This window comes from Agrococcus versicolor, assembly GCF_039531815.1.
In the GTDB taxonomy this organism is placed as follows: Bacteria; Actinomycetota; Actinomycetes; order Actinomycetales; family Microbacteriaceae; genus Agrococcus; species Agrococcus versicolor.
Genome location: NZ_BAAAQT010000005.1, coordinates 850,212 through 963,030, shown reverse-complemented (window position 1 = coordinate 963,030; position 112,819 = coordinate 850,212). Strand labels below are relative to the sequence as shown.

106 protein-coding genes, 1 tRNA gene and 3 pseudogenes (2 of these 110 only partly in view) are annotated in these 112,819 nt (G+C 72.7%); 66 read left to right on the top strand and 44 right to left on the bottom strand.

The features are described from left to right. The 3 genes from ABD249_RS07535 to rpsA form a co-directional block, all read left to right on the top strand. A protein-coding gene (locus tag ABD249_RS07535; protein WP_344342270.1) for a DUF885 domain-containing protein crosses the window boundary here: on the top strand, positions 1-1,064 show its 3' portion. Its footprint begins 619 nt before the window's first position; the window shows 1,064 of its 1,683 coding nt (coding positions 620-1,683); the start codon falls outside the window, past its left edge; its stop codon occupies positions 1,062-1,064. Next, complete coding sequence (locus ABD249_RS07530) at positions 1,061-1,573, top strand: hypothetical protein (protein WP_344342268.1); 513 nt, start codon at positions 1,061-1,063, stop codon at positions 1,571-1,573. Before ABD249_RS07535 ends, ABD249_RS07530 begins: the two co-directional genes overlap by 4 nt. A gap of 165 nt (positions 1,574-1,738) precedes the next feature. Further along, positions 1,739-3,196, top strand: coding sequence for a 30S ribosomal protein S1 (rpsA, locus tag ABD249_RS07525; protein ID WP_344342267.1), 1,458 nt, complete (start codon positions 1,739-1,741; stop codon positions 3,194-3,196). Between the two features lie 68 nt (positions 3,197-3,264). Here the strand turns inward: rpsA and ABD249_RS07520 are convergent, their stop codons facing one another. Further along, on the bottom strand, positions 3,265-3,882 hold the full coding sequence (locus tag ABD249_RS07520) for a DUF4126 domain-containing protein (RefSeq protein WP_344342266.1): 618 nt from the start codon (positions 3,880-3,882) through the stop codon (positions 3,265-3,267). 81 nt (positions 3,883-3,963) lie between these two features. Here ABD249_RS07520 and coaE point away from each other — a divergent pair, with 81 nt between their 5' ends. The 17 genes from coaE to ABD249_RS07435 all read left to right on the top strand — a co-directional run bounded on the left by coaE (position 3,964) and on the right by ABD249_RS07435 (position 24,123). Continuing rightward, positions 3,964-4,566 (top strand): dephospho-CoA kinase, encoded by a 603-nt coding sequence (coaE, locus tag ABD249_RS07515; protein WP_344342264.1) that lies wholly within the window; start codon positions 3,964-3,966, stop codon positions 4,564-4,566. Further along, positions 4,560-6,032, top strand: a complete 1,473-nt coding sequence (locus tag ABD249_RS07510; protein WP_344342263.1) for a serine hydrolase domain-containing protein — start codon at positions 4,560-4,562, stop codon at positions 6,030-6,032. The genes coaE and ABD249_RS07510 overlap by 7 nt, the downstream gene beginning before the upstream one ends. A 9-nt stretch (positions 6,033-6,041) precedes the next feature. Further along, positions 6,042-8,093 (top strand): excinuclease ABC subunit UvrB, encoded by a 2,052-nt coding sequence (uvrB, locus tag ABD249_RS07505; RefSeq protein ID WP_344342261.1) that lies wholly within the window; start codon positions 6,042-6,044, stop codon positions 8,091-8,093. 23 nt (positions 8,094-8,116) lie between these two features. Continuing rightward, on the top strand, positions 8,117-8,878 hold the full coding sequence (locus ABD249_RS07500) for a LamB/YcsF family protein (RefSeq protein ID WP_344342260.1): 762 nt from the start codon (positions 8,117-8,119) through the stop codon (positions 8,876-8,878). After that, complete coding sequence (locus ABD249_RS07495) at positions 8,875-10,467, top strand: 5-oxoprolinase subunit B/C family protein (protein WP_344342258.1); 1,593 nt, start codon at positions 8,875-8,877, stop codon at positions 10,465-10,467. Before ABD249_RS07500 ends, ABD249_RS07495 begins: the two co-directional genes overlap by 4 nt. Continuing rightward, positions 10,464-12,191, top strand: coding sequence for an ATP-binding protein (locus tag ABD249_RS07490; RefSeq protein ID WP_344342257.1), 1,728 nt, complete (start codon positions 10,464-10,466; stop codon positions 12,189-12,191). The genes ABD249_RS07495 and ABD249_RS07490 overlap by 4 nt, the downstream gene beginning before the upstream one ends. Positions 12,192-12,289: 98 nt before the next feature. Continuing rightward, positions 12,290-12,868 carry a Dps family protein gene (locus ABD249_RS07485; RefSeq protein WP_344342256.1) on the top strand — a complete coding sequence of 193 codons (579 nt, stop codon included), beginning with the start codon at positions 12,290-12,292 and terminating at the stop codon, positions 12,866-12,868. Positions 12,869-13,073: 205 nt separating this feature from the next. Further along, the gene (gene uvrA, locus ABD249_RS07480; protein ID WP_344342544.1) at positions 13,074-15,932 is read left to right on the top strand and encodes an excinuclease ABC subunit UvrA; all 2,859 of its coding nucleotides are present in this window, start codon (positions 13,074-13,076) and stop codon (positions 15,930-15,932) included. Beyond that, the gene (gene uvrC / locus ABD249_RS07475) at positions 15,933-17,825 is read left to right on the top strand and encodes an excinuclease ABC subunit UvrC (protein WP_344342254.1); all 1,893 of its coding nucleotides are present in this window, start codon (positions 15,933-15,935) and stop codon (positions 17,823-17,825) included. Beyond that, complete coding sequence (gene rapZ, locus ABD249_RS07470; protein WP_344342253.1) at positions 17,822-18,682, top strand: RNase adapter RapZ; 861 nt, start codon at positions 17,822-17,824, stop codon at positions 18,680-18,682. The genes uvrC and rapZ overlap by 4 nt, the downstream gene beginning before the upstream one ends. Before the next feature lies 1 nt (position 18,683). After that, positions 18,684-19,649 carry a DNA-binding protein WhiA gene (gene whiA / locus ABD249_RS07465; protein ID WP_344342251.1) on the top strand — a complete coding sequence of 322 codons (966 nt, stop codon included), beginning with the start codon at positions 18,684-18,686 and terminating at the stop codon, positions 19,647-19,649. Positions 19,650-19,744: 95 nt separating this feature from the next. Next, complete coding sequence (locus ABD249_RS07460; protein ID WP_344342250.1) at positions 19,745-20,368, top strand: superoxide dismutase; 624 nt, start codon at positions 19,745-19,747, stop codon at positions 20,366-20,368. Positions 20,369-20,443: 75 nt separating this feature from the next. After that, complete coding sequence (gene gap, locus ABD249_RS07455; protein ID WP_344342249.1) at positions 20,444-21,451, top strand: type I glyceraldehyde-3-phosphate dehydrogenase; 1,008 nt, start codon at positions 20,444-20,446, stop codon at positions 21,449-21,451. Continuing rightward, positions 21,451-22,662, top strand: coding sequence for a phosphoglycerate kinase (locus ABD249_RS07450; RefSeq protein ID WP_344342247.1), 1,212 nt, complete (start codon positions 21,451-21,453; stop codon positions 22,660-22,662). The genes gap and ABD249_RS07450 overlap by 1 nt, the downstream gene beginning before the upstream one ends. Beyond that, entirely contained in the window at positions 22,656-23,438 is a 783-nt protein-coding gene (gene tpiA / locus ABD249_RS07445) for a triose-phosphate isomerase (protein WP_344342245.1), read from the top strand. Before ABD249_RS07450 ends, tpiA begins: the two co-directional genes overlap by 7 nt. Positions 23,439-23,512: 74 nt before the next feature. Continuing rightward, positions 23,513-23,764, top strand: coding sequence for a preprotein translocase subunit SecG (secG, locus tag ABD249_RS07440; protein WP_344342244.1), 252 nt, complete (start codon positions 23,513-23,515; stop codon positions 23,762-23,764). Beyond that, complete coding sequence (locus tag ABD249_RS07435; RefSeq protein ID WP_344342242.1) at positions 23,764-24,123, top strand: RNA polymerase-binding protein RbpA; 360 nt, start codon at positions 23,764-23,766, stop codon at positions 24,121-24,123. Before secG ends, ABD249_RS07435 begins: the two co-directional genes overlap by 1 nt. Before the next feature lie 67 nt (positions 24,124-24,190). On the opposite strand, the gene pgl is transcribed toward ABD249_RS07435, so the two are convergent. From pgl to tkt, 6 genes are read right to left on the bottom strand one after another with little or no spacing between them, the layout of a single operon-like run. Next, complete coding sequence (gene pgl, locus ABD249_RS07430) at positions 24,191-24,910, bottom strand: 6-phosphogluconolactonase (protein WP_344342241.1); 720 nt, start codon at positions 24,908-24,910, stop codon at positions 24,191-24,193. Further along, positions 24,907-25,884 carry a glucose-6-phosphate dehydrogenase assembly protein OpcA gene (locus ABD249_RS07425; protein ID WP_344342238.1) on the bottom strand — a complete coding sequence of 326 codons (978 nt, stop codon included), beginning with the start codon at positions 25,882-25,884 and terminating at the stop codon, positions 24,907-24,909. The genes pgl and ABD249_RS07425 overlap by 4 nt, the downstream gene beginning before the upstream one ends. Continuing rightward, positions 25,881-27,416, bottom strand: coding sequence for a glucose-6-phosphate dehydrogenase (gene zwf / locus ABD249_RS07420; protein ID WP_344342236.1), 1,536 nt, complete (start codon positions 27,414-27,416; stop codon positions 25,881-25,883). Before zwf ends, ABD249_RS07425 begins: the two co-directional genes overlap by 4 nt. Next, positions 27,413-29,002 (bottom strand): glucose-6-phosphate isomerase, encoded by a 1,590-nt coding sequence (locus ABD249_RS07415; RefSeq protein WP_344342233.1) that lies wholly within the window; start codon positions 29,000-29,002, stop codon positions 27,413-27,415. The genes zwf and ABD249_RS07415 overlap by 4 nt, the downstream gene beginning before the upstream one ends. Continuing rightward, positions 28,999-30,120 carry a transaldolase gene (tal, locus tag ABD249_RS07410; RefSeq protein WP_425546294.1) on the bottom strand — a complete coding sequence of 374 codons (1,122 nt, stop codon included), beginning with the start codon at positions 30,118-30,120 and terminating at the stop codon, positions 28,999-29,001. The genes ABD249_RS07415 and tal overlap by 4 nt, the downstream gene beginning before the upstream one ends. Then, positions 30,117-32,252, bottom strand: a complete 2,136-nt coding sequence (gene tkt, locus ABD249_RS07405) for a transketolase (protein ID WP_344342229.1) — start codon at positions 32,250-32,252, stop codon at positions 30,117-30,119. Before tkt ends, tal begins: the two co-directional genes overlap by 4 nt. Before the next feature lie 146 nt (positions 32,253-32,398). Between tkt and ABD249_RS07400 the strand changes: the two genes are divergently transcribed. Further along, positions 32,399-33,310, top strand: a complete 912-nt coding sequence (locus ABD249_RS07400; protein WP_344342226.1) for a heme o synthase — start codon at positions 32,399-32,401, stop codon at positions 33,308-33,310. 28 nt (positions 33,311-33,338) lie between these two features. Here ABD249_RS07400 and ABD249_RS07395 read toward each other — a convergent pair whose 3' ends face one another. Both ABD249_RS07395 and ABD249_RS07390 read right to left on the bottom strand, forming a co-directional pair. Then, positions 33,339-34,259, bottom strand: coding sequence for a Ppx/GppA phosphatase family protein (locus ABD249_RS07395; RefSeq protein WP_344342543.1), 921 nt, complete (start codon positions 34,257-34,259; stop codon positions 33,339-33,341). Positions 34,260-34,290: 31 nt separating this feature from the next. Next, the gene (locus ABD249_RS07390) at positions 34,291-35,187 is read right to left on the bottom strand and encodes a COX15/CtaA family protein (protein ID WP_344342224.1); all 897 of its coding nucleotides are present in this window, start codon (positions 35,185-35,187) and stop codon (positions 34,291-34,293) included. Positions 35,188-35,374: 187 nt separating this feature from the next. Here ABD249_RS07390 and sufB point away from each other — a divergent pair, with 187 nt between their 5' ends. The 5 genes from sufB to ABD249_RS07365 are packed head-to-tail and all read left to right on the top strand — an operon-like array spanning position 35,375 to position 39,497. Then, complete coding sequence (gene sufB / locus ABD249_RS07385) at positions 35,375-36,793, top strand: Fe-S cluster assembly protein SufB (RefSeq protein WP_344342222.1); 1,419 nt, start codon at positions 35,375-35,377, stop codon at positions 36,791-36,793. Continuing rightward, a complete protein-coding gene (sufD, locus tag ABD249_RS07380) occupies positions 36,793-38,055 on the top strand; it encodes a Fe-S cluster assembly protein SufD (RefSeq protein ID WP_344342220.1) in 1,263 nt (420 codons plus the stop codon). Before sufB ends, sufD begins: the two co-directional genes overlap by 1 nt. Then, positions 38,052-38,405, top strand: a complete 354-nt coding sequence (locus ABD249_RS07375; RefSeq protein WP_344342218.1) for a non-heme iron oxygenase ferredoxin subunit — start codon at positions 38,052-38,054, stop codon at positions 38,403-38,405. Before sufD ends, ABD249_RS07375 begins: the two co-directional genes overlap by 4 nt. 1 nt (position 38,406) lies before the next feature. Next, positions 38,407-39,165: a Fe-S cluster assembly ATPase SufC gene (sufC, locus tag ABD249_RS07370; protein ID WP_344342215.1), complete on the top strand. Its 759-nt coding sequence runs from the start codon at positions 38,407-38,409 to the stop codon at positions 39,163-39,165. Beyond that, entirely contained in the window at positions 39,165-39,497 is a 333-nt protein-coding gene (locus ABD249_RS07365) for a metal-sulfur cluster assembly factor (RefSeq protein WP_344342213.1), read from the top strand. Before sufC ends, ABD249_RS07365 begins: the two co-directional genes overlap by 1 nt. A 73-nt stretch (positions 39,498-39,570) precedes the next feature. Here the strand turns inward: ABD249_RS07365 and ABD249_RS07360 are convergent, their stop codons facing one another. Then, positions 39,571-39,930, bottom strand: coding sequence for a tryptophan synthase subunit alpha (locus ABD249_RS07360; RefSeq protein WP_344342210.1), 360 nt, complete (start codon positions 39,928-39,930; stop codon positions 39,571-39,573). Between the two features lie 131 nt (positions 39,931-40,061). Here ABD249_RS07360 and ABD249_RS07355 point away from each other — a divergent pair, with 131 nt between their 5' ends. The 6 genes from ABD249_RS07355 to ABD249_RS07330 all read left to right on the top strand — a co-directional run bounded on the left by ABD249_RS07355 (position 40,062) and on the right by ABD249_RS07330 (position 47,130). Continuing rightward, entirely contained in the window at positions 40,062-41,204 is a 1,143-nt protein-coding gene (locus tag ABD249_RS07355; protein ID WP_344342208.1) for an ROK family transcriptional regulator, read from the top strand. 117 nt (positions 41,205-41,321) lie between these two features. Then, positions 41,322-42,392, top strand: a complete 1,071-nt coding sequence (locus tag ABD249_RS07350) for a substrate-binding domain-containing protein (RefSeq protein ID WP_344342205.1) — start codon at positions 41,322-41,324, stop codon at positions 42,390-42,392. A 4-nt stretch (positions 42,393-42,396) separates the two neighbouring features. Continuing rightward, a complete protein-coding gene (locus tag ABD249_RS07345; RefSeq protein ID WP_344342203.1) occupies positions 42,397-43,932 on the top strand; it encodes a sugar ABC transporter ATP-binding protein in 1,536 nt (511 codons plus the stop codon). Continuing rightward, positions 43,929-44,912 (top strand): ABC transporter permease, encoded by a 984-nt coding sequence (locus ABD249_RS07340; RefSeq protein WP_344342201.1) that lies wholly within the window; start codon positions 43,929-43,931, stop codon positions 44,910-44,912. Before ABD249_RS07345 ends, ABD249_RS07340 begins: the two co-directional genes overlap by 4 nt. After that, positions 44,909-45,865, top strand: a complete 957-nt coding sequence (locus ABD249_RS07335; protein WP_344342198.1) for an ABC transporter permease — start codon at positions 44,909-44,911, stop codon at positions 45,863-45,865. Before ABD249_RS07340 ends, ABD249_RS07335 begins: the two co-directional genes overlap by 4 nt. A gap of 14 nt (positions 45,866-45,879) precedes the next feature. Further along, on the top strand, positions 45,880-47,130 hold the full coding sequence (locus ABD249_RS07330) for a Gfo/Idh/MocA family protein (RefSeq protein WP_344342196.1): 1,251 nt from the start codon (positions 45,880-45,882) through the stop codon (positions 47,128-47,130). A gap of 36 nt (positions 47,131-47,166) precedes the next feature. Here ABD249_RS07330 and ABD249_RS07325 read toward each other — a convergent pair whose 3' ends face one another. From ABD249_RS07325 to ABD249_RS07315, 3 genes are read right to left on the bottom strand one after another with little or no spacing between them, the layout of a single operon-like run. Further along, on the bottom strand, positions 47,167-48,975 hold the full coding sequence (locus ABD249_RS07325; protein WP_344342194.1) for a DEAD/DEAH box helicase: 1,809 nt from the start codon (positions 48,973-48,975) through the stop codon (positions 47,167-47,169). Between the two features lie 60 nt (positions 48,976-49,035). Then, on the bottom strand, positions 49,036-49,941 hold the full coding sequence (locus ABD249_RS07320) for an alpha/beta hydrolase (RefSeq protein WP_344342191.1): 906 nt from the start codon (positions 49,939-49,941) through the stop codon (positions 49,036-49,038). 31 nt (positions 49,942-49,972) lie between these two features. Next, positions 49,973-50,569 carry a biotin transporter BioY gene (locus ABD249_RS07315; RefSeq protein ID WP_344342189.1) on the bottom strand — a complete coding sequence of 199 codons (597 nt, stop codon included), beginning with the start codon at positions 50,567-50,569 and terminating at the stop codon, positions 49,973-49,975. A gap of 113 nt (positions 50,570-50,682) precedes the next feature. Between ABD249_RS07315 and pnuC the strand changes: the two genes are divergently transcribed. Next, entirely contained in the window at positions 50,683-51,393 is a 711-nt protein-coding gene (pnuC, locus tag ABD249_RS07310) for a nicotinamide riboside transporter PnuC (protein WP_344342186.1), read from the top strand. A gap of 3 nt (positions 51,394-51,396) precedes the next feature. Here pnuC and ABD249_RS07305 read toward each other — a convergent pair whose 3' ends face one another. From ABD249_RS07305 to ABD249_RS07285, 5 genes are all read right to left on the bottom strand, one after another. Beyond that, positions 51,397-52,029 (bottom strand): response regulator, encoded by a 633-nt coding sequence (locus ABD249_RS07305; protein WP_344342184.1) that lies wholly within the window; start codon positions 52,027-52,029, stop codon positions 51,397-51,399. Then, positions 52,026-53,222, bottom strand: a complete 1,197-nt coding sequence (locus ABD249_RS07300; RefSeq protein WP_344342182.1) for a sensor histidine kinase — start codon at positions 53,220-53,222, stop codon at positions 52,026-52,028. The genes ABD249_RS07305 and ABD249_RS07300 overlap by 4 nt, the downstream gene beginning before the upstream one ends. Continuing rightward, positions 53,204-54,055 carry an ABC transporter permease gene (locus tag ABD249_RS07295; protein WP_344342179.1) on the bottom strand — a complete coding sequence of 284 codons (852 nt, stop codon included), beginning with the start codon at positions 54,053-54,055 and terminating at the stop codon, positions 53,204-53,206. Before ABD249_RS07295 ends, ABD249_RS07300 begins: the two co-directional genes overlap by 19 nt. Beyond that, positions 54,052-54,912, bottom strand: coding sequence for an ABC transporter ATP-binding protein (locus ABD249_RS07290; protein ID WP_344342177.1), 861 nt, complete (start codon positions 54,910-54,912; stop codon positions 54,052-54,054). The genes ABD249_RS07295 and ABD249_RS07290 overlap by 4 nt, the downstream gene beginning before the upstream one ends. An 87-nt stretch (positions 54,913-54,999) precedes the next feature. Then, positions 55,000-56,562, bottom strand: coding sequence for a DHA2 family efflux MFS transporter permease subunit (locus ABD249_RS07285; protein ID WP_344342174.1), 1,563 nt, complete (start codon positions 56,560-56,562; stop codon positions 55,000-55,002). Between the two features lie 122 nt (positions 56,563-56,684). Between ABD249_RS07285 and ABD249_RS07280 the strand changes: the two genes are divergently transcribed. Beyond that, positions 56,685-58,295 (top strand): ABC-F family ATP-binding cassette domain-containing protein, encoded by a 1,611-nt coding sequence (locus ABD249_RS07280; RefSeq protein WP_344342172.1) that lies wholly within the window; start codon positions 56,685-56,687, stop codon positions 58,293-58,295. After that, positions 58,296-58,964 carry a trimeric intracellular cation channel family protein gene (locus tag ABD249_RS07275; RefSeq protein WP_344342170.1) on the top strand — a complete coding sequence of 223 codons (669 nt, stop codon included), beginning with the start codon at positions 58,296-58,298 and terminating at the stop codon, positions 58,962-58,964. 30 nt (positions 58,965-58,994) lie between these two features. Here the strand turns inward: ABD249_RS07275 and ABD249_RS07270 are convergent, their stop codons facing one another. From ABD249_RS07270 to ABD249_RS07260, 3 genes are read right to left on the bottom strand one after another with little or no spacing between them, the layout of a single operon-like run. Then, the gene (locus ABD249_RS07270) at positions 58,995-59,810 is read right to left on the bottom strand and encodes an SURF1 family cytochrome oxidase biogenesis protein (RefSeq protein WP_344342167.1); all 816 of its coding nucleotides are present in this window, start codon (positions 59,808-59,810) and stop codon (positions 58,995-58,997) included. Beyond that, entirely contained in the window at positions 59,810-60,046 is a 237-nt protein-coding gene (locus ABD249_RS07265) for a hypothetical protein (RefSeq protein ID WP_344342165.1), read from the bottom strand. Before ABD249_RS07265 ends, ABD249_RS07270 begins: the two co-directional genes overlap by 1 nt. A 13-nt stretch (positions 60,047-60,059) precedes the next feature. Continuing rightward, entirely contained in the window at positions 60,060-60,320 is a 261-nt protein-coding gene (locus tag ABD249_RS07260) for a DUF3099 domain-containing protein (RefSeq protein WP_344342162.1), read from the bottom strand. 73 nt (positions 60,321-60,393) lie between these two features. Between ABD249_RS07260 and ABD249_RS07255 the strand changes: the two genes are divergently transcribed. Then, a complete protein-coding gene (locus ABD249_RS07255; RefSeq protein ID WP_344342160.1) occupies positions 60,394-61,098 on the top strand; it encodes a beta-ketoacyl-ACP reductase in 705 nt (234 codons plus the stop codon). A 48-nt stretch (positions 61,099-61,146) separates the two neighbouring features. Next, a pseudogene (locus ABD249_RS07250) lies at positions 61,147-62,292 on the top strand (benzoate/H(+) symporter BenE family transporter); the annotation flags it as partial. Positions 62,293-62,305: 13 nt separating this feature from the next. Here ABD249_RS07250 and ABD249_RS07245 read toward each other — a convergent pair. From ABD249_RS07245 to glgC, 3 genes are all read right to left on the bottom strand, one after another. Next, complete coding sequence (locus tag ABD249_RS07245; protein WP_344342156.1) at positions 62,306-63,610, bottom strand: HNH endonuclease signature motif containing protein; 1,305 nt, start codon at positions 63,608-63,610, stop codon at positions 62,306-62,308. A 73-nt stretch (positions 63,611-63,683) separates the two neighbouring features. Further along, the gene (gene serB, locus ABD249_RS07240; RefSeq protein WP_344342154.1) at positions 63,684-64,337 is read right to left on the bottom strand and encodes a phosphoserine phosphatase SerB; all 654 of its coding nucleotides are present in this window, start codon (positions 64,335-64,337) and stop codon (positions 63,684-63,686) included. After that, on the bottom strand, positions 64,334-65,572 hold the full coding sequence (glgC, locus tag ABD249_RS07235) for a glucose-1-phosphate adenylyltransferase (RefSeq protein WP_344342152.1): 1,239 nt from the start codon (positions 65,570-65,572) through the stop codon (positions 64,334-64,336). Before glgC ends, serB begins: the two co-directional genes overlap by 4 nt. A gap of 78 nt (positions 65,573-65,650) precedes the next feature. Here glgC and glgA point away from each other — a divergent pair, with 78 nt between their 5' ends. The 3 genes from glgA to ABD249_RS07220 all read left to right on the top strand — a co-directional run bounded on the left by glgA (position 65,651) and on the right by ABD249_RS07220 (position 68,039). Further along, entirely contained in the window at positions 65,651-66,847 is a 1,197-nt protein-coding gene (glgA, locus tag ABD249_RS07230; RefSeq protein WP_344342149.1) for a glycogen synthase, read from the top strand. 56 nt (positions 66,848-66,903) lie between these two features. Next, positions 66,904-67,686: an ABC transporter ATP-binding protein gene (locus ABD249_RS07225; protein WP_344342147.1), complete on the top strand. Its 783-nt coding sequence runs from the start codon at positions 66,904-66,906 to the stop codon at positions 67,684-67,686. A gap of 104 nt (positions 67,687-67,790) precedes the next feature. After that, positions 67,791-68,039: a type B 50S ribosomal protein L31 gene (locus ABD249_RS07220; protein WP_344342144.1), complete on the top strand. Its 249-nt coding sequence runs from the start codon at positions 67,791-67,793 to the stop codon at positions 68,037-68,039. 76 nt (positions 68,040-68,115) lie between these two features. Here the strand turns inward: ABD249_RS07220 and ABD249_RS07215 are convergent, their stop codons facing one another. Continuing rightward, positions 68,116-68,922, bottom strand: a complete 807-nt coding sequence (locus ABD249_RS07215) for a 3'-5' exonuclease (RefSeq protein WP_344342142.1) — start codon at positions 68,920-68,922, stop codon at positions 68,116-68,118. Positions 68,923-68,984: 62 nt separating this feature from the next. Between ABD249_RS07215 and ABD249_RS07210 the strand changes: the two genes are divergently transcribed. Both ABD249_RS07210 and ABD249_RS07205 read left to right on the top strand, forming a co-directional pair. After that, complete coding sequence (locus ABD249_RS07210; protein WP_344342140.1) at positions 68,985-69,863, top strand: alpha/beta fold hydrolase; 879 nt, start codon at positions 68,985-68,987, stop codon at positions 69,861-69,863. Then, entirely contained in the window at positions 69,860-70,936 is a 1,077-nt protein-coding gene (locus ABD249_RS07205) for a glycosyltransferase family 4 protein (protein WP_344342137.1), read from the top strand. The genes ABD249_RS07210 and ABD249_RS07205 overlap by 4 nt, the downstream gene beginning before the upstream one ends. 3 nt (positions 70,937-70,939) lie before the next feature. On the opposite strand, the gene ABD249_RS07200 is transcribed toward ABD249_RS07205, so the two are convergent. Then, positions 70,940-71,761, bottom strand: a complete 822-nt coding sequence (locus tag ABD249_RS07200) for a Sir2 family NAD-dependent protein deacetylase (protein WP_344342135.1) — start codon at positions 71,759-71,761, stop codon at positions 70,940-70,942. A gap of 50 nt (positions 71,762-71,811) precedes the next feature. On the opposite strand from ABD249_RS07200, the gene ABD249_RS07195 reads away from it, so the two are divergent. Both ABD249_RS07195 and ABD249_RS07190 read left to right on the top strand, forming a co-directional pair. Then, on the top strand, positions 71,812-72,615 hold the full coding sequence (locus tag ABD249_RS07195; RefSeq protein WP_344342133.1) for a TrmH family RNA methyltransferase: 804 nt from the start codon (positions 71,812-71,814) through the stop codon (positions 72,613-72,615). After that, positions 72,612-73,877 carry a D-alanyl-D-alanine carboxypeptidase family protein gene (locus ABD249_RS07190; RefSeq protein WP_344342130.1) on the top strand — a complete coding sequence of 422 codons (1,266 nt, stop codon included), beginning with the start codon at positions 72,612-72,614 and terminating at the stop codon, positions 73,875-73,877. The genes ABD249_RS07195 and ABD249_RS07190 overlap by 4 nt, the downstream gene beginning before the upstream one ends. Here the strand turns inward: ABD249_RS07190 and ABD249_RS07185 are convergent. Then, entirely contained in the window at positions 73,874-74,659 is a 786-nt protein-coding gene (locus ABD249_RS07185) for an SGNH/GDSL hydrolase family protein (RefSeq protein ID WP_344342128.1), read from the bottom strand. The two genes, ABD249_RS07190 and ABD249_RS07185, sit on opposite strands and share 4 nt — an antisense overlap. A 114-nt stretch (positions 74,660-74,773) precedes the next feature. Here ABD249_RS07185 and dinB point away from each other — a divergent pair, with 114 nt between their 5' ends. Next, positions 74,774-76,018 carry a DNA polymerase IV gene (gene dinB / locus ABD249_RS07180; RefSeq protein ID WP_344342126.1) on the top strand — a complete coding sequence of 415 codons (1,245 nt, stop codon included), beginning with the start codon at positions 74,774-74,776 and terminating at the stop codon, positions 76,016-76,018. Positions 76,019-76,021: 3 nt separating this feature from the next. Here dinB and ABD249_RS07175 read toward each other — a convergent pair whose 3' ends face one another. From ABD249_RS07175 to ABD249_RS07165, 3 genes are all read right to left on the bottom strand, one after another. Continuing rightward, entirely contained in the window at positions 76,022-76,489 is a 468-nt protein-coding gene (locus tag ABD249_RS07175) for a hypothetical protein (RefSeq protein ID WP_344342123.1), read from the bottom strand. Between the two features lie 3 nt (positions 76,490-76,492). Beyond that, positions 76,493-76,732, bottom strand: a complete 240-nt coding sequence (locus ABD249_RS07170) for a PspC domain-containing protein (protein WP_344342121.1) — start codon at positions 76,730-76,732, stop codon at positions 76,493-76,495. A gap of 107 nt (positions 76,733-76,839) precedes the next feature. Continuing rightward, positions 76,840-76,924: transfer RNA gene (locus ABD249_RS07165), tRNA-Leu, on the bottom strand. Positions 76,925-77,064: 140 nt separating this feature from the next. On the opposite strand from ABD249_RS07165, the gene ABD249_RS07160 reads away from it, so the two are divergent. From ABD249_RS07160 to ABD249_RS07140, 5 genes are all read left to right on the top strand, one after another. After that, a complete protein-coding gene (locus tag ABD249_RS07160) occupies positions 77,065-78,372 on the top strand; it encodes a M20/M25/M40 family metallo-hydrolase (protein ID WP_344342119.1) in 1,308 nt (435 codons plus the stop codon). Beyond that, on the top strand, positions 78,373-79,203 hold the full coding sequence (locus ABD249_RS07155) for an undecaprenyl-diphosphate phosphatase (protein WP_344342116.1): 831 nt from the start codon (positions 78,373-78,375) through the stop codon (positions 79,201-79,203). Further along, the gene (locus tag ABD249_RS07150) at positions 79,200-80,414 is read left to right on the top strand and encodes a cysteine--1-D-myo-inosityl 2-amino-2-deoxy-alpha-D-glucopyranoside ligase (RefSeq protein ID WP_344342113.1); all 1,215 of its coding nucleotides are present in this window, start codon (positions 79,200-79,202) and stop codon (positions 80,412-80,414) included. Before ABD249_RS07155 ends, ABD249_RS07150 begins: the two co-directional genes overlap by 4 nt. 85 nt (positions 80,415-80,499) lie before the next feature. Next, positions 80,500-81,249 (top strand): hypothetical protein, encoded by a 750-nt coding sequence (locus ABD249_RS07145; protein ID WP_344342110.1) that lies wholly within the window; start codon positions 80,500-80,502, stop codon positions 81,247-81,249. A gap of 13 nt (positions 81,250-81,262) precedes the next feature. After that, positions 81,263-81,442, top strand: a complete 180-nt coding sequence (locus ABD249_RS07140; protein WP_344342107.1) for a DUF2256 domain-containing protein — start codon at positions 81,263-81,265, stop codon at positions 81,440-81,442. A 3-nt stretch (positions 81,443-81,445) separates the two neighbouring features. On the opposite strand, the gene ABD249_RS07135 is transcribed toward ABD249_RS07140, so the two are convergent. Both ABD249_RS07135 and ABD249_RS07130 read right to left on the bottom strand, forming a co-directional pair. After that, positions 81,446-82,429 carry a phosphotransferase enzyme family protein gene (locus ABD249_RS07135; RefSeq protein ID WP_344342104.1) on the bottom strand — a complete coding sequence of 328 codons (984 nt, stop codon included), beginning with the start codon at positions 82,427-82,429 and terminating at the stop codon, positions 81,446-81,448. 1 nt (position 82,430) lies between these two features. Then, positions 82,431-83,387: a PAC2 family protein gene (locus tag ABD249_RS07130; RefSeq protein ID WP_344342101.1), complete on the bottom strand. Its 957-nt coding sequence runs from the start codon at positions 83,385-83,387 to the stop codon at positions 82,431-82,433. 90 nt (positions 83,388-83,477) lie between these two features. On the opposite strand from ABD249_RS07130, the gene ABD249_RS07125 reads away from it, so the two are divergent. The 10 genes from ABD249_RS07125 (at position 83,478) to ABD249_RS07080 (ending at position 93,823) form a co-directional block, all read left to right on the top strand. After that, positions 83,478-84,146, top strand: a complete 669-nt coding sequence (locus ABD249_RS07125) for an HAD family hydrolase (RefSeq protein ID WP_344342098.1) — start codon at positions 83,478-83,480, stop codon at positions 84,144-84,146. Further along, positions 84,143-85,147 carry a tRNA (adenine-N1)-methyltransferase gene (locus ABD249_RS07120; RefSeq protein ID WP_344342095.1) on the top strand — a complete coding sequence of 335 codons (1,005 nt, stop codon included), beginning with the start codon at positions 84,143-84,145 and terminating at the stop codon, positions 85,145-85,147. Before ABD249_RS07125 ends, ABD249_RS07120 begins: the two co-directional genes overlap by 4 nt. Continuing rightward, positions 85,144-86,121 carry an FKBP-type peptidyl-prolyl cis-trans isomerase gene (locus ABD249_RS07115; protein WP_344342092.1) on the top strand — a complete coding sequence of 326 codons (978 nt, stop codon included), beginning with the start codon at positions 85,144-85,146 and terminating at the stop codon, positions 86,119-86,121. Before ABD249_RS07120 ends, ABD249_RS07115 begins: the two co-directional genes overlap by 4 nt. Beyond that, positions 86,118-87,089 (top strand): helix-turn-helix transcriptional regulator, encoded by a 972-nt coding sequence (locus ABD249_RS07110; RefSeq protein ID WP_344342089.1) that lies wholly within the window; start codon positions 86,118-86,120, stop codon positions 87,087-87,089. The genes ABD249_RS07115 and ABD249_RS07110 overlap by 4 nt, the downstream gene beginning before the upstream one ends. Further along, positions 87,089-88,045 (top strand): helix-turn-helix transcriptional regulator, encoded by a 957-nt coding sequence (locus ABD249_RS07105; protein ID WP_344342086.1) that lies wholly within the window; start codon positions 87,089-87,091, stop codon positions 88,043-88,045. The genes ABD249_RS07110 and ABD249_RS07105 overlap by 1 nt, the downstream gene beginning before the upstream one ends. Before the next feature lie 82 nt (positions 88,046-88,127). Next, complete coding sequence (locus ABD249_RS07100; RefSeq protein WP_344342083.1) at positions 88,128-88,340, top strand: twin-arginine translocase TatA/TatE family subunit; 213 nt, start codon at positions 88,128-88,130, stop codon at positions 88,338-88,340. Between the two features lie 57 nt (positions 88,341-88,397). Beyond that, positions 88,398-89,141, top strand: a complete 744-nt coding sequence (tatC, locus tag ABD249_RS07095; RefSeq protein ID WP_344342081.1) for a twin-arginine translocase subunit TatC — start codon at positions 88,398-88,400, stop codon at positions 89,139-89,141. Next, positions 89,138-91,585, top strand: a complete 2,448-nt coding sequence (locus ABD249_RS07090) for a DEAD/DEAH box helicase (protein ID WP_344342079.1) — start codon at positions 89,138-89,140, stop codon at positions 91,583-91,585. The genes tatC and ABD249_RS07090 overlap by 4 nt, the downstream gene beginning before the upstream one ends. Next, a complete protein-coding gene (gene lnt / locus ABD249_RS07085) occupies positions 91,582-93,108 on the top strand; it encodes an apolipoprotein N-acyltransferase (RefSeq protein WP_344342077.1) in 1,527 nt (508 codons plus the stop codon). The genes ABD249_RS07090 and lnt overlap by 4 nt, the downstream gene beginning before the upstream one ends. After that, positions 93,101-93,823, top strand: a complete 723-nt coding sequence (locus ABD249_RS07080; RefSeq protein ID WP_344342074.1) for a glycosyltransferase — start codon at positions 93,101-93,103, stop codon at positions 93,821-93,823. The genes lnt and ABD249_RS07080 overlap by 8 nt, the downstream gene beginning before the upstream one ends. Positions 93,824-93,829: 6 nt before the next feature. Here ABD249_RS07080 and ABD249_RS07075 read toward each other — a convergent pair whose 3' ends face one another. The 3 genes and pseudogenes from ABD249_RS07075 to ABD249_RS07065 all read right to left on the bottom strand — a co-directional run bounded on the left by ABD249_RS07075 (position 93,830) and on the right by ABD249_RS07065 (position 96,333). Beyond that, positions 93,830-94,585 carry a glycerophosphodiester phosphodiesterase family protein gene (locus tag ABD249_RS07075; RefSeq protein WP_344342071.1) on the bottom strand — a complete coding sequence of 252 codons (756 nt, stop codon included), beginning with the start codon at positions 94,583-94,585 and terminating at the stop codon, positions 93,830-93,832. 347 nt (positions 94,586-94,932) lie between these two features. Beyond that, positions 94,933-95,838 (bottom strand): annotated as a pseudogene (locus tag ABD249_RS07070) (SPFH domain-containing protein); the annotation flags it as partial. Positions 95,839-95,874: 36 nt separating this feature from the next. Beyond that, a complete protein-coding gene (locus ABD249_RS07065) occupies positions 95,875-96,333 on the bottom strand; it encodes an NfeD family protein (protein ID WP_344342065.1) in 459 nt (152 codons plus the stop codon). Between the two features lie 137 nt (positions 96,334-96,470). Between ABD249_RS07065 and ABD249_RS07060 the strand changes: the two genes are divergently transcribed. Further along, complete coding sequence (locus tag ABD249_RS07060) at positions 96,471-97,238, top strand: SDR family oxidoreductase (protein WP_344342062.1); 768 nt, start codon at positions 96,471-96,473, stop codon at positions 97,236-97,238. Next, a complete protein-coding gene (locus ABD249_RS07055; protein WP_344342059.1) occupies positions 97,238-99,211 on the top strand; it encodes a S9 family peptidase in 1,974 nt (657 codons plus the stop codon). Before ABD249_RS07060 ends, ABD249_RS07055 begins: the two co-directional genes overlap by 1 nt. A gap of 57 nt (positions 99,212-99,268) precedes the next feature. Here the strand turns inward: ABD249_RS07055 and ABD249_RS07050 are convergent, their stop codons facing one another. Further along, complete coding sequence (locus ABD249_RS07050) at positions 99,269-100,615, bottom strand: MFS transporter (protein ID WP_344342056.1); 1,347 nt, start codon at positions 100,613-100,615, stop codon at positions 99,269-99,271. Between the two features lie 55 nt (positions 100,616-100,670). Here ABD249_RS07050 and ABD249_RS07045 point away from each other — a divergent pair, with 55 nt between their 5' ends. Then, positions 100,671-100,856: an LPXTG cell wall anchor domain-containing protein gene (locus tag ABD249_RS07045; RefSeq protein WP_344342053.1), complete on the top strand. Its 186-nt coding sequence runs from the start codon at positions 100,671-100,673 to the stop codon at positions 100,854-100,856. Continuing rightward, the gene (locus ABD249_RS07040; protein WP_344342050.1) at positions 100,849-101,865 is read left to right on the top strand and encodes an NUDIX domain-containing protein; all 1,017 of its coding nucleotides are present in this window, start codon (positions 100,849-100,851) and stop codon (positions 101,863-101,865) included. The genes ABD249_RS07045 and ABD249_RS07040 overlap by 8 nt, the downstream gene beginning before the upstream one ends. Positions 101,866-101,916: 51 nt before the next feature. On the opposite strand, the gene ABD249_RS07035 is transcribed toward ABD249_RS07040, so the two are convergent. Continuing rightward, on the bottom strand, positions 101,917-103,017 hold the full coding sequence (locus ABD249_RS07035) for a phosphatase domain-containing protein (RefSeq protein ID WP_344342047.1): 1,101 nt from the start codon (positions 103,015-103,017) through the stop codon (positions 101,917-101,919). Beyond that, positions 103,014-103,904: a diacylglycerol/lipid kinase family protein gene (locus ABD249_RS07030; RefSeq protein ID WP_344342045.1), complete on the bottom strand. Its 891-nt coding sequence runs from the start codon at positions 103,902-103,904 to the stop codon at positions 103,014-103,016. Before ABD249_RS07030 ends, ABD249_RS07035 begins: the two co-directional genes overlap by 4 nt. A 124-nt stretch (positions 103,905-104,028) precedes the next feature. Between ABD249_RS07030 and ABD249_RS07025 the strand changes: the two genes are divergently transcribed. Both ABD249_RS07025 and ABD249_RS07020 read left to right on the top strand, forming a co-directional pair. Beyond that, positions 104,029-105,087 (top strand): trans-sulfuration enzyme family protein, encoded by a 1,059-nt coding sequence (locus tag ABD249_RS07025; protein ID WP_344342043.1) that lies wholly within the window; start codon positions 104,029-104,031, stop codon positions 105,085-105,087. A gap of 117 nt (positions 105,088-105,204) precedes the next feature. Further along, entirely contained in the window at positions 105,205-107,568 is a 2,364-nt protein-coding gene (locus ABD249_RS07020; protein WP_344342040.1) for an ATP-binding cassette domain-containing protein, read from the top strand. Positions 107,569-107,610: 42 nt separating this feature from the next. On the opposite strand, the gene nhaA is transcribed toward ABD249_RS07020, so the two are convergent. From nhaA to ABD249_RS06990, 6 genes and pseudogenes are all read right to left on the bottom strand, one after another. Then, positions 107,611-108,864, bottom strand: a complete 1,254-nt coding sequence (gene nhaA / locus ABD249_RS07015; RefSeq protein ID WP_344342038.1) for a Na+/H+ antiporter NhaA — start codon at positions 108,862-108,864, stop codon at positions 107,611-107,613. Between the two features lie 136 nt (positions 108,865-109,000). Next, the gene (locus ABD249_RS07010; protein ID WP_344342036.1) at positions 109,001-109,315 is read right to left on the bottom strand and encodes a hypothetical protein; all 315 of its coding nucleotides are present in this window, start codon (positions 109,313-109,315) and stop codon (positions 109,001-109,003) included. A gap of 135 nt (positions 109,316-109,450) precedes the next feature. Beyond that, complete coding sequence (locus ABD249_RS07005; protein ID WP_344342033.1) at positions 109,451-110,146, bottom strand: potassium channel family protein; 696 nt, start codon at positions 110,144-110,146, stop codon at positions 109,451-109,453. Next, complete coding sequence (locus ABD249_RS07000; RefSeq protein ID WP_344342030.1) at positions 110,139-111,440, bottom strand: TrkH family potassium uptake protein; 1,302 nt, start codon at positions 111,438-111,440, stop codon at positions 110,139-110,141. Before ABD249_RS07000 ends, ABD249_RS07005 begins: the two co-directional genes overlap by 8 nt. Positions 111,441-111,765: 325 nt before the next feature. Further along, positions 111,766-111,960, bottom strand: a pseudogene (locus tag ABD249_RS06995) (recombinase family protein); the annotation flags it as partial. A 186-nt stretch (positions 111,961-112,146) separates the two neighbouring features. Next, on the bottom strand, positions 112,147-112,819 hold the 3' portion of the coding sequence (locus ABD249_RS06990; protein WP_344342027.1) for a CPBP family intramembrane glutamic endopeptidase. The gene runs 140 nt beyond the window's last position; the window shows 673 of its 813 coding nt (coding positions 141-813); its start codon lies beyond the right edge, outside the window; the stop codon is at positions 112,147-112,149.

The window sequence follows — 112,819 nt, the reverse complement described above, 5'->3', positions numbered from 1 at the left end:
CGCAGTCGGCGACGCTCGCCTACGGCGTGCTGCGCGACTTCCTCCGCGACGAGCTGCTGCCGGCAGCACGCGAGGAGGACGCGGTGGGCCGCGAGTTCTACCAGCTCATGTCGCGTCGCTTCCTCGGTGCCACCGTCGACCTCGACGAGACGTACGAGTGGGGCATCGAGGAGCTCGCCCGCATGCGCGAGGAGCAGGAGCGCATCGCGAACGAGATCCTCCCGGGCGCGAGCGTCCAGGAGGCGATCGCGCACCTCGACGGCGACGCATCGCGCAAGCTGCACGGCACCGACGCCCTCAAGGCGTGGATGCAGCGGACGAGCGACGAGGCGATCGCCGAGCTCGGCAAGACGCACTTCGACATCGCGAAGCCCATCGAGGCGCTCGAGTGCATGATCGCGCCGACGCAGACGGGCGGCATCTACTACACGGGTCCCGCCGACGACTTCTCGCGTCCGGGCCGAATGTGGTGGTCGGTGCCGAAGGGCGTCACCGAGTTCGACACGTGGCGCGAGCTCACGACCGTCTACCACGAGGGCGTCCCGGGGCATCACCTGCAGATCGCGCAGGCCACGTACAACCGCGAGCAGCTGAACACGTGGCGCAGGCTCGCGGGCACGTCGGGTCACGCCGAGGGCTGGGCGCTCTACGCCGAGCGCCTCATGGAGTCGCTCGGCTACCTCGACGACCCCGCCGACCGCCTCGGCATGCTCGACGGGCAGCGCATGCGCGCGGCGCGCGTCGTGCTCGACATCGGCGTGCACCTGGGCAAGCCGCGCCTCGACGGCACCGGCACGTGGGACTTCGACTACGCGTTCGACTTCATGCGCCAGAACGTCAACATGAACGAGCCGTTCGTGCGCTTCGAGGTCAACCGCTACTTCGGCTGGCCGGGACAGGCGCCCTCGTACAAGATCGGGCAGCGCATCTTCGAGCAGATCCGCGACGAGGCGAAGGCCGCCGAGGGCGACGCGTTCGACCTCAAGGACTTCCACATGCGCGTGCTGAACATCGGCGGCGTCGGCCTCGACACGCTCAAGGCCGCGGTCCTGCGGGGCCGATGAGCGCCGTCGACCGAGCGCACGAGATGCGCGGACCCGTCGAGACCTTCGGCGGGTTCGCGCACCTCGAGATCGCCGCGATCGACGACGAGCGGCGCCTCGCGACGCTGCTGGCCATCTGCGACGAGGCCCTCGAGGAGTCGCAGGCGCTGCTCGCGGCCCGACCCGACGCCCCGGGAGCCCCGCCCGTGTCCCCGCCGCCTGCGCCGGGGCTGCTCGCCGGGCTCCTCCGCGCGGCCGGCGGCGGCGACGAGGCGCGACGTGAGCGGCAGCGAGCCGAGATGGATGCGTGGTTCGAGCGGGTCGAGGCCCTCGAGGCCGCGACGACGGGCCGCGTCGCCGCCTGGCGCGCCGCGGTCGACGCCGAGTGGCTCGCGGGCGCGCTCGCCGATCGCGACGCCGCGCTCGAGTCGCTCGTCGAGCGCGGCGCCGCGACCCGCGAGATGGTCGACATCGTCGCCGAGCACCCGTTCGGCGACCTCATGCTCCGCGCTGCGCTCGCGCACGACTGATCCGCGACGGCACCGGGGGCGACGACCCTGGGTGCGTGGGCCATCCGGATGCGCTAGCCTTGAGCGTCGCTTCTGCGACCCCAGTTCCGCATGCTCGCGGGCGGATCCCCATCAGGATGCACGCGCGAGCCAGACTCTGTCCGAACCGAAGGCAACCAACACCACATGACCACTGCAACGACCAAGGCTCCGAAGCAGGTCGCCGTGAACGACATCGGCAGCGCCGAGGACTTCATGGCAGCCGTCGAGAAGACCCTGAAGTTCTTCAACGATGGCGACCTGATCGAGGGCACCGTCGTCAAGATCGACCGCGACGAGGTCCTTCTCGACGTGGGCTACAAGACCGAGGGCGTCATCCCCTCGCGCGAGCTCTCCATCAAGCACGACGTCGACCCGACGGAGGTCGTCGAGGTCGGCGACGCCGTCGAGGCGCTCGTCCTCCAGAAGGAGGACAAGGAGGGTCGTCTGATCCTCTCCAAGAAGCGTGCGCAGTACGAGCGCGCCTGGGGCGACGTCGAGAAGATCAAGGAGACCGACGGTGTCGTCACCGGCTCGGTCATCGAGGTCGTCAAGGGCGGTCTCATCGTCGACATCGGCCTGCGAGGCTTCCTGCCCGCGTCGCTCATCGAGCTCCGCCGCGTCCGCGACCTCACGCCCTACCTGGGCCAGGAGATCGAGGCCAAGATCCTCGAGCTCGACAAGAACCGCAACAACGTGGTCCTGTCGCGTCGTGCGCTGCTCGAGGAGACCCAGTCGGCCTCGCGCACGCAGTTCCTGGACGGCCTGCAGAAGGGCCAGATCCGCAAGGGCGTCGTCTCGTCGATCGTCAACTTCGGCGCATTCGTCGACCTCGGCGGCGTCGACGGCCTCGTGCACGTCTCGGAGCTCTCGTGGAAGCACATCGAGCACGCATCCGAGGTCGTCGAGGTCGGCCAGGAGGTCACGGTCGAGGTCCTCACGGTCGAGCGCGACCGCGAGCGCGTCTCCCTGTCGCTCAAGGCGACGCAGGAGGACCCGTGGCAGGTCTTCGCCCGCACGCACGCGATCGGCCAGCTCGCACCGGGCAAGGTCACGAAGCTCGTCACGTTCGGCGCCTTCGTCCGCGTCGCGGACGGCATCGAGGGTCTCGTGCACATCTCGGAGCTCTCCGAGAAGCACGTCGAGACGGCCGACCAGGTCGTGTCGGTCAACGACGAGGTCTTCGTCAAGATCATCGACATCGACCTCGAGCGTCGTCGCATCTCGCTCTCGCTCAAGCAGGCGAACTTCGACGTCGACCCCGAGGCGACCGAGTTCGACCCGGCGCTCTACGGCATGCTCGCCGAGTACGACGACCAGGGCAACTACAAGTTCCCCGACGGCTTCGACGCCGAGACGAACGAGTGGCGCGAGGGCTTCGACGAGCAGCGCGAGGCATGGGAGGCCGAGTACGCGGCCGCCCAGGCTCGCTGGGAGTCGCACAAGGAGCAGGTCAAGAACGCACGCGAGGTCGAGGCAGCCGACGTGGCCGCCGGCACCTCCACGGGCTCGACCTACTCCTCCGAGTCGAACGGCGGCGGCACGCTGGCCGACGACGAGGCGCTCGCAGCGCTCCGCGAGAAGCTCACGGGTCGCACCGACTGAGCCACCCCGCATCACGCACGAGGGCCGCATCCCCACGGGGATGCGGCCCTCGTCGCATGCGTGGCGGGCTAGGCCGCCGCGCCATCCGCGCGGTCGAGGGGGATGCCGGGGCCGCGCCTGCCGCGGCGGACGATGGCGACGACGATCGCGACGAGCACGAGGATGCCGACGACGACGAGCACGGGCATCACGATCGCGAGCACCGTCATGCCGACGGCGCCGACGTCCTCGAACGTCGAGATGACGGGCGCGGCCGTGCCGCCCGTCGCGACGTTCGCGATGGGTCGCACGGCCATCTTCGTGCCGTGCACGACGAGCGCGATGACGGCGCCGACGACGATCGGCACCCATTGGTTCGACGCGAAGAACGCTGCGGGATCGGTGACGGCCATCGTCGACGCCGTGGAGGAGGAGCCGAAGACGAGTCCGCCCGCCGTGGGCCGCACGACGGTCTGCAGCACGTCGTTGACCGTGTCGACCGCCGGGATCTTGTCGGCGACGACCTCGACGACGAGCAGCACGGCGACGATGCCGAGCACCCACTCGTTCGACAGCCACGCCCAGCCCTCCGGCAGCTGCATGAGCTGCGGGAGGAAGCGGTTCGCGACGCCGACCGCGAGGAGGGGGATGTAGGCGTTCATGCCCGCGGCCGCCGCGAGGCCGGAACCGGTGAGGAGCTCGAGCATCCGTGCCTCCTGGCCGGGGGAGCATCCCCCTCGCGCAGATGGTAGCCCCGCGAGGTCGGACGGTCCTGGGATGATGGGCGGATGCAGCTCATCGGCCTCACCGGCGGCATCGCAGCCGGCAAGTCCACCGTCGCGGCGAGGCTCGCCGAGCACGGCGCCATCGTGATCGACGCCGACCGCGTCGCCCGGGAGGTCGTCGAGCCCGGCGAGCCCGCCCTCGACCGCATCGCCGAGCGCTTCGGCGCGCACGTCGTCGTCGGCGGCGCGCTCGACCGCGCGGCGCTCGGCGCGATCGTCTTCGCCGACGCTGCCGCGCGTCGCGACCTCGAGCGGATCACGCATCCCGCCGTGCAGTCGCGCGTGGCCGCACGCATCGCCGAGCACGCGGGCGATCCCGACGCCGTCGTCGTGTACGACGTGCCGCTGCTCGTCGAGGCGCGCGTGCCGCATGACTTCGCCGGGGTGGTCGTCGCGCACGCTCCGGCCGAGCAGCGCATCGCGAGGCTCGTCGCGCTGCGCGGCATGGAGCAGGCCGAGGCCGAGCGGCGCGTGCGCTCGCAGGCCTCCGACGACGAGCGACTCGCCGTCGCCGACGTCGTGGTCGACACGTCGGGCACGATGGAGCAGACGATCGCGCAGACCGACGCGCTGTGGTCCGCGATCCAGGAGGGGACGGCATGGTGAAGGAGTCCGACGCGTCGGTCGCCGCGCGCAACGCGCTCGACCATCTCGTGAGCTGGATCGAGTACCGCGTGTGGCGCACGCGCGTGCCGGGCGCGCAGGTCGCGATCTGGTTCGGCGGAGGCCTGCGCATGTCGAAGGCGTTCGGCGTCGCCGACGTGTCGACGGGGGAGCGGCTCACGCCGACGCATCAGTTCCGCGTCGCCAGCCACTCGAAGATGCTCGCGGCGACGACGGTGCTGCAGCTCGTCGAGCAGGGCAGGCTCCGGCTCGACGACGTCGCGAGCGAGCACGTGGCGCAGCTGCGGGGCACGGGCGCCGAGCACGTCACGATCCGCGAGCTGCTCTCGCACGGCTCCGGCATCACGCGCGACTCGGCCGACACGTCGTTCTGGTCGCTCCAGCGGCCGTTCCCCGACGCCGCCGAGCTCGACGCCATCCTCGCCGAGCCGCTCGACGTGCTGCCGACGGCGACCTCGTTCAAGTACTCGAACGTCGGCTACGGCATCCTCGGGCTCGTCGTCGAGACGGTGACGGGCTCGCGCTACGAGGAGCACCTGCGCGAGGCGGTCCTCAAGCCGCTCGGCCTCGCGCGCACCGTGCCCGACGTCGACGCGCGCAAGAGCGCCCGACTCGTGTCGTCGCACTCGGGCATCCACACGTCGATGACGCGCGAGGTGCTCGAGAGCCCGTCGTCGGGCTCGCTCGCGGCCGCGACGGGGTTGACGTCGACCGCGGCCGAGCTCGTGCGCTTCGCCGCCGCGCAGTTCCTCGGCTCGGGCGAGCTGCTCGACGACCGGTCGAAGCGGCGCATGGCGCAGCAGCAGTGGTCGACCCGCGAGCGCGACGGCGTCGCCGCCGGCTACGGGCTCGGCATGCAGCTGCGCGACGTCGCGGGTCGCACGTGGCTCGGCCACGGCGGAGGCTGGCCCGGGCAGAGCACCCGCACCCTGTTCGAGCCGCGGCTCGGCATCGCCGTGAGCGTGCTGACGAACGCGATCGACGGTCCCGCCGCCGAGCTCGCCGAGGGCATCGTCGAGATCCTCATGGCCACGCAGCGCCGCGACGCGGACGACCTCGCGATGACGTCGGGGCACGACGTGCCCGAGCACGGCTCGGCCGCGATGGCGCCCGTGCGCGGGGCGCGCCGCGTCGACCTCATGCGGTTCACGGGGCGCTTCCAGAGCCCGTGGCAGCTCGTCGACGTCGTGCGCCTCGGCGACGCCCTCTACGCCATCCCGCCCGGCGCCGCGGCACCCATGGCGTCGGCGCAGCGCCTGCGCGTCCTCGACGAGCAGACGCTCGTCGTCGACGACGCGAGCGGCTACGGATCGGTGGGCGAGCCCATCCGCTACGAGTTCGACGCGCGCGGCTCCGTCCGCCGCATCACGGGCGGCTGGCGGCTCGAGCCGGCCCGATCGCTGGAGGCGTACCGCCAGGATGCGAGCGCTGTCGGTGGTCGCTCCTAGGCTCGAGGCATGGAACCGACGCGCGCCGTACGGCCATTCGAGGTCATCTCCGAGTACACCCCCTCGGGCGACCAGCCGAAGGCCATCGCCGAGCTCGCCGCTGCCGTGAACCGCGGCGAGACGGACGTCGTGCTGCTCGGCGCGACGGGCACCGGCAAGTCGGCGACGACGGCCTGGCTCGTCGAGGCCGTCCAGCGCCCGACGCTCGTGCTCGCGCACAACAAGACGCTCGCGGCGCAGCTCGCCAACGAGTTCCGCGAGCTGCTGCCGAACAACGCCGTCGAGTACTTCGTGTCGTACTACGACTACTACCAGCCCGAGGCGTACGTCCCGCAGACCGACACCTTCATCGAGAAGGACTCCTCGCTCAACGCCGAGGTCGAGCGACTGCGCCACTCGGCCACGAACGCGCTGCTCTCGCGCCGCGACGTCGTCGTCGTGTCGACGGTGTCGTGCATCTACGGCCTCGGATCGCCGGCCGAGTACCTCGAGGCGATGATCGCGCTGCAGGTCGGCATGCGCATCGACCGCCAGGATCTCCTGCGCCGCTTCGTGAGCATGCAGTACCAGCGCAACGACGTCGCGTTCGAGCGCGGCACGTTCCGCGTGCGCGGCGACACGATCGAGATCATCCCGATGTACGAGGAGCAGGCGATCCGCATCGAGCTCTTCGGCGACGAGATCGAGGCGATCTCGCGGCTGCACCCCCTCACGGGCGAGGTGCTGCAGCGGCTCGACGCCGTCTCGGTCTTCCCCGGCAGCCACTACGTGTCCGGCTCCGACCGCATGCAGCGGGCGATGGTCCGCATCCGCGACGAGCTCGACGCACGCCTGCAGCAGCTCGAGCGCGAGGGCAGGCTGCTAGAGGCCCAGCGGCTGCGCATGCGCACGACGTTCGACCTCGAGATGATGGAGCAGATCGGCTTCTGCTCGGGCATCGAGAACTACTCGCGGCACATCGACGGGCGCGAGGCCGGCGAGGCGCCCGACTGCCTCCTCGACTACTTCCCCGACGACTTCCTCGTCGTGATCGACGAGTCGCACGTCACGATCCCGCAGATCGGCGCGATGTACGAGGGCGACGCGAGCCGCAAGCGCACGCTCGTCGAGCACGGCTTCCGCCTGCCGTCCGCGCTCGACAACCGCCCGCTGAAGTTCGACGAGTTCCTCGACCGCGTGCCGCAGAAGGTCTACCTGTCGGCAACGCCCGGCAAGTATGAGATGGGCCTCGCCGACACCATCGTCGAGCAGATCATCCGTCCGACGGGCCTCGTCGACCCCGAGCTCGTCGTCAAGCCCGTCGAGGGCCAGATCGACGACCTGCTCGAGGAGATCCGCACGCGCGCCGAGCGCGACGAGCGCGTGCTCGTCACGACGCTGACGAAGCGCATGGCCGAGGAGCTCACCGAGTACCTCACCGAGGCCGGCGTGCGGGTGCGCTACCTCCACTCCGACGTCGACACCCTCCGTCGCGTCGAGCTGCTGACGCAGCTGCGAGCCGGCGTCTTCGACGTCCTCGTCGGCATCAACCTGCTCCGCGAGGGCCTCGACCTCCCCGAGGTGTCGCTCGTCGCGATCCTCGACGCCGACAAGGAGGGCTTCCTGCGCTCGTCGACGTCGCTCATCCAGACGATCGGCCGCGCAGCCCGCAACGTCTCGGGCGAGGTGCACATGTACGCCTCGAGGATCACCGACTCGATGCGCCTCGCCATCGACGAGACCGACCGCAGGCGCGAGATCCAGCGTGCCTACAACACCGAGCACGGCATCGACCCGACGCCGCTGCGCAAGAAGATCGGCGACATCACGGCGATGCTCGCGCGCGAGGAGGCCGACACCGCCGAGCTCCTCTCCAACACCAGGCGCGGCGCGCCGACGCCGCGGCTCGCGAAGGACCGATCGCCGCTCGACGGACCTGCGCAGCTCGAGTCGATCATCGCCGACCTCTCGGCGCAGATGTCCGAGGCCGCCGGCGAGCTGAAGTTCGAGCTCGCCGCCCGCATCCGCGACGAGCTGCACGACCTCAAGCGCGACCTCCGCCAGCTGCGCGAGGCCGGCTGAGCCCGGGCAGCGGGGCCGCGCGCATGACCTCGATCGACCTGAACGCCGACCTCGGCGAGAACGTGCCGAGCCGCGTCGTGGCCGACGATGCCGCGATGCTGCGCATCGTGACGAGCGCCAACGTCGCGTGCGGGTTCCACGCCGGGAGCCCGGAGGGCATCCGCGCGACGCTCGTCGGGGCCGTCGCGCGCGGCGTCGCGATCGGCGCGCATCCCGGCTACGACGACCTCGAGGGCTTCGGCCGTCGCGAGGTCGACGTCGACGACGCGACGCTGCAGGCCCAGGTCGAGTACCAGCTCGGCGCCGTCGGCGGGCTCGCGACCGCGGCCGGCGGCCGCGTCGCCTACGTCAAGCCGCACGGCGCGCTCTACGCCGCCGTCGCGCGCGACGAGCGGCGTGCGCGCGTGGTCGCCGCCGCGGTGCGAGCGATCGATCCCTCGCTCGTGCTGCTCGGGCTCGCCGGCTCGCGCGGGCTCGACGTCGCCGAGCATGCGGGGCTCGAGGTCGTCGCCGAGGCCTTCGCCGACCGCGCCTACGCACCCGACGGCTCGCTCGTGCCGCGGTCGCAGCCCGGTGCCGTGCTGCACGATCCCCGCGTCGTCGCCGCCCGGATGGTGCGGCTGGCCCGCGAGGGCGTCGTCGACGCGATCGACGGCTCGTCGATCGCCGTGCACGCTCGATCGATCTGCGTGCACGGCGACAGCCCGGGCGCCGTCGCGATGGCCGAGGCGACGCGCGAGGCGCTGCGAGGCGCCGACGTCGAGCTCGCTCGCTTCACGGCATGACGCGCGTGCGCGTCGCCGGCGAGGCGGCCCTGCTGCTCGAGGCGGCCGACCTCGACGAGGCCGTCCGGCTGCTCCCTCGCCTGCGCGAGGCCGCCATCGCGGGCGTCACCGAGCTCGTGCCGGGTGCCCGCACGATCCTCGTGCGGTTCGACCCGCGCGTCGTCGCCGAGCGCGACCTCGCCGCGCGCCTGACGGCGGTCGAGCCGGTCGCGCACCCGCCGGCGGGCGGTGCCCTCGTCACCATCCCGGTCCGCTACGACGGGCAGGACCTCGACGACGTCGCCGCGCTCCTCGGCGTCACGACCGACGCCGTGGTCGCACGCCACGTGGGCGCGACGTGGCGCGTCGCCTTCACCGGGTTCGCGCCGGGATTCGCCTACCTCGTGGCCGACGGCGCCGCCCCCGGGCTCGAGGTGCCCCGGCGAGCGAGCCCGCGCCCGCGCATCCCTGCAGGGTCCGTCGGCCTCGCGGGGGCCTTCTCGGGCGTCTACCCCCGTGAGGGGCCCGGCGGCTGGCAGCTCCTCGGCCGCACCGACGCGCGCATGTGGGACCTCGAGCGCGACGAGCCCGCGCTGCTCGCCCCGGGCGCGACCGTGCGCTTCGCGCGCGCGCCGCGCGAGCGCCTCGCCGTGTCCGGTCCGAGCAGCCGCGCCACGGGCCCGTCCGCGCGGCACGCGGCCTCGACGCATGCGCTCGAGGTCGTGCGGCCCGGCGTGCGGCTGCTCGCGCAGGATCTCGGCCGCCCCGGTCTCGCGGCGCTGGGCGTCGGCCGCTCGGGGGTCGCCGACCGGGCGGCCCTGCGGACGGCGAACCGTGCGGTCGGCAACCTCGCGCACGTCGCGGCGCTCGAGGCGGCCGGCGGCGGCGTCGTCCTGCGCGCACGCGGCGCGTCCGTCGTCGCGATCGCAGGCGGGCGCTGCGACGCGACGGTCGTCGGACGCGCCGGCACGGGCGTCGTCGCCCACGGCGAGCCCGCGGCGCTCGACGACGGCGACGAGCTGCGGCTCGGCACCATCCGCACCGGCGCGCGCGTCGTCGTGGCCGTCCGCGGCGGCATCGCCCTCGAGCCGGTGCTCGGCAGCCTCTCGACCGACACCCTCGCGGGCCTCGGCCCCGCGCCGCTCGCCGCGGGCGACGTCGTGCCGCTGCACGGCCCGGCGGCGGCGCCGCACGCCGTCGATCCCGTCCCCGAGCAGCGCGGCGAGCTGCCTGCGGCAGGCGACGAGGTCGAGCTGCGCATCGTGCTCGGCCCCCGCGCCGACTGGCTCGCGCCCGCGGCGATCGCGATGCTCACGACCCACCCCTGGGAGGTCACGACCACGTCGGACCGCGTCGGCCTCCGCCTCGCCGGTCCCGCCCTCGAGCGCGGACGCGTCGACGAGCTGCCGAGCGAGGGCGTGGTCGCCGGCGCCATCCAGGTGCCGCCCGACGGACGCCCGGTGCTCTTCCTCGTCGACCATCCGCTCACGGGCGGCTACCCGGTCGCGGCCGTCGTCGTCGACGCCGACCTCGACCTCGCCGGCCAGGTGCCCCCGGGCGCTCGCATCCGGCTCCGCGTCCACGACCCCAGCATCGGAGCGCCCGCATGACCCGCATCCGCACCGTCCTCATCGCCAACCGCGGCGAGATCGCCGTCCGTGTGGCGCGGGCGTGCGCGGAGGCGGGCATCCGGTCGGTCGCCGTCTACGCCGACCAGGACGTCGACGCTCTGCACGTGCGCGTGGCCGACGCGGCGATCGCGCTCGAGGGCACGACGGCGGCCGAGACCTATCTCGACATCCCGTCGCTGCTCGCCGCCGCCACGGCGTCCGGTGCCGACGCCGTGCACCCCGGGTACGGCTTCCTGTCCGAGCGGGCCGACTTCGCCCGAGCGGTCGAGGACGCGGGGCTCACGTGGATCGGGCCGACGCCCGCGTCGATCGAGTCCCTCGGCGACAAGGCGTCGGCGCGCCGCATCGCCATCGCGGCGGGCGCACCCGTGGTGCCGGGCATCGATCGCCCGCTCGCGGACGCCGCCGAGGCGGTGGCGTTCGCACGCGAGCACGGGCTGCCGGTCGTGGTGAAGGCGGCGTTCGGCGGCGGCGGTCGCGGCATGCGCGTCGCGCGCACGCTCGAGGAGGTGCCCGAGGCGTTCGCCGCGGCGACGCGGGAGGCCGTGGCGGCGTTCGGCCGCGGCGAGTGCCTCGTCGAGCGGTTCCTCGAGCATCCGCGACACGTCGAGGTGCAGGTGCTCGGCGATGGTCGCGGCGGCGTCGTGGTGGTGGGCGACCGCGACTGCTCGCTGCAGCGACGCGGGCAGAAGCTGCTCGAGGAGGCGCCGGCCCCGCAGCTCGACGACGCGCAGCGCGCACGCATCCACGCTGCCGCCCGTGCCGTCTGCTCCGCGGTCGACTATCGCGGCGCAGGCACGGTCGAGCTGCTCCTCGCACGCGACGGCACGCTCGCGTTCCTCGAGGTCAACGCCCGGCTGCAGGTCGAGCACCCCGTGACGGAGGCCGTCACGGGCGTCGACCTCGTGCGCGAGCAGCTGCGCATCGCCGAGGGGCTCGGGCCGTCGTTCACGGCGACCCCGGCGCCGCGCGGCCACGCGATCGAGCTGCGCGTCAACGCCGAGGACCCCGGGCGCGGCTTCCTGCCGAGCCCGGGGCGCATCGAGGCGCTGCGGGTGCCCGGCGGGCCGGGGGTGCGATGGGATGCGGGCGTCGAGGCGGGCGATCGCGTCGAGGCCGCGTTCGACTCCCTCATCGCGAAGCTCGTCGTGCATGCACCCGATCGCGACGCTGCGCTGGCACGCCTGCGCCGCGCGCTCGGCGAGCTCGAGGTCGTGGGGGTGCCGACCACCGCGGCGTTCGCGCGCGCCGTGCTCGACGAGCCCGCGTTCGCGACGGCGACCTTCGCGGCGTCGACGCAGTGGGTGGAGGCGGAGGTCATGCCGCGCATCGAGCCGCAGCTGCGCGCCTCGCCCGTGCCGAGCGCGGCGCTGCGGCGCATCGCGATCGAGGTCGACGGGCGACGGGTCGTCCTCGGGCTGCCGGACGCCGTGCTCGCGGCCGCCTCGGGCGGGGGAGCCGCAGGCCTGGCCCTGGACGACGCGGGCGTCGACGCCGCGGCGCTCGAGGCTCCGGCGCCCGGCACGCTCGTGCGCTGGCTCGTCGACGACGGCGCGACGGTCGTCGAGGGGGAGCGCGTCGCCGTGCTCGACGCCATGAAGATGGAGACGCCGGTCGTCGCGCACCGCGCCGGCACGCTCGCTCGCGCGATCGCGGAGGGCGCGACCGTCGCCGCAGGTGCCGCGATCGCTCGCATCGCCTGAGCGGCAGGCGGGTCGGCGCGCGGCATGGCGTCAAGCCCGCGCGGAAGATCGCCGCACCTGGCAGCGTTGGACGCAGACGAGACGGAAGGAGCCTCACCATGACGAACGTCACCAGCTCGAAGCTCGACGAGGCGCCCTACACGGTGCCCGGACTCGCCCTCGGCGAGGGCCACGAGGCGGCGCGCACCCTGCAGGACCGCCTGCACGCGCTCAACGACCTGCAGCTCACGCTGAAGCACGCCCACTGGAACGTCGTGGGCCCGCAGTTCATCGCGGTCCACGAGATGCTCGACCCGCAGATCGAGCTCGTGCGCGGCTGGGTCGACGACCTCGCCGAGCGCATCGCGACGCTGGGCCTCGCGCCGAACGGCCTGCCGGGTGCGCTCGTCGACGCGCGCTCGTGGAACGACTACTCGGTCCATCGTGCGCCGACGCAGGCCCACATCGCGGCCCTGAACCTCGTGTACGACGGCGTCATCGCCGACTACCGCGCCGTGCAGGAGCGCCTGGGCGAGATCGACCCGATCTCCGAGGACATCGCGATCGAGCAGATCCGCGGCCTCGAGCAGTTCCAGTGGTTCCTGCGCGCGCACCTCGAGGACGCCTCGGGCACGATGCCGTCGGAGGACGCGGGGACCGAGCTCGACGCGGCTCGCGCCGCCGAGGCTCGCGCCTGACGCACCCGCGCATGCCGTTCGAGGGCCGGCCGTCACCCGTGGGTGGCGGCCGGCCCTCGTGCGTGCGGTCGCGCGCACGGTCGGACGGCGACGCGACCCGGCCGGCGGCGCGTCGGCGATCCGCCGGGCGCGAACCCGGCCAGGTCGTGTCGGTGGTCGGACGTAGGCTCGTCAGGTGACTGTCGACATCGCCTCCCACCGCGCCGTGGAGTCCTCGCTGGACCCCGACACGCCGCAGCTGAGCGTCAAGGGCGCACGCGTCCACAACCTCAAGGACGTCGACCTCGCCATCCCGCGCGACGCCCTCGTCGTCTTCACCGGGCTGTCCGGATCGGGCAAGTCGTCGCTCGCGTTCGACACGATCTTCGCCGAGGGGCAGCGCCGCTACGTCGAGTCCCTCTCGGCCTACGCGCGCCAGTTCCTCGGGCAGGTCGACCGCCCCGACGTCGACTTCATCGAGGGCCTGAGCCCTGCGGTCTCCATCGACCAGAAGTCGACGAACCGCAACCCGCGCTCCACGGTCGGCACCATCACCGAGGTCTACGACTACATGCGCCTGCTGTGGGCGCGCATCGGCATCCCGCACTGCGCGGTGTGCGGCGAGCGCATCCAGCGTCAGACGGTGCAGCAGATCGCCGACGAGCTCATGGAGCTCCCCGAGCGCACGCGCTACCAGCTGCTCGCGCCCGTCGTGCAGCAGAAGAAGGGCGAGTTCGCCGACCTCATCCGCAACCTCGTCGCCACCGGCTACTCGCGCGCCGTCATCGACGGCGAGGTCGTGCAGCTCGCCGAGGCACCCGCGCTCAAGAAGCAGGTCAAGCACGACATCGCCGTGGTCGTCGACCGCCTCGTGGCCGGTCCCGACATCCTCACGCGCCTCACCGACTCGCTCGAGACGGCGCTGCGCCTCGCCGACGGGCTCGTCATGGTCGACTTCGTCGACGACGGCTCGGCCGACGGCACGCGCACGTTCAGCGAGCGGCTGTCGTGCCCGAACCGCCATCCGGTGACGCTCACCGAGATCGAGCCCCGCACGTTCTCGTTCAACGCGCCGTTCGGATCGTGCAAGACCTGCGACGGCCTGGGCACGAAGATGGCCGTCGACGAGGACCTCGTGCTCGGCGACCACGAGCTGTCGATCGCCGAGGGCGTCCTCCTGCCGTGGACGCAGACGGGCAAGGGCCTCTACACGTACTTCGCGCGCCTCATGCAGGGCCTCGCGAAGGAGCTCGAGTTCTCGCTCGACACCCCGTGGAGCGACCTCCCGGACGACATCCGCGAGATCGTCCTGCGCGGCTCCGAGGGCAACGTCACCGTGAAGTGGCGCAACCGCTACGGCCGCACCCTCTCGTACAACTCCGGCTACGAGGGCCTGCTGCCGTACGTGCACCGCAAGTTCATGGAGGCCGACAGCGACTGGTCGCGGTCGAAGCACGGCGAGTACCTGCGCGAGGTGCCCTGCCCCGACTGCGGCGGTGCGCGCCTCATGCCCGAGGTCCTCTCGGTGCTCGTGCACGGCCACTCGATCTCCTCCGTGACCGAGATGAGCCTCGCCGACGCGCAGACGTTCATGGCCGAGCTCGACCTCACCGACCGCGAGGCGCGCATCGCCGCCGCGGTGCTGCGCGAGATCCGCGCGCGGCTGTCCTTCCTCATCCAGGTCGGGCTGCAGTACCTCTCGCTCTCGCGCGCCGCCGGCACGCTCTCGGGTGGCGAGGCGCAGCGCATCCGCCTCGCGACGCAGATCGGCTCCGGCCTCACGGGCGTGCTCTACGTGCTCGACGAGCCGTCGATCGGCCTGCACCAGCGCGACAACCGCAGGCTCATCGAGTCGCTCGTCGACCTCCGCGACCTCGGCAACACGCTCATCGTCGTCGAGCACGACGAGGACACCATCCGCACGGCCGACTGGATCGTCGACGTCGGCCCGGGCGCCGGCGAGCACGGCGGCGAGATCGTGCACTCCGGCACCTACGAGGAGCTGCTGCAGAACCGCGCCTCGCTCACGGGCGACTTCCTCGCCGGACGCGAGTCCATCGCCGTGCCGGCGACGCGTCGCACCGTCGACCCCGATCGCGTGCTGCGCATCGAGGGCGCGCGCGCGAACAACCTCCAGGGCATCGACGTCGACGTGCCGCTCGGCATGTTCGTGGCCGTCACGGGCGTCTCGGGCTCCGGCAAGTCGTCGCTCATCAACGACATCCTCTACAAGGTGCTCGCCAACGGGCTCAACGGCGCCAAGCAGGTGCCCGCGCGGCACCGCCGCGTCACCGGCCTGCACCACCTCGACAAGGTCGTGCACGTCGACCAGGCGCCCATCGGCCGCACGCCGCGCTCGAACCCCGCGACGTACACGGGCGTCTTCGACAAGATCCGCGTGCTCTTCTCCGAGACGACCGAGGCGAAGACGCGCGGCTACCTGCCCGGTCGCTTCTCGTTCAACGTCAAGGGCGGCCGCTGCGAGCACTGCCAGGGCGACGGCACCATCAAGATCGAGATGAACTTCCTGCCCGACGTGTACGTCGCGTGCGAGGTCTGCGAGGGCGCGCGCTACAACCGCGACACCCTCTCGGTGCACTACAAGGGCAAGTCGATCGCCGAGGTGCTCGAGATGCCGATCGAGGAGGCCGCCGACTTCTTCGAGGCGATCTCGTCGATCCATCGGTTCCTCAAGACGCTCGTCGACGTCGGGCTCGGCTACGTGCGGCTCGGCCAGTCCGCCACGACGCTCTCCGGCGGCGAGGCGCAGCGCGTCAAGCTCGCCACCGAGCTGCAGAAGCGCTCGACGGGTCGCTCGATCTACGTGCTCGACGAGCCGACGACGGGCCTGCACTTCGAGGACGTCCGCAAGCTCCTCAAGGTGCTCGACGGGCTCGTCGAGAAGGGCAACTCGGTCGTGACGATCGAGCACTCCCTCGACGTCATCAAGTCGGCCGACTGGCTCATCGACCTCGGCCCCGAGGGCGGCTCGGGCGGTGGCACCGTCGTCGCCGAGGGCACGCCCGAGCACCTCGCCACCGTCGAGGCGAGCCACACGGGCAGGTTCCTGGCAGAGATCCTCTAGATGGCAGACACCGTCCCGTACAAGCCGAGGCCGGGTGAGATCCCCACCCGGCCCGGCGTGTACCGGTTCCGCGACGAGCACGAGCGCGTCCTGTACGTCGGCAAGGCCAAGAACCTCCGCCAACGGCTGTCGAACTACTTCCAGCCGCTGCACTCGCTGCACGAGCGCACGCGGCGCATGGTGCTGTCCGCCGCTCGCGTCGAGTGGACGATCGTCGGCTCCGAGCTCGAGGCGCTCGAGCTCGAGTACACATGGATCAAGGAGTTCGAGCCTCCCTTCAACGTGCAGTTCCGCGACGACAAGTCGTACCCGTACCTCGCCGTCACGTTCGGCGACCCCGTGCCGCGCGTGCTCGTCACCCGCAACCACGACATCCGCGGCGCCCGCTACTTCGGGCCGTACGCGAAGACGTGGGCGATCCGCGAGACGCTCGACGTGCTGCTCAAGGCCTTCCCCATGCGGTCGTGCTCGCAGGCGGTCTACCGCAAGGCCGAGCGCCAGCAGCGGCCCTGCCTGCTCGGCGACATCGGCAAGTGCTCCGCGCCCTGCGTCGGCCGCGTCTCGCAGGCCGAGCACCGCGACGTGGCGAAGGCGCTGTCCGACTTCATGGGCGGCGGCGACCAGCGCGTCGTCGACGACGTCAAGGTGCGCATGCAGCAGGCGAGCGCGCGCGAGGAGTTCGAGCGCGCCGCGGGCCTCCGCGACCAGATGCTCGCGCTCGAGAACGTGCTGTCGAAGACGTCCGTCGTGCTGTCCGACGGCATCGACGCCGACGTCTTCGGCACGGTGCAGGACGAGCTCTCGGCGGCGGTGCACCTGTTCTCGGTGCGCGGCGGTCGCATCCGCGGCACCCGCTCGTGGGTCGTCGACACCGAGCTCGACATGACGCCGGCCGAGCTCGCGAGCCAGATGCTGCGCGTCGCCTACCAGGGCGACGATCCGCCGCCGCGCGACGTGCTCGTGCCGCACCTGCCCGAGAGCGCCGACGAGGTCGCGGTCTGGCTCGGCGAGCGTCGCGCCGCCCACGGGCTCCGCGGCGCCGTGGGCCTGCGCGTGCCGCAGCGCGGCGACCGCCGCCAGCTCGCCGACTCGGCGACCGCGAACGCCGCGCACGCGCTGCAGGTCGCGAAGACGCGTCGCACGAGCGACTACGGCTCGCGCGCGCTCGCGCTCGCCGACCTGCAGGAGGCGCTCGGCATGGACGAGGCGCCGCTGCGCATCGAGTGCTTCGACGTCTCGCATCTCGGCGGCACCGGCATCGTCGCCTCGATGGTCGTCTTCGAGGACGGCCTGCCGCGCAAGGACCAGTACCGCAAGTTCAAGGTCGCGCAGGCGGCCGACGACACCGACGCGATGCACCAGGTCCTCACCCGCAGGCTGCGGCACCTCGTCGAGGGCGACCCCGAGGAGGGGGAGGGGCGCAACCGCTTCGCGTACCCGCCGCAGCTGCTGCTCGTCGACGGCGGGCAGCCGCAGGTCGCCGCCGCGGCGAGGGCAGTGCGCGAGGCCGGTGCGTCGATCGCGATCGTCGGCATCGCCAAGCGCCTCGAGGAGCTCTGGCTCCCGGGCGACGACCATCCCGTGATCCTGCCCCGCACGAGCGAGGCGCTCTACCTCGTCCAGCGGCTGCGCGACGAGGCGCATCGCTTCGCGATCACCTACCAGCGGCAGCAGCGCTCGAGCGCGATCCAGAGCGAGCTCTCGGCCATCCCCGGCCTCGGCGACGAGCGCGTGCGCAGGCTGCTCAAGCACTTCGGCTCCGCGAAGCGCGTGCGCGCGGCGTCGCCGGAGGAGATCGCGGAGGTCAAGGGCATCGGTCCGAGGCTCGCGGAGCAGGTCTGGACGTCGCTGCAGTCCGATACGGTGGAGTCCGATCGACGAGGGGGATCGTGACCGCACGAGAGGTGCTCATCATCACCGGCATGTCCGGTGCAGGGCGGTCGACGGTGGCGAATGCGCTCGAGGACCTCGGCTACTACGTGGTCGACAACCTGCCGCCCATCATGCTGCGCCAGCTCGTCGACGTCGTCCCGGCCGCGTCCGAGCAGCTGCAGCGGCTCGCGATCGTCGTCGACGTGCGCGGCGGCGTCCTCTTCGACGACGCCATGCGCCTCATCGAGACGCTGCGCACCGAGATGCCCATGACGGTCGTCTACCTCGAGGCGAGCGACGCGACGCTCGTGCGCCGCTTCGAGCAGGTGCGCAGGCCGCACCCGCTCCAGGGCGACGGCACGATCCTCGACGGCATCCGCACCGAGCGTGCGCGCCTCGCCGGCATCCGCGACCTCGCCGACGTGCTGCTCGACACGAGCGACATCAACGTCCACGAGCTCACGACGCGCGTCCGCGACCGCTTCTCCCGCGGCGAGGAGGGCGAGGTGCGCCTCACGGTCCTCTCCTTCGGGTTCAAGTACGGCACGCCGCCGGACGCCGACCTCATCGCCGACATGCGCTTCCTGCCGAACCCGTTCTGGCAGCCGGAGCTCAAGGCGCACACGGGCCTCGACGACGCGGTCCGCGACTACGTGCTCGCGCAGGAGGGCGCCACGGAGTTCGCCGACGCCTACCTCGTGGCGCTGCAGCCGGTCCTCGCCGGCTACGCGCGGGAGAACAAGCGATACGCCGTGCTCGGCATCGGCTGCACGGGCGGCAAGCACCGCTCCGTCGCGATGTCCGAGCACCTCGCCGCACGACTCGCCGACGCAGGCGTGTCCGTGACGGTGCAGCACCGAGACCTGGGAAGGGAGTGACGTGACCCTGACGCACGACGTCAAGGAGGAGCTCGCGCGCGTGCGCGTGCAGCGACCGCAGGCCAGGGCGGCGGAGGTGGCCTCCCTGCTCCGGTTCTCGGGAGGGCTCCACGTCATCTCCGGCCGGGTCGCGGTCGAGAGCGAGGTCGAGTCCGCCGCCATCGCGCGCCGTCTCGGGCGCGACCTGCTCGACCTGTACGGGGTGCGCGCCGAGATCGCCGTGATCTCCGGCGGGGCGCGCCAGCGGGCGTACCTCGTGCGCGTGGTCGCGCAGGGCGAGACCCTCGCACGCCAGACGGGGCTGCTCGACGCACGCCGTCGTCCCGTGCGCGGCCTGCCGAACCGCCTCACCACCGGCTCGCTCGAGGACCTCGCCGCCGTCTGGCGCGGCGCGTTCCTCGCGCAGGGCTCGCTCACCGACCCCGGCCGCTCGGCGGCGCTCGAGATCGCCTCGCCCGGCAACGAGGCGGCCATGGCGATCGTCGGCGCCGCGCAGCGGCTCGGCGTGCCCGCGAAGTCGCGCGAGGTGCGCGGCGTCCACCGCGTCGTCGTCCGCGACACCGAGCCGATCTCGCGCCTGCTGTCCGCGATGGGCGCGTCGGAGACCGTCGAGTCGTGGATGCAGATGCGCCAGCAGCGCGAGGTGCGCGCGAACGCGAACCGACTCGTGAACTTCGACGACGCGAACCTGCGCCGCAGCGCGCAGGCGGCCGTCGCGGCGTGCGCCCGCGTCGAGCGAGCGCTCGAGATCCTCGGCCCCGACGTCCCCGAGCACCTCGCCTACGCCGGCAGGCTGCGCCTCGACCACCGCGACGCGTCGCTCGACGACCTCGGCCGCCGCGCCGACCCGGCCATGACGAAGGACGCCGTGGCCGGCCGCATCCGTCGCCTCCTCGCGCTCGCCGACAAGACGGCGGAGGATCGCGGCATCCCGGACACCGAGGCCGCAGTCCCCGAGCTCGACTGAGCGGGCTCGCAACCCCGTCGTCGGGAACATCTCGGCGACTAGGATCGCTGTACGAGACGTACGCGACGACCATCGTTCGATCGAAGGAGACACGCATGACCGTCTACACCCTGCCCGAGCTGCCCTACGACTACGCGGCCCTCGAGCCGCACATCAGCGCCAAGATCATGGAGCTGCACCACGACAAGCACCACAAGACGTACGTCGACGGTGCGAACACGGCGCTCGAGCAGCTCGCCGCCGCGCGCGACGCGGGCGAGTTCGGCACGGTCTCGAAGCTCGAGAAGGACCTCGCCTTCCACCTCGGCGGCCACACGAACCACACGATCTTCTGGAACAACCTCTCCGGCGACGGCGGCGGCGAGCCCGAGGGCGAGCTCGCGGCGGCGATCGGCGAGTTCTTCGGCGACCACGCCAAGTTCCAGGCGCACTTCTCGGCCAACGCCACGGCCATCCAGGGCTCCGGCTGGTCCGTCCTCGCATGGGACTCGATCGCCGAGCGGCTCAACGTCTTCCAGCTCTTCGACCAGCAGGGCAACGTGCCGGTCGGCACGCAGCCCATCCTCATGCTCGACATGTGGGAGCACGCCTTCTACCTCGACTACCTCAACGTCAAGGCCGACTACGTCAAGGCGTTCTGGAACATCGTGAACTGGCAGGACGCGCAGGCGCGCTTCGACGCCGCCCGCACCAAGACCCAGGGTCTCATCACCCTCTAGATCCACCCCTGCAGGGGGCTCGAGAAGAGAGAGCCCGAGCCCCCTGCACCACCCCACCCACACCAGGGAGCAGGAATGACCACGAAGGTTGGCATCAACGGCTTCGGCCGCATCGGTCGCAACTTCCTCCGCGCGGCGCTCGAGCAGGGCGCCGACATCGAGATCGTCGGCGTGAACGACCTCACGGACAACGCGACGCTCGCGCACCTCCTCAAGTTCGACTCGGTGGGCGGCGTGCTCGACGTGCCCGTCCACAGCGACGGCTCGTCGATCACGGTCGGCGACCAGACGTTCCAGGCGCTCGCCGAGCGCGACCCGAAGGCGCTCCCGTGGGGCGACCTCGGCGCGGACGTCGTCATCGAGTCGACCGGCATCTTCACGAAGACCGGCGCAGCGAGCCAGCACATCGAGGCCGGTGCGAAGAAGGTCATCATCTCCGCTCCCGCGTCCGACCCCGCGCCGACGTTCGTCATGGGCGTCAACGAGGGCGACTACGACCCGGCGACGGACCACGTCATCTCGAACGCGTCGTGCACGACGAACTGCCTGGCACCCCTCGCGGGCGTCTTCCACCAGGCGTTCGGCATCGAGCGCGGCTTCATGATGACGGCGCACGCCTACACGGCCGACCAGAACCTGCAGGACGGCCCGCACAAGGACCTCCGTCGTGCGCGCGGCGCCGCGATCAACATCGTCCCCACCTCCACGGGTGCGGCGAAGGCGATCGGCCTCGTGCTGCCGGAGCTCAACGGCCTGCTCGACGGCTCGTCCTACCGCGTGCCCGTGCCCACGGGCTCGATCGTCGACCTGACGCTCGTGACGCGCGACGGCCTCACGGTCGACGAGATCAACGACGCCTACCGCGCGGCGGCCGAGTCCGGCCCGCTCGCGAACGTGCTGCAGTTCTCGGAGGACGCGCTCGTGTCGAGCGACATCCAGGGCAACCCGCACTCGGCGATCTTCGACTCGGGCCTGACCTCGGTCATCGGCAACCTCGTGAAGGTCTCGGCCTGGTACGACAACGAGTGGGGCTACTCGAACCGTCTCGTCGACCTGACGAGCTACGTCGGCGCGAAGCTCTGATGCCGGTCCGGACGCTCGAGTCCCTCGGGGACCTCGCGGGGCGCACCGTCCTGGTGCGCTGCGACCTCAACGTCCCGCTCAAGGACGGCGTCATCGGCGACGAGGGACGCATCGCGGCCTCCGTGCCGACGCTGCGCCACCTCCTCGACGCGGGCGCGCGGGTCGTCGCGATGTCCCACCTCGGGCGTCCGGACGGCTCGCCCGACCCGGCGTACTCCCTCGCTCCCGTCGCCGAGCGGCTCGCGTCGCTCCTCGGCACCGAGGTCGCCTTCGCGACCGACACCGTGGGGGAGGATGCCGCAGCCAAGCGCGCCGCGCTGACCGACGGCGCCATCGTGCTGCTCGAGAACCTGCGCTTCGACGCGCGGGAGACCAGCAAGGACGACGCGGAGCGCGCCGCGTTCGCCGAGCGGCTCGCTGAGGGTGCCGACGCGTTCGTCTCCGACGGCTTCGGCGTCGTGCACCGCAAGCAGGCGAGCGTCTACGAGGTCGCGAGCCTCGTGCCGAGCGCAGCCGGCCTCCTCGTCGCCGGCGAGCTCGACGTCCTGTCGCGCCTCACGGAGGAGCCGGAGCACCCGTACACCGTCGTGCTCGGCGGCTCGAAGGTCTCCGACAAGCTCGGCGTCATCGAGCACCTGCTGCCGCGCGTCGACCAGGTGCTCGTCGGCGGTGGCATGCTCTTCACCTTCCTCGCCGCGCAGGGGCACTCGGTGGGAAAGAGCCTGCTGGAGGCCGAGCAGCTCGAGACGGTGCGCGGCTACCTGCACCAGGCGGAGGCCTCGGGCGTCGAGATCGTCCTGCCGACGGACGTCGTGGTCGCGGAGGCGTTCGACGCCGACGCCGCCCACGAGACCGTCGCCGCCGACGCGATCGAGTCGAGCGCGTTCGGCGAGGCCGGCATCGGCCTCGACATCGGCCCCGACACCGCGAAGGACTTCGCCGCACGCATCGCGGCATCGCGCACGGTGTTCTGGAACGGCCCGATGGGCGTGTTCGAGATGCCGGCGTTCGCGAACGGCACGAAGGCCATCGCGCAGGCGCTCACCGAGGTCGACGGCCTCGGCGTCGTCGGCGGCGGCGACTCGGCGTCCGCGGTCCGCTCGATGGGCTTCGCCGACGACGACTTCGACCACATCTCGACCGGAGGTGGCGCGAGCCTCGAGTTCCTCGAGGGCAAGCGACTGCCAGGACTGGAGGCACTCGGATGGTGACCCGTACCCCGCTCATCGCAGGCAACTGGAAGATGAACCTCGACCACCTGGACGCGATCCGGGTGGTGCAGAAGCTCGCCTGGACGCTGCAGGACGCCAAGCACGACGTGCGCGACGCCGAGGTCGCGGTCTTCCCGCCGTTCACCGACCTGCGCAGCGTGCAGTCGCTCGTCGCCGCGGAGCGCTTCGACATCGCCTACGGCGGCCAGGACGTCTCCGAGCACGACTCGGGCGCGTACACCGGCGAGATCAGCCCCGTCTTCCTCGCACGCCTCGACTGCCGCTACGTGCTCGTGGGCCACTCCGAGCGTCGCCAGATCCACGGCGAGAGCGACGAGCTCATCGGTCGCAAGGCCGCCGCGGCGCTGCGTCACGGCGTGACGCCGATCATCTGCATCGGCGAGACGGCCGAGGACCTCGAGCAGCACGGTGCCTCCGCGGTGCCCGTGCAGCAGATCCGGACGATCCTCGACGGCCTGCCGGCCGGCGAGGTCGTCGTCGCGTACGAGCCGGTCTGGGCCATCGGCTCCGGCCAGGCGGCCACGGCCGAGCAGGCGCAGGAGGTGTGCGCCGCGATCCGCGCCGCGATCGCCGACGCCCGCGGCGCCGAGGCGGCCGAGTCGACCCGCATCCTCTACGGCGGCAGCGTCAAGTCCGCGAACATCGCGGGCTTCATGCGGCAGCCCGACGTCGACGGCGCGCTCGTCGGCGGTGCGAGCCTCGACGCCGTCGAGTTCGCGGCGATCAGCCGCTTCACCCACCACGTCGGCACCTGACGCACGCCTGGGCCCACGGGGGCCCAGGCTGCGATAGACTGACCGATCGACCAGAACTTCTCCGAGAGGCGAACGTGGAGATCCTCCAGATCATCATGCAGGTGATCCTCGGCATCACGTCGGTGCTGCTGACGCTGCTCATCCTGCTGCACAAGGGCCGCGGTGGCGGACTGTCCGACATGTTCGGCGGCGGCATCTCGTCGTCGATGGGCTCGTCGGGCGTCGCCGAGCGCAACCTGAACATCCTCACCGTGACGTTCGTCCTCACCTGGATCACGTCGATCACGGTGCTGGGCGTCATCACGCGATTCAGCGGGGGTGCCTGATGGCCTCGGGCGGCAGCGCCATCCGGGGCTCGCGCGTCGGCGCAGGCCCCATGGGCGAGCAGGACCGCGGCTTCCACGCCGAGCGCGTCGCGATCTCCTACTGGGACGCGTCGGGCAACGAGACGGTGCGCTACTTCGCCGCCGACCTCCCCGAGGACGAGATCCCCGAGGTCATCGACTCGCCGCAGACGGGCCTGCCCGCCGGCCGCGACAAGGATGCCCCGCCGCAGGTCTCGAAGGCCGAGCCGTACAAGACGCACCTCGCCTACGTGAAGGAGCGCCGCACGCCCGAGGAGGCGGAGCAGCTGCTCGACGAGGCGCTGCAGAAGCTGCGCGCACGCCGCGGTCAGGCGTCCTGACGCTCCGTCGGCGCTGACGACACGGGCCCCGCATCCATCGGATGCGGGGCCCTCGTCGTGCCGGTGCTCAGTCGAGCATGCCGTCGGGCAGGAGCGATGCCGCGGCGCGATCGACGAGGTAGCGCGTCTCCTGCGTGCCATGGACGCCGGCGGCCGGCACCTCGTGACGATCGGCGGCCGACATGGCGAGCGCGAGCGCCGATGCCTTGTCGTCGCCGGCGACGACGATCCACACGCGCCGCGCGCGGTTGAGCGAGCCGAACGTGAGGCTCAGCCGGTCCGGCGGCGGCTTGGGGGAGTCGCGGACCGCGATGACGCCCGGCTCGTCGACGTCGGTGCCGTCGTGGCCGGGGAACAGCGACGCGACGTGCGCGTCCGGACCCATGCCGAGCAGCACGAGGTCGAGGGCGCGATCGCCCAGCTCGCCCGACGCGGCAGCGGCGGCCGCGTCGAGGTCATGGCCGGCGTCCGAGGCGGGCATCTCGTGCACGTTCGCGGCGGGCACGTCGACGTGGTCGAGCAGCGCCTCGCGCGCCTGCAGCGCGTTCCGCTCGCCGTCGGCCGCGGCCACGAACCGCTCGTCGCCCCACCAGCAGTGGATGCGCGACCAGTCGAGCGCGCGGCCGCGCAGCGCGGCGAGCAGCTCGATGCCGACGGAGCCGCCCGTGAGGGCGACGTGGCACTCGTCCTGCTCGGCGAGCACGGCGCCGATCGTCGCGGCGATGCGGTCGGCGGTCTCGCCGACGAGCGACGCGCGATCGGCGTGGACCACGAGCTGGCGGCTCATCGGCTTCCTCCCTCGGGTGCGGGCACGCTCGTGCCCGCGGTGCCCGAGATGCGGATCGCCTCGAGCACCTGGTGGTACATCTCGTCGGGGTCGAGCCTGCGCAGCTCCTCGGCGAGCTGGTCGCGCAGCTGCCGGTGCGAGAGGGCGACCTCGTGGTCGGGCTGCCCGGGGATCTGCAGCAGACCCGTCGACGGCCGGATGCGCGTGAGCGTCGCGTCGCCGGAGGCGCGCGTGAGCGTCACGGACGACAGCCCGCTCGAGCCGAGCGGCCCGTCGGCGCGCGACGACACGTCGACGTCGACGCCGAGGCGCAGTCGGAGCCATGCGGCCATGAGGTGCACCGAGGGGCTGCGGAGCGCGCCGGTGACGCGTGCGTGCAGCACGGGCTCGTAGGGCGGCTGGTCGAGCACGGCGGCGAGCTGCGCGCGCCAGTTCGTGACGCGCGTCCACGCGAGGTCGGTGTCGCCGGGCTCGTAGCCCTCGGCGAGCGCACGGATGACGGATCGCGGATCCTCCTGGCGGGAGGCGTCCGTGATGCGTCGCTGCGCGAGCGCGCCGAGCTGCGCCGAGGCGGGGTGCTCCGGCATGCGGTGCGGCCACCAGCACACGACGGGCGCGTCGGGCAGCAGCAGGCCCTGCACGACGCCGATGAGATGCTCGCCGACGGCGCCGAAGCAGCGCAGCAGCACGACCTCGCTCGCGCCGGCGTCGCCGCCGACGCGGATCTCGGCGTCGAGGCTCGGCGCCTCGGCAGCGGCGACCTCGTCGATCGAGCGCGACACCACGAGGACGCGCATCGGGTGCTCGCGGCTGGCCTCGTTCGCCGCCTGGATCGCATCCTCCTCCTCGCCGAGGTGGGTGTGGATGATGAGCGTGAGCACGCGCCCGAGGGCGAGCACGCCGCCCTCCTCGCGGATCTCGATGAGTCGGCGCTGGATCGCGCTCGTCGTCGTGCCCTCGAGCGTGACGATCACGGGCGCCTCCAATGCCGGTCGGTGCGCCGCAGCATGGCGTCGGCGCTCGCCGGACCCCACGATCCGGGCGGGTACTGCTCGAGCGGACCGCCCGTGGCGGCCCAGTGGTCCTCGACGGGGTCGAGGATCGCCCACGACAGCTCGACCTCGCGCGCCTGCGGGAACAGCGGCGGATCGCCGAGCAGCACGTCGAGGATGAGGCGCTCGTACGCCTCGGGGGACTCCTCCGTGAAGGCGTGGCCGTAGCCGAAGTCCATCGTGACGTCGCGGACGTGCATGCCGGGTCCGGGGACCTTCGAGCCGAAGCGGATCGAGGTGCCCTCGTCGGGCTGCACGCGGATGACGAGGGCGTTCTCGCCCATCGACTGCGTCGCGGTGTCGGGGAAGAGGTACTGCGACGCGCGCTTGAACACGATCGCGATCTCGGTGACGCGACGGCCGAGGCGCTTGCCGGCGCGCAGGTAGAACGGCACGCCCGACCAGCGTCGGTTGTCGACCTCGAGCGTGATGGCGGCGTAGGTCTCGGTGCCCGAGTCGGGCGCCATGCCGTCCTCGTCGAGGAAGCCGGTCACCTGCTCGCCGCCCTGCCAGCCGCCCTCGTACTGGCCGCGTGCCGTCGATGCGTCGAGGTCGCCGGGGATGCGGGCTGCCGAGAGCACCTTCTCCTTCTCGGTGCGGAGGTCGACGGCGTCGAACGACACCGGCTCCTCCATCGCCGTGAGCGCGAAGAGCTGCAGGAGGTGGTTCTGGATGACGTCGCGCGCCGCGCCGATGCCGTCGTAGTAGCCGGCTCGGCCGCCGACGCCGATGTCCTCGGCCATCGTGATCTGCACGTGGTCGATGTAGTTGGCGTTCCAGATCGGCTCCCACAGGTTGTTCGCGAACCTGAGGGCGAGGATGTTCTGGACCGTCTCCTTGCCGAGGTAGTGGTCGATGCGGAACACGCTGTCGGGCGGGAAGACCGAGTCGACGACCGTGGCGAGCTCGCGCGCCGACTGCAGGTCGTGGCCGAACGGCTTCTCGATGACGACGCGACGCCACGAGGAGTCGCTCGTCGCGACGCCCGACCGCTTGAGCTGCTGCGTCACGACGGGGAACTGCCCCGGTGGGATCGAGAGGTAGAACGCGTAGTTCCCCATCGTCCCGCGGGCGCCGTCGAGCTCGTGCAGCGTCTCGGCGAGCCGATCGAAGGCGTCGTCGTCGTCGAAGTCGCCGCGCACGAAGCGGAAGCCCTCGGCGAGCTGGGCGAAGACGTCCTCGCGGAACGGCGTGCGCGCGTGCTTGCGCACGGCGCCCTCGACGACCTCGCGGAACGCATCCGCATCCCAGTCGCGCCTGCCGTAGCCCACGAGCGAGAAGCCCGGGGGCAGCAGGCCGCGGTTGGCGAGGTCGTAGATCGCCGGCAGCAGCTTCTTCTGCGCGAGGTCTCCCGTGACGCCGAACAGCACGAGGGCGTTCGGCTCGGGGATGCGCGTCAGACGGAGGTCCGTCGTGTCGCGCAGCGGATTCGTCCAGCCCGCCGGAGCGCTCATGCGGCGACTGCGGCGGCCAGGCGGCGGTACCCGTCGTCGAGGTCGGTCAGCGTCAGGGTGAGCACCGGACGGTCGTGCCCGGCGAGCACGGTGGCATCGCCACCGGCCTGCGCCTGCAGCAGCTGGCCGAACGTGAACGGACGGTCCGGGATCTCGAGGTCCTCGGCGGGGGCGCCGAGGATCTGCAGGAAGACGCCCGCGGGCTTGCCGCCCTTGTGGTACTGGCCGGTCGAGTGCAGGAAGCGCGGACCCCATCCGAAGGTCACGGGGCGCTGGACGCGCGCCGCGATGATGTCGCGGAGCGTCGCGAAGCGCTCCTCGCCGAGGCGATCGAGGTACGTGTGCACCGCGAGGTAGCCGTCGGCGGGGACGGCTGCGAGGAGCGCGTCGATCGACGACTCGAGCGTGTCGCCCGAGACCGAGCCGCGCAGCTCGATCGACCCGTCGACGACGTCGGCGGCCGCGGGCGGCGCGAGCGTGTCGAGGAGCCCGCGCGCAGCGTCCTTCGCCGACTCGACGTCCGGCTGGTCGAACGGGTCGATGCCGAGCAGGCGCCCGGCGACGGCGGTCGCGAACTCCCACACGAGCAGCTGCGCGCCGAGCGTGCCGGCCACCTCGACCTCGCCCGCGGCGACCTCGCGCGCCTCGGCGCGCGAGCCCACGACGCGGACGACCTGGAGGTCGGAGAGGTCCTCGCCGAGCTCGGGCGCGTCGACGTCGAGGACGACCGGCAGCACGCCGGTGCCCTGCTTGCCCGTCGACTCGGCGATGAGCTGCTCGGCCCAGTCGGCGAACCCGACGATGTGCGTGCCGTCGGCGACGATCCCGAGGTAGTCCTTGCGCGGCGACGTGCCCGCGAGGACGGCCGCGAGCCGCAGGCCGGGGTTGTCCTCGGAGTCCTCGCTGACCACGGGCAGCGCGGCCTCGGCCTCGTCGAGCAGCTCGGCGACGTCGACGCCCGCGAGCGCGGACGGGACGATGCCGAACGCCGTGAGCGCCGAGTAGCGGCCGCCGACGTTCGGGTCGGCGTTGAACACGCGGAAGCCCGCCTCGCGCGCGGAGGCGTCGAGGGGGCTGCCGGGGTCGGTGACGACGATGATGCGCTCGGTCGGGTCGATGCCCGCGTCGCGGAACCACGCCTCGAAGACGCGGCGCTGGCTGTCGGTCTCGAGCGTCGAGCCCGACTTCGACGACACGACGATCGCCGTGCGCTCGAGCTCGTCGCGCAGCGCCGTGAGGACCTGGCCGGGCTCGGTGGAGTCGAGCACCGTGAGGTGCACGCCGAACGTGCGCGTGATGACCTCGGGTGCGAGCGACGATCCGCCCATGCCCGCGAGGGCGAAGCGGTCGACGCCCTTGGCGGCGAGGTCGGCCTTGAGCGCGAGCACGTCGTCGACGATGCCTCGCGTCGTCGACGCGGCGTCGATCCAGCCGAGGCGCTTGGAGGCCTCGGCCTCGGCGGCCTCGCCCCACAGGGTCGAGTCCTTCGCGGCGATGCGGCCGGCGACGCCGTCCGCGACGAGCTGCGGCACGACGCGGTCGATGGCGTCCTGCGCGGCGCCGGTGGCGTGGAGCACGAAGGTCATCGGTCGCCCCCCGCCTTGGCCAGCTGGCCGTCGACGGTCTCGACGAGCTCGTCCCACGAGGCGACGAACTTGTCGACGCCCTCGCGCTCGAGCTGGTCGGTCACCTCGACGTAGGAGATGCCCTGCGCCTCGACGGCGTCGAGCACGCCCTGCGCGGACTCGACGTTCGCCGAGATCTCGTCGCCGGTGACGACGCCGTGGTCGGCGAGCGCCTCGAGCGTCTTCTCGGGCATCGTGTTGACCGTCTCGGGTGCTGCGAGCTCCGTGACGTAGAGGGTGTCGGGCAGCGAGGGGTCCTTGACGCCCGTCGACGCCCACAGCGGGCGCTGCGAGTTCGCGCCGGCGGCGAGGAGGGTCTGCGCGCGCTCCGAGGAGAACGCCTCCTGCCACACGCCGTAGGCGAGGCGCGCGTTCGCGATGCCCGCCTTCGACTTCAGGGCCGTGGCCTCGTCGGTGCCGATGGCCTCCAGACGCTTGTCGATCTCGCTGTCGACGCGCGAGACGAAGAACGACGCGACCGAGTGGATGGTCGAGAGGTCGTGGCCCGCCTGCTGCGCGCGCTCGAGGCCCGTGAGGTAGGCGTTGACGACGTCGCGGTAGCGGTCGAGCGAGAAGATCAGCGTGACGTTGACGCTGATGCCGGCGCCGATCGTCTCGGCGATCGCCTCGAGGCCCGCCTTCGTCGCGGGAATCTTGATGAGCACGTTCTCGCGGCCGACGCGCTCGTGGAGCGCCTTGGCCTCGTCGACGGTGCCCTGGGTGTCGAACGCGAGGCCGGGGGAGACCTCGATCGACACGCGACCGTCGATGCCGCTCGTCGCGGCGTAGATCGGCTGGAAGATGTCGCACGCGGCGGCGACGTCCTCCGTCGTCAGGGTGCGGATGACCTCGTGCACGTCGGCGCCGCCGGCCTTGAGCTCGGAGAGGCGGGCCTCGTAGCGCTCGCCGTTCGCGAGCGCCGCCGCGAAGATCGAGGGGTTCGTCGTGACGCCGACGACGTCGCGCGTCTCGATGAGCTCCTGCAGGTTGCCGGTCTCGATGCGCTCGCGCGACAGGTCGTCGAGCCAGATGCTGACGCCGACGTCGCTGAGGGCCTTCGTGGAATCCGTCATGCTCATGCCTCCTTGGTCTCTGCGAGCGACTCGCGCGCCGCGGCCACCACGGCCTGGTGCGTCATGCCGAACTCGCTGAACAGGGTCTTGTAGTCGGCGCTCGCGCCGAAGTGGTCGATGCCGACGGTGCGGCCGGCGTCGCCGACGATGCCCGCCCACGTGAGGGTCGAGCCCGCCTCCACCGAGACGCGCGCCTTGACGGCCTTCGGCAGCACCGACGCGCGGTACGCGTCGGGCTGCTCGGCGAACCACTCGAGGCTCGGCGCGGCGACGACGCGGGTGCCGACGCCCTCGGCCTCGAGCACCTCGCGCGCGGCGACGGCGATCTGCACCTCGGAGCCGGTCGCGATCAGGATGACCTCGGGGGTCTCGGACGACGACTCGACGAGCACGTACGCGCCGCGCGCGACGTTGGACGCCGCGGCGAACGTCTCGCTCGTCGCCTCGCCCTCGCCGCGCTCGAACGTCGGGATCGGCTGACGCGTGAGCGCGATGCCCACGGGCTTGCCGCGACGCTCGAGGATCGTCTTCCACGCCCACGCCGTCTCGTTTGCGTCCGAGGGGCGCACGACGTCGAAGCCGGGGATGGCGCGCAGGGTCGCGAGCTGCTCGATCGGCTGGTGCGTCGGGCCGTCCTCGCCGAGCGCGACGGAGTCGTGCGTCCAGACGTGGATGGGGTGCGCGGCCATGAGGGCCGCGAGGCGCAGCGCGGGGCGCTGGTAGTCGCTGAAGATCAGGAACGTGCCGCCGTAGGCGCGCGTGTTGCCGTGCAGCACGATGCCGTTGAGGATCGCGGCCATCGCGTGCTCGCGGATGCCGAAGTGCATCGTGCGACCGCCGAACGACGCGTCGGGGAAGACCTTGGTGCCGGAGCCGGAGGGCAGGAACGAGCCGAAGCCCTCGAGCGTCGTGTTGTTCGACTCCGCGAGGTCGGCCGAGCCGCCCCACAGCTCCGGGACGACGGGCGCGAGCGCGTTGAGCACCTTGCCGCTCGCGGCGCGCGTCGCGACGTCGGTGCCCGCCTCGAACACGGGCAGCGCCTCCTCGACGCCGTCGGGCAGCTCGCCGGTCTCGAGGCGGTCGAGCAGCGCCTTGCGCTCGGGGTTCGCCGACGCCCATGCGTCGAAGCGCTCCTGCCAGGTGCGACGGGTCGCGGCGGCGCGGTCGCGTGCGTTCTCGCGGGTGTGCTCGAGCACGCCCTCGGGGAGCGCGAAGTGCTCCTCGGGGTCGAAGCCCAGCAGCTCCTTCGTCGCCGCGAGCTCCTCGGCGCCGAGCTTCGATCCGTGGATCTTGCCCGTGTTGCGCTTCGTGGGGGCCGGCCAGCCGATGATGGTCCGCAGCACGATGATCGACGGCTTCGTGCTCTCGGCCTTCGCGGCCTCGATCGCGGCGTGGAGGGCCGGGAGGTCCTCGTGGTAGTCGGCGTCGTCCTTCGGGTCGCCGGAGCGCCAGTCGACCTCGAGCACCTGCCAGCCGTAGGCCTCGTAGCGCGCCTTGACGTCCTCGGTGAAGGCGACGTCGGTGTCGTCCTCGATCGAGATCTGATTGGAGTCGTAGATCGCGATGAGGCGACCGAGCTCCTGGCGGCCCGCGAGGGAGCCGGCCTCGCTCGTCACGCCCTCCTGGAGGTCGCCGTCGCCGGCGATGACGTACGTGTAGTGGTCGAACGGGCTCTCGCCGTCGGCCGCGTCGGGATCGAGGAGCGCGCGCTCGAAGCGCTGCGCGTAGGCGAAGCCGACGGCGGAGGCGAGGCCCTGGCCGAGCGGTCCGGTCGTGATCTCGACGCCGTCGGTGTGGCCGTACTCGGGGTGGCCCGGGGTCTTGGAGCCCCAGGTGCGCAGGCGCTGCAGGTCGTGGAGCTCGAGGCCGTCGCCGGCGAGGAAGAGCTGCACGTACTGCGTGATCGACGAGTGGCCCGCCGAGAGGATGAAGCGGTCGCGACCGATCCAGTGGTGATCCGCGGGATCGCGGTCCAGGACCTTCTGGAACAGGAGGTACGCGGCAGGTGCGAGGCTCATCGCGGTGCCTGGGTGGCCGTGACCGGCCTTCTCCACGGCGTCTGCGGCGAGCAGCCTGGCCGTGTCCACGGCCTTCGCGTCGGTCTCAGTCCATTCGAGCGTCAAAGCGGGCCCTTCCATGCGGGATCGGCCCCACGGCGTGGCGGGACCGATGCAGAGGTGGTGCGACGGTGCCAAGCATAGTGACGGGGCCATGCTCGGCCCGGCCCCTTGCGGACGGGTAGACTCGAAGCGTCACATCGCCACCTGCGACGCATCAGAGGGACATGACCGCCACCGCCCACCGCTCCGATCGAGCGCGTCTCGCCGACCGTGCGAAGGCGTACCTGGCACTCACGAAGCCGCGCGTGATCGAGCTGCTGCTCGTCACGGCGCTGCCGACGATGTTCCTGGCCGCGAACGGCCTGCCCGATCCCGTCGCGCTCGTCGCGACGCTCGTCGGCGGGTTCCTGTCGGCCGGTGCCGCGAACGCGTTCAACATGATCCTCGACCGCGACATCGACGCGGTCATGCAGCGCACGCAGCACCGCCCCCTCGTCACGGGCGCGCTCTCGCTGCGGCAGGCGATCGTCTTCGCCTGGACGCTCACGGTCGTCTCGACCGTCGTGCTCGCCGTGTTCGCGCACTGGCTCGCCGCCGTGCTGTCGCTGTCGGCGATCGCCTTCTACGTGCTGATCTACACGATGCTGCTCAAGCGCCGCACCGAGCAGAACATCGTGTGGGGCGGCATCGCCGGCTGCTTCCCGGTGCTCATCGGCTGGGCGGGCGTCACGGGCACGCTCGACTGGCCCGCGTGGATCCTCTTCACGCTCATCTTCCTGTGGACGCCGGCGCACTACTGGCCGCTGTCGATGAAGTACCGCGACGACTACGCCGCCGCCGACGTGCCCATGCTGGCCGTCGTGCGCGGCCGTGCGACCGTGGGCGTGCAGGTCGTGCTCTACGCCTGGGCGTCGCTCGCGTGCACGCTGCTGCTCATCCCCGTCGGCGGCATGGGCGTCGTCTACTCGATCGTCGCGCTCGCCGGCGGCATCTGGTTCGTCGCCGAGGCGCACGGGCTGCACTCGCGCGCGGTCCGAGGTGCCGAGGCGCGTGCGATGCGCGTGTTCCACGCCTCGAACACGTACCTCACGCTCGTGTTCCTCGCCGTGGGCATCGACCCGCTGCTGCCCTTCTGACGCCGCCGCGCCCGGCGCCGGACGCCCGTCAGAGACGGTCGACGTAGCGCAGCAGCCTGCCCTCGCGCAGCGCCCACGGCGAGACGTCGAGCTCGCGCACGCCGAAGGCGCGCATCGCCTCCGACAGCACGATGCCGCCCGCGACGATCTGGAACGTGCGATCGGGCGTGATGCCCGGCAGCGCGTGCCTCGAGTCGGCGTCCATGCGCGCGATGCGCGGCACCCAGTCGTCGAGCTCCTTGCGCCGCAGCACGACGCGATCGTCGCCGCCGAGGCCGGGGACGACGCTGCCGGCGAGCCGCGCGAGCGACCGGATGGTCTTCGACGAGCCGACGACGTGGTCGGGCCTGCCCGCACCGCGCACGGCGCCGACGACGTCGTCGAGCACGGCCTTCGCGTAGGAGCGCAGCGCTCGCTGCTGCGCGGCCGTCGGCGGATCGTCGGTGAGGAAGGAGACCGTCGAGCGCCCGGCGCCGAGCGGGACGGAGAGCGCGACGTCGGGCTCCTCGTCGGCGCCGACGGCGATCTCGAGCGAGCCGCCGCCGATGTCGAGCAGGAGGATGCGGCCGGCGGCCCAGCCGAACCAGCGTCGGACGGCGAGGAACGTCAGGCGCGCCTCGTCCTCGCCCGAGAGGATGTCGAGCTCGACCCCTGTCTCGGCCTCGATGCGCGCGATGACGGCCTCGCCGTTCTCGGCCTCTCGCACGGCCGAGGTCGCGACGACGAGCAGTCGCTCGAGGCCGACGGACTCGGCGACCTCGGTGCACTCGCGGATCGCCGCGACGAGCGCCTGCTGGCCCTCCTCGGTGATCGCGCCGTCGACGATGTGCCGCATGAGCCGCATGACGACCTTGTGCGACTGATGGGGGATGGGTCGTCCGCCGGGTCCCGCGTCGACGACGAGGAGGTGGACGGTGTTGGAGCCGACGTCGAGGACGCCCAGTCGCATGCTCATGGGCCGATCCTGCCGGACGCGGGCGTCAGGCGGCGACGCGCTCGCGCACGTCGTCGGCCTCGACCGACTCCGCGGCCGGCACGCGCAGCGACAGCGCGGCGACCACGGTGGCGGCGACGATCATGACCGAGATGACCATGTGGGCGCCGACGAGCGCGATCGGCAGGCCGAGGTTCGACTGCACGATGCCGATGGTCGCCTGCAGCACGATGAGCCCGAGCAGCGTGGCCGCCCAGATGCCGAAGGGACGCATGCGCCAGCCCGCGAGCACGAGGCCGACGGCGAGCGCGAGCAGCGCGTACGCCGGGAGGGCGTGGACGTGCTGCATCACGGCGGGGTCGAGGCCGTTGCGCGCGGCGCCGCCGTCGCCGGCGTGCGGGCCGGAGCCGGTCGTGAGGATGCCGACGTAGACGACGACGGGCACCATCACGGTCGTGGCGAGCATGAGGGAGCGCTGGGCGAGCGAGCCGCCCCAGCGCGCGCGTCGGCCGCGGAAGACGCGCCAGGCCATCCAGGCGGCGACGCCCACGAGCACCGCCGAGATCGAGAAGTGGATGCCGACGGTGTCCGGTCGCAGGTGCAGGAACACGACGACGGCGCCGATGAGCGCCTGCGCGATCGTGCCGACGACGATGAGGATCGCGAGGCGCAGGACGCCCGGGTGACGCCTGCGGTGCACGATCGCGAGCACGAGCATGATCGCCGCGACGAGCAGCACGACGCCGCCCATGACGCGGTTGGCGAACTCGATGATGCCGTGGATGCCCTGCTCGGGCACGGGCACGAACGACTCGGGCGTGCAGTAGGGCCACGTGGTGCAGCCCAGGCCGGAGCCGGTGAGGCGCACGGCACCACCGGTGCCGACGATGATGATCTGCGTCGCGAGGGTCGCGATGCTGGCGATGCGGATGCCGCGGGTCACGGTGTGCTCTCTTCCGGCGCAATCCGATTCCGGTGCGCGTGGGCGGGTCACGATAGGCTGGGGGGACGGATGAGGCCCGTTCGGGCTATGCCCATCAGCCCTCCAAGTCTGCCACCGCTTCGCGGTGCGCGTGGAATGACGAGGGTGGCCCATCCGTTTGCAGACTTCGAAGAGGTGAGGGGGAGCGATGGCAGATGTGCTGATCGACCGACCGGAGCTGGAGGGACTCGGCCAGTACGAGTTCGGCTGGCACGACTCCGATGCGGCGGGTGCGATCGCCAAGCGCGGCATCAACCCGCAGGTCGTGGAGGAGATCTCCGACCTCAAGAGCGAGCCGGCGTGGATGCGCGAGCGGCGCCTGAAGGCGCTGCAGCTGTTCGAGCGCAAGCCCATGCCCACGTGGGGCGCCGACCTCTCGGGCATCGACTTCGACAACATCAAGTACTTCGTGCGCTCCACCGAGCGCCAGGCGCAGTCGTGGGAGGACCTCCCCGAGGACATCCGCAACACGTACGACCGCCTCGGCATCCCGGAGGCCGAGCGCTCGCGCCTCGTCGCCGGCGTGGCCGCGCAGTACGAGTCGGAGGTCGTGTACCACCAGATCCAGACGGAGCTGGAGGAGCAGGGCGTCATCTTCATGGACACCGACACGGCCCTGCGCGAGCACCCCGAGATCTTCGAGGAGTACTTCGGCTCCGTGATCCCGTCCGGCGACAACAAGTTCGCCGCGCTCAACACGGCGGTGTGGTCGGGCGGCTCGTTCGTCTACGTCCCCAAGGGGGTCAAGGTCGAGATCCCGCTGCAGGCCTACTTCCGCATCAACACCGAGAACATGGGCCAGTTCGAGCGCACGCTCATCATCGCCGACGAGGGCTCGTACGTGCACTACATCGAGGGCTGCACCGCCCCGATCTACTCGTCCGACTCGCTGCACTCGGCCGTGGTCGAGATCATCGTGAAGAAGGACGCCCGCGTCCGCTACACGACGATCCAGAACTGGTCGACGAACGTCTACAACCTCGTCACGAAGCGTGCGATCGCGCACGAGGGCGCGACGATGGAGTGGATCGACGGCAACATCGGCTCCAAGGTGACGATGAAGTACCCGTCGATCTACCTCGCGGGCGAGCGCGCGAAGGGCGAGACCCTCTCGGTCGCGTTCGCAGGTCCCGGCCAGCACCAGGACGCCGGCGCGAAGATGATCCACATGGCGCCGCACACGACGTCGTCCATCGTCTCGAAGTCCATCGCCAGGGGCGGCGGGCGCGCGGGCTACCGCGGCGAGGTCCGGGTCGACGCGAACGCGCACCACTCGGCCAACACCGTGCGCTGCGACGCGCTGCTCGTCGACACGATCTCGCGGTCCGACACGTACCCGGCGATCGACATCCGCGTCGACGACGTCGTGCTCGGCCACGAGGCCACGGTCTCGAAGGTCTCCGAGGAGCAGCTGTTCTACCTCATGAGCCGCGGCATGCCCGAGGACGAGGCCATGGCGATGATCGTGCGCGGGTTCATCGAGCCCATCGCGCGCGAGCTGCCCATGGAGTACGCCCTCGAGCTCAACAAGCTCATCGAGATGAGCATGGAAGGATCCGTCGGCTGATGACCACGGCTGAGACCAGCACCGCAGACACCACCGAGACCGCAGCGGGCGCCGCGAGGACCGATCCCGGCGCGGCACCGCGTCGCGAGCGCAGCGCCGTGCCCGTGCAGACGCGATCCGGGCGTCCGACGTCGTTCGACCCCGACGCCTTCGGCATGCCCACGGGCCGCGAGGTCAACTGGAAGCTCTCCGACGTGCAGCGCCTCGCGCCGCTGTTCGTCGACGAGGCGACCGAGACGGGCGAGGCGCAGGCGATCGCGTACGACGTCGCGGCCATCGAGGCGGCCGGGTACCTCGTGCCGTCGAAGGGTCACGACGCGCCGGTGCGCGGCGAGATCTTCGTGCCGGAGGACGTGACCGCGGCCCTCGCCTGGAAGCACGGCGAGGATGCGCTGCACATCCGCATCCCCGAGGGCGAGACCGTCGACGAGCCGCTCGTCGTACGCCTCGTCGGCCAGGGTGCCGACAGGCACGGTCAGGCGCACGTCGTCATCGAGGCGCAGCCGGGCAGCGTCGCGACCGTCGTGCTCGAGCACACGGGCTCCGCGGCGTACGCCCAGAACGTCGAGATCATCGTGCGCGACGGTGCCCGCCTCACGGTCGTCGCCGTGCACGAGTGGGAGGACGACGCGGTGCACGCCGCGGCGCACCAGGCCGTCGTCGGCGCTCGCGCGTACCTCAAGCACGTCGTCGTGTCGTTCGGCGGCGGCGTCGTGCGCGTGAATCCGTCGATGCGCCTCGCGGGCGAGGGCTCGTCCGGCGACATGCTCGGACTCGCGTTCGCGGATGCCGGCCAGCACCTCGAGTCGCAGGTCTACATGCACCACGAGGGCGTCGCGACGAAGGGCGACGTGCTCTACAAGGGTGCGCTGCAGGGCAAGGGCGCACGCACGGTCTGGATCGGCGACGTGCTCATCGGCCACGGCGCGACCGGCACCGACTCGTACGAGAAGAACCAGAACCTCGTGCTCACCGACGGCACGCGCGCCGACTCGATCCCGAACCTCGAGATCGAGACGGGCGACATCGCCGGCGCGGGCCACGCCTCGGCGACCGGTCGCTTCGACGACGAGCAGCTGTTCTACCTGCAGGCTCGCGGCATCCCCGAGGAGCAGGCCCGGCGCCTCGTCGTCGTCGGCTTCCTCATGGAGATCGTGCAGCGCATCGGCATCCCCGCCCTCGAGGAGCGCCTCGCGGCCGACATCGAGGCCGAGATCGCGCGCGGCGCGGGGCTCGCCCCGGCGTCGCGGGCGGGGGCATGACCGCGACGCGCGCCTGCTCGACGACCGACGTCTCCGTCGCCGAGCCGCGCAAGGTCGAGATCGACGGCATCGCCGTGTCGATCGTGCGCGACTCGGCGGGCGACATCCACGCCATCGGCGACCGATGCACCCACGGCGACGTCTCGCTGTCGGAGGGCTTCGTCGACGGCGAGACGCTCGAGTGCTGGGCCCACGGCTCGGCCTTCTCGCTGCGCACGGGGCACCCCCTCAACCTGCCGGCCTACGAGCCGGTGCCGGTCTACCCGGTGACGATCGACGGCGACGACGTGCTCGTCGACGTCACCAACCCCATCGACGTATCCGGCCTCATGGCCGACGGAAGGAGCTGACGTGAGCACCCTGGAGATCAAGGACCTGCAGGTCTCGATCGAGACGCAGGAGGGCTCGAAGCCCATCCTCAAGGGGGTCGACCTGACGATCAACTCGGGCGAGATCCACGCGGTCATGGGCCCGAACGGCTCCGGCAAGTCGACGCTCGCGTACACGATCGCCGGCCACCCGCGGTACCAGGTCGACGGCGGCTCGATCACGTTCGACGGCCAGGACGTCCTGGCGATGAGCGTCGACGAGCGCGCTCGTGCCGGCGTCTTCCTCGCCATGCAGTACCCGGTCGAGATCCCCGGCGTCACGGTGTCGAACTTCCTGCGCACGGCCAAGACGGCGATCGACGGCGAGGCTCCCCAGCTGCGTCCGTGGATCACGTCGGTGCGCGAGGCGATGACCGACCTGCGCATGGACTCGACGTTCTCGGAGCGCAACGTCAACGAGGGCTTCTCGGGCGGCGAGAAGAAGCGCCACGAGATCCTGCAGCTCGAGCTGCTCCAGCCGCGGCTCGCCGTGCTCGACGAGACCGACTCCGGCCTCGACGTCGACGCGCTGCGCATCGTCAGCGAGGGCGTCAACCGCGTGAAGGCGAAGACCGACATGGGCGTGCTGCTCATCACGCACTACACGCGCATCCTGCGGTACATCGAGCCCGACTTCGTCCACGTCTTCGTCGACGGCAAGGTCGCCGAGCAGGGCGGCAAGGAGCTCGCGCAGCGGCTCGAGGACGAGGGCTACGACCGCTTCCTGAAGGCAGGGGTCTGATGCCCGTCACCGAGCTCGCACCCGAGCTGTTCGACGAGGTCACCGAGGCGATGAAGGGCGTCGTCGACCCCGAGCTCGACGTCAACATCGTCGACCTGGGCCTCGTCTACGACCTCGCGTGGGACGACGAGCAGGACGCGCTCGTCATCTCCATGACGCTCACGAGCGCGGGCTGCCCGCTCACCGACGTCATCGAGACCGAGATCGCCGACAAGCTCGACGGCACCGTCGCGCGCTTCCGCATCAACTGGGTGTGGATGCCGCCGTGGGGTCCCGAGCGGATCACCGAGGACGGCCGCGAGATGATGCGGGCGCTCGGCTTCACGATCTGACCTGATCCAGACCACGAACGGCGCAGCACCCACGGGTGCTGCGCCGTTCGTCGTGCGTGCGGCGTGCGCGGGGTCAGCGCCCGATGCGGCGGATGCGCGGCGCCCACGCCCGCACCGACTCCGCCTCGGAGAGCATCGACCACACGGTGGTCGCGAGCGGCGGGTAGTCGGCGGCGATGCGGCGCAGGACGACGTCGCTGACGTCGGCGTCGGGGCGCGGGGCGCCTGGCGGCAGGATGCGCTCGGAGCGCAGCAGGAGCACGACGAGCTCGTCGACGCTCGGCAGGTCGGCCATGAAGTCCCAGGGGTCCTCGCCGGCGCGCAGGCGCTCCTCGACGAGCACCTCGCGCTCGTCCGCCGCCTCGGCGCGGAGCACCTCGAGGCTCGCGCGTCGCCTCGGCGACGGGTGCGGGGCGGGGGCCTGGCCGGTCATCCGACAAGCCTACGACGGGCCGCCGACGGCACGCGGGCGGTTCGCCCGTCGCGGACGCGCGGCGCGTCCGCCGCCGACGCTCGGGCGCGCCCACGAGGCCGCAGGCGGGCTCCGATGCCAGGATGGCCGACGTGAGCTCGCAGACGACGACGCACCGCAACCGCGCCGCGGTGCTCCAGGCGGCCAGGGAGGCCCAGGGCGCCTCGCGCGCCGAGCTCGCCGACCGCACGGGCCTGAGCGTCGCGACCGTCTCGCGCGCCGTGGCGGCGCTCATGGACGCGGGGCTGCTGCTCGAGGAGAGCGCCGTCGGTCCGAGCGGCGGACGGCCGCTCGGCCGCGTGCAGGTCGACGATCGGGCCGCCGCGGTGCTCGCGGTCGACGTCGCCGACCGCCACACGACGCTCGCGCTCGTCGACCTCGGGGGAGCGGTGCGCGGCCTCGAGCGGCTCGTCGACCCTCCCGAGGATCCGCAGGCGAGGCTCGGCCACACCCTCGACGCCGTCGAGGCGGCGTGGCATGCGGCGCCGCGCACGCCCATCGCGCTCGGGATGGCGATCCCGGGGCCCGTGCAGCCCGACGGCGTCATCGACCTCGCGCCTGCGCTGCGGTGGCGCGGCATCCGCATCGGCGACCTGCTGCGCGAGCGCATCGACGCCCCCCTCGTCGTCGCGAACGACGCGAACCTCATCGCCCTCGCCGAGTCGCGCTGGGGCGAGCACCGCGAGGCGTCGAGCCTCGTCGCCCTCGCGGTCTTCGAGGGCATCGGCGCCGGCATCGTCGAGGGCGGGCGCGTGCTCGAGGGATCCCGGGGCTTCGCGGGCCAGATCGGCCGCATGCTGCTGGATGCGCGACCCATCGAGCGGCGAGCGGACGACTTCGGCGACCTCGAGACGCAGCTGGGCTCGATCGGCCTCGAACGGCGCGCGCAGGCCGACGGCATCGTGCTCGCAGGCGGCGATCCCTTCGCGGCCCTCTTCGCCGCGCTCGACGACACGGGGCCGGCGGCAGCGCTCGCGCATCGCGTGCTGGACGAGTTCGCGGTCGCCCTCGCGAACGTGTCGGCGCTGCTCGATCCCGAGGTCGTCGTGCTCGCGGGACGCTTCGCACCGCTCGCCGACGTCATCGTGCCGCAGCTCGAGCGCCGCCTCGCGGGCAGGGTCCTGCACCTGCCGCGGCTCGTGCCGCCCTCGACGGGGGAGGACGGCGCGCTGCTGGGTGCGGCCGCCGTCGCGATCGACGCCTTCGGACCGCTGGAGCGCCTGCTCGCGAGCTGAGCCAGGTCACGATCCGGTCACGGCCCTGGCACCGCGAGGAATCCTCGTGCAACACTGGCATCACCATTTCTCGCAGTCTGCGCAAAAGTGCCGGCTGCTGATGCAAGGAGGCATCGGATGCGTACGCGTCTTCTCTCGATCGCAGCCCTCGCAGCGACGGCGCTCGTCGCCACCGGCTGCTCCACCGTCTCGAACGAACCGGCCGCATCGGGCGACGGCGACGCCGCCGGCCCGTTCACGATCGGCGTCTCGAACGGCTTCGTCGGCTCCGAGTACCGGACCCAGATGATCTCCGACATCGAGGACGCGGCGTCGTCGTACCAGGACGAGGGCCTGCTCGAGGACCTCGTGCTCGAGAACGCCGACACCGACGTCAACGGCCAGATCCAGCAGGTCCGCAACCTCATCAACGCCGGCGTCGACGCGATCATCGCCGACCCGAACTCGGGCTCCGCGCTCGACCAGGTGTTCCAGGAGGCCACGGACCAGGGCATCCTCGTCTTCGCGATCGACCAGGCCGTGACGGCCGAGTCCGTCATCAACGTCGGCATCGACCAGGCCGAGTGGGCGGCCACGAGCGCCGAGTGGCTCGCCGAGCAGGTCGGCGACGGCGGCCAGATCGTCGCCGTCAACGGCATCTCGGGCCACCCCGCGAACGAGGCCCGCTACGGCGCGGCCCAGGAGGTCTTCGAGGCTGCCGGCGTCGAGGTCCTCACGACCGCCGACGGCGGCTGGGACCAGGCCACGGGCCAGCAGCAGATGGGCAACCTGCTCGCGACCTACCCCGAGATCGACGGCGTGTGGACGCAGGACGGCATGGCGCTCGGCGTGCTGCAGGCCGTCATCGCCGCAGGCCGCGAGGGTGAGATCGTCGTGACGGGCGAGGCCCGCAACGGCTTCCTCCAGCTCTGGAACGAGCAGTCGGACGACTTCGAGTCCATCGGCGTCACGAACCCTCCCGGCACCGGTGCCACGGCGCTGCACCTCGCGATGGCGATGCTGCAGGGCCAGGAGATCGACGAGTCGCAGCTGGTCGACGGCAACACGCTCGTGCTCGAGCTCGAGGAGCCCGTCACGAACGAGAACCTCGACGCCGTCTGGTCCGAGGTCGAGGGCGAGGGCGAGTCCTACGTGCTCGACTCGATCCTCTCGGCCGACGACGTCCAGCAGTTCCTCGTCCAGGACTGACCCGGTGACGACGACCTCGCCGCTCGTGCGGCTCTCGGGCGTGCACAAGCGCTACGGCGGCGTGCAGGCGCTCCGCGACGCCAGCCTCACGGCTGCGGGCGGCGAGGTCCACGGGCTGCTCGGGCCGAACGGCTCGGGCAAGTCCACCCTCGGCAAGGTGCTGGCCGGATCCGTCCGGCCGGACGCCGCCGAGATCGCCCTCGCGGGGGAGCCGGTGCGCATCGGCTCCCCCCGGGCGGCGGCCCGCCTCGGCATCGCCGCGGTGTACCAGCAGCTGAGCCTCGTGCCCGACCTCTCGGTCGGCCACAACCTCGTGCTCGGCAGCGAGCCCGGCAGGCTCGGCTTCCTCTCGGACCGCGCCGCCGCGCGACGCGTCGCCCCGATGCTCGAGCGCCTCGCGCCCGCGCTCGGCGACGTGCGCTTCGACGACGCCGTCCGCGACCTCGCGCCCGGCCAGCAGCAGATCGTCGAGATCGGCAAGGCGCTCCTGCGGCAGCCGCGCGTCCTCATCCTCGACGAGGCGACGGCGTCGCTGCATCGCGACCAGGTCGCGCTCGTCTTCGAGATCGTCCGCGAGCTGCGCGAGGGCGGCGCCACCATCCTCTTCGTCTCGCACCGCCTCGACGAGATCACCGAGCTGTGCGACCGCGCGACGATCCTCCGCTCCGGCGTCACCGTCGCCGAGACGTCCGTGCCGGACACGACGCCCGACGAGATCGTCCGGCTCATGGTCGGCGACGTGCAGGCCGTCGAGCGCGAGCACGGCGACGTCCCCGACGGACCGGTGCGGCTGCGCGTGCGCGGCCTGGCGGGCGGCGCGCTGCGGGGCGTCGACCTCGACGCTCGCGGCGGCGAGATCGTCGGCCTCGGCGGCCTGCAGGGCCAGGGGCAGTCCGAACTGCTGCTCGCGCTCTTCGGCGCGACCCACGCCACCGGCGAGGTCGAGGTCGACGGCGAGCCCGTGCGTCTCGCATCCCCGCGCACCGCCGCGAGCCGCGGCATCGCGCTCGTGCCCGGCGATCGGGGCACGCAGGGCACGCTGCCCGCGCGCCCGATCCAGGAGAACCTCGCCATCGCGAGCATCGCCGGGCGCTCGCGCGTCGGCGTGCTCTCCTCCCGGCGCGAGCGCGCCGCGGCCCAGTCGATGGTCGACGCGCTCGCCATCAAGATCGGCTCGCTCGCCGACCCGATCTCGAGCCTCTCGGGCGGCAACGCCCAGAAGGTCGTGTTCGGCAAGTGGCTCCTCACCGAGCCGAGCGTCGTGCTGCTCGACGACCCGACGAAGGGCGTCGACGTCGGCGCGAAGGCCGAGATCTACCGCATCGTCCGATCGCTCGCCGACCAGGGTGCGACCGTCATCATCAACTCGAGCGAGGACCGCGAGCTCGTCACGGTCTGCGACCGCGTGCTCGTGCTCTTCGAGGGCGCCGTGCGGGCGACGCTCGTCGGCGACGAGATCACCGAGGAGCGCCTCGTGCAGGCCGCCCTCCGCATCGGCGAGGGCGACCAGGGCGCACCCGCCGGAGAGGACGCGGCATGACCGCCACCGCGACGCAGGCGGCTCCTGCGACCTCCTTCGTCGACCGCGTGCGCGGCGTGCGCGTGGCCTCGTGGGCCACGGCTGCGCTGCTCGTCGTCGCCGTCGTGGCGGCGATCGCGCTGCAGCCCAACCTGCTGACCCCCTACGGCGTCGCCTCGACCTTCGCGACCTTCCTGCCGCTCGTCCTCGTCGCCGTGGCGCAGGCGATCGTCGTGATCGGCGGTGGGCTCGACCTCTCCGCCGGCGCCATCGTCGCCCTCTCGAGCGTCGTCGCGGTGCAGACGATGCGCGGCGAGGACGGTCTGCTGCTCGTCGGCGTCGCCGCCGCGGTCGCGACGGGCGTCGCCTGCGGGCTCGTGAACGGCCTCGTCGTGTCGCGCCTGCGGCTGCAGCCGCTCATCGCGACGTTCGCCTCGGCCTCGATCTTCTCCGGCCTCGCGCTGCTCGTGCTGCCGACGCCCGGCGGCACCGTGCCCGCCGTGCTCACCGGCACGTTCCGACAGGCGATCGCGACCGTGCCGATGTCGGTGCTGCTCGTCGTCGCCGTCGTGCTCGGCTGGCTCGTGCTGCGCCGCACGCGCGTGCTGCGGCACATCCGCGCCACCGGCGGCGACCCCGCGGCGTCGTACGCCTCGCTCGTGCCCGTGCAGTCGAGCCAGCTCGCCTCGTACGTGCTCAGCGGCGCCATCTGCGGCCTCGCGGGGCTCGCGGTGCTCGGGAACGCCGGCTCGGGCGATCCCTTCATCGGCGGCGACCTCGCGCTCAACAGCGTCGCGGCCGTCGTCGTCGGCGGCATCGCGCTGCGCGGCGGCATCGGCTCGCCCATCGGCGCCATCGCCGGCGCCATCATCCTCGCCCTCTCGTCGACGATCCTCTTCTCGATCGGCCTGCCCACGTCGTGGCGCGCCCTCGCAGCCGGCGTCGTCGTCATCCTCGCGCTCGCGTTGAGCGCCCTCGGAGCACCCAGGAGGCGCCGATGACCCGCGTCGTGGCGATCCTCAAGGATCCCGTCGTCGTCGCCGCGCTCATCGCGGTGCTGCTCATCGCGATCGGCGGCATCCTGCGCCCCGGCTTCGCGTCGCCCGACCAGATCGTCGACATGCTGCGCGTGGCGTCGTTCCTCGGCATCATCGCGATCGGCCAGACGATCGTCGTCCTCTCCGGCGGCGAGGGCATCGACCTGTCGGTCGGCACCGTCGCGACGCTCGGCGCGATCCTCGCCAGCCGCACCATGGCGGGCGACGACGCGCTCATCGTCCCCGGCGTCCTGCTCGCGCTCGGCGTCGCAGCCCTCATCGGGCTCGCGAACGGCCTCGGCATCGTGCTGCTGCGCATCCCGCCGTTCGTCATGACGCTCGGCATGCTCGGCGTCGTCGGCGGCCTCATCCTCGTCGTCACCGGCGGTCGCGCCGACGGTCGGGCCGCGCCCGCGCTCGTGTCGCTCGTCAACGGCCGCGACGTCCTCGGCCTCCCCGGCATCCTCCTCGTGTGGATCGTGCTCGGCGTCGTCGTCACGCTCGTGCTGCGCCGCACCGTCTTCGGCGCGCGGCTCTACGCCATCGGCACGAGCCGCGAGGCCGCGAGGCTCTCGGGCGTGCCCGTGCGCCGCGTCACCGTGAGCGCCTACGTGCTCTCGTCGCTCTTCGCAGCGCTCGGCGGCATCGCGATGGTCGGCTACTCGCAGCAGGTCTTCCTCAACCTCGCCGACGACCTCACGCTCCCGTCGATCGCGGCCGTCGTCATCGGCGGCACGCTCGTCGCGGGCGGCGTCGGCGGCTACCTGGGCAGCGCCGTCGGCGCCATCGTCCTCACCGTGCTCACGAGCCTGCTCACGACGCTCGCGATGCCCGAATGGGCTCGCATCGTCGTGCAGGGCGTCGTGCTCATCGCGCTGCTCGCCGTGTACGGCCGGCAGCGTCGGCTCCGCTCCTGATCAAGGGATCCACCATGGCAGATCGTTCCGTGCTCGGCGTCGGCATCGTCGGCGCAGGCTTCATCGGCGAGTTCCACGTGCGCTCGTGGACGGGGGTGCGCGACGCCGACGTCGTCGCCGTCGCGTCCCGCACCCGCGAGAGCGCGTCGCGCGTCGCGGCGATCGCCGAGGAGCTCGCCGTCGGACGCGACGTCACGGTGCACGACGACGTCCGCGCGCTCGTCCGCGACCCGCGCGTCGACGCCGTGTGGGTGCTCACGCCCAACCACACGCGGCTCGACGTCATCCGCGCCATCTGCGACGAGGTGCGCGACGGCGCGAGCCTCACGGGCATCGCGATCGAGAAGCCGCTCGGCCGCACGGTCGCCGAGGCGCAGACGATCCTCGACCTCGTCGAGGAGGCCGGCCTCCTGCACGCGTACCTCGAGAACCAGGTCTACTCGCCCGCCATCACGCGCGCGCACGAGCTCGTCTGGCGTCGTGGCGCCTCCGAGTCGGGCTCGCCGTACCTCGCGCGCTGCGCCGAGGAGCACTCCGGACCGCACAAGGGCTGGTTCTGGGACGGCGTCAAGCAGGGCGGCGGCGTGCTGTCGGACATGATGTGCCACTCGGTCGAGGCCGGCCGGTACCTGCTGACCCCGCCGGGCGTCGATCCGGCCGACTGGCTCACGCCCGTGTCCGTGACCGCGAGCATCCAGTCGCTCAAGTGGGGCCGCCCCGCGTACGCCGAGCGTCTGCTCGAGCTCTACCCCGACGCCCCCGACTACCGCGAGCGCCCGAGCGAGGACTACGCCCGCGCGGCGTGGGAGTTCGTCAACGGCGACGGCGAGATCGTCATCGCCGAGGGCACGACGTCGTGGAGCCACGTCGGCGCGGGCCTGCGCCTGTCGTTCGAGCTGCTCGGCCCCGAGTACTCGATGCAGTCCGACACCCTGCAGACCGAGTCGCGCGTCTTCCTGTCGCGCGCGCTCGGCCAGGGGCAGGGCGAGGACATGCTCGAGAAGCAGAACGCCGAGCAGGGGCTCATGCCCGTCGTGGCCGACGAGGCCGCGACCTACGGCTACACCGGAGAGAACCGCCACGTGGCCGCGTGCTTCCTGCGCGGCGAGCAGCCGGCGGAGTCGCTGCGCAACGGCGTGGCCGTCGCCGAGCTGCTCATGGCGGCGTACCTCTCGGCGCAGACGGGGGAGACCGTGCGCTGGCCCGTCGACCTCACCGACTTCGTGCCGGACGTCGCGCAGGGCACCTGGAACCCGCGCCGCTGACGGCGAGCCGGCTCGGCTCGACCGCCTCGCGTCGCCTCAGTCGCGACCGTGACGCGGCTTGCGGTCGTCGGTGCGCGGACGGGGACGGTCGTCGCGGTCGCGACGCGGGCGCTCGCTGCGCTCGCCGCGCTCGGGACGCCCACCGCTGTCGACGCGGATGTCGATCGGCTTGCCCAGGATGCGGGTCTCCGCCAGGCGCGCGAGCTGCGCGTCGTCGAGGCGGGGCAGCTCGACGAGCGTGAAGTCGAAGCGGATCTGGATGCGGCCGAAGTCGTCGCGTCCGAGGCCGCCCTCGTTGGCGAGCGCGCCGACGATCTGGCGCGGCTCGACGCGGTTCCGCGAGCCCACCGCGAGACGGTAGGTCGTCGCGTCCGACGGGCCACGACGCTCGCGGCGCGGACCGCGGTCCTCGCCGCCCCGGTCGCCGCGGTCGTCGCCGCGCGCGTCGTCGCGCTCGCGCGCACGCTTCGGCGGACGGGCGGCGACGTCGTCCTGCTCGTCGAGCAGCATGGGCGTCGGGCCCTGCGCCACGACGGCGAGGGCTGCGGCGACGTCGTTGTACGGCACGTCGTGGTGCTCGACGTAGTGCGCGACGATGTCGCGGAAGCGCTCGACGCGCGCCGACTCGGCCTCGAGGGCCGTCGTGATCGCATCGTCGAACTTCGACAGGCGCGAGGCGTTGACCTCGCCCGCGCTCGGCATCGGGATCTCCTCGACCGTGCCGCCCGTCGTGCGCTCGATCGAGCCGAGCATCCGGCGCTCGCGCGGCGTGACGAAGCTGATCGCGTCGCCGGTGCGTCCGGCGCGGCCCGTGCGGCCGATGCGGTGCACGTACGACTCGGTGTCGATCGGCAGGTCGTAGTTCACGACGTGGCTGATGCGCTCGACGTCGAGGCCGCGCGCGGCGACGTCGGTCGCGACGAGGACGTCGAGGCGGCCGTCGCGCAGCTGCTCGATCGTCTTCTCGCGCTGGGGCTGGGCGACGTCGCCCGAGATGGCGGCCGCCGTGTAGCCGCGGGCGCGCAGACGCTCGGCGACGGTCTCGGTCTCGGAGCGCGTGCGCACGAAGACGATGGCGCCGTCGAAGGGCTCGACCTCGAGCACGCGCGTCAGCGCCTCGAGCTTCTGCTGGTACGACACGAGGATCGCGCGCTGGCGGATGCTCGCCGACGTCTTCGCGCCGCCCTGCACCGAGATCTCCTTCGGGTTCCGCAGGTGCTGCTGCGAGATCGCGCGGATCTGCCTCGGCATCGTGGCGGAGAACAGCGCGACCTGCTTGTCCTCGGGCGTCGAGGCCAGGATCTGGTCGACGTCCTCCGCGAAGCCCATGCGCAGCATCTCGTCGGCCTCGTCGAGCACGACGTGCGTGAGGTGCGACAGGTCGAGCGTGCCCTTCGCGAGGTGGTCCATGATGCGACCGGGCGTGCCGACGACGACGTGGACGCCGCGGCGCAGCGCCGACAGCTGCACGCCGTAGCCCTGACCGCCGTAGATGGGCAGGACGTGGACGCCGCCGAGGTGCGCCGCGTAGCGCTCGAACGCCTCGCACACCTGCACCGCGAGCTCGCGCGTCGGGGTGAGCACGAGCGCCTGCGTCGCCGTCGAGGTCACGTCGACCGCCGCGAGCACCGGCAGCGCGAACGCCGCGGTCTTGCCGGTGCCCGTCTGGGCGAGGCCGACGACGTCGTGCCCGGCGAGCAGCGTCGGGATCGTCGCCGCCTGGATGCTCGAGGGGGTCTCGTAGCCGACGTCCGACAGGGCCTGCAGGATGGCGGGCGGGAGGCCCAGGTCGGCGAACGTCTGGCGCTCGACGTCGGTGGCCTCGGCGGGCGCGGTGTCGGTCATGCCTCCAACGGTACGCGGCCCGGGGCTCCGCGCGCGCCACATGCCCCGTTCGGCGCCGGATCAGCCGAGCGCGGGCTCCTGCAGCGTGGTCTCGAGGAAGGCCAGGACGGCGTCGCGCACGCCCGGCTCCTCGAGCAGCCCGATCGAGTGGCGGTGCGACGGCACGACCGCGAGCTGCACCGGTGCGTCGGCATCCTCGAGCGCCTCGACGAACGATCGCGCCTGCGCGAGGGGGATGGGGTCCTCGTCGCCGTGCACGACGAGCACGGGGGGATCGGTGGGGTCGGCGAACGTCGCCGGGCTCGCGAGCGCGGCGGCGGCGCAGTCGACGAACGCGTCGCAGCCGAGGTACGCGAGCTGCCGGGCGACGAAGTCGTCGGCCACGTCGGCACCCGTGAGGTCGAGCGGCGCCGAGAGCGTCACGACCGACGCGACGCGCGGACCGGCATCCCATGCGCCCTCGCCCGACGTCGCGAGGAGCGTGGCGAGGTTGCCGCCCGCGGAGCCGCCGACGGCGCCGATGCGCGCGGGGTCGATGCGATACGCCTCGAGGGTCTCGGGCGCCCGCAGCCAGGCGAGCGCCGCCGTGACGTCGTCGATGCCCGCGGGGAACGGATGGGCGGGCGCGAGCCGGTAGTCGACGTTCGCGACGACGTAGCCGGCCGCGGCGAGCCACTCGCAGGTGTCGCGCCAGTGCGCGTCGGTGCGGCTGCCGCGGGCCCAGGACCCGCCGTGCACGAGCAGGATCGCGGCGCGGTCGACCGTGGCCTCGCCGCGGGGCAGGCACACGTCGATGCGCTGGGCGACGTCATCGCCGTAGGCGATGGCCTCGGCGATCGTCACGCCCGACGCCGATCGCGCGGGCACCGCCGCGCGGTCGCCGGCGAGGGACGGGATGGCGATGGCGCCGACGAGCACGAGCGCGCCGGCGACGCCGGCGCTCGCGAGCGCGAGCGCACGTCGCATCGCCATCGTCGGGGCCGCCGGATCCGTGCCGCTACTCGCCGCGACGCGCGTCGAGCGTGCGGACGCCGCGCCAGGCGAGCGGCAGGAGGGCGGCGGCGACGAGGGCCTTGACGATGCCGCCGGGGATGAACGGCAGCAGGCCCCACGCGAGCACCTGCTCGAGCGAGCCACCGGTCGCGAACGCGAGCCACGGCAGGCCGACGGCGAACGTGACGAGCGTGCCCGCCGTCATGGCGACGGCGGCGCCGAGGAAGCGGCGATCCCAGCGGCGCTCGGCGAGCCAGCCCGTGAGCGCCGCGGCGATGACGAACCCGACGATGTAGCCGCCCGTGGGGCCCGCGAGCACGGCGAGGCCGCTCGTCTGGTCGGAGAAGATCGGCAGGCCCGCGACGCCCAGCAGCGCGTAGGCCGCGAGCGATGCGGCGCCGCGCACGGCGCCGAGCGAGGCGCCCACGAGCAGCACCGCGAGGGTCTGCCCCGTGATCGGCACGGGCCACAGCGGGATCGCGACCTGCGCGAGCACGGCCGTGACGGCGACGCCGGCGCCGACGAGCGCGACGTCGGTCACGACGGAGCGTCGGGCGACGAGCCGATCGGCGAGCACGGTGGGGGCGACGATCGAGGTCATGCGGCGGCTCCTGTCGAAGGGCGGTGGGACCGATCCTAGGACGGCGAGCGCGCTCGCGTCCGCACATGACGGCATCGATCACCCAGCGGCGACGCGCATGGCACGCTTGCATCGTGGATCCACTCGCCTGGCTCGTCGACGCGTACACCGCGCAGATCCCGCTGCCCGGCGGGCAGTCGCTCCTGCTGCGCGAGGTCGTCGGCAACGTCTTCGGGCTCGCGAGCGCCCTGGGCGGCATGGCGCGGCGCGTGTGGGCGTGGCCGGTCGGCATCGTCGGCAACCTGCTGCTGCTGAGCGTCTTCCTCGCCTCGATCCTCGATCCCGCCCACGAGCTCCCGAGCCTGCTCGGCCAGGCCGGCAGGCAGGTCATGTTCATCGCCGTCTCGGTCTACGGCTGGGTGCGCTGGCGCCAGGCGCGCTCGGGCGGCGGCCAGATCACGCCGCGGTGGGCGAGCGGCCGGGCGCGCGTGGGCATCGTGCTCGCCATGCTCATCGGCACGGTGGCGCTCACGCCGCTCTTCCGCGCCCTCGGCTCGTTCGAGCCGGTGTGGGCGGACGCGTGGACGTTCGTCGGATCGCTGCTGGCCACCTACGGCATGGCGCGCGGCTGGACGGAGTTCTGGCTCGTGTGGATCGCGGTCGACCTCGTGGGCGTGCCGCTGCTGATCAGCGCCGGCTACTACGCGTCGGCGGCGATGTACGTGTTCTACGGGCTCTTCACCGCCGTCGGCTTCGTCGTCTGGGCGAGGACGCAGGGCGCCAAGCCCTCGGTCGAGACGCTCCTGCCGGACCCGCGCGTGCAGGACGAGGGCGCGGCGCGCTGAGCCTCAGAGCAGGCCGAGCTCCTGCGCGCGGGTCACCGCGCGCGTGCGGTCGGCGACCCCGAGCTTGTCGAAGACGCGCGCGAGGTAGGTCTTGACCGTCGCCTCGCCCACGTGGAGGTGCGCGCCGATGGCGCGGTTCGTCAGCCCCTGCGCGACGAGCGCGAGCACCTCCGCCTCGCGGGTCGACAGGCCCGGACGCGCCGGCTCCGGCTCGCGCGCCGCTCGGACGAGGGCGCGCGCGACGGAGGGCGCGAGGGCCGTCTCGCCGGCCGCGACGCCTCGCAGGCCCGCGACGACCTCGGCGGCGGGCGCGGCCTTCAGCAGGTAGCCCGCGGCACCGGCGGCGATCGCGGCGAGGATGTCGTCGTCGGACTCGTAGGTCGTGAGCACGAGGATGCGCGCTGCGGGATCCGCCGCCACGATGCGCGAGGTCGCCTCGACGCCGCCCATGCCGGGCATCCGCAGGTCCATGAGCGTCACGTCGGGACGCAGCGCGGCGACCCGTGCCACGGCACCGGCGCCGTCGGCCGCCTCGCCGACGACCTCGATGCCCTCCGCCCGCTCGAGCAGGGCGACGATGCCGGCGCGCACGACCTCGTGGTCGTCGACGACCAGCACGCGGATGGGGGCGCTCACGTGCGCACCTCGCTCGCGTGGTCGGTCGGCACGCGCACCTCGACGCGTGCGCCTCCGAGCGGCGAGCGACCGGTGGTGGCGGTCCCGCCTGCGAGGGCGGCGCGGCGCTCCATCGCGCCGAGGCCGAAGCCGCCGTGGGCCGAGCGGTCGGCGGGGATGCCCACGCCGTCGTCGTCCACCTCCAGCACGACGTCGTCGCCCGTCGTGCGGAGGGCGACGCGGGCTCGCGTGCCGCCGGCGTGCCTGCGCACGTTCGACAGCGCCTCCTGCAGCGCGCGCACGAGCACGACCTGCGCCTCGCGCCCGAGCGTCGTCTGCTCGACCTCGAGCACGACGTCGAGGCCGCTCTCGCGCGACCAGCGCTCGGCGACCTGCACGACCGTGGGCGCGAGGCCGCGATCGTCGACGTCGATCGCGATCTCCCCGGCGACGAGCGCCCGCGCATCCCCGAGGGAGCGACGCGCGGCCTGCTCGGCACGCGACAGGTCGTCGGCGTCGCGGCCGGTCGCGCGCTCGCGCACGCCCTCGAGCAGCATGACGACGCCCGCGAGGTCCTGCGCGATCGTGTCGTGGATCTCGCGCGCGATGCGATCGCGCTCCTGCGATGCGCCGTGCTCGGTCGCGAGGGCGGCCACCTCGTCGCGCGTCGCCTGCAGCGCCTCGACGAGCAGCTGCCGCTCGGTGCTCAGCCGGTCGATGGAGGCGATCCAGAGGCCGAACCACGCCGAGAAGCCCCACGAGCCGACCTGCACCGCCACGGCGATCCACCAGTCGGCAGGGTCGCGAGCGATCCACCCGACGCCGACGGCCGCGCAGAGCAGGCCGGAGCCGACGATGCCGACGCGGCGGCGGGCCGCTCCGAGCCACACGAGCGGGTGGAGCATGGCCTGGACGATCGCGAGCCACGGCGCGGCGAGGGTGCACGCGAGCCCGACGACGCAGAGCGCGGCGATCCGCCACGCCGAGCCGGCGAGGCCGACGTCGAGCGAGCGGCGCATCGCAGCCCAGACGACGACGAGGAGCACGAGCGCGGCGGTGCCGATCGCGACGCGATCGGGCGGCAGCGGCACGATCCACAGCAGCGCGCCGACGAGGACCACCATCGCGACGACCGCGAGATCGGCCCACCGCGTCGGGCGCGTCGGATCCGTCCGAGCGGGCGTCGGGCCGCTCGTCACGATCGCCGGATCCATCGGAACGTCAGGCGCACGAGCACGAGGCCGAGGACGAGCCAGATGCCGAGCGCCAGGGCGACGCCCCCGAGGTTCCAGACGCCGTCGAGCTCGAGGGCCGCGTACTCGTCCGGGAGCAGCGCGGCACGCATGCCGAGCGCCATCCAGGCGACGGGCAGGGCCTGGGACGCCTGCTGCATCCAGTCCGGCAGCAGCGAGAACTGGATGAAGATGCCCGACCCGAACTGCACGACGAGCACGATGGGGATGATGACGGCCGTCGCGCTGCGCCCCGAGCGCGGGAGGCGCGACAGGGCGATGCCGAGCAGCGCGCTCGAGAGCGTGCCGAGCACGAACACCCACGCGAAGGTCGCCCACGCGCCCGCCTCGGACGGCAGCTCGACGCCGAACGCCAGCCTCCCCACGAGCAGCAGGACGACGGCCTGCGCCACGCCCGTCACGAGCGCTTGGCCGAGCTTGCCAGCGAGGTACGCGATCGGCGGCATGGGCGTGCCCGCGAGCCGCTTGAGGGTGCCGTTCGTGCGTGCGATCGCGACGTCGACGCCGAGGTTCTGCACGCCGGAGAGCAGGATGCCCGACGCGAGCATCGCCGGCAGGTAGTACTCGGCCGCGGGGATCTCGGTCGAGCCGCCCGCGCCGTCCGGGAAGGTCATCGTCTCGAAGACCGACGCGAACAGCCCGAGCAGCAGCACGGGGAACAGGAACGTGAAGAAGACCTGGTCGAGCTGCCGGAAGTACGTGCGGACCTCGTACGCGACGCGGCCGGCGGCGATGCGCATCGTGCGTGCGAGGCCGGCGGCCGAGGTCGCGCGGGGCAGCGTCGTGCGGCTCATGCCGCCGCCTCCGCACGGTCGGCCCGCACGATGTCGAGGTAGACGTCCTCGAGGCTCGGACGCACGACCTCGAGGTCCTCCGGCTCGCCGAGCCGCGCGATGAGCGCGGCGACGAGCACGCCGGGTGCGTGCGTGCGCTCCTCGCGCACGGCCCCCGCCTCGCGCCAGCGCACGATCGGCAGGCGCGCCTCCGGTCCGCCGATCGACGTCGGCGTGCCCTCCGCCGCGACGCGTCGATCCGCGACGACCACGATCCGGTCGGCGAGCCGGGCGGCCTCCTCGAGGTAGTGGGTCGTCAGCAGGATGGTCGTGCCCTCGTCCTGCAGCGAGCGGATGAGGGTCCAGAAGTCGCGACGCGCCTCCGCGTCGAAGCCGGTGGTCGGCTCGTCGAGGAAGAGCAGCCGGGGCCGCCCGACGATGCCCATCGCCACCTCGACGCGGCGCTGCTGGCCGCCCGAGAGCGAGGCGATGCGACGGCCGGCGTGCCCGGAGAGCCCGACGGCGTCGATCACCTCGTCGACCTCGCGAGCGTCGGGGAAGAGCGCCGCGAGCGCGCGCAGCTCCTCGCGCACCGTCGCCACCGACGCCTCGCCGCTCGACTGCAGCACGATGCCGAGCCCGGCGCGCCAGGCGACGCCTGCGCGCTGCGGGTCCTCGCCGAGCACGCGGACGTGCCCGCCCGAGCGGACCCGATAGCCCTCGAGGATCTCGATCGTCGTGGACTTGCCCGCGCCGTTCGGGCCGAGCAGCGCGAGCGTCTCGCCCTCGTCGACGTGCAGGCTGACGTCCTCGAGGGCGACGTGGTCGCCGTAGGACTTGCTCAGGTGCTGCACGTCGACGAGCCTGCTGGATGCCATGACAGCAGCGTGCTCCCATCTGCTCGACGATGCGAGCGGCATGCGGTGGACGCGACGTCCACCGATCGGTGGACGTCGCGGCGACCGTCAGTCGGCGGCTGCGACCGCGGGCTCGGCTGCGGGAGCCGACGGCGCGGCGCCGGGCGCCTTGGGCCTCGCGAAGCACAGCGCCGCCACGACGCCGATCGCCGCGACCGCGGCGGGGAGCAGGAGCGACTGCCCGAGCGCCTGCGCGAAGGGGTCGGCGATCTCGGCGGGGATGTCGGCGACGAACGCACCGCCCGAGACCTGCTCGCCGCCACCGCCGAGCTCGGTCTGGATGCGCCACGACATCGCCGCCGCGATCGCGGCCGAGCCGATGACGGCACCCATCTGGCGCACGGTGTTGTAGACGCCCGAGCCGGCGCCCGCGAGGCGCGGGTCGAGGTTGCGCGTCGCGACGATGCCGAGCGGCCCCCAGACGAAGGCGCTCGAGACGCCCATGAGCGCGCTGGGGGCGAGCAGCAGCCACACGTCGACCTGCTGCTGGATCCAGAGCCCGTACCAGGCGACCGCCGCGCCCATGCCGAGGATGCCCGCGGCCGTGAACAGCCGCGGGTCGCGAGCCTGGAGGAAGCGGCTCGTGAAGGGCGAGAGGAGGCCGGAGCCGAGCGCCATCGGGATGAGGAGCAGCGCGGACTCCGTGGGCGACATGCCGCGCACGCCCTGCGCGTACAGGAATATCGGCACGGACATCGCCGTGACGAGGAAGCCGATCGTCGCGATGGCGATGCTCGCGAGCGAGAAGTTGCGATCGCGGAAGATGCCGAGCGGGACGAGCGGCTCGCGCGGGTTGCGCGCCTGCCACACGACGAACGCGACCATGAGCGCGACGCCCGCGACGATCATGCCCACGAGCGGGACCTCGACGCCGAGGATCGGCATCGTGCCCCAGTCGTAGGTCTCGCCCTCCTGGATGCCGAAGACGAGCAGGAACAGGCCTGCGGCGCTCAGCACGACGCCGAGCCAGTCGAACGAGTGCGCGTGCAGCGGCAGCCGCGGCACGAGTCGCATGACGAGCACGAAGCCGACGATGCCGACCGGCACGTTGATGAAGAAGATCCACTCCCAGCCGAGGGTGTCGACCAGGGCGCCGCCGAGCAGCGGGCCCACGAGCATCGCGAGGCCGGCGACGCCGCCCCACAGCCCCATCGCCGCGCCGCGGGCGTTCGGGGCGAAGGTGCGCATGATGACGGCCATCGTCTGCGGCGTCATGAGCGCGGCGCCGAGGCCCTGCACGACGCGGGCGAGGATGAGCATCTCGATCGAGTCGGCGAGCCCGCACCACAGCGACGCGAGCGTGAAGACCGTGAGGCCGGCGAGGTAGACGGGCTTCGGGCCGAACCGGTCGCCGAGGCGCCCCGTGATCAGCAGGGGCACGGCGTACGCGAGCAGGTAGGCGCTCGTGACCCAGATGACGGCGTTGATGCCGGCGTCGAGGCCCGTCATGATGTGGGGGATCGCGACCGAGACGATCGTCGAGTCGACGAGGATCATGAAGAACCCGATGACGAGCGCCCACAGCGCGGGCCAGGGGGAGCGGGTGGCGGGGGCGTCGGTCACGATCGTGTCCTTCTGCGGACCGGTGTGCCGTGCCGCGTGATCGAGCATGGCACGCACCTGCGACGCTCGGCGACCAGGTGCGTCCGCCGCGCCCGCGCCGGGCACGGTAGACTGGGCGGCTGGCCACGTCGGCCGCATCCCCACCCGCTCTCGAGCCGCGAGGCACAGCCATGATCTCCGTCACCGACCTCGACCTGTCCGTCGGCGCACGCACCCTCATGTCGGGCGTGTCCTTCCGCGTCGAGCGCGGCGACAAGATCGGGCTCGTCGGCCGCAACGGCGCCGGCAAGACGACGATGACGAAGGTGCTCGCGGGCGTCACCGACGATCGCGACGGCCACGACTACACCGGCCTCATCGAGCGCACGGGGGAGATCGGCTACCTGCCGCAGGACCCCCGCTCGGGCGACCCGAAGCAGACGGCCCGCACCCGCATCCTCGACGCGCGCGGCATCGGCACCGTCATCGAGGAGATGCGCACCGCCACCGAGCGCATGGCGCTCGGCGGGTCCGAGGGCGAGCGGGCCATGCGGGCGTACTCGCGGCTCGAGGACCAGTTCCTCGGCCTGGGCGGCTACGCGGCGGAGGCGGAGGGCGCGGCGATCGCGTCGAACCTGCAGCTGCCGGAGCGCATCCTCGACCAGCCGCTCGAGACGCTCTCGGGCGGCCAGCGCCGACGCATCGAGCTCGCCCGCATCCTGTACTCGGGTGCCGACACCATGCTGCTCGACGAGCCGACCAACCACCTCGACGCCGACTCCGTCGTGTGGCTGCGCGAGTTCCTGAAGGGCTACGCCGGCGGCATCGTCGTCATCAGCCACGACGTCGTGCTCGTCGAGGAGACGGTGAACCGCGTCTTCTACCTCGACGCGAACCGCCAGGTCATCGACATCTACAACATGGGCTGGAAGCACTACCTCCGCCAGCGCGAGGCCGACGCCGATCGCCGCAAGCGCGAGCGCACGAACGCGGAGCGCCAGGCCGGCGTGCTGCAGACCCAGGCCGCGAAGATGGGTGCTCGCGCCTCCGGCGCCGTCGCCGCCAAGCAGATGGCGAAGCGCGCCGATCGCCTGCTGTCCGGGCTCGAGGAGGTGCGCGCCGCCGACAAGGTCGCGAAGCTGCGCTTCCCGAAGCCCGCACCGTGCGGCCGGACGCCGCTGCAGGCGCACGACCTCTCGAAGTCCTACGGCTCGCTCGAGATCTTCTCGGCCGTCGACCTCGCGATCGACCGCGGCACGAAGGTCGTCGCCCTCGGCCTCAACGGCGCGGGCAAGACGACGCTGCTGCGGATCCTCGCGGGCGTCGCCGAGTCGGACACCGGCGAGATCGAGCGCGGCCACGGCCTGCGCATCGGCTACTACGCGCAGGAGCACGAGACGCTCGACGTCGACCGCACCGTGCTGCAGAACATGGTCTCGGCCGCGCCGGAGATCACCGAGATGGAGGCGCGGCGCGTGCTCGGCTCGTTCCTCTTCACCGGCGACGACGTGCACAAGCCCGCACGGGTGCTCTCCGGTGGCGAGAAGACGCGCCTGAGCCTCGCGACGCTCGTGGTGTCGGCGGCGAACGTCCTGCTGCTCGACGAGCCGACGAACAACCTCGACCCCGCGAGCCGCGAGGAGATCCTCGGCGCGCTCGACGCCTACGAGGGCTCGGTCGTGCTCGTGAGCCACGACCCCGGCGCCGTCGCGGCGCTGCACCCCGACCGGGTGCTCATCATGCCCGACGGCACCGAGGACCACTGGAACGCCGAGTACCTCGAGCTCATCGAGCTCGCCTAGATGATCGACGGCTGGCTCGGCGTCGTCCACGCCGCGCTCGTCGGGCTCGGCGTGCTGGCGTTCGCGATCTCCGGCGCGCAGCTCGCGGCGGAGCGCCGCATGGACGTCGTCGGCATGGCGTTCCTCGCCGTCGTCACCGCGACGGGCGGCGGCATGCTGCGCGACCTGCTCGTGGGGCGCACGCCCGCCGTGCTCGTCGACGTGTGGATGGTGGGCGTCGCCGTCGCGGGTGCCGCGATCGTCTTCGTGCTGCACCGCTGGATCGCGCACCTCGCCCGGCCCGTGCTGGTCTTCGACGCCATCGGCCTCGGGGTGTTCTGCGTCGAGGGCACGATCGTCGCGATCGAGGCGGGCATCGGGCCGGTCGGCGCGGCGATCGTCGGCATGCTGACGGGCGTCGGCGGCGGCATCCTGCGCGACGTGCTCGCGAACGACATCCCCGCGGTCATGCGGCGCGAGTCGCGCCTCTACCTGCTGCCGGCGCTCACGGGCGCCGGCCTCACGGCGGCGCTCGTCGAGCTCGGCGTCGGCTCGACGTGGGTGCTCGTCGGCGTCGGCGCCGCCGTCATCGCGTTCCGGCTGCTCGCGGAGCGCTTCCGCTGGCGCGTGCCTGCGCTGTCGACGACGGTGCTGCCGATCGTGGATCCCGGCTCGCGCGACGCGCGCTGAGCCCGGCGGCCGCGCGACCGGTCTCGCGCGTCAGCGGTCGGCGGCGTCGAGGATGGCGTCCTCGACGTCGGAGTCCGACTGCCGTCGGCCGCGCCGCGGCTCGCGGGGCTCGTCGAGCTCGGCGTCGCCGCGCGCCTCGCGCCGCAGCGCCCACACGTAGCCGACGAATCCCATCGCCGCGAACACGAACCACTGCAGCGTGTACGACAGGTGCGGGCCCTCGTCGAGCACGGGCCGCGTCGCGAGGGCGACGCCCTCGGGCGACGCGCCGTCCTCGGAGGCGAGCAGGCCGTACGCGCCCGTGTACACCGGCTCGTCGTGCGCCTGGGCGATCGCGTCGAGGTCGACGCTCGCGATCTGCCCCTCGGGGGCGCCGCGTCCGGCGATCTCGCCCTCGTCCTCACGGAGGCGCACGACGATCGTGACCTCGCCCGTCGGCGGCGCGGGGACGGCGTCCGGTGCGGCGGACGTGTCGCCGGGAGGCACCCAGCCGCGGTCGACGAGCAGGATGCTGCCCGCGTCGGTGCGGAAGGGCACGACGACGTCGAAGCCGACGGCGGTGTCGCGCACACGGCCGCGCAGGAGCAGCTGCTCGTCGGCGAGGTACTCGCCGCGGGCCTCGACGACCGTCCACTGCTGGCCGAGCTCGTAGTCGTCGGTCTCGACGAGGACGTCCTCGAGCGGCACGGCCGGCTCGTCGTAGTTGGCGTCGAGGCGTGCGATGGCGGCGAGCGCCTCCTCGCGGCGGTTCCACTGCCAGGAGCCGAGCGCGACGCACGCGACGGCGAAGAGGACGACGAGCGCGAGGTAGCCGAGCCAGCGGCGGGTGCGCAGGAGCGCGAGCATCAGAGCACCAGCTCAGCCGCGTCGCCGAACGGCGCGACCGCGACGGGGAAGTCGCGGCTCGCGAGCCAGTCGCGCAGGTGGTCGCGGTGCTCGTCGCACGCCGCCCACTCCTTCACGCGGTCCTCGGAGTGGATGCGCGGGTTGCGCCAGCCGATCGTCCACGCGGCGCTCGCATGGCAGCCCGCCGCGGAGCACTGGGCGACGCCCGTGGGGTCGCCGAAGCCGAGGCCGATCATGGCGATCGCCTCGTCACGACTCGATCTGGCGCCTGGTGACGCGATCGGTCTTCGTGCCGAGGGAGCTCGAGGCGTTCGCGACGACGACCGCGACCCAGGGGATCACGACGGCGACGACGGCCGGTGCGAGCTTCCACCAGTCGGGGACGACGATGAAGAGCACGATGCACACGAGGCGGATCGCCATCATGATCAGGTACGTCCTCGTACGCCTGCGTCGGTCCTCGGTGGGAGACACAGGGAGGTCTGTGATGGACGGCTCGTCGTGGTGCATGGGTTCCTGGTCACCAGCGTACGCCTGGCTAGGCTTGCCGACGACGACTCGCTGTCCGCCTTGAGAGGAACCCATGTCCCGCACCGTGCTCGTGACCGGCGGCAATCGCGGCATCGGCCGCGCCATCGCCACCGCATTCGTCGAGGCGGGCCATCGCGTCGCCGTGACCGCGCGGTCGGGCGAGGGCCCCGAGGGCACGCTGACCGTGCGCGCCGACGTCACCGACGCCGCGTCGATCGACGCGGCGTTCACGCAGGTCGAGGCGGAGCTCGGCCCCGTCGAGGTCGTCGTGGCGAACGCGGGCATCACGCGCGACACCCTGCTGATGCGCATGAGCGAGCAGGACTTCTCGGACGTCGTCGACACGAACCTCACGGGCTCGTTCCGCGTCGTGCAGCGCGCGTCGAAGGGCATGGTGCGCGCCCGGTTCGGCCGCATCATCCTCGTCTCGTCCGTCGTCGGCCTCCTCGGCGGCGCCGGGCAGGTCAACTACGCCGCCTCGAAGGCCGGCCTCGTGGGCATCGCGCGGTCGATCACGCGCGAGCTCGGCTCGCGCGGCATCACGGCGAACGTCGTCGCGCCGGGCTTCATCGAGACCGACATGACCGACGCGCTGCCGGCCGAGCAGCAGGCGCAGTACAAGGCGCAGATCCCCGCGGGCCGCTTCGCGCGCGCCGACGAGGTCGCACGCGTGATCACGTGGCTCGCGTCGGACGACGCCGCCTACGTCTCCGGCGCCGTCATCCCCGTCGACGGCGGCCTCGGGATGGGGCACTAGACGGACGCTCCGCCGCGCTCGCCCGCGTCGCCAGGCGGCTGGGGGGCACCGGTCGCGGCGGGCGTCGTCTCGGCGCTCGTCGGCTTCACCTCGTCGTTCGTCGTCGTGCTGCAGGGCCTCGCGGCCGTGGGCGCCGACGCCGACGAGGCCGCCTCGGGCCTGCTGGCGGCGACGATCGCCATGGGCGTCGGCAGCATCGTGCTCGCGGTCTCGACGCGCCTGCCGATCACCGTCGCGTGGTCGACGCCCGGTGCGGCGCTGCTCGTGGGCACGGGCGCCGTGACCGGCGGGTGGCCCGCTGCCGTGGGCGCGTTCGTCGTCGTCGGCGTCCTCGTGCTGCTCACGGGGCTCGTGCCGTGGCTGGGGCGTGCGATCGCCGCGATCCCGACCTCGATCGCGCAGGCGATGCTCGCGGGCGTGCTGCTCCAGCTGTGCCTCGGCGTCGTCACGGGGCTCGCGGCGAACCCGATCGCGGTGGCGCCGGTCGTGGTCGTGTGGATCGTCGCGATGCGCCTCGCACCGCGCTGGGCCGCGCCGCTCGCGTTCGTCGCCGCCGCCGTCGTGGTCGCGGTGCATCTGGCGACGACCGGGGCGTCTCCCGCGGTCGCCGACCTCGTGCCGCGCGTCGGCGCGACGGCACCCGCCTTCACGGTCGCGGGGGTCGTCGGCATCGCGCTGCCGCTCTTCCTCGTGACGATGGCGTCGCAGAACGTGCCGGGCGTCGCCGTCATGCGCGGCCTCGGCTTCGAGGTGCCGTGGCGCCGCTCGATGGTCGTGACCGGCATCGGCACCGTGGCGATGGCGCCGCTCGGCGGCCATGCCATCAACCTCGCGGCGATCTCGGCAGCGCTGGCCGCCGGCCCGGAGGCGGGGGAGGACCGTTCGCGGCGGTGGGTCGCATCCGTCGCGTCCGGCTCGCTGCTCGTCGTGCTCGGCGTCGCCTCGAGCGCGCTCGCCACGCTCGTCGGCCTCGCACCGGTCGGCGTCGTCGCGGCCGTCGCCGGCCTCGCACTCCTGGGCACCCTCGCGTCGTCGCTGCAGGCGGCGCTCGACGACGCGACCGACCGCATCCCCGCGGTCGCGACCTTCGTCGTCGCGGCATCCGGCGTCGCGATCGCCGGCGTGAGCGCGGCGTTCTGGGCGCTCGTGATCGGCGTGCTGCTGCGAGCGCTGCTGCGCGGGCGACGCCGCTGAGGACGCCGCCGCGTCAGAAGGGCAGCGCCGCGGGTTCGGGCTCGACGAACGTCGGGCCGGACGGGGGTGGTCGGTCGACGTAGGCGTGCCCGAGGGGCGACGCCCAATGGAGCTCGCCCGGGTGCGGCTGCGAGACCGTCCAGGCGGTGGCGTGCTTCAGCGTGTGGTGCCTGCGGCAGAGGGAGGCGAGGTTGCCGAGCGAGGTCGTGCCACCGTCGGACCAGGCGATCGTGTGGTCGACGTCGGCTTGGCGGGCCTGCGCGCCGCACCCCGGGAACCTGCAGCTGCGATCTCGGGCTCGGAGGTGTCGCAGCTGCGCGGCCGACGGCCGGTAGGCGTCGACCTCGAGCACGGTGCCGTCGATCGGATCGGTGAGCAGCCGCTCCCACGTCGCCGCGCCGCCCGCCAGCGCACGCGCCGTCTCGGGGTCGACCGGCTGGACGCCGTCGAGGGTCGCGGGACGATCGCCCGCACCCGTCAGGGTCGTGACGGGGATCGTGATCTGGACCACAGCGGCGATCGCGCCGAGGAGCCCGGGGCGCTCGACCGCCTCGCCGGAGTCGGTGCGCTCGCTCGTCGCCGCGCCCGAGCCCGTGAGCAGCAGCTCGCAGAACGCGTCTGCCCTCCACTGATCGATCGTGCGAGGGTCGTCGTCGGCCTTCGATCGCGCCCCTGCGAGGAGGCGATGCTCGATGCCGGCCGCGAGCACCGCCGGGACGAACGCGTGCACGTGCGCCATGCCGTCGTCGCCGGGCGAGACGCGCACGTGGCGGTCGTCGCGTGCACGCCGATGACGGACGGCGATCGGCTCGGCCAGGAACGCATCGGCACGGCGCCGCGCGACGCGCCGGACGCGCGCGGGGGTGGTGGTCTCGGCGAGCGCGATCATCTCGGCCGCGTAGGCCGCGCGCTGCTCGGGGTCGACCTCGGACGTGGCGAGCGGCCCGCCCGCCTCGACGATGACCCGCAGGTGCCCGCGACCGATGCGGGCCGTCGCGAACGCGTCGACCACCGTCGGCCACGAGTCGACGAGGTCCATCGCCTCGGACAGCTGCGCCTCGACCGTGCGATCCGACAGCCGCATGCGCACGCCGACCTCGGCAGCGACCGACCGCACGTGCATCGCGACATCGCCGCCGAGGACGCGGGCCCGCTCGACGCCGAGGTGCCCGAGCGCGGCGAGCAGCCGGAGCCGGTAGGCCTCGAGCGCCTGCACGCCCACGGCGATCGCGTCGAGCTGCGACAGGGCGTTCGCCTGGATCGCGTCGAGCGCGGCGGGATCCGGCCCGCTCGGGACTCGTGCCATCTCCTGCGCCATGCCAGGACCATGCCAGCCACCACCGACATCGCGACGGGCACCGACGATCGCCGGACGCGGACGCGGATGCGAGCTACGCGGCGTGCTCCGGCGCGGGCTCGAGCAGCGCGAGCACGTGGCGCATGTCGGGCTCGTCGACCCGCACGGCGCATCGCTCGCGCACGATGGGCTTGGCGCAGAACGCGACGCCGATGCCCGCGTCGGCGAGCATGAGGAGGTCGTTCGCGCCGTCGCCGATCGCGACGGTCGCCGAGAGCGGCACGTCGTGCTCGCCCGCCCATCGGTGCAACGCGTCGCGCTTGGCCGCGGCGTCGATCACGGGCCCGACCGTCCGGCCCGTCAGGCGTCCGCGATCCACGCCGAGGCGGTTGGCGAGCGTGCGGTCGATGCCGAGCGAGGCCGCGAGCGGGTCGAGGACCTCGTGGAAGCCGCCGGAGACGGCTCCGACGATGCCGCCGGAGGCGTGCACGGCGTCGATGAGCTGCTGCGCGCCGTCGGTGACGCGCACGGCACCGACGACGTCGTCGAGCACAGACGTCGGCAGGCCCTCGAGCACGAGCACGCGCTCGGCGAGCGACGCGGCGAAGTCGAGCTCGCCGCGCATCGCGCGCTCCGTCACGGCCTCGACGTGCGCCCGCGCGTCAGGCCCGACGGCGTCGGCGATGAGCTCGATGACCTCGTCGCGGATGAGGGTGGAGTCGACGTCGGTGACGACGACTCGTCTCACGCGAGCACCTGCACGCCCTTCGGCACCGTCACGATGCCCGTCTCCGAGACCGAGAAGCCACGCGCGCGGTCGTGGTCGTGGTCGACGCCGATCTGCACGCCCGGCGCGACGACGACCTCCTTGTCGAGGATCGCGCGGCGGACGACGGCGCCGGCGCCGACGTGCACCTGCTCGAACAGCACGGCGTCGGACACCGAGGCGCCCGAGTCGACCCGGTTCCACGGCGAGAGCACGCTGCGCACGATCGACGCACCCTGGATGACGCTGCCGGACGAGACGATCGACTCGATGACCTCGGCGGGGCGTCCGGACGCGTCGCGCGTGAACTTCGCCGGCGGCTCGTTGTACTGCGCCGAGTAGATGGGCCAGCGACGGTTGTACAGGTTGAAGATCGGCAGCGCGGCGATGAGGTCCATGTGCGCGTCGAAGAACGACTCGATCGTGCCGACGTCGCGCCAGTAGTACTTGTCGCGGTCGGTCATGCCGGGGACGGTGTTCGACTGGAGGTCGTAGAAGTACGCCTCGCCGCGGTCGACGAAGTACGGCACGATGTCGCCACCCATGTCGTGGCTCGACTCGTCGCTCTCGCCGTCGCTCCGGACGGCCTCCACCAGCGCGTCCGCGTCGAAGACGTAGTTGCCCATCGACGCGAGCACCTCGTCGGGGGAGTCGAGCAGCGGCTTCGGGTCCTTGGGCTTCTCGCGGAAGGCGTCGATCTTGCCCGAGCCGTCCGACGACTCCTCGATGACGCCGAACTGGTCGGCGAGCGCGATGGGCTGGCGGATGCCGGCGACGGTCATGCGCGCACCCGACGCGATGTGCGCCTCGATCATGTCGCGGAAGTCCATGCGGTAGACGTGGTCGGCGCCGACGACGACGACGATGTCGGGCTTCTCGTCCTTGATGAGGTTGAGCGACTGCAGGATCGCGTCCGCGGAGCCCTGGAACCAGCGCTTGCCGAGCCGCTGCTGCGCCGGCACGGAGGCGACGTACGAGCCGAGCTGCGGCGCCATGCGCCACATCTGCGAGATGTGCCGGTCGAGCGAGTGCGACTTGTACTGCGTCAGCACCACGATCTGACGGAGGCTCGAGTTCACGAGGTTCGACAGCGCGAAGTCGATGAGGCGATACGTCCCGCCGAACGGCACGGCGGGCTTCGCCCTGTCCTCGGTCAGGGGCATGAGCCGCTTTCCCTCGCCACCGGCGAGGACGATCCCGAAGACCTTCTTGTCCATGCGGCCCAACCTACCCGGCGCACCTGCGCCGCGCCGGGGCTTGCGCGCGCGGCCGCACCCCCGGCGTACGCTGACGGCATGCGCGTCGATGTCGTCACGAAGGAGTACCCGCCCGCCATCTACGGAGGGGCCGGGGTCCACGTCACCGAGCTGGTGCGCGCGCTGCGGCGCGACGCCGAGGTGCAGGTGCGCTGCTTCGGCGCGCCGCGCGACGAGGCGGACGTCACCGCCTACGAGGTGCCGAGCGAGCTCGCGGACGCGAACGCCGCGCTGCAGACCCTCGCCGTCGACCTGCAGATCGCCGACGCCGTCGCCGGCGCCGACGTCGTGCACTCGCACACCTGGTACGCCAACGAGGCGGGCAGGCTCGCGCAGGAGCTCCACGGCATCCCGCACGTCGTCACAGCGCACTCCCTCGAGCCGCTGCGCCCGTGGAAGGCCGAGCAGCTCGCCGGCGGCTACCGCATCTCGAGCGACGTCGAGCGCCGCGCCTACGAGGCTGCCGATCGCGTCATCGCCGTGAGCGACGGCATGCGCGCGGACATCCTGCGCTCGTACCCGAGCCTCGACCCCGAGCGCGTCGTCACGATCACGAACGGCATCGACCTCGACGTCTGGCACCGCGTCGACGACCCCGACCGCGCCCGCGAGCTCGGGCTCGACCCCGACCTGCCCTCCGTCGTCTTCGTCGGACGCATCACGCGGCAGAAGGGCCTGCCCTACCTGCTGCGCGCCGCACGGCAGCTGCCGGAGGACGTGCAGCTCGTGCTGTGCGCCGGCGCCCCCGACACGCAGGAGATCCTCGCGGAGGTCCGTGCGCTCGTCGAGGAGCTGCGCGAGACGCGCGGCGGCGTCGTGTGGATCGACGAGCACCTGCCGCGCGCCGACATGCAGGTGCTGCTCAGCCACGCGACGACGTTCGTGTGCCCGAGCGTCTACGAGCCCCTCGGCATCGTGAACCTCGAGGCCATGGCGTGCGGCGCAGCCGTCGTCGGCAGCGCGACGGGCGGCATCCCCGAGGTCATCGACGACGGCGTCACGGGCGTCCTCGTGCCGATCGACCAGGTGCAGGACGGCACGGGCACGCCGACCGATCCCGACCGCTTCGTCGACGACCTCGCCGCGGCCCTCGCCCGCGTCGTCGCGGACCCGGAGGCGGCGCGCCGCATGGGCGAGGCGGGCCGCGAGCGCGCTCGGACGCACTTCGACTGGGGCCGCATCGCCGACGAGACGCGCGCGCTCTACGAGACGGTCGTCGCCGAGCGCGCACGCTGAGCGGCGCGCGGGCGCGGCGCCCGACGCGAGCGGCCGACGCGGATAGGGTCGAGGGCATGACGCGTGTCCTCGAGCTCGACGACGTGAGCGTCGTACGGAACGGCGATCGGATCCTCGACGCGGTGAGCTGGAGCGTCGACTCCAGCGAGCGCTGGGTGATCCTCGGCCCGAACGGCGCGGGCAAGTCGACGATCCTGCAGCTGGCCTCGGCCTCGATGCATCCGACGACCGGCACGGTCGAGGTGCTGGGGGAGCGGCTGGGGCGCGTCGACGTCTTCGAGCTGCGCACGCGCATCGGCATGGCTGCCACGAGCCTCGGACGGCGCATCCCGCCGCAGGAGACCGTCGGCAACGCCGTGCTCACGGCGGCCTACGCCGTGACGGGTCGATGGAACGAGCGCTATGACTCGGTCGACCTCGAGCGCGCCGCCGTCGTCATGGAGGACTGGGAGCTCACCCGGCTGTCGAAGCGCGCCTTGGGCACGCTGAGCGACGGCGAGCAGAAGCGCGTGCAGATCGCGCGCGCCGTCATGACGGATCCCGAGCTCATGCTGCTCGACGAGCCGGCGGGCAGCCTCGACCTCGGCGCGCGCGAGGGCCTCGTGCGCTCGCTCGCCGAGTACGCCGCCAGCCCGCTCGCACCGGGCCTCGTCATGGTCACGCACCACGTCGAGGAGATCCCGCCGGGCTTCACCCACGTGCTGCTCCTCGCGGACGGGACGGTGTCGGCATCCGGCGCGATCGACGACGTCCTGACCGACGAGCAGCTCACCCGCACGTTCGGCACGCCCCTGCGCGTGACGCGCGACGGCGATCGCTTCTCCGCTCGCGCGGCGTGACGGTCAGGCCGCCCACGAGCACCATCCCGCAGCCGCTCGTCTGCTAGGCTCGGTCGCTGGCGACATCGCGCCGACGACTTCCATCCACACCCCGAGGTTCAAGCATGAAGACTGGCATCCACCCCGACTACCGCGACATCGTGTTCCGCGACCTCGCGTCGGGCGAGACGTTCCTCACGCGCTCGACGACGAACAGCGACAAGACGATCGAGCTCGACGGCGTCGAGTACCCCGTCATCGACGTCGAGATCTCGAGCGCCTCGCACCCGTTCTACACGGGCAAGCAGCGCATCATGGACTCGGCCGGCCGCGTCGAGAAGTTCAACAAGCGCTTCAAGGGCTTCGGCAACTGAGCCGCACCCCACGCGCAGCACGAAGGCGGGCACCCGATCGGGTGCCCGCCTTCGTCGTGCGTGGGGAGGCGGCGACTCAGCCGCGCGCCTGACGGATGGGCCAGCCGCGGTCGGCGAGGAACGACGGGTCGCGCTGCTGCATGTAGCGCGCGAACGACTCGGCCTGCTGCGTCGCCCAGTCGATCGTCTGCGCGTGCAGCTCGTCGGCCGGCACGCGCAGCTGCGGGAAGAGCTCGTGCATCGCGAGCGCGAGCCTGCCTGCGGCGATGGCGTCGGCCGAGGCGTCGTGCCAGGCGTCGAGCGTGACGCCGTAGTGCGCGCACGTGACGCCGAGCGTGCGCTTGCCCTTGCGGTAGCGGTCGACCTGCTTGTCGAGCACGAGCGGGTCGATGACGGGCGCGGGCTCGGGGATGGGCGCGATGCCGTGACGCAGCGCCTCGTGGTGCAGCACCGTGAAGTCGTAGGCGGCGTTGTAGGCGACGACCGGCGTGCCCTCGCGCAGCAGGTTCGAGAGCTCGGCGACGAGCGCCGCGACGACGTCGAACGCGGGCTGCCCCTCGGCACGTGCGCGCTCGGTCGTCACGCCGTGGATGGCCGCCGCGCCCTCGGGGATCTCGATGCCGGGGTCGGCGATCCATGCGTGCTGCTCGACGAGGGCTCCCGTCTCGTCGAGCACGCCGAGGAAGGCCGTGACGATGCGAGCGGTCGACGTGTCGACGCCCGTGGTCTCGAGGTCGAAGACGGCGACCCTCGACGTCCACGTGCTGGGCGGGCCGGCGTCGCCGGCGGCGCCCTGCACGGCGTCCTGCACGGCGAGGGCCTGCGTCACGAGGTCGTCGATCGGTCCGGCCTCGCCCGGCCGCGGGCTCTGGGTCTCGATCATGGCGCCACGGTAGCCCGCGCCGCCGACACGAGCGGGCAGGCGCGCCCCGTAGGCTCGGACGCATGGTCGAATCGCCGTTCCAGGAGCTGCTGGATGCGACGCCGCTCGCTCGCCACGAGGGCGTGGTCGACGGCATCCGCACCGCCTGGTTCTCCTACGGCGACCCCGAGGCGCAGCCCATCGTGCTCGTGCACGGGTACCGCGGCGACCACCACGGGCTCGAGACGATCGCCGCGCACCTCACGGGCATGCGCGCGATCGTGCCCGACCTCCCGGGGTTCGGCGAGACGGCCGCCGCGTCCGACGCCTCGATCGACGCCTACGCCTCCTGGCTCGTCGCCTTCGTCGCCGAGCACGCGCCCGGCGCACCCGTGCTCGGCCACTCGTTCGGCTCGATCGTCGTCGCCGCCGCGGCCGCGGCCGGGCTCGACGCCGAGCGCATCGTGCTCGTGAACCCCATCGCGCAGCCGGCGCTCGAGGGTCCGCAGCGCGCGCTGTCGCGCCTGACGCTCGGCTGGTACCGCGCGGCCGCCGCGGCGCCCGAGCGCGTCGGCCACGCCATGCTGTCGAGCCCCGTCATCGTGCGCGGCATGAGCCTCGTCATGACGAAGTCGCGCGATCGCGCCATGCGCCGGTGGATCCACGACCAGCACGATCGGTACTTCTCGGCGTTCGCGACCCGCACGTCGGTCGTCGACGCGTTCGAGACGTCGATCTCGACGAACGTCGGCCACTACGCCGATCGCATCGCACAGCCCGTGCTGCTCGTCGCTGCCGACCGCGACGACATCACGCCGCTGGCCGCCCAGCGCGCGCTCGCCACCCGATTCCCCGACGCGCGCATCGCCGTGCTGCACGGCACGGGCCATCTGGTGCACTACGAGCAGCCCGACCAGGTGGCGAGCCGCGTCCGCCGATTCCTCGCGGACGTCCCCGCATGAGGGTGCTGTTCGACTGCCGCTACGTCCGCACCGAGCGGCACGACGGCATCTCGCGCTTCTCGGCCGAGCTCGTCGCGAGGCTCGGCGCGCGCGCGGACGTCACGATGCTCGTGCACGACCCGGCGCAGCTGCGCATGCTGCCGGACCTGCCGCACGTGCTCGGTCCGAGCCCGACGGGCGCGCTCGAGCCGCTCGCGACGTGGCGCATGCGGCACGTCGACGTCGACGTCGTGTACTCGCCCATGCAGACGATCGGCTCGCTCGGTCGACGCACGGCGCTCGTCACGACCGTCCACGACCTCATCTACTACCGCCACCCCATGCCGCCGCGCGACCTGCCCGCGCCCGTGCGCGCCCTGTGGCGGCTGTACCACCTCTCCTACGCGCCGCAGCGCCTGCTGCTGCGCGGCGCCGACGCGACGGTCGTCGTCTCCGAGACGACGGCGAGCCTCGTGCGCGAGCACCGGCTGACGACGCATCCCGTCCACGTCGTGCGCAACGCCGCCGACGCGCTCGGCGAGCCCGTCGCCCACACGAGCCCGCCGACCCGGCGTCTCGTCTACATGGGCTCGTTCATGCCCTACAAGGGCGTCGACACGCTCGTGCGCATGGCGGCGCTGCTGCCCGAGCACGAGCTGCACCTGCTCAGCCGGATGCCGGCCGGCGAGGAGGCGCGGCTGCGCGCGCTCGCCCCGAGCGCGCGCGTCGTCGTGCACGACGGCGTGACCGACGACGAGTACGCCGAGGTGCTGCGCAGCGCGACGGCGCTCGTGCATGCGAGCCACGACGAGGGCTTCGGCATCCCGCTGCTCGAGGCGATGATGCTCGGCGTGCCCGTCGTCGCGAGCGACATCCCGATCTTCCGCGAGGTCGCCGGCGACGCGGGCGTCTACGCGCCCGTCGGCGACGCGCAGGGCTTCGCGGATGCCGTGCGCACGCTCGAGGGGGAGTGGGCGGAGCGCTCGGCCGCCTCGCGGCGCCAGGCGGCGACGTTCTCGTGGGACGCGTCGTCCGACGCGCTGCACGCGGCGCTCGAGGCGACGGTCGCGGCGCGGCGCACCGGGCGCGGCTAGCGCCTAGGACGCGTGCGGCGCCGGCGCGAGCGCGTCGGCGAAGGCCGTGAGCGTCTCGGACGTGCCGGCGTCGATGCGCACGGTCGCGCGCCGATCCCACTTCGTCACGCCGCGGTTGACGATGACGACGGGCAGCTCGCGCCTGCGCGCGACCTCGAGGAGGCGGATCGCCGTGTTGACCGCGAGCGACGATCCGGCCACGAGCACGACGCTCGCGGCGCGCACCGCCATGTCGGCCTCGTGGAAGACGTGGCTCGGCACGAGCTCGCCGAAGAAGACGACGTCGGGCTTCAGGATGCCGCCGCACACGAAGCACGCGGGCACCGTGAAGTCCTGGTCGCCCTCGAGGTCGACGTCGCCGTCCGGGTTCATGCGCACCGACTCCGGCAGCGTGATCCACGGGTTCTGCTCGGCGATGCGATCGGCGACGACCTGCCGGGGGAAGCGCGAGCCGCAGTCGAGGCACGTGACGGTCGCGTTGGCGCCGTGGAGGTGCGTGACGTTGCGGGTGCCCGCCTTCTCGTGCAGGTCGTCGACGTTCTGCGTCGCGACCCCCGTCAGCAGGCCGGCCGCCTCCAGGCGCGCGATGGCATGGTGCCCCGCGTTCGGCTGCGTCGACGAGAACGTGCGCCAGCCCAGGTGGCTGCCTGCCCAGTAGCGGCGCCGCGCGTGCTCGGAGGCGAGGAAGCGGTCGAGCTGCATCGGGTTGCGCGGCGGCGCGCCGGCGCCCCGATAGTCGGGGATGCCGCTGTCCGTCGAGATCCCCGCGCCGGTGATGACGGCGATGGGTCCGAGGCCGAGCGTGGCGATCGCAGTGTCGAGCACGTCTCGATCCTACGGACCCCCATACGCTGGACCCGCACGGAGGGGGGCCCATGGACATCGTGCGCATCGCGTCGCTCGACGATCCGCGGCTGACGGACTACGTCGGCCTCACCGACGTGCAGCTGCGCACGCGCAAGGAGGTCGAGCGCGGGCTGTACATGGCCGAGTCGCAGACCGTGCTGCGCCGCGCGCTCGCCGCAGGGCACGCCCCGCGCTCGGTGCTCGTCACCGAGCGGTGGCTGCCCGACGTCGAGGCGCTCGTCGGCCACCTCGACATCCCCGTCTTCCTCGGCGAGGAGTCGCAGCTCGCGACGCTCATCGGCTTCCACCTGCACCGCGGCGCCCTCGCGGCCATGCAGCGCCCCGAGCTACCGAGCGTCGCCGAGGTGCTGCGCGACGCGCGCGTCGTCGTCGTGCTCGACGGGCTCGTCGACCACACGAACGTCGGCGCGGCCTTCCGCAGCGTCGCCGGCCTCGGCGCCGACGCCGTGCTCGTGACGCCCACGTGCTCCGACCCGCTCTACCGGCGTGCCGTGCGCGTGAGCATGGGCACGGTGCTGCAGGTGCCGTGGACGCGCATCCCCGCATGGCCCGAGGCCGCGCCGCTGCTCCACGACGCGGGCTTCCAGATCGCCGCGCTCGCCCTCTCGGACGACGCCGTCGACCTCGCGAGCTGGCGGCACGATCGCGACGAGCGCGTCGCGATCGTGCTCGGCAACGAGGGGCACGGCCTCGGGCGCGACGCCCTCGCGGCCGCCGACGTCGTCGTGCGCATCCCGATGCGGCACGGCGTCGACTCGCTGAACGTCGCCGCGACGAGCGCCGTGGCGCTCTGGGCGGTGCTGCACGGATGAGCTACGTCACCGCCTCGACCCAGCGCCGCACCCGCACCCGCTGGTGGGTGCGCCTCCTGCAGGTGCTCCTCGTCGTCGTGCTCGTCGTGCCCGTGCCCTACGTCGGCGCCGCGATCCTCGCCCCGACGCCCGTCTTCGCCGCCGAGGAGGTCGCGCCGCCGGTGACGCCGGGTGCCGAGGCGCAGATAGACTGGCCGACGACCCCGGTCGCCGCGGGCTTCTCCGTCGTGGGCCTCGAGGGCGCCACGGGCACGTCCGGCAGCACGCAGTCGCATCCGACGGCGAGCGTCGGCAAGCTCATCACGGTCCTCGTCGTGCTCGACGCGCATCCGCTCGAGGGCGCCGACCGTGGGCCGACCATCACGTACGACGCCGTCGACGTCGCCCTGCAGGATGCGGCCTTCGCCGAGAACGCGCCGATCGCCCCCGTGCGCACGGGCGCGACGACCACGCAGCGCGACCTCATCGAGTACGCGCTCGTCGACTCCGCCGCGAACGCCGCGACGTCGCTCGCGCGCTGGGCCTTCGGCGACCAGGACGCCTACGTCGCCGCCGCCAACGCGTGGCTCGCGCGCGAGGGCCTCGTCGGCACGACCGTCGCCGATGCCGCGGGCCTCGACGCGGCGACCGTCTCGACGGCCGCGGACCTCGTCGCGATCGGCGAGCGCATCGTCGCGAACCCCGTGACCCTCGGCGCCGTGCAGCTGCCGAGCGTCACGATCCCCGGCATCGGCGCGGCGCCCAACACGAACCGCATCCTCGGCCAGCACGACATCGACGGCGGCAAGACCGGCACGCTCGTCGTCTGGGGCCGCAACCTCTTCGTCACCGCCGAGCGCGTCGTCGACGGCGTGCCGCGCCGCGTCGTGATCGTCATCATGGGCACCATCCAGGCGACGGTGACCGACGAGGCGGCGATCGCGCTGCTCGAGTCGGTCTACGCCAACATCCAGCAGCGCGAGCTGCTGCCCGCGGGCGCGGTGGTCGGCACCTACGAGGCGCCATGGGGCTCGAGCGTCGAGGCGACGACGACCGAGGCCGTCGTCGGCACGACGTGGGGCACGGCGGTCCCCGCGATCGACGTCGAGCTCGAGGCGCTGCCGACCGAGGCCCACCGCGCGGAGGTCGGCACGATGACCGTCGCGCTCGCCGACGGCGAGGTCGTCGTGCCCGTCGAGCCATCGGGGCGCATCGCCGCGCCCGAGCTGTCGTGGCGGCTGACGCATCCGCTCGTCGTGCTCGACTGGCTCACCGGCTCCTAGCCGTCGTCGCCGCTGCGGCGCACCGGCTCGGCGAGCGGTCGCTTCGGCAGCAGCCGATCGCCCGACGATCGCCCGGTGAGGCGTCGCACGACCCACGGTCCGAAGAACTCGCGGGCCCACACGATGTCCTCGCCGGCCGCCTGGCGCCACGTGCGGCTCGGCAGCGGCTCGGGGTGCTGCGGGTGGAGCTCGTGCTCGACGCCGAGCGCGTCGAGCACGAGCATCGCGATGCGGTGGTGGCCGAGCGCCGAGAAGTGCAGGCGGTCGGGCGCCCACATGCGCGGGTCCTGCAGCTCGGTCGCCGACCACATGTCGGCGACGATCGCGTCGTGCCTGCGGGCGAGGCCCGCGAGGTTGCAGTTGTAGATCGCGACGCGGCCGCGGATCGAGCGGAGCACGGGCGTCATGCCGATGTCGGGCCCGTTGAAGAGCACGACGGTCGCGCCGCCGGCGGCGAGCCGCTCGACGGCGCGCTCGAGCCGCGCCGAGACGCGGTCGGGATCGGCGCCCGGGCGCAGGAGGTCGTTGCCGCCCGCGGAGATCGACACGAGGTCGGGCTGCAGCTCGAGGGCGGGCTCGAGCTGCTCGTCGACGATGCGGTCGAGGAGCCGCCCGCGGATGGCGAGGTTCGCGTAGGCGAGGTCGGGCTGCGTGCGCGCGAGCTCCTCGGCGACGCGATCGGCCCAGCCGCGCACGCCGTTCGGCAGCGACGGCTCCTCGTCGCCCACGCCCTCGGTGAAGGAGTCCCCGATGGCGACGTACCGGGTCCACGGATGCTGCATGCCCTCCATGCTGGCACGCGCTCCCGAGCGCGACATCCTCCCTCCGTCGGAGATCGCCGAGCGCGCCGGGAGCGCCTGCGCGTCGATGTCGGAGGACGCTGGGACCATGGAGACGTGAGCAAGCAGGACGGCTCGAACCGCATGGTCTCGAGCCTCGACGTCGACGATGCGTCGGCGACGATCCTGCACGTCGACCTCGACGCGTTCTTCGCCTCGGCGTCGCTCATCGCACGCCCGGACCTCCGCGGCCTGCCCGTCGTCATCGGCCACGACTCGTCCCGCTCGGTCGTCACGGCCGCGACGTACGAGGCGCGGCGCTACGGCGTGCACTCGGCGATGCCGATGGGCAGGGCGCTGCAGCTGTGCCCGAACGCCGTCATCCTCGAGCCCGACTTCGCGCTCTACTCGCGGCTGTCGCACGAGGTCATGGCGATCCTCGACGACTTCTCGCCCGAGGTCGAGCGGCTCGGCATCGACGAGGCGTTCGTCGACGTCGCGGGGGCGCGCCGTCTGCTCGGCGGCGCCGTCGCGATCGGCACGGCCATCCGCGAGCGCGTCCGCGCCGAGACGGGGCTCGTGGCGTCGGTGGGCGCGTCGTCGACGAAGTTCATCGCGAAGCTCGCCTCGGGCAGGGCGAAGCCCGACGGGCTGCTCGTCGTGCCCGCCGACGAGGCGGTCGCGTTCCTGCATCCGCAGCCCGTCGGCGCGCTGTGGGGCGTGGGGGAGCGCACGCAGGAGCGGCTCGAGCGCTACGGCCTGCGCACCGTCTCCGATGTCGCCCACACCCCCCTCGCGACGCTCTCGGGCTGGTTCGGGCCGTCGCTCGGGCCCCACCTGCACGCGCTCGCGTGGGCGCGCGACGTGCGCGCGGTCCGCGAGCGCGCCCGCGAGCGGTCGATGGGCCACAACCACACGTTCGGCGTCGACGTCACCGACCGCGACGACCTCCGCAGCGAGATCCTGCGCCTCGGCACGGGCGTCGGCAGACGCCTGCGCGCCGCGGGCGCCGTCGGCCGCACCGTGACGCTGCGCGTGCGCTTCCACGACTTCCGCACCATCACGCGCTCGCGCACCCTGCCCGACGCGACCGACGTCACGCGCGTCATCGTCGAGACGGCCTGGACGCTGCTCGACGAGCTCGACGACCCGACGCCCGTGCGGCTGCTCGGCGTGCAGATGACGCAGCTGTCCGATCCGTCCGACGCGGGGCTGCTCTGGGACGACAGCGAGGACTGGGGCAGCGCAGAGCGCGCGATGGACGCCGTGCACGATCGCTTCGGCACCCTCGCCGTCACGCCGGCGTCGATGCTGCGCCGCGAGCGCAAGCGCGAGGACGCCGGGCCGTCCGGCGGCGACTGACGCTCAGCGCACCGGGTTCGCGGCGAACCAGTCGCGCATCGGCACGAGGTTCGTCAGCGGCGCGAACGCGCCAATCGTGCCGTGGTCGAGGGCGAGCGCCACGATGCCGGCGCCCTGCAGGGTCGCCGCCCACTCGATCGCGCCCGGCAGCGGCGTCGCGAGCAGTCGACTCGCCTCGTCGGAGGAGAGCCCCATCGACAGCCCGGCGTCGTGGGCGCGCTGCGCCGTCGTGAACGCGAGGACCATCGGACCCTGCGGCATGGCGGCCGCGAAGGGCATGGGGTGCTCGGCGTCGCCGCGGGCGATGAAGATCCATCGGTCGAGGCCGAGCACGGCCCGCCAGAGCGCTGCCATCGCCGCCCGGTCGTCCGGAGCGGCCCGCGACGCCTCGGCGAGGCGATCGATGCGGGCGACGACCTCCGGTGCCGCGTCCAGGGAGGGGGAGCGGTCGCCGACGTCGGAGGTCGACATGGCTCAGCGGCGTCCGAGCCAGCGCGCGAGGGGGATCGAGCCGTCCTGCCAGGGCGTGACCGCCCAGGCGACGAGGTACGCGGCGATGCCGAGCACGGGAAGCAGGAAGGAGAGGAGGACGATCAGGCGCACGAGCCACACGTTCCAGCCGACGCTGCGGGCGATGCCGCCGGAGATGCCGCCGAGGAGACGCTGCGGGCCACGGCGGAAGCCGGTCTTGCGGATGCCGTCGAAGATGCTCATGCGGCGAGGCTAGAGGGCCGTCCTGTGCTGCGGCCATGGCCGAGGTGGGCCGCCGCAGAGCCCTCCGGATACGAGGAAGGCCCGGAGCCGAGGCTCCGGGCCTGTCGTGCGCGAGGGGGGACTTGAACCCCCACGCCCTATGCGGGCACTAGCACCTCAAGCTAGCGCGTCTGCCATTTCCGCCACCCGCGCAGGTGACGATCCCTCTCGGGACCGGAGACGACTCTAGCACGCACGCGGCGGCGCACATGACCACCGGGGGCCGCCGACGGGACGCGGCGTCGTCCTCGCGCATGACGACCGGACGCACCGGTCGCGACTAGCCTTGGACGGTGACCGACCAGCTCTCGCCGACCGCTGCCATCGCTCGTGACCTCATCCGGTTCGACACGCAGAACTACGGCGAGGGCCGCTCGAACGGCGAGGCGGACGCCGCCGCGTACGTCGCCGACTTCCTCGCGCGCCTCGGCATCGAGAGCCGCACCTTCGAGGCCGCTCCGGGTCGCTGCAGCGTCGTCGCCGAGCTGCCCGGCAGCGATCCGAGCCTGCCCGCGCTCGTGCTGCACGGCCACCTCGACGTCGTGCCCGCGGACGCCGCGCAGTGGAGCGTCGACCCGTTCGCGGGCGTCGTGCGCGACGGCATGCTGTGGGGCCGCGGCGCCGTCGACATGAAGGACATGGTCGCGATGATGCTGCAGGCGGTGCGCCAGCTCGTCGAGGCGGGCGTCCAGCCCCGCCGCCGCGTCATCCTCGGCTTCTTCGCCGACGAGGAGGACGGCGGCGCCTACGGCGCCCACTGGCTCGTCGAGCACCACCCCGAGGTCTTCGCCGGCGCCTCGATGGCCATCAGCGAGGTGGGTGGGTTCTCAGTCACCCTCGACGGTCGGCGCGCCTACCTGCTGCAGACGGCCGAGAAGTCGCTGCTGTGGATCCGCCTGCGCGCGACGGGCACGGCGGCGCACGGCTCGCAGGTCATGCGCGACAACGCGGTCACGAAGCTCGCCAGGGCCGTCGCGGCCCTCGGCGTCCACGACTTCCCGATCGAGCTCACCGACACGACGCGCACGCTCGTCGACGAGGTCGCGGCGCTGCTCGGCGTCGACGTCGACGAGCTCGGCCCCGACGAGGTCGCGCTGCGCACCGGCGGCATGTCGCGCTTCCTGCGGGCGAGCCTGCGCACGACGGCGAACCCGACGATGCTCGACGCGGGCTACAAGCACAACGTCATCCCCGGCACGGCCGAGGCGCGCATCGACATGCGCACCCTGCCCGGCCGGGAGGACGAGGCGCTCGAGACCGCCCGGCGCATCGTCGCCGAGGCCGCCGACGACGTCGAGCTCGACATCGTGCGCCAGGACGTCGGGCTGGAGGTGCCGTTCGCCGGCGAGGCCGTCGAGGCGATGGTCGCCGCGCTCGGCAGGCACGACCCCGACGCGCCCGTGCTGCCGTACATGCTCTCCGGCGGCACCGACAACAAGGCGCTCTCGCTGCTGGGCATCGCGGGCTACGGCTTCGCGCCGCTGCGCCTCACCCCCGAGCTCGACTTCGCGGCGATGTTCCACGGCGTCGACGAGCGCGTGCCGCTCGACGCGCTCGACTTCGGCACCGCCGTGCTCGCCGACCTCCTGCAGGAGCTGTAGATGCAGTGGATCGAGGCGATCCTGCTGGGCATCCTGCAGGGCGCGACCGAGTTCCTGCCCATCTCGTCGAGCGCGCACCTGCGCATCGCCGGCCTGTTCCTGCCCGGTGCCGAGGACCCGGGCGCGACGTTCACGGCGATCACGCAGATCGGCACCGAGCTCGCCGTCGTCCTCTTCTTCTGGCGCGACATCGTGCGCATCCTGCAGCGCTGGTTCGGCGCCCTGCGCGGCACCGTGCCGAAGGACGACCCCGACGTGCGGATGGGCTGGCTCGTCATCATCGGCACCGTGCCGATCGTCGTCGCCGGCGTGCTGCTGCAGAGCCTCATCCGCGACCAGCTGCGGTCGCTCTGGATCACGGCGACCGTCCTCATCGTCTTCGGCCTCATCCTCGGCGCCGCCGACCTGCTCGGTCGACGCGACAAGGGCCTGCGCGACATCACCTACCGCGACGGCATCCTCGTCGGGTTCGCGCAGGTGCTCTCGCTCATCCCCGGCGTCTCGCGATCGGGGGCGACGACGACCATGGGCCGTGCGCTCGGGTACGAGCGGCCGGCCGCGGCGAAGTACGCGTTCCTGCTCGCGATCCCCGCCGTCTTCGGCGCCGGCCTCTACGAGACGTACCAGGCGCTCACCGAGCCCTCGTCGGCCGGCTACGGCTGGGGGCCGACGATCGCCGCGACGGTCGTCGCGTTCGGCGTGGGCCTCGTCGTGATCCGCTTCCTCATGGCCTACATCTCGAAGCGGTCGTTCCTGCCGTTCGTCGTCTACCGCGTCGCCCTCGGCACGGCGCTGCTCGTCGCCCTCGGGGCAGGATGGATCGCCGCATGAGGACCTGGGATCGCGCGCACACGCCCCGCCTGCCCGGGCGCGGACCGCGCCCGGCGCTGCACGACGCCAAGACCGACGCGCCCGTCGTCGTGCCGGGCGGCGACGACGCCTCGCTCTACACGTGCGGCATCACGCCGTACGACGCGACGCACATCGGCCACGCCGCGACGTACCTCGCGAGCGACACGCTCACGCGGGTCTGGCTCGACGCCGGGCTCACGGTGCGCACGGCCATGAACTCCACCGACGTCGACGACCCGCTGCTCGAGCGCGCGACGCGCGACGGCGTCGACTGGCTCGAGCTCGCAGAGCACGAGCAGGAGGTCTTCCGGCACGACATGGCCGCGCTGCGCATCCTGCCGCCCGACGCGTGGATCGCCGTGACCGAGCGCATCGACGCGATCGCCGAGGCCGTCGCGCGGCTCGTCGACTCCGGCGACGCCTACCGCGTCGACGACGACGTGTACTTCGACACGACGCGCGAGCGCGCCTACCCGCTCGGGCTCGGCAGCCGCACCGACCGCGACGCGATGCTGCACCTCGCGCGCGAGCACGGCGGCGACCCCGAGCGGCCCGGCAAGCGCGACCCGCTCGACCCGCTGCTGTGGCGCGCCGAGCGGCCGGGGGAGCCCGCATGGGACTCGCCGGTCGGCCGGGGTCGTCCTGGCTGGCACATCGAGTGCGCCGTCATCGCGATGGCCGAGCTCGGCGCGCCGTTCACCGTCGCGGCCGGCGGCATCGACCTGCGGTTCCCGCACCAGGAGATGCAGGCGCATCACGCCCTCGCCCTCGGTGCGACGCTCTTCAGCGAGACGCGCGCGAACGCGGGCCTCGTCGCGTACGACGGCGAGAAGATGTCGAAGTCGCTCGGCAACCTCGTGAAGGTGCGCGTGCTGCTCGAGGAGGGCGTGCGCCCCGCCGCGATCCGCCTCGCGCTGCTCGCGCACCACTGGCGCACCGACTGGGAGTGGACGGCGGCCGACCTCGAGGCCGCCGACGCCCGGCTCGACGCCTGGACGGCGTGGGCGCAGATCCCGCCCGACGATCCGTCGCTCGACGACTCGGTGCTCGAGTGGCTGCGCTCGACGCTGCACCACGACCTCGACACCCCTGCCGCGCTGCAGGCGGTCGACGCGTTCATCGCCCGCGCACCCGCCGACGACGTGTCGATCGACGCGATCGACGCGCTGCTCGGCGTGCGCCTGCGCTGAGCACGGCGGCGGGGTCGGCGCAAGTCGGTTGCCGCCGCCCTCGCGACGCGGTCTGCTGGGATCCCCTGCACGAGAGGACTCCGCCATGCGCGCTTCCGAGGACCCCATCCGCCCCGACGACGACCGGACGCGGCCCCTGCCGTCGGACGGCACGACGCGCGACGACGTGCGCCGCGACGCCGTGCCGGTCGACCGGGACGATGCGCGCACCGCGCGCGTCGAGCGCGTGCCGACGGGCTCGACGGCCCACGGTGCCGCCGGCGCCACCGCGCTCGGCATGTCGCGCCAGGAGGTCGTGGCGCGCGAGAAGCAGCGCTTCGGCGGGATGAAGATGGGCAGCGCGTTCTTCGGCTGGCTGACCGCGACCGGCTCGGCGGTGCTGCTCACCGCGCTCGTCGCCGGCGCTGGCGCGGCGATCGGCCTCGGCACGGGCACGTCGGCCGAGGAGGCCGCCGCCGACGCGGGCGGCACGATCGGGCTCGTCGGCGCCATCGTCGTGCTCGTCGTCCTCTTCGTCGCCTACCTCGCCGGCGGCTACGTCGCCGGTCGCATGGCGCGATTCAGCGGTGCGAAGCAGGGTCTGGGCGTATGGATCTGGGCCATCCTCGTCGCGATCGTGCTCGCCATCGTCTCGGCGATCGCGGGCAGCCGGTGGAACGTGCTGGCGAACCTCGACGCCTTCCCGCGCCTGCCGTTCGGCGAGGGCGAGCTCACGACCCTCGGCATCGTCACCGCGGTGCTCGCGCTCGTCGTGAGCCTCGCGGGCGCCGTGCTCGGCGGCCTCGCCGGGATGCGCTTCCACCGCCGCGTCGACCGCGAGGGCCTCGGGCGCTGAGCCCGCGACGATCGTGACGACGCCACCGCGCCGGAGCAAGCCGTGCGAGCAGTGCGGCCGCCCCTTCGAGGATCGCAAGCGCTGGTCGGGGCGCGACCAGTGGGACGACGTGCGCTACTGCTCGCGCCGCTGCCGCGGCGAGGCGGCCGCCGCGCGGCGGCGGACGCGCTCGGACGGCGGCGCGTCGGCGTGACGCTCAGGCGACGGATCGCGAGAAGCGCCCCGTCGCGAGCCAGGCCTCGAGCCGCGCGACGGCCCGGAGGAGGTAGCCCTCGCCCTGCGCGCGCAGCGACGCGGTCGCGGATCCCAGCATGTCGTTCGCCAGCAGCAGCTGCCGACCCGCCACGAGCGCCTCGAGGTCTGCAGGATCGACGTCGGGCAGCGCTCGCACCGATCGATAGCCGGCATCCAGCGCGGTGCGGATGTCCGAGGTGTCGCCGTAGAAGGCCGCGATCGCGAGGTCGAGCGCGGGCACGGCGAGGGCCGCGTCGTCGAAGTCGAAGACCGCGACCTCCGAGCCCGCTCGCTTGAGGTTGCCGGCGTGGAGGTCGGCATGGAGGATGCGGGGCGCATCGGCCGCGTGCACCCGCGCGTGCGCGGCGTCCGCGATCTCGAGCGAGCGCCGCAGCACGTCGCGCGCCGCGGTCGTCAGCACCCTCGCGTCGAGCAGCGCGGGTGCGTCGCCGAACAGCGCGTCGCGGTACTCGGGCACCGACGACCCGGCGGGAGCGCTCCATCCCTCGGCATGGTCGTGCATCCGCGCCATCGTCGCGCCGAGCGCGGAGGCGACCGAGGGATCGAACGTGCCGACGTCGTCGCCCGCCAGCCAGCCCGCGGCGGTGACGAGCCGCTCGCCCGCGGCCGGCTGCGAGCGCACGCTCGCCTGCCAGGCGCCCTCCGTCGTCCGACGCGGCACGGGCACGAGCACGTCGGCCTCCGCGGCGAGCGCCAGCTGCCACGCCTGCTGGGCGGCGACGTGCGACGCGTCGCTGTGCGAGCCGACGAGCACGCGCAGCGCCCAGGACCGCGCCCCCTCGTCGACGCGGAAGGTCGCGTTGTACGCGACGAGCACGGGCTCGAGGCGCACGACGTCGAGGCCGAAGGACGCGGCGGCGTCGACGGCGACCGCGCGGAGGATCTCGACCTGCTCGGCCTCCGGCCGGTCGGCGAGGTCGGCCACCTCAGACCGGAGGCGGGGGAGCGGTCGGCTCGTCGCCCTCGCCGCTCGACGCGCCATCGGCGCCGTCCTCGTCCTCGTCCTCGGGAGTCTGCGTCTCGAGGAAGCGCTGGAACTCCTTCGCGAGCGCCTCGCCCGACGCCTCGGGGCTCTCGGCCGTGTCGCGCTGCTGCTCGAGGTGGCCGATGTACGCGCGCATGTCGTCGTCGCGGTCGGCCAGCTCGTCGACGCCCGTCTCCCACTCGCCCGCGAGCCGCGGCAGCTCGCCGAGGGGCACCGTGACGTCGAGCAGCTCGCTGAGCCGGTCGATGATCGCGATGGTCGCCTTCGGCACGTGGGTCGCGTGCACGTAGTGCGGCACCGACGCCCAGACGCTCGCCGTCTGGATGCCGAGCTGCTCGGCGGCCATCGCGATGACGCTCATGACCCCGGTGGGGCCCTCGTACTCGCTCTGCGCGACGCCCAGGCGATGCCGCAGCGACGCGGACTCGCTCGTGATGCTCGTGGGCGTCGGGCGCGTGTGCGGCACGTCGGCGAGCATCGCGCCGACGAACACGATGGCGTCGACCTCGCACTGGCGCGCGATGTCGACCGCCTGCTCGGCGAAGTCGAGCCAGTTCCTGCTCGGCTCCGCCCCCAGGAGCGCGAAGAGCTCGCCCTCGGCGCCCGTGGACACGGGCAGCCCGGCATCGTCGGCGATCGCCTCGCGCACGCTCGAGCGCGTCGGGGCGTAGGCGATGGTCGCGGGCCACGACAGCGCGCGCGAGCCGTCCTCGAGCCTGCGGATCTGCGGACGGGCGAAGGTGAAGTCGAGGAAGTCGTCCGGCTCGATCTCGTCGAAGGGCTCGAGCCCGCACGCCTCGATGACGGCGCGCACCGCCGAGGAGGCGGCCTCGCCCGCGTCGTTCCAGCCCTCGAAGGCCACGAGCATGATGCGCCCGACGATCGGTCCCGTGGTCACGTGCGACGTCCTCTCATGAGGCGTCCACTCTACGTGCGCCGCCTCCCGGCCCCGGCAGGTTCTCCCCGTGGCGGAACGTAGGATGGTGCGGTGAGCGATCTGGATGCCGTGCTGTGGGATCTCGACGGCACCCTCATCGACAGCGAGTCGTACTGGCGCGTGTCCGAGCGGCGCCTCGTCGACGAGTTCGACGTGGCGTGGACCGCCGACGACGAGACGGCGCTCATCGGCGTCGACCTGTGGGCGGGAGCCCGCTACATGATCGGTCGGGGCGTGCGGATGGAGCCCGACGCGATCGTCGAGCGGCTCACGCACGAGGTCACCGACCAGCTGCGCGTGCACGTGCCCTTCCGTCCCGGTGCCGCCGAGCTGCTCGGCGCGCTCGGTGCGGCGGGCGTGCCCATGGCGCTCGTGACGATGTCGACGCGCTCGCTCGTCGACCTCGTGCTGTCCGCGAGCGCCGAGCAGCTGGGCATCGATCCCTTCGCGACGACGGTCACGGGCGACGAGGTGCCGCGCGGCAAGCCGTTCCCCGATCCGTATCTGCAGGCGATCGACGCGCTCGGCGTGCGCGCCGGCGCGTGCGTCGCGTTCGAGGACTCCATCCCCGGCGCGACGTCCGCACGCGACGCCGGTGCCGTCGCCGTCGGCGTGCCGCACGAGGTCGACCTCTCGGGCGTCGAGGGCATCGTGCTCTGGGACGGTCTCGCAGGCCGCTCCGTCGACGACGTGCGCGGCCTCGTGGGGGTGCGCGCATGAAGCCCCGCACCGGCCCGCTCGGCTACGGCGATCCCGTGCAGCTGACGGGACCCAAGCAGCGCCAGCACACGGTCGTCCTCGCCGAGGGGCTCGCGTTCCACACGCAGCACGGCGTGCTGCCGCACGCCGACATGGTCGGCATCCCCGACGGCTCGATCGTCCACGTCGGCGAGCACGCGTACCTCGCGGTGCGGCCGCTCCTGCACGACTACGTCATGTCGATGCCGCGCGGCGCGGCGATCGTCTACCCGAAGGACGCCGGCCACATCCTCACGTACGCCGACGTGCAGCCCGGCCTCCGCATCGTCGAGGCGGGCGTCGGCTCGGGCGCGCTGTCGCTGTGGCTCCTGCGCGCCCTCGCCGGCCAGGGCGAGCTCGTCTCGTTCGAGCGTCGGCAGGAGTTCCTCGACATCGCCGAGGCGAACGTCGCCGGCTGGTTCGGCGAGCGCCCCGACACGTGGCGCACGATCGTCGGCGACCTCGCCGAGACCCTCGGCGACCACGTCGCCGAGCAGACCGCCGACCGCGTCGTGCTCGACATGCTCGCGCCGTGGGAGTGCGTCGACGCCTCGGCGACGGCGCTGCAGCCCGGCGGCATCCTGCTCGCGTACGTCGCGACCGTCACGCAGCTCTCGCGGACGGTCGAGGCCGTGCGCGAGGACGGCCGCTTCGCCGAGCCGCACTCGCAGGAGACCCTCGTGCGGTCGTGGCACGTCGACGGCCTCGCCGTGCGTCCCGACCACCGCATGGTCGCCCACACCGGCTTCCTCATGACCGCCCGCCGCGTCGCCGACGACCTCGACGTCCCGTCGTTCAAGCGCCGGTCGAACAAGGCCTCCTACACCGACGCCGACGTCGAGGCGTGGACGCCCGGCGCGGTCGGCGACCGCGAGAAGAGCGACAAGCGGCTGCGCCGCGCGCTGCGCGATGCGCGCAGGCAGTCCGACCGCCTCGCCGCCGGTACCATCGACTCCGACTCCCGAACCGAGGAAGACGCGTGACCAAGCACCTCCGCCGCCCGCTCACGGCGGCAGCCGCCCTGCTCGTCGTCGGCACCGCCCTCACGGCGTGCCACGTCGTGCCGTCCGAGCAGTCGATCGCCGGGTGCACGCCGACGATCCAGCCCGGCGGTGCCTCGAACGCCGTCCGTGCGACGACGGGCATCGACGCGCTCCCGACCGACGTGCCGTTCTCGGCGCCCGTCGCGATCGAGGCGCCGCAGGCGAGCATCGTCGGGGCGACCGACGACCCCGCCGAGCCCGGCGACGTCGTCGTCGCGACCTACACGCTCTACGACGGCACGACGGGCGAGGTGCTCGAGTCGACCGACTCGACGCTGCTGACGGCGCTCGCCGCCGAGACGGGCGAGGCTGCGCCGCCGGCCTCGTCGCCGCTCACGCTGCGCACCGGTGGCGAGACCGTGCTGTCGCAGGGCCTCGAGTGCGCGACGCCCGACTCGACCGTCGCGCTCGTGGCGCCCTTCATCGACCTCTTCGGCGACTCCGTCGCGCAGGCCGGCATCGACCCCGAGTCGACGGCCGTGCTGCTGCTCGACGTGCAGGACGCGTTCGCCGGTCGCGCCGAGGGCTTCCCGCAGCCCGCCGTCAACGGCGTGCCCGCCATCTCGCTGGCACCCGACGGCACCCCCGGCGTGACGTTCCCCGGCGGCGAGGCGCCCACCGACCTGACCGTCGCGACGACGATCCGCGGCGACGGCGACGAGGTCGAGGAGTCCGACTCCGTCGTCGTGCAGTACACGCTGCTGGAGTGGGGCGGCACGACCGTGACCGAGACCACGTGGGGCTCGGCGCCGGCGACGTTCACGCTCGCCGACCTCATCCAGGGCTTCCAGCAGGCCATCGTCGGCCAGGAGGTCGGCAGCCAGGTCGTCGCCGTCGTCCCGCCGGACCTCGGCTACCAGGACGGCCGCACGCTCGTGTTCGTCATCGACATCCTGGACGCCGAGGCGGCGTGAGCCCCGTCAGCGTCGAGGAGCGCCAGTTCTCGCTGATGCTGGCGCTCCTCCACGCTGCGCACGGTGCGACGAAGCGCGAGCTCTTCGAGCGCGTCGCCGGCTACCAGGGGCGCGCGATCGACGCAGCCCTCGAGCGTCAGTTCGAGCGCGACAAGGACGACCTGCGCGAGCAGGGCTTCGTCATCGACGTCTTCACGCCGCCCGCCGAGCATGACAACAACCAGGAGTCGCGCTACCGGCTGCTCGACGCGATCGTCGGCACGCCGGAGGACCTCGAGTTCTCCGACGCCGAGCGCACCCTCATCGACCTCGCGCTGCGCGTGTGGCGCGACGGCGGTCTCACCGAGGAGTCGCAGCTCGCCACGACGAAGCTGCGGGCGCACCCGCGGTTCCGCACGGGGCTCGAGCAGGCGGTGTCGCCGACGCAGTCGGCCGTCGACCGCGCCTTCCACGCCCTCAAGCGGGCGACGGAGCGCGGCTCCGTCGTGCAGTTCGCGTACCTGAAGCCCGGCGAGCGCGAGGCGACGCGGCGCACGGTGCAGCCGTGGTGCGTCCTGCTCTTCCGCAGCCGGTGGATGCTGCACGGGTTCGACGTCGACCGCGGCGAGACGCGCACCTTCCTCATGCGACGCATCGTCAGCGACGTGACGCAGCAGCGCCCGCGGGAGCCGTTCGCCGTGCCCGACGGCGCCGCCGACGCGGCCCTCGCCGACCTCGAGCGCATCTGGGCGTCCGCGACGGCCCGCGTGCGGGTCCTGCCCGGCTCCGACGCCGAGGTGCGCCTCGCGCGTCGCCGCGACACGACGGTCGACGGCGACGTGCTCACGCTGCACCACGCCGACACGAACCTGCTCGCGGACGAGCTGACGGGCTACGGCGCCGACGTCGTCGTGCTCGAGCCTCCGCTGCTCGCGCAGCTCGTGCGCGCACGGCTCGAGCGCATCCGCGACGCGCATGGGGAGGCGTGATGGCCAGGGCATCGCAGCGAGGGCAGCGCCAGTCGGTCGCGCTGCTCGTCTCGCTCATCCCGTACCTCGCCGCCGAGGGCAGCGTGACGGTCGCCGACGCGGCGAGGCACTTCGACGTCTCGGAGCAGCGCATCCGCGACGCCGTCCGCCTCATCTTCATGTCGGGCGTGCCCGACGGGTTCGGCGACTTCGACCGGTTCGACCTCAACGTCGACGCGTTCGAGGAGCAGGACGTCATCGAGCTCGGCTACCGCCCGGCGCTCGACGGCGACGCCATCCGGCTCGCGCCGCGCGAGGTCGGCGCGATCCTCGCCGGCCTGCGGCTCATCGCCGGGGTGCAGGGCATCGACGACGACGCGGTCGCGGCCCTCGTCGGTCGGCTGCGCCGGGCCGCGGTGCCCGCCGCCGCCACCCTCGGCGTCGACGCGCCCGTCGCGGATCGCGCGGCGCGCACCGTGCGCGACGCCATCGAGCACCGCATCGTCGTGCACCTCGACTACCGCAAGCCCGGCGCTCCCACCGAGCGGCGCACCGTCGCGCCGACGGCGCTCGAGCTGCGCGACGGTGAGGCCTACCTGCGCGGCTACGACCTCGATCGCGCCGCGGAGCGTCGCTTCCGGCTCGACCGCACGGAGTCGGTGACGCACTCGGACCTGCCGTTCCCCGAGGCGGCCCTCGCGCCCGCCCGGGATCGCATCGACCCCGACGAGACGATCGTCGTGCGCGCGACGCCGGCCGCGGCGGCGCTCCTCGCCGACTACGCCGACGGTCCGGCGCGCACCGACGGCGACCAGGAGATCGTCGAGATCCGCGTCTGGAACGCCGACGCCGTCCTCCGCCAGGTCGCCTCGCTCGGCGGCGACGCCGTCGTGCTGCGCCCCGCCTCGGCCCGCGCGGCGATGCGTCGCTTCGCCGAGGACGCGCTGCGCGCAGCCGACGGCGCGCGAGACGCATAGGCCGCGCACAGCGGAACGTCGTGCGACGCAGCGCGGCGCGGTCCGGCGAGGAGTACCCTGGGGGAGACGAGAGGAATCGATCATGGGCGGATTCGGCGCCAACCTGGCCTCGCACTGGTGGGTCATCCTCATCATCGTGGTGCTCATCTTCGGAGCGACGCGCCTCCCGATGCTCGCGAAGGGCGTCGGCGAGTCGATCAACATCTTCAAGCGCGAGGTGAAGAAGGACGGCGCGGGCCCGGAGGACGAGCCCACCGCAACCACGACGTCGAGCGACACGCGCGACACGAAGTAGCGGATGGCCGTCACGGCCGGCGCCGCTCGGCGCACGCGGAGGGCACCCGACGGTCGCATGCGACTCGTCGAGCACCTGCGTGAGCTGCGCACGCGCTTCGTCATCTGCTTCGCCGCCATCGCCGTGCTCGGCATCGGCGGCTTCTTCCTGTCGGACCTCGTGCTCGAGCTGCTCGCCGCGCCCCTCGAGCCGCTCCAGGCCGACCGCATCGTCGAGCTGAACTTCACGTTCATCACGCAGTCGTTCGACATCAAGATGCGCATCGGCCTCCTCGTCGGCGTCATCGCCGCGAGCCCCGTGTGGCTCTACAACATCCTCGCCTTCCTCCTGCCCGGGCTCCACAAGGGCGAGCGCCGCTACGTGTGGGGCTTCCTCGCCTCCGCCGTGCCGCTCTTCCTCGGCGGCTGCACCATGGGCTGGCTGCTGCTGCCGCGCATCGTGCAGCTCTTCGTCGGCTTCGCCCCCGAGGGCACGACGTCCGTGCTGTCGGCGCAGGAGTACTTCGACTTCTCGTTCAAGCTCGTCGTCGCGATCGGGCTCGGCTTCGTCGTGCCGGTCGTCATCGTCTTCCTCAACCTGGCGGGCGCGATCACGGGCGCCGCCATCCTCAAGGGCTGGCGCTGGGCCGTGCTCGGCATCGCGCTCTTCGCCGCATGCGTCACGCCGGCGGGCGAGCTGCTGTCGATGTTCCTCATCGCCGGCCCGATCATCGTGCTCTACTTCGCCGCCGGCGGCTTCGCGGTGCTCAACGACCGCCGCCGAGCGAAGCGCCTCGCCGCCGACGTGGGGCAGGCTGCGTGACGTCGATCGCCACCGAGGCCTTCGGCGCAGCGCTCCCGTTCGGCCTCGATCCCTTCCAGCGCGAGGCGTGCGAGCACGTCGAGGCGGGACGCAGCGTCCTCGTCGCGGCCCCCACGGGCGCCGGCAAGACGATCATCGCCGAGTTCGCCATCCACCTCACGCTCGCGGCGCCGACGGGGCGCGTGTTCTACACGACCCCCATGAAGGCGCTGTCGAACCAGAAGTTCCGCGAGCTGCAGGCCGTCTACGGCGACGACGCGGGGCTGCTGACGGGCGACACGTCGATCCGCGGCGACGCTCGCGTCGTCGTCATGACGACCGAGGTGCTGCGCAACATGCTCTACGAGGGGCGCGACCTCTCGGACCTCGAGCACGTCGTGATGGACGAGGTGCACTACCTCGCCGACCGGTTCCGCGGCGCCGTGTGGGAGGAGGTCATCATCCACCTCCCGCAGCACGTGCGGATGGTGTCCCTCTCGGCGACGGTGTCGAACGCCGAGGAGTTCGGCGCCTGGCTCCAGGCCGTGCGCGGCGAGACGAGCCTCGTCGTGAGCGAGCACCGGCCCGTGCCGCTCGACGGCCACGTGCTCGTGCGCGGCTCGCTCGTCGACCTGTTCGACTCGCGCGGCGACGCCGAGAGCCACCGGCCGAGCCGCGAGCTCGTCGAGCGCACGCGCGGCAGCGACGGCTCGGCGACGCACGGGCACCGCGACCGCGGCGGGCACAACCGGCACGTGCGCCGCGGCCAGCAGGGACGCAAGGGGCAGCGCCAGGGCGGCGCGGTGCGCGGCGACTCGCACACGTGGCGCGGCGATGGGCAGCAGCGCAGGCTCGACCGCGTCGCGCTCGTCGAGCTGCTCGACGAGGCGTCGATGCTGCCGGCGATCTGCTTCATCTTCTCCCGCAAGGGATGCGACGCCGCGGTCGAGCAGGTCGTCCGCGGCCGCACGATCCTCACGACGGCGGAGGAGCGCGGCGAGATCCGCGCGCTCGTCGAGGAGCGCACGCAGCGGCTCGACGAGTCGGACCTCGCGGTGCTCGGCTACTGGGAGTGGCTCGACGGGCTCGAGCGCGGCGTCGCCGCCCACCACGCGGGGCTGCTGCCGGTCTTCAAGGAGATCGTCGAGGAGCTCTTCCAGCGTCGGCTGCTGCGCAGCGTCTTCGCGACCGAGACCCTCGCGCTCGGCATCAACATGCCCGCGCGCACCGTCGTGCTCGAGCGGCTCGAGAAGTTCAACGGCGAGGCGCGCGTGCGCATCACGCCCGGCGAGTACACGCAGCTCACGGGCCGTGCCGGCCGGCGGGGCATCGACACCGAGGGCCACGCCGTCATCGTGTGGTCGGGCGAGCAGTCGCCGCAGGAGATCGCGAACCTCGCGTCGCGCCGCTCCTACCCGCTGCAGTCGAGCTTCCGCCCGACGTACAACATGGCCGTGAACCTCATCGACCGCTTCGGCGTCGACCGCACGCGCGGGGTGCTCGAGACGTCGTTCGCGCAGTTCCAGGCCGACCGCTCGGTCGTGCAGCTCGCGCGCAAGGTCGTCGACCAGCGCTCGAGCCTCGAGGGCTACGCCGAGGCCATGACGTGCCACCTCGGCTCGTTCCCCGAGTACGCCGCGCTGCGACGCGAGTCGAGCGACCTCGAGCGCGAGGCGCAGCGCGGCGGGCGCAGCCACGCCGAGCGCGACGCCGTGCAGCAGCGCCTCGGCGACCTGCGCGCGCTCATGCGCTCCCACCCCTGCCACGCGTGCCCCGACCGCGAGCAGCACGCCCGCTGGGGCGAGCGGTACTGGCGGCTGCGTCGCGAGGTCGACCAGGTCGACCGCCAGATCTCGCGCCGCACGGGTCAGGTCGCGCAGCAGTTCGATCGCATCTGCGCCGTGCTGCGCACGCTCGAGTACGTCGTCCCCGCCGACGACGAGTCCGGCGAGCAGCGGGTGACGGCCGCGGGGGAGACCCTGCGCCGCATCTACGGCGAGCGCGACCTGCTCGTGGCGGAGTCGCTGCGCCGCGGACTGTGGACGCACCTCGACGCCGCCGATCTCGCCGCGCTCGTGTGCGCGCTCGTCTTCGAGCCGCGCCGCGGCGAGCAGGCCTCCGAGCGGCACCTGCCCGGCGGCCCCTTCCGCGACGCGCTCGCGGCGACGACGACGCTGTGGGCCGAGCTCGACGACCTCGAGCGCTCGCGGCAGCTGCCGGGCAGCGAGCCGCCGCAGACGGGTCTGTCGGTCGCGATGCATCGGTGGGCGCGCGGCGCGCACCTCGACGTCGTGCTGCGCGACACGGACCTCGCCGCCGGCGACTTCGTGCGGTGGGTTCGTCAGACGGTCGACGTGCTCGAGCAGCTGCAGGACGTCGGCACCGCACGCATCCGACGCACGGCGCGCGACGCCGTCGACCGCATCCGCCGTGGCGTCGCCGACCTCGGGCAGGAGGCCTCGTGAGGCCGTTGCGGCTGCGCGCACCGCTGCCCGCGTGGGGCTCGGTGCTCGCCGGCGTCGGCGGCGCCGTGCTCCTGACGCTCTCGTTCCAGCCGTTCGACTGGTGGCCGCTCGTGCTGCCCGGCGTCGCCCTCGCGCTCGTCGCGCTGCGCGGACGTCGCATGTCGGCGGCGTTCGGCATCGGCACGCTCACGGGCGCCGTCTTCTTCGGCATCCACATCCAGTGGATCACCGTGTACCTCGGGCCGCTGCCGCTCATCGGCCTCACGGGCATCATGGCGCTGTGGTGGGGCCTCGGCGGCATGCTCCTCGCGCTCGCCTGGCGTCTGGGGGAGCGGCTCCGCTCGGCCTGGGCGCGGCTCGTGGCCCTGCCCGCGCTGCTCGCGGGCGTCTGGATGCTGCGCGAGTCGCTGTCGTCGACGGTGCCGTGGGGCGGCTTCTCGTGGGGCAGGCTCGCGTACTCCCAGGCATCGAGCCCCATCGGCGACGCCGTCTCCTGGGTGGGTGCACCGGGCCTGACGTTCCTGCTCGCGTTCGTCGCGGCGTTCGGCGCCTGCCTGACGCTCGCGCGCGGCATGCTCGTGCGGCGTCGCGTGACGGCCGCGGCGGCCGTCGCCGTCGCGCTCGTCGCGATCCCGGCCTTCCCCGTCCAGGAGGTCGGCGAGGTGCGCGTCGGCGCGGTGCAGGGCGACAGCGAGGCCGGGCTGCTCGCCCCCTACGCCGCCGGCGACATCATCCGCCAGCACGCCGACGCCACGGAGCTCCTCGCGGGCGAGGACATGGACCTGCTCGTATGGCCCGAGAACGCGGGGGAGACGGATCCGCAGGACTCGCCCGCCTCGGTCGGCATCCTCGACGCCGTGCAGGAGGAGGTCGACGCGCCGATCGTGCTGGGCGCCGTGACGTACGAGGGCGAGGACTCCTACAACTCGCTCCTGCTGTGGGACGAGGGCGTGCAGGCCGACTACCACAAGCGGCACCCCGTGCCGTTCGCGGAGTACCTCCCCGAGCGCGACTTCTTCGGCCCCATCCTCGACGCGTTCGGGTTCCTCGAGCTCATCCCGCGCGACTACTCGCTCGACCCCACGAGCGCGAACGCCTTCGACGTCGACGGCGTCTCCTACGGCCTGGCGATCTGCTTCGACATCATCGACGACGGCCTCGTGCGCGAGATGGTCGTCGAGCACGGCGCGCAGATCATCCTCGCGCCGACGAACAACGCCGACTTCGGCGAGGGCTCGTGGGAGAACGTGCAGCAGCTCGCGATCGCGCAGCTGCGCGCGCAGGAGGCCGGCCGCGCGCTCGTCAACGTGTCGACGGTCGGCACGAGCGCCATGGTGCTGCCCGACGGCACGATGGTCGATAGGCTGCCGCAGTACGAGCCGGGAGCCATGATCGAGACCTTGCCGCTGAGCGACACCGTGACGCCTGCGATGGCCGCGGGTGCTGCGATCGAGCGCGCGATCGCCATCGCGGCCCTCGGCGCCCTCCTCGGGCTCGCCCTCGTGGGGAGGCGACGTGCCTAGCGCGCTGGTGGTCGTCCCGACGTACGACGAGGTGGACAACCTCGAGCGCACGATCGGCAGGCTGCGGCAGAGCGTGCCGCACGCGCAGGTGCTGATCGTCGACGATGCGAGCCCCGACGGCACGGGTGCGCTCGCCGACGCGCTCGCGGAGGGCGACGCCGGCGTCGAGGTGCTGCACCGCACCGACCGCGGGTACGGCTCCGCCGTGCGCGCAGGGCTCGCACGCGGCCTCGAGGCGGGCGTCGACGCCATCGCCGTCATCGACGCCGACGGATCGTACGACGTCATGCTGCTGGGGGAGATGCTCGAGGCGATCGACGCCGACGTCGACCTCGTCATCGCATCGCGCTGGGTGCCCGGCGGCGACGTGCGCGCCATGGCCGGCCGACGACGACTGCTGTCGCGCGCCGGCAACCGCTACGCGCGCACCCTGCTCGGCACCGACGTGCAGGACCTGACCTCGACGTGCCGCGTCTACTCGACGCGCGTCCTGCGCCGAGTGCCGTTCGACCGGCTGCGCTCGGACTCGATCGCGTTCCAGATCGAGCTCGCCGTGCGGATCGCGCAGGCCGGCGGACGCATCGTCGAGATGCCCGTGCAGTTCACCGAGCGTGCGGTCGGCGTCTCGAAGACCGACGTCGGCATGGTGCTCGACACGCTGCGCCGCGTGACGCTCTGGGGTGCGCGCGGCATCCGCGCTCGCCCGCGCGGGTAGCGCTCCTCAGCCGTCTCGCTGATCGCGCAGGGTCGCGACGGCGACGTCGGCGCGGTCGGTGACGATGCCGTCGACGCCGAGCGCGACGAGCCTGCGCATGGCGCCCGCGTCGTTCACGGTCCACACGTGCACCTCGACGCCCGCGTCGTGGAACGCGGCCACGGAGCGCGCGTCGACGATGCGCACGCGGCCGAGCCGCTCGGGCACCTGCACGGCGTCGATGCCCGCGAGCGCGCGGCGGAGGGCGCCGCGCCTGCGCAGGCGGACGGCGACGAGCGCTCGCGTCATGATCGCCCGCGACGCGCTCGTGGCGACGCCCGGCAGCGCGGCGACGGCTCGAGCACGCGTCGTCTCGTCGAACGACGTCACGAGCACGCGATCGGTGGCGCCGGCCTCGCGGATCGCTCGGACGGCGGGCTCGACGGCACCCGGAACCTTGAGGTCGAGGTTGAACCGCGCCTCGGGGAGGGCGGCGAGCGCCTCGGCGAGCGTCGGGACGCCGTGCCCGCCGGCGAGCCCGGCGGCCGCGAGCGCGGATGCCGACGAGACGTCGATGCGGCCCTGACCCCCGCCGACGCGCTCGAGCGTCGCGTCGTGGGCGAGCACGGCGACGCCGTCGGCGCTCACGCGGACGTCGGACTCGACGTGCGTGGCACCGACGGCGATCGCCGCCGCGAAGGCGGCCAGGGTGTTCTCGGGGACCTCGACCGCGAGCCCGCGATGAGCGAGGATGCGCGGTCGAGGCCCCTCGAGGAACGTCACTGCTGCGGCGGCTGCGGCGGCTGCTGCGGCTGCTCGGGCTGCTGCGGCGGGGCCGGGGGCTGCGGCGCCTGGCCCGGCACCTCCGCCTCGGCCTCCCGCACGGAGTCGAGCGCCTCCTCGAGGCCCACGCCCGGCGTCTCGTCCGCGAGCGAGGTCGTCGACGAGATCGTGTTCGACTCGCCGGCGCCCTGCGGGTCGATGCCCGATCCGCGCAGCGTCTCGGCGATCGACGGCACCGAGACGTCGCTCACCGAGTCGGGCTCGAACGTCTCGTCGAGGATCGACGGGCCCTGGCCGTCGGAGAAGGACTTCGTCGCCTGGAACGGGATCTCCGCCTTGCCCTGGAAGAAGCCCTTGCCGATCTCCTGCAGCGCGTCGGTGAGCTCGGACGGGATGATCCAGAGCTTGTTCGCGTCGCCCTCGGCGAGCTTCGGCAGCGTCTGGAGGTACTGGTACGCCAGGAGCTTGTTGTCGGCGTCGCCGGCGTGGATGGCCGCGAACACGCGCTCGATGGCCTCCGACTCGCCCTTGGCGAGCACGACCTGCGCCTCGGCGTCACCCTTGGCACGCAGGACCTGCGACTTGGCGTCACCCTCCGCGCGGAGGATCGTCGACTGGCGCGAGCCCTCCGCCTCGAGGATCTGCGACTGCTTGAGGCCCTCGGCCGTGAGGATGGCGGCGCGACGCTCGCGCTCGGCGCGCATCTGCTTCTCCATCGGCTCGAGGATCGAGGGGGGCGGGTCGATCGACTTGAGCTCGACTCGCGTGACCTTGATGCCCCACTTGCCGGTGGCCTGGTCGAGCACGGCGCGCAGCTGCGAGTTGATGACGTCGCGGCTCGTGAGCGCCTCCTCGAGGTTCATCGATCCGACGACGTTGCGGAGCGTCGTGGCCGTGAGCTGCTCGACGGCCGAGAGGTAGTCGGCGATCTCGTAGGTCGCCGACCGCGGGTCGTTGACCTGGAAGAACACGACGGTGTCCATCGCGACGTTCAGGTTGTCCTCGGTGATGACCGAGAGCGGCGGGAACGTGCGCACCTGCTCGCGCATGTCGACGCTGTACGCCAGCCGGTCGATCACGGGCACGAGGATGTTGAGGCCGGGGCCGAGCACGCGGTGGAAGCGACCGAGGCGCTCCACGATGCCCGTGAATCCCTGCTTGATGATGCGGATCGACCTGGCGATGATCACGACGACGACGATCAGGACGATCGCGACGATGATCAGCAGCAGGACTGGGCCGAAGAGGTCCATGTCGTGCGTCTCCTAGCGTTGGGGTTGGGTTCGGGGTCAGCGCTCGGCGGGCACGACGACGGCCGTCGCGCCCTCGATCGCGGTGACGACGACGCGCTCGCCGACGTCGAGGTCGCGCGGGCGCGTCACGGGCGAGAGCCTCGCCGACCAGGTCTCGCCGTTCGCGAGCGTCACCTCGCCCATGAGACGGACGAACTGGCGCGTCACCTCCCCGCCGAGGCCGACGACGGCGTCGACGTTGGTGCGCGCGCTCTCGCCGGATCGGTGGAGCCGGTTGAGCAGCGAGGGCCGCACGAGGAAGAGGAAGAGCGCGGCGGCGACGGCGGCGATGATGACCTGCGCCCACAGCGGCAGGCCCGTGAGGCTCGACACGAGGCCGACGAGCGAGCCGAGGCCGAGCATGAGGAAGGTGAGCTCGAGCGTGATGAGCTCGATGACGAGGCAGATCAGGGCGACGGCGAGCCAGCCGACCCACGCCCACATGATGATGTCCATCCATCCTCCTCGCGCCCATCGTATCGAGCGCGCCCTGGGGCTGGCTGGGTGCGCCTCGGGGTTGCGGACGCGCGCACGGCCTCCCGTGCGCGGCGTCCCCCGAAGGTAGGGTCGAGGGTCGAGAAGAAGGAGCACTCGTGGACATTCCGCTGCAGCCCGCATCGCTCGCAGGCAAGGCCGCGCTGGTCACCGGATCGAGCCGCGGCATCGGCGCCGCGACGGTCGGGTTCCTCGCGGCAGCAGGCGCCGACGTCGTCGTCACCTACCGCAACAAGGCGCCGCGCGCCGAGAAGGTCGCAGCCGCCGCGCGCGAGCACGGCGTGCAGGCGCTCGTCGTGCAGTCCGACCTCACCGACGCCGCGAGCGTCGACGCGATGCTCCAGACGGCGAAGGACGCCTTCGGCGGCCTCGACGTGCTGGTGATGAACGCATCGGGCGGGATGGAGTCGGGCCTCGGCGAGGACTACGCCATGCGGCTCAACCGCGACGCGCAGGTCGCGCTGCTCGAGGCGGCGATCCCGGTGCTGCGCGAGGGCGCGCGCATCGTGTTCGTCACGAGCCACCAGGCCCACTTCATCCGCACGGTCGAGACCATGCCGGAGTACGAGGCCGTCGCGCTCTCGAAGCGCGCTGGCGAGGATGCGCTGCGCGAGCGCATCGTGCAGCTGCAGGCGCGGGGGATCGACCTCGTCGTCGTCTCGGGCGACATGATCGAGGGCACCATCACCGCGACGCTCCTCGAGCGAGCCAACCCGGGAGCCATCGCGGGCCGCCGCGAGGACGCCGGCCGCCTCTACGACGTCGACGAGTTCGCCGCCGAGGTCGCCCGTGCCGTCGTCGACCCCGTGCCGCACGACCACACGCGCCTCGTCGGCGACGTCTCCGGCTTCCAGGCGCAGCGCTGATGCGCGCGGAGCACATCGAGCACCTCGTCGAGCTCTCGGCGCCGGCCGTCCATCCCTCCGGGGCATGGGCGGTCGTCGCCGCGTCCCGGCCGTCCATCGCGGCGAACCGTCGCGTGGGGCAGCTCTGGCGCGTGTCGCTCGCCGACGGATCCCGCACCCGCATCACGCAGGGCACCTCGGATGCCGCGCCGCGGCTCACGCCCGACGGCGATCGCATCCTCTTCCTGCGCGGCGACGCGAAGGACCGCCAGCAGGTGTGGGTCATGCCCGCCGACGGCGGCGAGCCCGTGCAGACGACCGACGCGCCCGGCGGCGTGACGGGCTTCCGCATCTCGCCGGACGGCACGCGGCTCGCGCTCACGGTGCGCGCCGACGAGCCCGGCCGAGGTCGCTCCGTCGAGGGCCTGACGCCCGAGGCGCAGTCGCCCCGCCGCATCCTCGACCTGCACGCGCAGCGCAACGGCGCCGGCTACCGGATCGACGCGCACAGCCGCGTCGCCGTCGCCCCCATCCTCGACGTCGGCGCCGAGCCCGACTACGACCGGGCGCCCGCCCCGCACGACGCCGGCGCGGAGCAGGCGCCGACGCCGTCGTCGCGCATCCCCGAGGCGACGGTGCTCACCTCGGGCGACGTCGACCACGTCGGTGCCGTGTGGAGCGTCGACGGCACCGAGATCCTCGCGGTGCGCGTCGACCTCGGCGCTCGCACGGACCTGCGCAACGCCGTCGTCGCGATCCCCGTCGACGGTGGCGACGAGCACGAGGTGCTCGGCACCTCGGCGAACCTGTCCATCGGCGAGATCGCCGCGGACGCGGGCGGCCTCTGGGTCGTCGCGCAGGACGTCGGCGAGACGGGCATCGACTTCGTCGCGCGGAGCGCCATGCTGCTGCGCGTCGCGGGCGACGCGGTCGAGCGGCGCACGGACGAGCAGACCGTCGACCTCGCCGAGGGCCAGATCACCCTCGTCGACGACGGCGTGCTCGTGCAGGACCGCACGCGCGGACGCGTGCAGGTGCTGCACGTCGGCGACGCCGGCGTCACGCGGCTCACGTCGGACGCGACCGAGGCGACGGGCCTCGGCGTCGCGGGCTCGACGATCGTCGCGACGGTGCAGACCCCCACGTCGTTCGGCGAGCTCGGCGTCGTCGAGGACGGCGGCGTGCGCATCCTCACCGACTTCGGCGCCGACCTGCAGGCCGACGGCATCGTCGTGCCCACCGAGCACGACCTCGTCGTGCGCGACGGCGAGCACGTGCACGGCTGGGTGTGGATGCCCGAGGGCGAGGGCCCGCACCCCGTGATCCTCAACATCCACGGCGGACCGTTCGCGCAGTACGGCGTGCACGTCTTCGACGAGGCGCAGGTCGCCGTCGACGCGGGCTACGCCGTCGTGCAGTGCAACCCGCGCGGCTCGGCGGGCTACGGGCGCGACCACGGCGTCGCCATCCGCCAGCGGATGGGCACGGTCGACCTGCACGACGTGCTCGACTTCCTCGACGGCGTCCTCGCGGCGCACCCCTCGCTCGACGCCGCACGCATGGGCATCATGGGCGGCTCGTACGGCGGGTACCTCACGGCGTGGACGATCGCCCACGACCACCGATTCCGCGCGGCGCTCGTCGAGCGCGGCTTCCTCGACCCCGACGCGTTCGTCGGCACGAGCGACATCGGGTCGTTCTTCGGCGACGAGTACGTGGGCACCGACCCCGAGCTCGTGCGGTCGCAGAGCCCGATGGCCGTGGTGTCGCAGGTCACGACGCCGACGCTCGTCGTGCACTCCGAGCGCGACCTGCGCTGCCCGCTCGAGCAGGCGCAGCGGTACTTCGCGGCGCTGCACCGCCAGGGCACGCCGTCGGAGCTCCTCGTCTTCCCCGGCGAGGACCACGAGCTCACGCGCTCGGGCCAGCCGCGCCACCGCGTCGAGCGCTTCGACGCCGTGCTCGAGTGGTTCGGACGACACGTCCGCGCCTGATCGGACGCGCACGACGAGGCCCCGCATGCAGCGTGCATGCGGGGCCTCGTCGATGGATCAGCGCGTGCGCGTCGATGCGCGCTCGCGCATGCCCGCCTCGTCGTCGAGCCAGTTCCTGCCGTCGTTGCGCAGGAAGAGCACGTAGACGACGAGCGACGCGGCGATCGCGACGGTGACGTAGCCGATGAAGAGCGGCACCTGGTCGGCGCCGTTCGCCGCCGTGTAGAGCAGGGGAGCGGTGCCGCCGAACATCGAGTTCGCGAGCGCGTAGCCGAAGCCCACGCCGAGCGCGCGGATGTGCGTGGGGAAGAGCTCGGCCTTCACGACGGCGTTGATCGACGTGTAGCCCGTGAGGATGACGAAGCCGCCGACGAGGATCGCGAACGCCGCGACGGGGCTCGTCTGCTGCGGGAGGAACGTCAGCAGGAACCACGTGTAGAGCACGCCGCCGATGCCGAAGAAGATGAGCAGCGTCCGCCTGCCGACGATGTCCGAGATCCATCCGCCGAGCGGCTGCAGCAGCATGAGGATGGTCAGGGCGACGAGGTTGATGACCGTGCCCGTGACGACGTCGTCGCCCGCGAACGCGCCCTTGACGATGTTCGGCCCGTTGACCGAGTACGTGTAGAAGGCGACCGTGCCGCCCATCGTGACGAGGAAGCACAGCAGCAGCGGACGCCACTGGTGCACGAGCAGCTCGCGCATCGAGCCCGACTGCCGCGACGCACCCGTGCGCACGGCCTCGATCGTGTCGGAGGTGAGCGACTCGTCCATCGTGCGGCGCAGCCAGAAGACGACGAGCGCGGCGACGCCGCCGATGCCGAACGCGACGCGCCAGCCCCACGAGGAGATGGCGTCGTCCGACATCGTCAGCACCATGATCAGCAGCGTCGACTGCGCGAGGACGTGGCCGCCGACGAGCGTCACGTAGTGGAACGAGGAGAGGAAGCCGCGACGCCCGGGGATCGCGGCCTCCGACATGTACGTGGCCGACGTGCCGTACTCGCCACCGGTCGCGAATCCCTGCGCGAGGCGGCAGAGGATGAGGATGATCGCCGAGCCGGCGCCGATGGCGGCGGCCGTCGGCGTGATGGCGATGACGAAGGAGCACGCCGCCATGAGCGACACCGACACCGTGAGGGCGTAGCGGCGGCCGCGGCGGTCGGCGAGCCGCCCGAAGAACCAGGAGCCGACGGGCCGCATGATGAAGGTCACGGCGAAGATGGCCCAGATGAACAGGCCCGTCCCCTCCTGACCCTCGGAGAAGAACTGCGACTCGAAGTACGTCGCGAAGACGGAGTAGACGTAGACGTCGTACCACTCGACGAGGTTGCCCGCCGAGCCCTTCAGGGTGTTGGACACGGATCTGCGGAGGCTCACGGGCGCGTGGGTCGTCGTCGACATGGTCATCGAGCCTAACGACGTCGCGCCCATCGCGCCGAGCCGTAGGATCGTGCGCGTGGACGCCTTCGCCGTGGACCAGCTGCCCGTCACCGCGACCGAGATCGCCTCGTGGGCGATCGCGCTCGTCGCGGTCGCCATCGTCGTGATCGGCGGTGCGGTGCTGCTCGTGTCGCGTCGCCGTCGCGCCCGGCAGGCGGCCGAGACGCCCGTCGCCGAGCAGGGCGACCCGACGGATGCCTGACGCGAGGGGCGTGCGCCGCACGGCGCGCATCCTCTGCGTCGATCCCGCCGGAGCGACGCTGCTGCTGCGGACCCGATGGGACCATGACGTCGCGCCGCCGCGCTGGCTCACACCGGGTGGTGGCATCGAGCCCGGGGAGACTGAGCGCGAGGCGGCGGTGCGCGAGCTCTTCGAGGAGACCGGGCGACGCATCGGCGAGGACGACCTCGTCGGCCCGATCGCGCACGCGCGCGTGCCGCATCCCGACGGCCACCCGTACGCCGCGACCGACGCGCTCACGTTCCTCTGGCGCTGCGAGCGGTTCGAGCCCGGTGCCGAGCACCGCATGGACGACGAGCTCGACGACATCCTCGAGCACCGCTGGTGGACGGCCGACGAGATCCGCGCGTCCGACGACGACTTCAGCACGGAGGACGTGCTCGCGCAGCTCGACCGGCTCGCGGGCGGCGAGCCGCAGCCGGGCGACGCCGTGCGCGTCGAGGGCGCGAAGTGGAACGGGAAGCCGCACTGGCGCTACGACGCACGGGTGCTCGGCACCGACGAGCACGGGCTGTGGATCGGCGTCGACGCCGGCACGACCGTGCTGAAGGGCTGGCGCAAGGAGTACCTCACGGGCCATGCGTTCGTGCGGCTCGTGCCGCCGACCGCCGTCGCGTGGGACGACGGCACGTGGATGCTCGCCGGCTGGTGGGATCGCTCCGACGTCGACGCCTACGTCGACGTGTCGACGCCGCCGACCCTTCGGCGCGGACCGGAGGGCTGGATCGTCGAGTACGTCGACCTCGACCTCGACCTCGTCGTGCCCGCGAGCGGCCTCGCCCCCTGGATCGACGACGAGGACGAGTTCGCCGCGCGCTCCGTGAGCCACGGCTGGCCGACCTGGCTCGTCGAGCGCGCGCGGTCGGTCGCCGACGACCTGCTCGTGCGCTCGTCGAGCGCCCCGGCCGTCGCCATGGACGCGGGCCACCGCTGGCTGGCGCAGCAGCTCGAGGCGGACGGCGAGCGCTGAGCGCTCGCCGGTCCGGACGGCCGGACCGGGCCAGGGCCTTGGCCAGCTGGGCTATGCCTGCACCTCGCGCTCGGCGGTCGCGACGAGCGATGCACGGGACGCCTCGCGAGGACCGTCGCCGGCGAGGCCCTCGAGCACGGCGGCGTGCACGCGGGCGACGCCCTCCTCCGACACCAGCCCGAGGCCGCACGCGAGCCGCGCCGCCCCCGAGTACGTCTCGAACGTCGAGATGCCCTGCCTCGACCAGCGTCGGCGACGCCCCGCGTCGACGCCCGTGACGTCGTGGATGAGCACGCGCGCGACGAAGTCGGGCGCGCGCGCGACCATCGCGGCGCCGACCTGCGGGTCGGCCTGCCCGGAGTCGCCGACGAAGAGGTACCGGCACTCGGGGAAGAGCTGCCGCTCGTGCTCGAAGTTCTGCAGCTTGCGCGCCGCGATCGACGCCTTCGTCACGAGGTTGAAGAACGAGCCGCCGAGCACGGCGTGCGGCGGCAGCCCGAGCGGTGCGAGCGCGTCGCGCGTGTACTGCTCGATGAGCGCCTTCGGCCCCTCGGGCCGCGCGGTGACGAACGTGAGGTCGCCGGGCCTGCTGGGCTCGGCGGCCGCGCCGTTGTCGAGCTCGGTGAGGAAGGCGACGGCGCCGGGGTAGATCGTGCCGCGGGCGTACCGGCGGTCGTGCAGCATGCACTTGACGGTGTCGTCGATGTCGCTGAGGATGCGCAGCTCGTGGTCCTGGCGCTTGCTCGACTCCTCGGCGATGCGACGCAGCACGTGGCGGCGATCGGCGTGCGTCAGGCGCTCGAAGACGAGGTGCTCGAGGTCGTGGCGGTCGCCGGTGGCGTTGAGGCGGTACTTGAAGTCGCGGAAGGCCTCGCCCTCGAGCGCGTCCATCACGCTGCGGATCGCGCCGGAGAACGTCGCGCGATTGCGCACGGAGCGCATGGCGTGCACGACCTTCGCGAGCACCGCGGGGGAGAGGTCGCGCGCGCGGTCGAGGCACAGCAGCGCGACGAGCTCGGGCCTGCGGTCGTGCGCGAGCAGCGGGCCGTCGAAGCCCTCCATGAGGCGCTCGAGGTCGAAGCCGTCGAGCACGGCGTCGAGGTCGTCGGACTCGCGCAGCGTCGTGAGGATGCGTGAGCGGGCGTCGGTCATCGTGGTCCTCCAGGTCGGCGCACCAGCAGCACGCCGGGGTCGATCCATGCGTCGAGCGCCGTGATGCGCCCATGGGCGTCGCCGTCGATCTGCACGGGGATGCGGTCGGCCTCCAGGCGCACGCGGCGCCCGATGCGATGCGACAGCACGCCGCGCGCTCGCGCGAGGCCCATGCCCGACAGGGCGATGCGTCCCCAGTGCAGGATGCGCCGCGGCGAGACGGCAGCGACGTGCAGCAGGCCGTCGTCCGGGCGCGTGTCGGGCACGACGCGCAGCCCGAGCGTGATGCGCGCCGTGTTGTGGACGAGCACCGTCCACGCCTCGGTGCGCATCGGCGCCCCGTCGTCGATCGTGGCGCGCACGGGGATGAGCGGACGCGCGAAGCGACGGGCGCCCGCCACGACGTACGCGCCCCATCCGAGCCGTCGCTTGCGGGCGAGGGAGGCCGCCTCGACGGCCGTCGCGTCGTGGCCGATGCCGACGACCACGAGGAAGACCCGCTCGGGATCCACCTGGTCGCCCGTCGTGAGGACGACGCGGCCGAGGTCGGTCGGCAGGGCGGCGGCGCCGAGCGCGAGGCGCGCGGCGGCGGCGAGGTCGCGCAGCGGCAGGTCGAGGTTGCGTGCGAAGAGGTTCGCGGTGCCCGCCGGCACGATGCCCATCGGCACGCCCGTGCCCGCCAGGCGGTCGGCGACGTCGCGGATCGTGCCGTCGCCGCCGACGACGATCACGGCATCCGTGCCCTCCGCGAGGGCTGCGGCGGCGATGGCGTCGGCGCGGTCGTCGCCCGTCCAGCGCACGTCGAGCCCGCCGCCTGCGGCGACCTCGAGGGCGCGGACGCCGCGGATCGAGGCGCGCGCGATCGGGTTCGCGATGACCACCGGCACGCACCGAGGCTAGCCGCCCGTGCCTGGACGGCTGCGCCACGCGCCGCTCCGCCGGCCGCGGCGCGGACCGCGATGCGCCGCGTGGATCGCCGCGGCGGGGCACCGCACGTCGTAGCGTGGGAGCGTGACCCACGCGAGCCAGCATCCCGCCACCATCGCCGTCACGGCCGGCCGCCCCGCGGCCGAGCCGGACCAGCCGCTCAACGTGCCCGTGACGCTCGCGTCGTCCTACGTCGCGGGCGGCGACCTCGAGTACGCGCGCTACGCGAACCCGACGTGGACGGCGCTCGAGGATGCGATCGGCGCCCTCGAGGGCGGTCGTGCGCTCGCGTTCGCCTCCGGCATGGCCGCCGTCGCCGCCGTGCTCGACCAGGTGCCGGTCGGCGGGCGCGTCGTCGTGCCGCGGCACGCGTACCAGGGCTCCCTCGGTCTCCTCGAGCAGCACCGCCTCGCTGGGCGCATCGAGCCGCAGCTCGTGGACGTCGAGGACGCGTCCGCCGTCGTCGCGGCGATCCCCGGGGCCGCGCTCGTATGGATGGAGACGCCCACGAACCCCGCGCTCGAGGTCGCCGACCTGCAGCGCATCGTCGCGGCCGCCAAGGAGGCGGGCGTGCCCGTCGCCGTCGACAACACCTTCGCGACGCCGCTGCTGCAGCGCCCGCTCGAGGACGGCGCCGACGTCGTCGTGCACTCGGCGACGAAGCTGCTCTCGGGCCACTCCGACGTCATCCTCGGCGCCGTCGTGACGCGCGACGACGACTGGCTCGCCCGACTGCACGCGAACCGCTCGCTGCACGGCGCGATCCCGGGCCCGTTCGAGGCGTACCTCGTGCTGCGCGGACTGCGCACGCTCGACGTGCGGCTCGAGCGGGCGCAGGCGACGGCGAAGGTCGTCGTCGCGGCGCTCGAGGCGCACCCCGCCGTCGTGCGCGTGCGCTACCCGGGCTTCTCGACCGTCGTGTCGTTCGAGCTCGAGTCGGCCGAGCGCGCCGATCGCGTCGTCGCCGCCGTGCGCCTCGCACGGCACGCGACGAGCCTCGGCGGCGTCGAGACGACGCTCGAGCGCCGCCGTCGATGGGCGAGCGAGTCGAAGAGCATCCCCGAGGGCCTCGTGCGCCTGTCGGTCGGCATCGAGCACGCCGACGACGTCGTCGCCGACCTGCTGCAGGCGCTCGACGCCTGATCGCGGGCCCGTCCCGCCGCGCATCGGTGGACGGGCCGGCCGCACGTCGGCCGTCGGCCGTACCATTCGGATGCGCGCCGCGTCCGTGGCGCGGTCAGCGACGACCGACGGAGCAGCATGAGCGCCTCCCAGCACCCTGCCGACGGCCACGACGTCATCCGCGTCCTCGGCGCGCGCGAGAACAACCTGAAGGGCGTGTCCGTCGACATCCCGAAGCGGCGCCTCACGGTCTTCACCGGGGTGTCCGGCTCGGGCAAGTCCTCGCTCGTGTTCGGCACGATCGCCGCCGAGTCGAAGCGCATGATCGACGAGACCTACCCGGCGTTCGTGCAGGGCTTCATGCCGTCGCTCGCCCGGCCCGAGGTCGACCGGCTCGAGGGCCTCACGACGGCGATCATCGTCGACCAGGAGCGGCTCGGCGCGAACCCCCGCTCGACCGTCGGCACCGCGACCGACGTCAACGCCATGCTGCGCATCCTCTTCTCCCGCCTCGGCGACCCGCAGATCGGCTCGCCGAACGCGTTCTCCTTCAACGTGCCGAGCGTGAAGGTCTCGGGCACGATGACGATCGAGCGCGGCGAGGGCTCGCAGTCGATCGAGCGCTCCGACACGATGCTCGGTGGCATGTGCCCCCGGTGCGAGGGCATCGGGCGCGTCAACGACATCGACCTCGCGCAGCTGTTCGACGACTCGCTCTCGCTCGCCGACGGCGCGATCACCGTGCCCGGCTACACGCCGGACGGCTGGTACGTGAAGATCTACACCGAGTCGGGATTCGTGCCCGGCGACGTGCCGATCCGCGACCTCACGCCCGAGCAGCGCGAGGCGTTCCTCTACAAGGAGGCCACGAAGGTCAAGGCCGCCGGCATGTCGATGACGTACGAGGGCCTCGTGCCCAAGCTGCAGCGCACGCTGCTGTCGAAGGACGTCGACGCGATGCAGCCGCACATCCGCACGTTCGTCGAGCGGGCCGTGCGCTTCCTGCCGTGCCCCGACTGCGAGGGCACGCGCCTGTCGGCATCCGCACGATCGTCGCGCATCGCCGGACGCTCGATCGCCGACGCCTGCGCCATGCAGATCAGCGACCTCGCCGAGTGGGTGCGCACGATCGACGACGCCTCCGTTGCCCCGCTCGTGCAGTCGCTCGCGCAGACGCTCGACTCGTTCGTCGCCATCGGCCTCGGCTACCTGTCGCTCGACCGCTCGTCGGGCACCCTCAGCGGCGGGGAGGCGCAGCGCACGAAGCTCATCCGTCACCTCGGCTCGGCGCTCACCGACGTCACGTACGTCTTCGACGAGCCGACCATCGGCCTGCACCCGCACGACATCCAGCGCATGAACGACCTGCTGCTGCAGCTGCGCGACAAGGGCAACACCGTGCTCGTCGTCGAGCACAAGCCCGAGACGATCGCGATCGCCGACCACGTCGTCGACCTCGGGCCTCGCGCAGGCACCGAGGGCGGCGAGATCCAGTTCGAGGGCACCGTCGAGGCGCTGCGCGCATCGGACACGCTCACCGGCACGCACCTCGACGACCGCGCGTCCCTCAAGCCCGCGGTGCGCGACCGGTCGGGCGCGATCGAGGTGCGCGGCGCAACGGCGAACAACCTCGTCGACGTCGACGTCGACGTGCCCACGGGCGTCCTGACGGTCGTCACGGGCGTGGCGGGCTCCGGCAAGTCGTCGCTCGTGCACGGCTCGATCGGCACGCGCGACGGCGTGGTCACGATCGACCAGACCGCCATCCGCGGATCGCGTCGCTCGAATCCCGCGACCTACACGGGGCTGCTCGAGCCCGTGCGGAAGGCGTTCGCGAAGGCCAACGGCGTCAAGCCCGCGCTGTTCAGCGCGAACTCCGAGGGCGCGTGCCCGACCTGCAAGGGCGCCGGCCTCATCTTCACCGACCTCGGCCCCATGTCGACGGTGTCGACGACCTGCGAGGACTGCGGCGGCAAGCGCTTCATGGCGTCGGTGCTCGAGTACCGGCTCGGCGACCTCGACATCAGCGAGGTGCTCGGCCTGTCCGTCGCCGAGGCGCGCGAGTACTTCGCGCAGCCCGCGTCGAGGGTGCCGGCCGCATCCTCGATCGTCGACCGCCTCGCCGACGTCGGCCTCGGCTACCTCACCCTCGGCCAGCCGCTCAACACGCTGTCGGGTGGCGAGCGGCAGCGGCTGCGGCTCGCGGTGCAGATGGGCGAGACGGGCGGCATCTACGTGCTCGACGAGCCCACGACCGGCCTGCACCTCGCCGACGTGCAGCACCTGCTCGGCCTGCTCGACCGCCTCGTCGAGTCGGGCAAGACCGTCATCGTCATCGAGCACCACCAGGCGGTCATGGCGCACGCCGACTGGATCATCGACCTCGGCCCGGGTGCCGGGCACGACGGCGGTCGCATCGTCTTCGAGGGCACGCCCGCCGAGCTCGTCGCCGCGCGCTCCACCCTCACGGGCGAGCACCTGGCGACCTACGTCGGAGCCTGACCCGCACGGCAGCGCAGACGGATGGGCGCCCGCGGCGACAGGTCAGTGCTGCGACGCGCCCCGCTCGCCGCCGATGACCGGCCAGGGACGGTCGGGCACGCCGTCCTCGTTCATGTCGCGTCGTCGCGCACGGCGCGCATCCCAGCGCAGCTCGTGGGCGGCGAGGATGGCGGCGATGGCCGAGCCGACGAGGATCGCCAGCTTCGCAGCATCCGTGTGCACGGCATCCGGGAACGAGAGCTCGGCGATGAGCAGCGACACCGTGAAGCCGATGCCCGTGAGCAGCGCGATCGGACGGAGGTCGCGCAGCCCGATGCCGTCGGGAAGGCGCAGGGGAGTGAGGCGGGTCACGAGCGCCGTGACGCCGAGCACGCCGATGACCTTGCCGGCGAGCAGCCCGACGACGATCGCGATCGCGACGGGCTGGGCGATGAGCTCGCCGAAGCCCGCCGGCCCGATGCTGACGCCGGCGGAGAGGAAGGCGAAGACCGGCAGCGCGATCGCGGTCGAGATGGGACGCACCACGTGCTCGTAGCGGTGGGTGCGCGGCTCCGCCTCGCCGTGCACCGCGGTCGCGGGCACGACGGCACCGAGCATGACGCCCGCGACGGTGGCGTGCACGCCCGACTCGTGCATGAGCGCCCAGGCGACGACGGCCACCGGCAGCAGCAGCCACCACCGGGCCCACCGCGTGCGCACGAGGACGGCGAAGACCGCGACGCCCGCGATCGCGCCGACGAGGGCGAGGAGGCTGATCGACGCCGTGTAGACGACGGCGATGACGAGGATCGCGAGGAGATCGTCGACCACGGCGAGGGTCAGGAGGAAGGTGCGCAGGGGCACGGGCAGCCCGCGACCGAAGACCGCGAGGATGCCGAGCGCGAAGGCGATGTCGGTGGCCGTGGGGATGGCCCATCCGGTGAGCGCCTCGGTGTCGCCGGAGATGAGGACGATCGCGACGTAGATGACCGCCGGCGTCGCCATGCCGCCGATCGCGGCGAGCACGGGCACCGCGGCCTGCCGTGGATGCCGCAGGCTGCCGGCCGCGATCTCGTGCTTCAGCTCGACGCCGACGACGAAGAAGAAGATCGCGAGGAGGCCGTCGGCCGCCCAGGTCGTGAGCGAGAGGTCGAGGTGCAGCGCCGCAGGACCGACGACGGTCGAGGAGAGGGCGGCGTAGCCCTCGCGCCAGGGTGAGTTCGCCCAGATGAGGGCCGCGGCCGCTGCGATCAGCAGCAGCGCACCGCTCGTGGTCTCGAGGCGGAGTGCGGCGCCGAGGCGTGCACGGCGGGTCATGGGGCTGTCCATCGGGGTCCTTCGATCCGATCACCGCCGCGTGGACACGCGGCGAGCCGACCAGGCTTCCCGGCGCACCACGGACGAGTCTACCGGGCGAGCGGCGTCGGCACCCGAGGTCGGGGCCCCGGTGGCGCTACTCGGTGGTCGCGACCGGACGGGCGTGCGAGCGCCGTCCGCGGAAGGTGCCGATGAGCACGAGGCCGTCCTCGCCGACGCCGGGGGAGGAGTCGCGCGACGTGATGACGGTCGCGCGGTCGTCGTCGGTGCGGACCAGCCGTCGGCGTCCGGCCCGCAGCCAGTCGAGCTCGTCGAGTCGCTGCTCCGCGTGCTCCTCGGGCCGCACGTGGAGCGCGAGGTGGCGTCGCCATGCCTCTGCCGCTGCGTGCGGCGAGACGGTGCCCACCGCGGCGATGCCTTGCTCGGTCATCACGATCATGACGTGCTCCATCCCGTCCTCCTCCAGGTGCGCGCTCCCAGGACGACGCATCCGTCATGGTGTTCGGAGTCGGCGGGGGACAGGATGGGCGCGATTCGGGCAAAAGATGCTGAGTTCTTGTCACCCGATCGCGTGGGCATGCGATGGCTAGGCGTCCTCCGCGCGCATCGTGGCGACGCGTGCGGCGAAGGCCTCCACGTCGAGGGTGGGCCCGGCGACGAGCATCGAGCCGTCGGGGGAGAGGCGCGTCTCGGCGTTCGCGTTGCGCAGCGCCTCGCCCTGGCGGACGGCGACCACGACGACGCCGTGCTCCTTCTGGATCGCGAGCTCCCGCAAGGGGACGCCTGCGAGTCGACGAGGCACCCGCACGACCATCGCGCCGTACGCGCCGTCGACCTCGAGGAAGTCGTCGGACGAGCCGCGCACCATGTGCGCCACGCGACGGCCCATGTCGGCCTCGGGGCTCACGACGTGGTGCACCCCGAGCTGCTCGAGGATGACGGCGTGCTGCGGCGAGATGGCCTTCGCCCACAGCTCGCCGACGCCGGCGCGCAGCAGCTGGCTCGTCGTGAGGATGGATGCGGTGACGTCGGAGCCGATCGCGACCACCACGCGTGCGTACTCGCCGAGGCCGAGCTGCTCGATGACGGCGGGATCCGTCGAGTCGCCCTGGACGACGTGCGAGAGCGTGCCGTGCAGGTGCTGCACGACGTCCTCGCTCGCGTCGACTCCGAGCACCTCGGCACCGTGCTGCGCGAGCTCGATCGCCAGTGCTGTGCCGAAGCGCCCGAGCCCGACGACCGCGATCGCCGAGTCGTGCCGTGTGCGTCGTTGCCTAGCCAATGAGTGGCCTCTCCTTCGGGAGCTCGAATGCGCGCCGGCTTCGGCGCAGGGCGATGGCGGTCGCGACCGTCGCGGGTCCGACGCGTCCGAGGAACATCAGCATGACGAGGATGAGCTGGCTGGGCCAGCCCAGGTCGGCGGTGATGCCGGTCGAGAGGCCGACGGTCGCGAACGCGCTCACGGACTCGAACAGGACGGCCTCGAACGGCTCGTCGGTGAGCACGAGGATCGCGAGGGTCGCGGCGACGACCAGGCCGACGGCGAGGAGGGCGACGGTAATCGCCTCGCGGTGCACGGCGCGCGAGACGCGTCGTCCGAAGGCGTGCACCGTGCCGTCGCCGCGGACCTCGGCGAGGATGATGAACAGCAGCACGGCGAACGTCGTGAGCTTGATGCCGCCGGCGGTGCCCGCCGGCCCGCCGCCGATGAGCATCAGCACGTCCATGACGAGCAGCGTCTCGGGTCGCATCTGCCCGATGTCGACCGCGTTGAACCCGGCCGTGCGCGTCTGGACCGAGTGGAACAGGCTCGTGAGGATGCGGCTGCCCGTGTCGAGGGTGCCGAGCGTGCCGGGGTTCGACCATTCGAGCGCGCCGATGGCGAGGGCACCCAGGGGGAGCAGCACCGCGGTGCCTGCGAGCACGAGCAGCGCGTGCAGCGAGAGGATGCGCGAGCGCCGCGAGACGCGCTTGAGGATCTGCAGGATGACCGGGATGCCGAGCCCGCCGACGACGGTGGACACCATGAGCGGGATGCAGATGAAGGGGTCGTCGACGAATCCGATGAGGTTGTCGGAGTAGAGCGCGAACCCGGCGTTGTTGTACGACGACACCGCGTGGAACACGCTGAGCCACACCGCGTCGCCGAACGACTCGCCGTAGCCCAGCATGAAGCGCGGCAGCATGGCGAGGGCGACGGCCGCCTCCACGATGAGCGACGTCGCGACGATCGCGCGCACGATGCGACCGATGTCGCCGATGCCCTGGCTGTGCGTCTCGGCTGCCGCGCCGAATCGGGCGCCGATGGTGAGGCGTCGGAGCACGACCACGCCGATGAGCGTCGTGAACACCATGACGCCGAGGCCGCCCAGCTGGATGAGCGCGAGGATGACGCCCTGACCGAACGGCGTCCAGTACAGCGCGGTGTCGACGACGGTCAGGCCGGTGACGCATGCGGCGGAGACGGCGGTGAACAGCGCGTCGATCCACGAGGACGAGCCTTCAGGCGTCGACGAGATCGGCACGGCCAGCAGCGCCCAGCCGGCGAGGTTCAGCACGACGAATCCGACGAACACCCGCCGCGCCGGATTCGGACGTGCGCGTGCGACGGGACTCGACCACGGCATGCGCACGATCGCTGACTGTACGCGCGTGCGCGCTGCGGTGTCGTCACGGCTCGCGGCGGGCTCGGTTCGGCGGGCGGGCCACGGGCCCCGCTCGCCGCGGTTCCCGTACGCCGATAATGCACATTATGTCGGTTCGAAAGAGGGATGAAGCACTCACTACTTGTTGATACGCCTCCCGCACGCGAGGGCCGCTCTGCGGGAATCGGCTCTCGACCGGCGTTTTCCTTGATCGGACGGCAACGCGCGACCCCAACTCGCCGGCTCGGGTGGTGCAGATGTCTCGTGCGTCGGGAAGGGAGCGTGCAAGTCGGTCGAGCTTCGCGACGACGAGGGTGTCGCCTTGCCGGCACGCGGCGAGCGCTTCGCGGAGACCGGGGCGAGCACTATTGGTGCCGGTGAGCCCTTGGTCGACGTGGACCTTTCGAGAGTCGACGCGGAGCGCGACGAGATATCCAGTCGAAGTGAGCAGAGTACCCCTCCTCGCTTGCTTGGCAACCAGGACGGCCGGCCCGATGGCCTGCGCTCAGTTACGCACCTCCGTGCCTGCCGCGTGCTCCAACGGTGTCGGGACGCGCATCGGTGAGCCGTTCGTACCGATCCCATTCGCCCGTTCGTGCTGAGGAATGTCGTCAGCGGGCGGTGGGTCGCTCGCGACTCAGACGATCGACGCGGTGCTCGCCAGGCGCGCAGCGCTGCGGCGCTCGGTAATGAGGAAGACCACGAGCAGCACGACGCCGACGAGGACCACGACGATGTTGCCGAGCTGTGCGAGCGACGCGAGCGGGCCGGTGAGTGGGTAGGTCCCCTGCATGAAGATGCTGGGGTCGGTGCTGGCGTGCAGCAGGATCGGCGCGACGATCGTGCGAGTGACGCGGAGCGCGAGGTACATGCAGAAGCCGAAGAAGAAGGTGTAGAGGATCTGCAGCGCAGTCGACAGCAGCGGCTGGCCGAGGAAGAGGTTCGACGCGTGCAGCAGCGCGAACAGTGCCGCGGACACGAGGCCGACGGCAATCTCGGACCGCCCGGACGAGCGCATGATGCGCACGACGTATCCACGGGTCAGCAGCTCCTCCGTGAAGCCGATGAGCAGCCCCGCGAGGAGCCAGGCGGCGACCCAGTCGAACCCCGCCGCTGCGTAGTCGATGCTCGCGAAGCGCATGACGTTGAACAGCAGCACCACTGCGACCGCGATCCACATCCATCCGCCGCCGCGGATCGACTGCCGAGCGAAGGTGCTGCGGAGCCAGCGGACGCTCGCGCCGAAGCCGACCAGGATGAGTCCGCCCATCAGGATCGGGACGACGAGCAGCACCACCACGTAGCTCGCC

Excerpts from the sequence above, each read along its gene's own strand:
- ABD249_RS07195 (WP_344342133.1), top strand. The coding sequence starts at position 71,812 with ATGGACATCGTGCGCATCGCGTCGCTCGACGATCCGCGGCTGACGGAC.
- ABD249_RS07460 (WP_344342250.1), top strand. The coding sequence starts at position 19,745 with ATGACCGTCTACACCCTGCCCGAGCTGCCCTACGACTACGCGGCCCTC.
- ABD249_RS07375 (WP_344342218.1), top strand. The coding sequence starts at position 38,052 with ATGACCGCGACGCGCGCCTGCTCGACGACCGACGTCTCCGTCGCCGAG.
- ABD249_RS07055 (WP_344342059.1), top strand. The coding sequence starts at position 97,238 with ATGCGCGCGGAGCACATCGAGCACCTCGTCGAGCTCTCGGCGCCGGCC.
- zwf (WP_344342236.1), bottom strand. The coding sequence starts at position 27,416 with ATGAGCGCTCCGGCGGGCTGGACGAATCCGCTGCGCGACACGACGGAC.
- ABD249_RS07100 (WP_344342083.1), top strand. The coding sequence starts at position 88,128 with ATGGGCGGATTCGGCGCCAACCTGGCCTCGCACTGGTGGGTCATCCTC.
- sufD (WP_344342220.1), top strand. The coding sequence starts at position 36,793 with ATGACCACGGCTGAGACCAGCACCGCAGACACCACCGAGACCGCAGCG.
- ABD249_RS07330 (WP_344342196.1), top strand. The coding sequence starts at position 45,880 with ATGGCAGATCGTTCCGTGCTCGGCGTCGGCATCGTCGGCGCAGGCTTC.
- ABD249_RS07145 (WP_344342110.1), top strand. The coding sequence starts at position 80,500 with ATGCGCGCTTCCGAGGACCCCATCCGCCCCGACGACGACCGGACGCGG.
- gap (WP_344342249.1), top strand. The coding sequence starts at position 20,444 with ATGACCACGAAGGTTGGCATCAACGGCTTCGGCCGCATCGGTCGCAAC.
- ABD249_RS07035 (WP_344342047.1), bottom strand. The coding sequence starts at position 103,017 with ATGACCGACGCCCGCTCACGCATCCTCACGACGCTGCGCGAGTCCGAC.
- ABD249_RS07050 (WP_344342056.1), bottom strand. The coding sequence starts at position 100,615 with ATGTCGACGACGACCCACGCGCCCGTGAGCCTCCGCAGATCCGTGTCC.
- tatC (WP_344342081.1), top strand. The coding sequence starts at position 88,398 with ATGCGACTCGTCGAGCACCTGCGTGAGCTGCGCACGCGCTTCGTCATC.
- ABD249_RS07170 (WP_344342121.1), bottom strand. The coding sequence starts at position 76,732 with ATGAGCATCTTCGACGGCATCCGCAAGACCGGCTTCCGCCGTGGCCCG.
- ABD249_RS07215 (WP_344342142.1), bottom strand. The coding sequence starts at position 68,922 with ATGATCGAGACCCAGAGCCCGCGGCCGGGCGAGGCCGGACCGATCGAC.
- ABD249_RS07290 (WP_344342177.1), bottom strand. The coding sequence starts at position 54,912 with ATGGCATCCAGCAGGCTCGTCGACGTGCAGCACCTGAGCAAGTCCTAC.
- ABD249_RS07010 (WP_344342036.1), bottom strand. The coding sequence starts at position 109,315 with ATGGAGCACGTCATGATCGTGATGACCGAGCAAGGCATCGCCGCGGTG.
- coaE (WP_344342264.1), top strand. The coding sequence starts at position 3,964 with ATGCAGCTCATCGGCCTCACCGGCGGCATCGCAGCCGGCAAGTCCACC.
- tal (WP_425546294.1), bottom strand. The coding sequence starts at position 30,120 with ATGAGCATGACGGATTCCACGAAGGCCCTCAGCGACGTCGGCGTCAGC.
- ABD249_RS07210 (WP_344342140.1), top strand. The coding sequence starts at position 68,985 with ATGGTCGAATCGCCGTTCCAGGAGCTGCTGGATGCGACGCCGCTCGCT.
- ABD249_RS07315 (WP_344342189.1), bottom strand. The coding sequence starts at position 50,569 with ATGACCTCGATCGTCGCCCCCACCGTGCTCGCCGATCGGCTCGTCGCC.
- ABD249_RS07500 (WP_344342260.1), top strand. The coding sequence starts at position 8,117 with ATGACCTCGATCGACCTGAACGCCGACCTCGGCGAGAACGTGCCGAGC.
- ABD249_RS07225 (WP_344342147.1), top strand. The coding sequence starts at position 66,904 with ATGACGCGTGTCCTCGAGCTCGACGACGTGAGCGTCGTACGGAACGGC.
- ABD249_RS07285 (WP_344342174.1), bottom strand. The coding sequence starts at position 56,562 with ATGCTCGATCACGCGGCACGGCACACCGGTCCGCAGAAGGACACGATC.
- ABD249_RS07325 (WP_344342194.1), bottom strand. The coding sequence starts at position 48,975 with ATGACCGACACCGCGCCCGCCGAGGCCACCGACGTCGAGCGCCAGACG.
- ABD249_RS07190 (WP_344342130.1), top strand. The coding sequence starts at position 72,612 with ATGAGCTACGTCACCGCCTCGACCCAGCGCCGCACCCGCACCCGCTGG.
- ABD249_RS07205 (WP_344342137.1), top strand. The coding sequence starts at position 69,860 with ATGAGGGTGCTGTTCGACTGCCGCTACGTCCGCACCGAGCGGCACGAC.
- ABD249_RS07495 (WP_344342258.1), top strand. The coding sequence starts at position 8,875 with ATGACGCGCGTGCGCGTCGCCGGCGAGGCGGCCCTGCTGCTCGAGGCG.
- ABD249_RS07040 (WP_344342050.1), top strand. The coding sequence starts at position 100,849 with ATGCCTGACGCGAGGGGCGTGCGCCGCACGGCGCGCATCCTCTGCGTC.
- ABD249_RS07280 (WP_344342172.1), top strand. The coding sequence starts at position 56,685 with ATGATCTCCGTCACCGACCTCGACCTGTCCGTCGGCGCACGCACCCTC.
- ABD249_RS07220 (WP_344342144.1), top strand. The coding sequence starts at position 67,791 with ATGAAGACTGGCATCCACCCCGACTACCGCGACATCGTGTTCCGCGAC.
- tkt (WP_344342229.1), bottom strand. The coding sequence starts at position 32,252 with ATGGAAGGGCCCGCTTTGACGCTCGAATGGACTGAGACCGACGCGAAG.
- uvrC (WP_344342254.1), top strand. The coding sequence starts at position 15,933 with ATGGCAGACACCGTCCCGTACAAGCCGAGGCCGGGTGAGATCCCCACC.
- nhaA (WP_344342038.1), bottom strand. The coding sequence starts at position 108,864 with ATGACCCGCCGTGCACGCCTCGGCGCCGCACTCCGCCTCGAGACCACG.
- ABD249_RS07300 (WP_344342182.1), bottom strand. The coding sequence starts at position 53,222 with ATGGATCCGGCGATCGTGACGAGCGGCCCGACGCCCGCTCGGACGGAT.
- ABD249_RS07260 (WP_344342162.1), bottom strand. The coding sequence starts at position 60,320 with ATGCACCACGACGAGCCGTCCATCACAGACCTCCCTGTGTCTCCCACC.
- sufB (WP_344342222.1), top strand. The coding sequence starts at position 35,375 with ATGGCAGATGTGCTGATCGACCGACCGGAGCTGGAGGGACTCGGCCAG.
- ABD249_RS07360 (WP_344342210.1), bottom strand. The coding sequence starts at position 39,930 with ATGACCGGCCAGGCCCCCGCCCCGCACCCGTCGCCGAGGCGACGCGCG.
- ABD249_RS07435 (WP_344342242.1), top strand. The coding sequence starts at position 23,764 with ATGGCCTCGGGCGGCAGCGCCATCCGGGGCTCGCGCGTCGGCGCAGGC.
- ABD249_RS07365 (WP_344342213.1), top strand. The coding sequence starts at position 39,165 with ATGCCCGTCACCGAGCTCGCACCCGAGCTGTTCGACGAGGTCACCGAG.
- ABD249_RS07350 (WP_344342205.1), top strand. The coding sequence starts at position 41,322 with ATGCGTACGCGTCTTCTCTCGATCGCAGCCCTCGCAGCGACGGCGCTC.
- ABD249_RS07510 (WP_344342263.1), top strand. The coding sequence starts at position 4,560 with ATGGTGAAGGAGTCCGACGCGTCGGTCGCCGCGCGCAACGCGCTCGAC.
- ABD249_RS07020 (WP_344342040.1), top strand. The coding sequence starts at position 105,205 with ATGAGCGCCTCCCAGCACCCTGCCGACGGCCACGACGTCATCCGCGTC.
- ABD249_RS07415 (WP_344342233.1), bottom strand. The coding sequence starts at position 29,002 with ATGACCTTCGTGCTCCACGCCACCGGCGCCGCGCAGGACGCCATCGAC.
- ABD249_RS07275 (WP_344342170.1), top strand. The coding sequence starts at position 58,296 with ATGATCGACGGCTGGCTCGGCGTCGTCCACGCCGCGCTCGTCGGGCTC.
- ABD249_RS07245 (WP_344342156.1), bottom strand. The coding sequence starts at position 63,610 with ATGGCGCAGGAGATGGCACGAGTCCCGAGCGGGCCGGATCCCGCCGCG.
- glgC (WP_344342152.1), bottom strand. The coding sequence starts at position 65,572 with ATGGACAAGAAGGTCTTCGGGATCGTCCTCGCCGGTGGCGAGGGAAAG.
- ABD249_RS07490 (WP_344342257.1), top strand. The coding sequence starts at position 10,464 with ATGACCCGCATCCGCACCGTCCTCATCGCCAACCGCGGCGAGATCGCC.
- ABD249_RS07400 (WP_344342226.1), top strand. The coding sequence starts at position 32,399 with ATGACCGCCACCGCCCACCGCTCCGATCGAGCGCGTCTCGCCGACCGT.
- ABD249_RS07530 (WP_344342268.1), top strand. The coding sequence starts at position 1,061 with ATGAGCGCCGTCGACCGAGCGCACGAGATGCGCGGACCCGTCGAGACC.
- ABD249_RS07185 (WP_344342128.1), bottom strand. The coding sequence starts at position 74,659 with ATGCAGCATCCGTGGACCCGGTACGTCGCCATCGGGGACTCCTTCACC.
- uvrB (WP_344342261.1), top strand. The coding sequence starts at position 6,042 with ATGGAACCGACGCGCGCCGTACGGCCATTCGAGGTCATCTCCGAGTAC.
- ABD249_RS07395 (WP_344342543.1), bottom strand. The coding sequence starts at position 34,259 with ATGCGACTGGGCGTCCTCGACGTCGGCTCCAACACCGTCCACCTCCTC.
- ABD249_RS07105 (WP_344342086.1), top strand. The coding sequence starts at position 87,089 with ATGGCCAGGGCATCGCAGCGAGGGCAGCGCCAGTCGGTCGCGCTGCTC.
- pgl (WP_344342241.1), bottom strand. The coding sequence starts at position 24,910 with ATGAGCCGCCAGCTCGTGGTCCACGCCGATCGCGCGTCGCTCGTCGGC.
- ABD249_RS07265 (WP_344342165.1), bottom strand. The coding sequence starts at position 60,046 with ATGATCGGCCTCGGCTTCGGCGACCCCACGGGCGTCGCCCAGTGCTCC.
- ABD249_RS07065 (WP_344342065.1), bottom strand. The coding sequence starts at position 96,333 with ATGGACATCATCATGTGGGCGTGGGTCGGCTGGCTCGCCGTCGCCCTG.
- ABD249_RS07150 (WP_344342113.1), top strand. The coding sequence starts at position 79,200 with ATGAGGACCTGGGATCGCGCGCACACGCCCCGCCTGCCCGGGCGCGGA.
- ABD249_RS07320 (WP_344342191.1), bottom strand. The coding sequence starts at position 49,941 with ATGCGACGTGCGCTCGCGCTCGCGAGCGCCGGCGTCGCCGGCGCGCTC.
- ABD249_RS07295 (WP_344342179.1), bottom strand. The coding sequence starts at position 54,055 with ATGAGCCGCACGACGCTGCCCCGCGCGACCTCGGCCGCCGGCCTCGCA.
- ABD249_RS07450 (WP_344342247.1), top strand. The coding sequence starts at position 21,451 with ATGCCGGTCCGGACGCTCGAGTCCCTCGGGGACCTCGCGGGGCGCACC.
- ABD249_RS07155 (WP_344342116.1), top strand. The coding sequence starts at position 78,373 with ATGCAGTGGATCGAGGCGATCCTGCTGGGCATCCTGCAGGGCGCGACC.
- rpsA (WP_344342267.1), top strand. The coding sequence starts at position 1,739 with ATGACCACTGCAACGACCAAGGCTCCGAAGCAGGTCGCCGTGAACGAC.
- ABD249_RS07255 (WP_344342160.1), top strand. The coding sequence starts at position 60,394 with ATGTCCCGCACCGTGCTCGTGACCGGCGGCAATCGCGGCATCGGCCGC.
- ABD249_RS07335 (WP_344342198.1), top strand. The coding sequence starts at position 44,909 with ATGACCCGCGTCGTGGCGATCCTCAAGGATCCCGTCGTCGTCGCCGCG.
- ABD249_RS07520 (WP_344342266.1), bottom strand. The coding sequence starts at position 3,882 with ATGCTCGAGCTCCTCACCGGTTCCGGCCTCGCGGCGGCCGCGGGCATG.
- ABD249_RS07340 (WP_344342201.1), top strand. The coding sequence starts at position 43,929 with ATGACCGCCACCGCGACGCAGGCGGCTCCTGCGACCTCCTTCGTCGAC.
- ABD249_RS07120 (WP_344342095.1), top strand. The coding sequence starts at position 84,143 with ATGAAGCCCCGCACCGGCCCGCTCGGCTACGGCGATCCCGTGCAGCTG.
- glgA (WP_344342149.1), top strand. The coding sequence starts at position 65,651 with ATGCGCGTCGATGTCGTCACGAAGGAGTACCCGCCCGCCATCTACGGA.
- tpiA (WP_344342245.1), top strand. The coding sequence starts at position 22,656 with ATGGTGACCCGTACCCCGCTCATCGCAGGCAACTGGAAGATGAACCTC.
- ABD249_RS07485 (WP_344342256.1), top strand. The coding sequence starts at position 12,290 with ATGACGAACGTCACCAGCTCGAAGCTCGACGAGGCGCCCTACACGGTG.
- ABD249_RS07175 (WP_344342123.1), bottom strand. The coding sequence starts at position 76,489 with ATGTCGACCTCCGACGTCGGCGACCGCTCCCCCTCCCTGGACGCGGCA.
- ABD249_RS07270 (WP_344342167.1), bottom strand. The coding sequence starts at position 59,810 with ATGCTCGCGCTCCTGCGCACCCGCCGCTGGCTCGGCTACCTCGCGCTC.